The sequence below is a fragment of the Streptomyces sp. B8-7 genome, from assembly GCF_058833805.1.
Map to the genome: position 1 here is coordinate 860,594 of NZ_JBYRRL010000002.1, position 114,074 is coordinate 974,667.

Here is a 114,074-nt window from a genome sequence, read left to right on the forward strand (position 1 = left end):
CCTCGTCGAGGACGCCGCGCACGCCCCCGCGACCCGCTCCGCGCACGGCGCGCTGGGCACCGTCGGCGACATCGGCTGCTACAGCTTCTTCGCCACCAAGAACCTGGCCACCGGAGAGGGCGGCATGGTGGTCGCCCGCGACCCGCAGCTGCGGGACCGGATCCGCCGGCTGCGCTCGCACGCGCTCACCGTCAGCGCCCAGGACCGCCACCGCGGCGGCCCCTCCCTCTACGACGTCGACTCCTTCGGCCTCAACTACCGCCCGACCGAACTCGGCAGCGCCATCGGCCTGGTGCAGCTGGCCGACCTGCCCGGGCGGCAGCGGCGCCGGCAGGAGATCGTCACCCGCTACCGCCGCGCGCTCGCCGGCACCCCCGGTCTCGGCCTGCCCTACCACGACCGGCCCGTGGAACGCGCGGCCCACCACCTCTTCGCGGTCCTGCTGCCCCGGGGCGCGGCCCGCGGCACGGTCCAGGACGCCCTGCGCGCGGCCGGCGTGCAGAGCGGGGTGCACTATCCGCCCAGCCACCTGTTCACCGCATACCGGGAACGCTTCGGCTGCCGGCAGGGCGACCTCCCCGTCACCGAGGCGGTGATGGAACGCCAGCTGTCGCTGCCGCTGCACGTGGACATGTCCGACGACGACACGGACCTGGTCGTCCACGCCCTGCGCGACGCCCTGTCGGCCGCCGGGGCGGGCGCATGAGCACGCACCCGGCCCACCGCCACACCCTCCGGGACGGCGGGTTCCTGCGGGACGGCGAGCCGTACTTCAGCGTGGGCTTCAACTACCACCCCTCGTCCACCGGATGCGACTACTGGCGGGACTTCGACCCCGAGCGGATCGGCGCCGACTTCGCCCGGATGGCCGAACTCGGCTTCAACACCGTCCGGTTCTTCGTCTTCTGGGCCGACTTCGAGCCCGAGCCCGGCGTGTACGACCCGGTCGCCACCGAGCGGCTGCGGACCTTCGCCTCCCTCGCCGCCCGCCACCGGCTGCAACTGCTGCCGTCGCTGCTGACCATCTGGATGAACGGTCAGCGCTTCGACCCGCCCTGGCGGGCCGGCCGGGACCTCTGGCACGACCCGGAGATGACCGAGCGCCAGCTCGGCTACGTCCGGCACGTCGCCCGGAACCTGCGCGAGACCGGCGACGTCCTCGCCTACGACCTCGGCGACGAGGTCATCCACGTCGACGCGGCCGCCTCCGGGTCGCTCGGCCCCGAGGGCGTCCGCCGCTGGTGGGGCCTGCTGGCCGGGGCGGTCCGCGAGGCCCACCCCGGCGCCCTGGTGCTCCAGGCCAACGAGGCGTCGGCGGTCACCGGGGAGCACTCCTTCCGCCCCGAGCACGCCGCGCCGCTGGACCTGGTGGGCCTGCACGGCTTCCCGGTGTGGACCCCGTTCCACATGGAGTCCGTCGCCGCGCCCAAGGCGAGCTCCTTCGTGCCGTACCTGGTGCGCCGCGGGCTCGCCCACCGCCCGGTGCTGGTCGACGAGCTCGGCAGCTACGGCTGCGACGAGGAGACCGCCCGGGACTACCTGACGGCCGCCGCCCACGCCGCGCTGGCCGCCGGCGCCTGCGGGGTGATCGTCTGGTGCTGGCAGGACTTCACCACCACCCGCAAGCCCTACGCCCTGCGCCCCAACGAACGCTTCGTGGGCCTGCTGCACGCCGACGGCACACCCAAACCGGCCATGGCGGCCTTCCGGGAGTTCGCCCGGCGGGCCACCGGCGAACTGGCCGGGTTCCGCCCGCTGCCGGCCCCCGTCGGCATCCACCTCACGGAGCACCGGGAGGAGGGCGACGCGGGCTACCTCGCGAGCGGCGGTTCCGACGCGGCGGCCGGCTTCTACGCCGCCCAGCTGCTGCAACGCGCCCACCTGCCGTACGCGTTCACCTCCGGCGTCCCGGCCGCCCCGGACGGCCCCGGCGGCCACCGCATGCTGGTCTGCCCCTCCGTCCGCCACCTCACCCTGGCCGACCAGCAGGCCCTGGCCGGGTACGTGGCGGCCGGCGGCGTCCTGCTCTACACCGGCGGCGACCTGCTGCACGGCTTCGGCGGGGAGGAGCTGTTCGGGGTGCGGACCGCCGACTTCACCCTGCGGACGACCGACGTCGACTCCTTCACCTGGCAGGGCACCCGCTACCCGCTCGTCCGGGAGCCCGGCCAGCTCCCCGTGCTCGCCGCGACCACCGCCATGGTGCTCGCCACGTTCCCCGACGGCTCGCCCGCCCTCACCCGGCACCGCCACGGCCAGGGCGTCGCGTACCACCTCAACGCCCCGTTCGAGCGGCAGCTGAACGCCCCCTACCGGCTCCAGGAAGCCCCCTGGCACCGGCTGTACGCCGGCATCGCCGCCGCCGAGGGCCTCACCGACGAGCTGCCGGCCGGACCCACCGCGGACAGCCCCGACGTCGAGGTCACCGTCCTCGGCCGCGGGGACGAGCGCTGCGCACTGGTGATCAACCACGCCCCCCGCCCGGTCCGCACCACCCTCCACCACGGCGGCCGCGCCGAACCCCTCGACCTCGGCCCCAAGGCCGTGCACCTGACCACCTGGACCGAACGACGGAAGGCCCACGCGTGATCATCGACGCCCATGTCCACGCGGGCGAGTACTACCGGCACTACACCGCCGCCTTCGCCGAGGAGATGACGGCCACCACCGGCATGCCGCCGGAGGCCCTCACCGCACCGGAGGGCCGGCTCCTGGACCGCATGGACGAGGCCGGGGTGGACCGTGCCTTCCTCCTCGCCTTCGACGTCCAGCGGATCGAGGGCTTCAAGGTCCCCAACGAGTTCGTCGCCGGGATCTGCGCCCGCCACCCCGACCGGTTCACCGGCTTCGCCTCGGTCGACGCCGGCACCCCCGGCGCCGCGGACGAACTCCGGCGGGCCGTCACCGAGCTGGGGCTCGCCGGACTCAAGACCGCCCCCTGCTACCTGCGCATGTCCCCGGCCGACCCGCGCTGGAACGACGTGTACGAGGTCGCCCAGGAACTGGACGTCCCGGTCCTGGTGCACACCGGCTACACCCCGGCGAAGAAGGCCGACCCGCGGTACTTCTCCCCCCGGCTGCTGGACCGGGTCGCCACCGACTTCCCCGGCCTGCGGCTGATCCTCGCCCACCTCGGCACACCCTGGACCGACACCGCACTGGACCTGATGTCCCGGCACCCGCGGGTCCACGCCGACCTGTCGATCTTCAGCTGGTACCGCCCGGCCACCACGGTCGCCGCCGCCCTGGCCCGGGCCCGCTCCCTCGGTGTCCTGGACCGCCTGCTGTGGGGCACCGACCACCCCTTCTGCACCATGACCGACTCGCTGTCCCGGATGCGCGAGCTCGCCACCGACGACTCGCTCTGGCCCGACGGCACCGCCCTGACCCCGGCCGAGTACGCGTCCCTGACGGGCGGCGCGGCGGCCGGGCTCCTCGCCGCGACCCACGGGGGAACGAACCGATGAAGACCCTGCAATGGCACGCCCCCTACGACGTCCGCGTCCAGGACGCCCCCGTGCCAGGCCTCGCCGCCCCGGGCGACGCCCTGGTCCGGGTGGTCCGCTCCGCGATCTGCGGCACCGACCTCCACCCCTACCGCGGCGAGATACCCGGCTTCACCCCGGGCACCGTCACCGGCCACGAGTTCACCGGAGTCATCGAGGAGACCGGACCCGGCGTGCGCGGCTTCAGGCCCGGCGACCGGGTGGTCGCCTCCGACGTCATCGCCTGCGGCGACTGCTGGTACTGCCGGCGCGGCTGGCACTACCAGTGCGCCGAGGTCGGCCTGTTCGGCTACGACACCGTCGTCGGCTCCACGGCGGTGGCCGGCGGCCACGCCGAGTACGTCCGGGTGCCGTTCGCCGACACCGTGCTCAGCCCCGTCCCCGACGACGTCACCGACGAGCAGGCCCTGTTCGTCGGTGACGTCCTCGCCACCGGCTACGCCGCCGCCGAACGCGCCGGGGTCCGGCCCGGCGACACCGTCGCCGTGGTCGGCTGCGGCCCGGTCGGCCTGATGGCCCTCAAGGCGGCCGAGCTCATGGGCGCGGCCCGCGTGCTGGCGATCGACCCGGCCGCCGCCCGGCGCGCCATGGCCGAGTCCCAGGGCGCGGTGCCCCTGGAGACCGGCGACGACCTCGCCGGGCGGGTCCGCGAACTGACCGGCGGCCGTGGCGCCGACGTGGTCCTCGAAGCCGTCGGGGCGGACGCCTCGCTGCTGAGCTCGCTGGAGATCGTCCGGCCGCTCGGCACCGTCTGCGCCGTGGGCGCGCACGCCTCCGCGGCCATGCCGATGCCCACCGGGCTCGCCTTCGGCAAGGAGCTCACCCTCCGGTTCGCCGTCGGCGACCCGATCAGCTCCCGCGACCGGCTGATGCCGCTGATCCGCAACGGCCGCATCGACCCCGCCTTCGTCATCTCCCACCGGTTCCCGCTCGCCGAGGCCGCCGAAGGCTTCCGGGTGTTCGACGCCGGCCAGGCCACGAAGGTGGTACTCGTCCCGTGAACTCCCCCCGGTCTCAAGGCGTTCTGACGGCAGCGCCGGACACCCTCCCCGCCCTGCTGGCGCAGCGGGTCCGCAGCACCCCCGACGCCGACGCCCTCCGCTGCGGCGGCACCCGGCTCAGCTACCGGGAACTCGACCGGCGGGCCACGCTGCTGGCGGGCCGGCTGCGCCGGGCCGGCGTCGGCCCGGACGTCCCCGTCGGCATCCACCTGCACCGCTCGGTGGAACTGGCCGTCGCCCTGTTCGCCGTGCTGAAGGCGGGCGGCGCGTGCGTACCGCTGGACCCGGCCTACCCGGCCGAGCGGCTCGCCTTCGTCCTCGGCGACGTCCGGGCCCCGGTGCTGCTCACCGGCACCGGCCCGGCCGGCCGGCTCCCCGGGCACACCGCCCGCGTCCTGCTCGTGGAGGACACCGGGGACGGGACGCCGCCCGCGGACGGCGCCGCCGACGACGCGGACACCGGGCCCGGGCCGCACGCCGGGCACCTGGGCTGGATCGCCTACACCTCCGGGTCCACCGGCCGCCCCAAGGGCGTCCCGCTCGGCCAGGGGGCGCTCGCCGCGCTGGCCCGGGGCATCGCCGGCCGCCTGGACCTCACCCCGGCCGACCGGGTCCTGCAGTTCGCCTCCATCGGCTTCTCGGTGGCCGCCGAGGAGGTCCTGTCCACCTGGGCCGCCGGAGCCTGTCTGGTCATGGACCCCGAGGGCGAACTGGCCGACAGCGCCCGGCTGCTCGCCCTGGTCGAACGCGAACGCGTCTCCGTCCTCCAGCTGACCCCGTCCTACTGGTACGAGTGGCTGCGCGAACTCGACGGCGGGCAGGGGCCGGCCGCCCCGCCCTCACTCCGGCTGCTCGTCGTCGGCAGCGAACCCGTGGCCGTCGACCGGGTCGCCGACTGGTGCGCCACCGGGGTCCGCCTGGTCCAGGAGTACGGCGCCACCGAGGCCACCGTCTCGCAGCTGCTGTACGAGACCCAGGCCGGCCCGCAGGAGATCCGCGGCTGGGACCGGCTGCCCATCGGCACCCCGCTGCCGGGGGTCCGCGCCCACGTCCTGGACGACCGGCTGGAACCCGTGCCCGACGGCGAGGCCGGTGAGCTCTACCTGGGCGGCCCCGGGGTCTCGCGCGGCTACCTCGGGCTCCCCGCCCTCACCGCCGACCGGTTCCTGCCCGACCCGTTCACCGACCGGCCCGGCGGCCGGATGTACCGGACCCGCGACCTGGCCCGCCGCCTGCCCGGCGGGGCGCTGGAGTTCCTCGGGCGCATCGACTACCAGCTCAACATCCGCGGCATCCGCATCGAGCCCGGCGAGGTCGAGAACGCCATCGGCCAGTTCCCGGGCGTCCTGGAGAGCGCCGTACTGGCCCGGCCCGACGACTCCGGCGCCGACCAGCTGGCCGCCTGCGTGGTGTGGGCGGGGGAGCCGCAGGTACGGGCCCTGCGCGCCCGGCTCCGCGCGGTGCTGCCGCCGGCCCTGGTCCCCGCCAGGTTCGCGGCCCTGCCCGCCCTCCCGCTCAACGCCAACGGCAAGGTGGACCGGCAGGCCCTGCGCACCCTCCCCCTGGACCTGTCCGCCGGCCCGGCCGGCACGGGCGCGGGCACCCCGCTGACCCCGCTTCAGGCGACGCTGACCGACGTCTGGGAGGAGGTCCTCGGCACCGCCCCGGTCGGGCCGGACGACGACTTCTTCGAGCTCGGCGGTGACTCCCTGACCGCCGTCCGGCTGGCCGCCGCCTGCCGCGCCCGGCTCGGCAGGGACGTCCGCCAGCGCACCCTGTTCCGGGCGCCCACGGTGGCCGCGCTCGCCGCGGAGCTCGGGGGCGCCGCCCCGGACGCCGTCCCGCCGCAGCCGCTCCCCGCCCCCGGGCCGGCCGACGGTGAGGGCCGGTCCGGGACCGTCCCTGCCTCCTTCGCCCAGCAGCAGATGTGGCTGCTGCACAAGCTGGCCCCCGGCTCACCCCGGTTCAACGAACCGGTGGTGCTGCGGCTCTCCGGACCGCTGGACCGTGCCGCCCTGCACACGGCGCTGGGCGCCCTGGTCGCCCGGCACGCCGCCCTGCGCACCGTGTTCGCGACCGAGGACGGCCTGCCGGTGCAGGTCCTGCGGGACCCCTACCGGCCGCAGCTGCCCCTGCTGGACCTGACCGGGCAGGGCCGGGACGCGGCCGACGCGGTGGTGGCGCGGCTGGTGCGCGAGCCCTTCGACCTGACCCGGGACCGGCTGCTGCGGGCCTGGCTGGTCCGCCGCGGCCCCGAGGACCACCTGCTGGTGCTGGTCCTGCACCACATCGTCTTCGACGGCGGCTCGATGGAGGTCCTCTTCGACGAGCTCGGCCCGCTGTACGCCGCCGCCGCGGCCGGCACCGACGCCGCGCTGCCCGCCCCCGCCGCCGCCTACGCCGACTGGGCCCGCGAGCAGCACCGGCAGGCGGCCGAGCAGGGGTACGACGAGCAGCTGGCGTACTGGCGCAAGCAGCTCGCGGGGGCACCGGAGACCACCCGGCTGCCCGCCGCCCCGGACGGTCCGGCCCCCGCCGGCCCCGGTCGCGGCGGGAGCGCCGGCCGGGGCGCCGTGCACGCCTTCTCCGTGCCCGCCCCGCTCACCGCCCGGCTTCGGGAACTCGCCGGGGCCGAGCGGGCCACGCTGTTCACGGTGCTGCTGAGCGCCTTCCAGGAGCAGGTGCACCGGGCCACGGGCGCCCGCGACCTGGTCGTGGGCACCCTCACCTCGGGCCGTGACCGGCCCGAACTGGACGGGGTGATGGGCATGTTCGTCAACACCCTGTGCCTGCGCACCGAGCTGGAGCCCCGGCGGTCGTTCCGCGAGCTGCTGTCCTCGGTGCGCCGCACCGTGCGGGAGGCGCTCGCCCACCAGGACGTGCCGTTCGAGCGGGTGGTGGAGGAGCTCAGGCCCGCCCGCGGCCGCGGGCACGGCCTGTTCTTCCAGCTGATGTTCTCCTACGGCAGCACCCCGTCCCGGGGTCCCGCACTGCCGGGCCTGGAGTGCGCGGTGGTGCCCTGCGACACCGGCACCGCGAAGTTCGACCTCACCCTCGCGCTGGACGAGGACGGCGCGGGCGGCCTCACCGGCCGGCTGGAGCACGACCTCGACCGCATCGGCACGGAGGCCGCCCGGGAGCTCGCCGAGGGCTACCTCGCCCTGCTGCAGCGGGCCGCCGACGATCCCGGCCACCGGGTGGGTGCCGGATGACCGGGACCCGGACACGTCCCGCGGCGGACGGCCGCTCCGGCACGGGTTCAGGCCGCGGGACCGCCCCGCAGGGGCAGCCGGCGGGCCACCTCGGCCATCAGGGCCCGCTCGTGCTCGCGCAGGTAGAAGTGGCCGCCGGGGTAGGTCAGCACCTCGGACCCGGCGCCGGTGACCTCCTCCCAGCTGGCCAGCTCGGCCACCGGGCAGGCCGGGTCGTCCTCGCCGCCGAACACGGTGACCGGCACGTCCAGCCGCTGCGCGGGCGCCGCCGGCCGGTAGCGGTCCAGCATGGTGTAGTCGGCGCGCAGCGACGGCATCAGCAGCTCCCGCATCTCCGGGTGCCGGTAGGCGTCGGCGTCGGTGCCGGACAGCGCCCGCACCACGGCGATCAGCGACTCGTCGTCCAGGCCGGGACGCCGCCGGTCGCCGTAGCCGACGTGCGGGGCACCGCGCCCGGACACCAGCAGCCGCGGCACCTCCTGCCCGTCCTGCCTCAGGGCGCGGGCCACCTCGTAGGCCACCGCCGAACCCATGCTGTGCCCGAACAGCACCAGGGGGAGGCCGGCATGGGCCTTCAGGGCCACCGTGACCGCGGCGGCGAGCTCCGGGAGGGACTCGAAGCAGGGCTCGACGATCCGGTTCTGCCGTCCGGGGTACTGCACGGCCAGCATCTCGACACCGTCCGGCAGCAGGTGCGGCCAGCCCAGGTATGCGGTCGCGGCGCCGCCCGCGTGCGGGAAGCACACCAGCCGCACCCGGGCGCCGTCGACCGGGTACCTCCGGAACCAGGGATCGCCGTGGTCCACCCTCGGACGCCGCGCCGCCACCCCGACCACCCCGTTCCCGCCCGCGCCCCGCAGCCCCCGGCGGGCGGCGGGGCGACCGGCCACTTGATCAACGGCGTCACCCTACCAACGGGCTCTTCCCGCCCCGCCGCTGACTTTCGACCCGAGCCGCACTGGAGCACCGCATGACCACGGCACCGACCGACCACTGGACACCCTGCACCGCGATCGACCAGAAGCGGCTGTACGACCTCTACACCAGCGTGCCCACGGCCGCCGGGTACGAGGAGATGCTCGGGATGGAGGAGCGCTGGATCGACGCCATCGCCGAGGGCCACCGGCGCAGCGCCCCGCAGTTCGGCTCGCACACCGAGCTGTTGCGCGAGCTGTCCGGCTTCCTCGCCCGGGAGGGCGCGGTGGCCTCCGACAGCCACCGGTTCCTCGCCGAGGAGGCGACCCTCGACCAGTTCCGCGTCGTCGTGGGCGAGTTCGCCCTCGACGGGCTCACCGAGTCGCTCAACCTGCTGCCCGTGGTCCCGCGGCTGCCCTACAAGGCCGGGATGGCCGTCTTCCGTGTGATGGTGGACGAACTGGGCTGCGGCAACGAGGACCAGGCGCACTCGGAGCTGTACCGCGAGCTGCTGCGCGAGCTGGACATGCCGACCGAGGTCGAGGCGTACCGCGCCGGGTCCAGCCCGCAGAGCCACGCCTACGTCAACATGTTCCACTGGCTGGCCTCACGCGCGCCCTCCCCGGAGTACTTCCTCGGCGGCTACGCGTACTTCGAGGCCAGCGTGCTCTACGGGTTCCGCAGCTTCGCCCAGGCCGCCCGGCGGCTCGGCCTGAAGGCGGGCCGGTACTACACCGAGCACCTGTACATCGACACCTTCCACAGCAAGCAGATGCGGGTGGCGATCCGGGAGACCCAGGCGGCTCGCGGGCTGGACCTGGCCAAGGTGTGGGCCGGGGTCGAGCTGACCAGCGCGATCGTGCACGACGCCACGGAGACGGCGATCTCCCTGGCCCGGGAGGCGGGCCGGGCATGACCACCACCGCTTCCGGGGGCGTGCAGGACGACGGCGCCCGGCGGACCGCCTCCCGCCCGCAGGGCGCCGGGCAGCCGGACGGCGGGCCGGCCCCGCAGGACCCCCGGGTCCGGCAGGTCAGCGAGCGGCTGATCCTGATCGAGGCGGGCGGCCGGCGGCTGCTCACCGACGCCGCCTGCCCGCACCGCAGGGGCCGGATGCGCTACGGCCACCTGGACGCCGAGCGGATGCTGCTCCGCTGCCCGCTGCACCACTCCGCCTTCGACCTCGACAGCGGCGGCCGCCGCGTCGCCGGACCGGCCTGCGAGGCGCTGCGGATCGTCGCGGAGCTGCCGGCCGGGGCGCCCGTACCGCCGGAGGACGAACTGCGCCGTCTGGAGGGGAGACTCGATGCGGCGGACTGACCCCGGCCCCGCACCGGCGGACGGGCGGCGCGGGTCAGCCCGCGGTCGCGGCCACGGGAGCCTCGGCGCCGTCCTGGCCGGCGAGTTCGGCGAGCAGGACCGCCCGGAGCTCCTCGTAGGCCGGTGCGAGCTCGCGCAGACCGGCCACCACCGCCGCGTCGTCCAGGGTGACCAGCGGATACTGCAGGCCGCCCAGGATCCGTGCCTGGCGGGTCAGCACGGCGGCCGAGCCGGTGAAGCCGATGCCCGCCAGGCAGTCGGCCGCGTCCGAGGTGCGCCGGGCACCGGCCCGGAGGGAGAACCTCTCCATCATCTGCCGGATGTCCGGGTCCAGCCCGTCCGCCACCTGCTCCGCGAGCCGTTCCAGGCCCGCGGCGCCGCCGAGCGAGCCGGGCGGCAGGTCGGACCCGGAGCCGGTCTCGTGGGCCCGCAGCAGCTCCGCGGCCCGCGGCAGCGAGGCCCGTACGGCCTCGGCCGGAGCGGTCTTGCGGCTGCGGGTGAAGCCGGTCCGCATCACGAAGGGCCGCTCCGTGTAGTCGATCTGCTCGGCCTGCCAGGCGGCGAGGAAGGCCGGCACCGGCAGTGTCGCCCACGGGTGACCGTGCGGGTCGTGGAAGACCACGGTGTCCTTCTCGACGGCCACCACCAGGACGTAGTGGTCGGCACCGACGGCCGTACCGGAGCCGGGCTGCTGGAGCAGCAGGCCCATCTCCAGCGGCCCCGCCAGCACCGGGCCCCGCTCCACCGCCCGGCGCAGCCGCTCCCCGGCCTCCTCCAGGCTCCCACCGTCGGTGCGCAGGCACTCCCATCCGAGCAGCCCGAGCGCCGACTCCAGCCCGTTCTCCGGGTCCCAGCCGAAGGGGTCGAAGAACGGCAGCGTCCCGTCGATCAGCTGGAAGCCGAACGGTGACCCGGTCAGCACCTCCAGCACCGGCGTGCCGGGCGAAGCCGGCCCCAGCGCCATGGCGAGCGAGTTGGAGAAGCAGTACGGGCCGGAGCCGATGTAGGGGAACAACACAACCTCATCACTCGGAACTTGACAGCACGATCCCGCTCACCTTAGGCACCCGCGCCTGGCCCCCACCACCCGGCTCACAGCGCACCACCTCCGCAGAAGGGACTTGATCATGCACGCTTTCATCATGGCCGGTGGCAAGGGCATCCGGCTGCGGCCCTACACCACCGCGCTGCCCAAGCCCCTGGTCCCCATCGGCGACCAGCACGCGATCCTGGAGATCGTGATGCGCCAGCTGTCCGCGGCCGGTTTCACCCGGGTCACCCTCGCGATCGGCCACCTCGGCCACATCATCCGCGCCTATGTCGGCGACGGCAGCCAGTGGGGCCTGGAGGTCGAGTACGCGGTGGAGGACAGCCCGCTCGGCACCCTCGGCCCGCTGGTCGTGATGCGCGACCGGCTGCCGGAGCACTTCCTCGTGATGAACGGGGACATCCTCACCTCGCTGGACTACGCCGCGGTGCTGGAGCGGCACCGCACCGCGGGGGCCCCGCTGACCATCGCCACCCACGACCGGCAGGTGACCATCGACTTCGGCGTGCTCTCCACCGACGACGGCCACGTCACCGGGTTCCGGGAGAAGCCGAGCCTGGCCTACCAGGTGTCGATGGGCGTGTACGGGCTGAGCCGCACGACCCTGGAGGGCTACCACCCGGGCCTGCCGCTGGGCTTCGACGAACTGGTCCTGGACCTGCTGAAGCAGGGCACGCCCCCGGCGACGTACGAGTTCGACGGCTACTGGATGGACATCGGCCGTCCCGAGGACTACGACCGGGCGAACACGGAGTTCGTCACCCACCGCGACCTGCTGCTCGGCCGCGGCTGAGGGCGCCGGGACTCAGGTGGTCGAACCCCTGGCGCGAGCGCATCGGTGGACATCCCCGTGACAGCATCGCTGAGGTGCAGGAAGACCCTCTCCCCCGAAGCGGGTTCCGTCTACGCCTGGGGAACGGCGGAAGACGTCACCGGGAGCATCCTGATCGACCCGGAGGGATCGGTCGCCCGCCCCTGCACGCCGGAGGGAACACCCCTCGGCGACATGCTCCTCGACAAGAGCGTCGGGAATGTGGAACGCCCCGACCCGGACCCGAGGCTCCGCCGTGCCTTCCTGATCGTGGCATCGGCGACCCTCCAGGAAGGGGAGCGGCAGGGGCGACTGCCTGACGAGATCACGCGTACCTCCCGGTAGGCGCCTCACCATCCGAGAGGCCGTGCTCTCCCCCGGAGCCCGGCCTCTCGGCGCGGCTGTGCTGACTTCGGCCCGTCAGGGTGAATCTTGGTGGCGTTCCTGATGGGCACGGAGCGGTGGCTGTGTCCCGTGGTGTGTGAGATACGGCGACGGGGGCGGGCTGACCGCCGCGGGGCGTCGGCGCCGGGAGCCGGTACGGAGGCAGGCCCCGAGCCGGCCGACCAACTGGCCGCCGAATACACCGTCGGCCATAGATTCGGTACCCCTGGCGCCAGCCGTGCTTCCTGTATACGCGGCCGACCCGGCCATAGCCTCTCCAGCGGACCGAATAAGGTCGGCCTCTGCCTGCCACGTAGCCCTTGGCCCCTTCCCAGCCGCCACGCCACGTGGCAGCCCAGTATCCGCCGATGTGACGCTTCTTCCGATGCGTGGAGTAGCGGTATGAGATGGCTCCAGTGATGGCCCCTGCAGCCACCGCACAGGCTGAGGCACCCCAGCCAGAGGTGACGAAGGAACAACCGAATGCCAGCCCCAAGGTCACGGCTCCCTGATGTCTGCCGACCCACCTGCCGACTCTACGCACCGACGCCGCCTCCTCCTCCGGCCCGGTCGCCGACGCCCCCGACGCGGCGTCCGACGCCGACACGCCCGACGGGGCGCTCGCGGCCTCGCTGACCGCCGCCGCGCCCGACGCCGCCACGGTGTCGACCGGCGCCACCGCCTACCACCAGTCGTTCACCTTCGACTGGCTTGGCAACCGCGCCACGATGACGGAACACAACACGGCCGACGCGACGAAGGACCTCGGCTTCGTCTACAGCTACGGAAAGACAGTCACGGGCGCCACACCGGCCCAGACCGTCACCACCCAGCCCCACACCCTGTCCTGGATCGGGTCCGCGCCCTCCGGCCAGGGCAGTTCCTACAGCTATGACGCCACCGGAAACACCGAGGTCCGCGACCTGCCGGCGACCACCCAGTCACTGAAGTGGTCGCCCGACAACAAACTGGAGTCTTTGACCGACGACGGAAACAAGACGTCGTACATCTACGACGCGTCGGGCAACCGGCTGCTGGAACACTGACCGTCGGGGGCGACCCTCCACCTCGGCGAGACCGAACTGACCACCGATGCCACCGGAAAGATCACGCGTGCCTCCCGGTCCTACGCGCATCCCGGAGCGCCGACCGTCGTCCGGACCGCGACCAACGGCGCCACCACCGGCCACAAGCTCCACGTTCTGATCGCGGACCACCTCGGCACGGCCGGCACATCGGTCGAACTGTCCGGCACCCAGCCGGTCACCCGGCGCGAGTTCAAGCCGTACGGCGAGTCCCGCGGCCCGAGGCCGGCGAGCTGGCCCAACAAGCGGGGCTACCTCGGCGTCGGTATCGACGACTCGGCGACCGGACTGACCCACATCGGAGCGCGCGAGTACGACCAGAACGCCGGCCGCTTCCTGTCCGCCGACCCGGTCACCGACCTGGCCGATCCGCTGCAGATGAACGGATACGCCTACAGCAACGGCAGCCCCGTCAGCAAGAGCGACCCCACCGGACTGCTCTTCTGCTACTGCTCATGGCTGGGCAACCAAGGCTCGGGCGGCGGCGGTGGCGGCGGCGGTGACACCGGCGCTAGCGGTGACACCGGCACCGACCAGAGCGGTGGTGGCGGCACGCCCGTCGTTCAACGCAACGGCGGACAGACCAATCTCGGCAACTGCCTGTCCCGGCAGAACACCGCCCACGACGCCGCCGTCTGTGCCACCGGCTTCGCCGCCGCGTCGTGGGCGAAGAAGTACGAGGTCGAAGGGTTCGTCACCGTCGACGTCGGGCGCGGCGGCCACGCGGCCAACGAGATCCCCGGCGCCAAGGCCGACGGATCCGGGGCCGACGGCAGGGCCGACGTCATCTTCTGGTCCAATGGCACCGTGTACATCTGGGAAGTGAAGCCCACGGCCTCCAAGAAGCCGAAGCCGGGCGACCAGGCGGCGGCGAAGAAGCACACGTACGCCTTCGAGGACGGCCCCGACCAGCTCACGCGTTACGTCGACAAGCTGGAGGACCACCTGGGCTCGAAGGGCGACACGCGCAGAGTCGCCAGAGGACCCGCACTCGCCACGGCGAAGTTCGCCTTCGGCAAGGACCGCACGGGCACCGTGTGGAGCGACAAGGACGGCGACTACGAAGGCATGCGCTACTACGGAGTCGATCCCAAGCGCAAGAGAACGCCGTCGCCCTCGCCGGGACCCGGCCCCAGCCCGACTTCCTCGACGGTCTCACGCCCGTCGGCGAAGTCGGGGGCCGAGCCCAAGCCGTCGGCCACCGGCATGGCGAACCCCCCCCGAGCCCGGCCAGCCCTGGTGGAGCTCGGAGTGGGGCAGGGCGGTGGTCGCCGTCGGCTCTCCGCTCCTCCTGTTCGCGGCGCCGAGTGGTGGCGGCGGGGTTGCCGTGGGCACCACGGTGACCGTCGGCGGCACGGTGCTCTACGAGCTCGCGGCATAGGCATGCTCGCCACCGGCCGGGACGACCCGGCCGGTGGTTAGTGGTCTGCGTCGTAAGTCCTTCGGGGGTTGATCATGTTGCCGGAGCGGCGGAGGATTCTTCTGGGTGATCGGCGGTGTGCCGGTCGAGCCTGGCCAGCAGATCGTCCAGGTCGGCGGTGGTGAACTTCCACTGGAACGGCTGTGCCGTGGCGTTGTAGCGGTCTTCGAAGGCTCGGAGCCGGTCCGCGACCTCGTTGAGGTCGGTGAAGTCGTTGGGTGTCACGACCTTGCGCTGCACGACGGAGAAGTAGATCTCCACCTGGTTTAACCAGGAGGCGTGGACCGGGGTGTGGACGAGGATCGCGTTCGGGTAGGCGGCTCTCAGCCGGTCGGCGGCCTTCTTGCCGCGGTGGGAGGAGCCGTTGTCCACGACCCAGAACACGCGTTTCGCGCTGGCGTAGGGCTCTTGGGTCATGACCTGGTCGACCAGGGCCATGAACGGGGCGATGCCGGTTTTCGGCTCGCAGCGGCCGAAGGTCTTCGCGCGGTGGACGTCGTAGGCGGCCAGGTAGGCCAGGGCGCCGCCGCGGCCGTAGGTGTGGTTCACCCGCATAGCCCTGGCCTGCCCGGGGGCCAGGGTGGGGTGGCAGCGGCAGCGGGCCTGGATCGAGGTCTTCTCATCCGCGCTGATCACGTACTCGTCCGCGCTGAGCGCTGCGCCGTTCCAGATGCGGGCATAGAGGTCGAGCACGCGCTCGGCCCTGGCCCGGAAGGCCGGGTCGGTGATGAAGATCCAGGACTGGTACTGCCAGGGCTTGAGTGCGTCCTGCCTGAGCCAGCGCCGCACGGTGGAGGCGGAGATCGCGCCGGCGATGGCGCGGGCGACGACCTCGCGGGCCAGCTCCGGGGCCGACCAGCGCGAGAGCGGTGTGCCGCTCTCGGCAGGCAGTTGGCAGGCCAGGGCCTTGACCTGGGCGGTCTGCAGCGGTGTGAAGGAGGCGGGACGCCCGGAGCGCTTGCGGTCGGACAGGGCGGGCAGCCGGTGCTCGGCAAACCGGCCGCGCCAGGTGCGGACGGTGTCCAGGTGCAGCCCCATCTCGCGGGCGATGCGGGCGTTGGGTCGGCCCCGGGCCGCATGCAGGACGACCTGGGCACGCTGACGGAGCCGGTGCTCGGTCTTGTGGCCGTAGGCCATCGTCTTGAGCCGCTTGCGCTCGGAGGCGGTCAGGGCCACGAGACGGGCAGGGGCAACAGGCAGGCGGGCAAGCCGATCACGAGAAGTGGATCATGACAGGCCGTATCCTGCCGCCCCCCGATCGCCGGCCCTCCGGCAGGATGTCCGCTGTGCCAACGCCCTCGGAACGTTCCCGGCTCCAGCTCGAGCTGTACCTGAACATGCGGGCCAAGGCCGCCTGGCCGCAGCTGGCCGGCCTGCGCGTACGCCACCGGGGCCAGTACGCCTACGTGGACGGCGAACTGGCCGACGGCCAGAGCGTCAAGCTGATGCGCCTGCGCTACCAGGGCACCGCCAGCCGTTGGGGCTTCGCCCTGCACGACCCGGCCAGCGACCGCTACCAGGACGCCCTCCTGCCCACGAGCAGTGGCAGCGGCAGCCCCGAGAACGCCCTCGACACCGCCTGCCATCTTCACCTCACCGGCCTCGGCACCTGACAGCGAACACGCCAACAACCAGCTCGGGCCGAGAACAGGGCTCAGGAGCGGCCGTGTTCTGTCCGCTCGAGGCTCTCGACCGTGATGTGTGGATGCTCGGGCGGCGTGTGGCCGGTGTCCCTCACTGTCAGTTCCGTCGGCCATGAGGTGCCCGGGTACAGGCCGACGACGTCCATCGACGCGCCTGCTGTCGCGTCGAATCCGTCGGGGCCGGTGACGCGGATGGTGAAGCTGTAGTAGGCGCGCTTCCTGCCACTGTTAGTGACCTTGACAGGTATGGTCAGCACGTCGCCGTTGACCGTCGGGGTATACACCGTCAGATCGTTTTTCCCCGCTACGGGATTTCCGAAGTCCTCGTCACCTTCTGCGATTCCCGTGAGGGGCGAAGGGATGATGGCCTCGCCAGGCGGTGCTGCTTCCCTTCGCTGTTGCTCGGCCTTGTCCGCGGCTGACTCCGTCTTCTTCTCTTCCGGGATTCCGGATGAGGAAGGAGAAACGGATGGTTTCGGAGACGGGCTGACCGGGCTGCCGTCCCTGATGGATCGAACCTCTCCCCGGTCGGCGCTGCTGTGCTGAGCGCCGGTGTGATCGGATCCGCACCCCACCAGGACAAGAGCGCTCGACAGGGTGGCAGCTACGGCGAGGGGCGCGCTGGTACGCAGAGTTCTGGGCATGATCAATCACACGCCGCGACGGTGGTGACTCGGTCGATGATCGGGACACCGTTCGACCACATGATGGCCGTCACTGCGGAGCAGTCCACCCAGGAGCCGCTGCCGGTGGCTTCGTACTTCACTGGTCCCGCGTACTGCGAGAAGGTGCCTTCATCCACCTTGCACGTCACGCCGGACTTGTTCGGGCACAGCTTGAGCTTCATCTTCTTCGCGGTGCCGAGGTTGTTGTCGAAGACTGCGCACGCCCCGTACTTGCCGGACGCGTACTTGGTGTAGGTGAACAGCGTCCCGAATCGCCGTGCGTCCGGAAGGCGTTCCGCGTATTCCAGCTGGTAGCCGCTCCCGCACAGCGTGGCGGTGGCCCGGACCGCTGCCGGATCCTCGGCTGCGATGGCGCGGGTCTGCGGGCTGCGTGCGGCGGCTTCGGAGAACTCGACGCTGGTGCCGGCCACGACGCTGGTGGCGCCCGTGGAAGCGCGGTCCTCGGCCGCCAGGGCCTGGGGAGCGGTTAAGAGGCCGGAGACGACAGCAGCGGCCGGGACAACGGTGCCTATCAGTGTGCGCATGGGACTGCGATGTTCCCTTCTTCGATCGGGCTGTTTGAGAGCACCCGACTGGTTCAGAGGTAGGCCGCAGCCTTTCTGCGGCGGTTCGGGAGGAACGGGTCGATGGATCCGGCGCCGGATCCGGGGCCGGTGTCCTCGCCACGAATGCGGCTCGCAAGGCGGGCGAGTCTGGGATCACCGGGGTGGACGTCGATCTGGAAGTGGGACTCCTTGACCGGCTTCACGTGTCCACCCCAGCCGATGACACCCTGGCAGTCGGCGAGGATGTCCGCGACGACGACCCTCTCCAGATCGGACAGGCCGGTGCCCCGCTGCGCTCCCAGCGGGTAGAAGAGCGGGCGGATCGCGATCGCCGTACCGGACAGGTGGTTCGACTCGAAGCCGGCTCGGACAGGGCCGCGGTCCGTGTGGCCCTGCACGTCGTCGGAGCGGAGCATGTCGATCTCGTACGCGAAACGGCGAGCCACATGGAGCAGCACCGTGGCCACGTCGCCCTTCAGTAGCGGCACGTCGACGTCGGTGCCTTCGACGCGGAAGAGCCCGATGCGGTCGCCGTCGATGACGGGCCAGCCGTTCTGCGACCGTCGGTCACGCCACACGCCCGGATCGGGCACGGCTGCAGCAGCGGTGGGAGCAGTCGCGAGGAGGGCTCCCGCGGTGACGCCCGCAGCCAGGCCGAGCGTCTGACGGCGGGTGAGTATGTGAGCGGTGTCGCTCAACGCGTATGTCCTTTCCGGTAGCGGCGGTAGGCAAGGACCGCCAACGTCACCAGGCAGCCGGTCAGCACGGCCAGACAGGTGAAGAAGAGTGGATTGACCCAGACGCTCACGAGTTCCTTCCGCTCACCGTTGTCCCAGTGGCAGGTGGCGTGCAGCGGAAAAGTGCCGTCCTCGTAGCGGTCGAAGCGAACGATGGGACGCCGGTCGAAGAAGTCGGGACACGCCTGCGACGGGAAGGCGAAGTGGACCTGAGACCAGCCGAGCAGGTAGCACAGGGTTCCGGTGGCGGTGGATGCCTTGATCAGGCTGAGGAGCCGTCGGCCCTTCTGGACGCGTACGAAGGCCAGGCCGAAGCCGACGAAGAAGACAGCCAGGAGCCAGGAACCCATCAGGCTGGACCGTCCGCGAACAGCCTGGCGTGGTTGGACTTCATCTTCGCCTGGCTGCGGGCCTCCAGCCCGGCTCGATCGATCAGCGCGTCCGCGAAGCCGAGGCAGTAATTCCTCAGCCGGTCCTCCGGAAGCAGGTGGGAGAGGATCATGGCGACTCCTCCCGTCTGCTGTTCGAGGAAGATACGTCCGACATTGATGAGCGGGTCGTCGATCGACGTGAGGATGTAGAACGCCGCGTCCCTCGCGGTGGTCTGCGATGTGCCGAACCGCTTGGCGAGGTAGTCCCTGAACCGCGTCACCCCGCCGGTCTTCTCGTAGTGCTCGCGCATCGCGGTGGTGATGGGGGTGCCGGCCCGCATCTTCTCGGCCAGGAGGAATCCGTCGGCGTCCTCGACGAGGTCGTTGAAGCCGAACGAAGAGACCACGCCGATCTTGCCGAGGCGTTCGGTGCAGTAGGTGTAGCCGTTGGCGTAGGAGTCGCTGTCCCGGCGCCACTCCCCGTAGAACGTCATGAGGTCTCCGGCCCACCCGGCCACGTCACCCCGGTTGGCCTTGCTCTTGTCGGCCAGAGGCGGCTTGAGCATGTGTCCGGCCGCGGTGGCCAGCAGGTGCTGTGGGCCCAGAGTCTGCCCCGTGAAGGGGTCGGTGAAGTCGGACAGCAGCTCGGCACCCCGGCTGTCGGCGTAGGCGATGAACTCCCGGTCGACATCGCCGATCAGGTTCTTCCACTCGCGCCCCGCATAGCGCTCCTGCCGGTAGTAGTCCGTGACCAACCGGTTCGGATCGCCCTTTCCGTAGCTCTTGGCGAGGTTGTACAGCTGGTCGATGTTCGCGAGGAAGCCAGCGGCGGGTGAGACGGCACGGTTGACGTCCTTCTGGCCGTTGTCGGAGCCGGCCCGGTGTGCGTCCCGGTCCAGCCAGAACGTGTCACTGCCGTTGGTGACCTTGTACTCCTTGATCTGGTTGAACGACCAGTTCGCCGGCAGGGGGAAGCCGAGGTTGCCGGAGAATCCCCAGGACATGCCGGAGACGAACGAGTACGCGGCGTAGGTCTCCTTCGTCACCTGCGTGCACACGTTCCGGGAACCGTACACGCCGTGGATGTACCGCTTGCCCCTCGACGCGAGGCCGGAGCTGACCCCGCGGAAGTACTCCAGGATCTTCGACATGTCCTCCTGGGTGGCGTCGTAGTCGACTGCGAAATAGATCACGGTGCCGCGGTTGAAGCCGAAGTGGACGGCTTGGTCATGGGCAAGTTGGCCGTGCTTGTACCCGTTGCCCCAGTAGTATTCCGCCAGGCTCCTGCCGTTGTCCTGGAAGATCGGGAAGACGCGCAGCCCGGCCTTGAAGATGTTGTCGAGTTCACCCGGCTCCAGCATCTTCGAACCGCCGCCCGCCGAGGCCTCGTTGAGGTACCGGCCGACGTACCGGTAGCCGTCGGCGTACATCCTGGCGCCGCGGGACGGGGTGATCGTGTAGGCGGTGTCGGAAGCGTTGACCGGCCGGTCCGGATCTCCCATGGACACCAGGAGCTGCGCCCATGTGGTGTAGTCGCCCTTTCCCGTGACGGGGAGCTGGGAGAACGTCTGGAACGCCCTCACCCAGCCTTCAACATCGCCGTCCCAGGAGTCGGTGAAGTGGGTGGCGGCATCGGGCTCGCCGTATCCGGGAACGGGCTCGTTGAACACACAGGCCGCGGAGAACAGTTGGACGAAGAGGCCGGACGACCCGGGGCCGACGGGGTGCGCTTTGATACCGGCCTGCGTGCCGGGGCCGAAGTTGCCGTTCGCGTCCGCCTCCGCGATGCCGACCGCGAGCTGAATCGCCTTCATCAGCGACTGCTGCACGTCCCGCGAGTAGATCCCGTCAGTGGGGCCGATGGAGAAGGTCTTCTTCGTCCAGTAGTTCTTGTTCAGCCACTGCTGGATGGACCGGATCTTGTCCGTGCCACCGGCGACGGTGATGTAAGCATCCATGTTCAGGAGGGCTTTGAGCACCTTCGCCTGGACCACCCCGCCGTCTTGGGGCAGGCCCATGTTCTCCTTCACCTTGTCGACCGACGCCGCGGCAACCGTGTCGAACTCGGCCACCGCCGTGTCGCCGCCCCAGTAGCCCTTGCAGAACAGGGCGTGGCGGATGAGTTTGACGATGTTGGTGTTCTTCCTCCACCCGATACCGATGGTGCCGAGCGCGGTGACCTTGGCGAGGGTGCCGTCCCCGAAGTTCGCCACGACGGGGCTGATACCGAGCTCGTGCTGCAATCCCATGATGAGGGAGTACATGGTGGCCCAGCCGGTCTTTCCGTCCTCAGGGCACTTCACGTATCCCGACACGTTGCTATAGGTGGCGTTGACCCATTTCTGGGCAGCAAGAACCTTCTCATCGGCCATATGGCGGCCTCTCCTCCAGCGGTCGGAGCTCTTCAAAACGTGCACACATGTGATAAATGGGAAGCGACCCACGCACATCAGCTCGGGAAGCCCGTTGCGTGCCGGGCGTCAGGGGAGTCCCATGAAGGCTGGCAGACACGCAAGGCTAGATCGGCGTGCGCGAACGGCCCGGCAGTGAGGCATGGCGATGTATCCCCCATGGCGACGGCGCCCCAGTCGCTGTATGACGCGTTGTCCGGCAGCTGGTCAGGCTGCTGTCTGGCGGAGGTCACCATAGGCACAGGCCAAAGCCGAGGGTCAAGAGACACAGGTGGACCAACGGAAGGAATGGCTTGAACATGCCATGACAGTGGACGACGGGTCGGGAGTGAGCATGTCCTCCCATCGGCCTGACAATTGACTGTGTGACTGTTTGAAACACGCGTGAGGTTCCGCTGTGCATGCGACTGGCGATGGCTGATTCTCACCCCGAAGCCAACTCGGTCCGTTGAGGTTCACGGCCGACCGGCACCTAGTAGGGCTCCGTTACGTCTGTCTGTCGGTCCTGTTTGGGGGAACGCTGAAGGTGTGGACGCACATGAAGTGAACCGGGCTCGGGCGACGTTGGCGTTATTCGTGGCTGACGTGTTCGCGTCGGTGCCGCGTAAGGATCAGCGGGCGAAGGGCGACTGCTACCTGCGGGGATTGATGCTGGACGGACGGCGGAAGTCGATCCAGCCGATGGCGGAACGGCTGCCGGACGGCAACGAGCAGAACCTGCAGCAGTTCGTGAACCAGTCGACGTGGGATCCGGTGCCGGTGCGGCGGCGGATCGCCCAGCGGATGGTGCCGAGAATCGGCCCGGAGGCGTGGGCGGTCGATGACGTGTCGTTCCCCAAGGACGGGAAGATGTCGGTGGCGGTCGCGCGCCAGTACTGCGGGGCGCTGGGCAAGCGGGCCAACTGCCAGGCCGCGGTGAGTGTGCACGCGGTCTCCGACACGGCGTCCTGTCCGCTGCAGTGGCGGATGTTCGTGCCCGAGGAGTGGGCGGACGATGCGGTGCGGCGGCAGAAGACCGGGATACCGCCGGAGGTCGGGCACCGGGAGAAGTGGCGTCTGGCCCTGGACATCCTCGACGAGCTGGCCGGGTGGGGGCTGGTTCCGCCGGTGCTGGTCGCCGACGCCGGCTACGGGCAGAACGCCGACTTCCGCGACGGTCTGAGCGAGCGGGGCATCGGCTATGTCGTGGCGGTCCGTTCGGACGTGACGGTCCACCCGCACGACGTGCGGCCCACCGCCCCGGCCTGGTCCGGGAACGGCCGCAGGCCGCAGCCCCGCTACCGGGACAAGCCGTCCTCGGTGGCAGCGCTGGCTCAGGAGCACGGACGGCAGGCGTTCACCGAGGTGACCTGGCGTGAAGGCTCCCGCGGGCCGATGCACTCACGCTTTCTGGCGCTGCGGGTGCGGCCGGCAGGGGTGAGGGCCCGCCGTCTGGCCCAAGCCGCCGCCACTGCCGAGCACGGCCACTGGGACGGTGTCCTGCCCGAGGTGACGCTGCTGGTCGAATGGCCCCAGGACGCCGAAGCACCCACCGACTACTGGCTGTCCAACCTGCCCGCCGACACACCGATCACCGAACTGGTCCGCCTGGCCAAGATCCGCTGGCGCATCGAGCACGATTACCGGGAACCCAAGCACGGCCTCGGCCTGGACCACTTCGAGGGCCGCTCCTGGAACGGCTGGCACCACCACGTCACCCTGGTCACCGCCGCCCACGCCTTCCTCACCGAACAGCGCCTGTCCCCAAAAGCCGATACAGCGGACTCACCCTCTACCAGATCCTCGACGCCATCCAGGACCTGCTGAACTGCTGGACCGGCACCTGCACCACCTGCCACCGCCCGCTGCCCAGAACATCCACCACCAGCCAGAACCCAAGAGCCAGAGCAACCTAACGGAGCCCTGCTAGTGGTCTGGTTCCTCCGAAGTCAACCCCCGAAGGACTTACGACGCGGACCAGTTAGGCTGTGCGGAAGCCCGTCCAGGAAGGGAGTGCGCGGCGTGAGCCTGCGGGCCATTGCAACGTTCGATGTCAGCACCGGCGGCGGAGTCGGCCACGGGCTCGCCACCTGGTTCGGCGCGGCCCTTGCCGGGCCCCTGCGCGGCCGGCTGGAGCAGGAACAGCAGGGCACCGCGTTCTTCTCGGCGAGCACACGGGCCACCGAACGGTCGCCGCGCCAGGAGTACCAGCCCCTGGCCACGGGCTGGGAAGCCATGCGCCAGGAGCTGCTGCACGAACCGGAGACCGCGCATGTGCTTTATATGCGTGAGCATCTGGGGAAGCCGCTGGTCCATGTACGTAGCTCGACCATCAGGGTCCGCCGCCCGAACGCCGAGGCGCAGCTGCTGTTCGGCGCGGACTGCGGCGGCCTCGACGACGCCGGGTTCTGCGCCGACGCGGTGGAGTTCCTTGTCGCCGCGCTGGACGCCGTGAACCCCGCCTTCGCCTGGTTGGGCGCCGACGCGCCCGCCTCGGAGGAGACCAACCTCGACTGGGTGCTCAACCGCCGGGTGCGGGACTCGGTGCGGGAGGTCAGGAAATTCCTCCGGGGCTACTCCTGGACCACGGTGTGCCCCGAGGAGTTGTCCGTGCGGCTGGGCGGCCCCCGGGCGCTGGCCGCGACCGGGGCGTTCCATCGGATTGTCCCGCTCTCGGCGGGTGGTGTGGTCCTCCAGGCGACCGAGACCGCGGCGGCGTACACCGACGAGGCCGTGCGCGGTGTCTTCGAGGCCCTGCACCCCGTCCTGCCGCCCGGTGTCCCGCAGTTCGACCCGGCCCACCCGGAGCTGCGCTACTTCCCCGCGGACGCGTCCCGCTTCGGCGGGTGACGGGCCGGTGCGGGAATGTTCGTGGTGGTGGACGAGCGCGGCCTGGTCAGTCGCCGGGTGATGCCGTTCTCCCGGCAGATGCGCTCGAACAGCACCTCCACCGCCTGGGGGCGCGTGTGCCGACCGGTGAACTGCTTGCCGTTGTCCCGGGTTCCGCAGTTAATCGGGCCTCTGGGCCGCGGATGAGGTCGAACCTGCTGGTCAGCGGTGTGGTGGCTGGTGAGAATCGAGGTTCGACCTAGATACACGCTTGTAGGTGATTTCCCTGATCTGCCTGGGAGTGGGGCGCTAGGTTCTAGTCCATGTATCTGCGTTCGACTCCTCGGCGGAACAAGGACGGCACGGTGGTGCGCTATCTGCAGTTGGCGCACAACGTGTGGGACCCGGCGGCGAAGCGGTCCAAGGTGCAGGTCATCTACAACTTCGGCCGGGAGGACGCCTCCAACCAGGAAGCGCTGCAGCGGCTGGTGGCTTCGGTGACGCGGCTCCTGGACCCCGACGCCGCCCTGACCGCGGCGGCCGACGACTGAGCTGCCCCGAGTTTCGTAGAGTCCGATCTTGATTGGTTCAGGCGGACTGCGGGGTTTGCTCCTGGCTGTGCCAGAAGGCTTCCTCGTACTCGGTCGGCGGTACGTAGTCGAGTGCGGAGTGAAGGCGTTCTTCGTTGTACCAGGTGATCCACTGGAAGATCGCCCGTTCGACCTGGTCGACGTCCTTCCAGGGGCCCTGCATCTCGATCAGCTCGGCCTTGAAGGTCCCGTTCAGGGCCTCGGCCATCGCGTTGTCGTACGAGTCCGCGACGGAGCCGACGGAGGCGGAGGCGCCGATGTCGGCGAGCCGGTCGGTATACCGAAATGATACGTATTGCGACCCGCGATCGCTGTGGCGTATCAGTCCGGAGTCCTTCTTGATCCGACGCCGCCAGAGCGCCATCTCCAGGGCGTCCAGCGGGAGTTCGGTCCGCATGTGGTTCGCGACCTGCCAGCCGACGATCATCCGCGAGTACACGTCCAGGACGAACGCCACATACGCCCACCCCGACCAGGTCCGGACATACGTCATGTCCGCCACCCACAGCTGATCGGGCCGGGAGGCGGTGAAGTCGCGGTCGACCAGGTCCGGCGGACGCGGCGCCGACGGCTCCGGAACGGTCGTGCGGCGGCGCCGGCCACGGATGACGCCCTCCAGGCCCAGCTCGGCCATCAGCCTCTCGACGGTGCAGCGGGCCACCGCGTGGCCCTTGCGCCGAAGCGCGCGGGTGATCCGGCGGGCGCCATAGGTGCCGCCCGACTCCGCATGGACCTGCTCGATCAGCGGGATCAGCGTCTCGTCCCGGAGCCGGCGGGCCGACTTCGGCCGCTTCTTGCGGGCGAAGTACGTCGACGGCGACAGCTCCAGCACCCGGCAGACGGGATCGACCCCGAGACCTCTGTCACGCAGGTGGTCGATCACCTGCTCGGCCTCGTCCGGGGACGGTCGGTCTCCTGGGCAAAAAACACCGAGGCGGCTTTGAGGATCTCGTTCGCCCGCCTCAACTCCGCTACTTCTTTGCGGAGTTGCCTGAGCTCATCCTGCTCGGCGGTGGTGAGCCGGTCGTCCCGCTCGCCGCGGTCGGCCTCGGCCTGGCGGACCCAGCCTCGCAGGGCCTCCTTGTGGATGCCCAGATCCTTCGCCACGTGGGCGATCGGGCGGCCGGTGGTGCGGACCTCGCGGATCGCGCGCTCGCGCAGTTCGTCCGGATATTTACGGGGTGCTGCCATGGTGCTGGTGGTTCTCCTTCGCCAGGACCGTAACCCTGGCATCAGGGACTCCACAAATCTCAGTACAGCTCACCTGCAAGGAACGGGCGAGAACTCGCGCGTCGGTCTGTCGACTTGGAAGCCCTGACGCGCAGGTTCTGCACATTCGTGGTTGAGTGCGACTCTGTTTGAGAGGCGGCGGTCACGCGGCGAGTGCGAGTGTGTCGCGACAGAGGAGCACCCCACGCCTCTCAGGCACGGGGTGTCGCGTCGTTCATGCCTCTTCGTCCTCGGGCTCGCACTCGCGAAGAAACCACAGGTCGAAGGTGTATCGCTCCGTGACTGGGGACTGTTCGCGCGCCCGACCGACTTCCTCAGTGGTTGTGGGTTGCCGGACGCCTCCCCGGATGTTCTGGTCGTAGTAGTCAGCCGCTGTCTGTCGTCCGGCCCACCAGGCGTGACCGGCGTAGACACCAGGCCGGGGCAGCCTGGTCGTGCCGGCCGGCCCGAGCGTCAACTGGTTCACGACCAGGTCACCGGTTTCGGACTCCAGAGAGATATCGGTGTGGCCCTCAGCGTCCGTAGGAGGATCCTGAGGGCCATCCCAGATACGGATAGCGACCTCGACGCGCAGGTCTGGCTGCAGAGTGTGGAGGTACAGGTGGTAGCCGTTACCGGCGACCACTTCAGCACGGGCCCTGACGGCCGCCTCACGGTCGGCCTCGTAGGCGTCGGCGTCATAGACCTCGACAATGCTGCGGTCCGGCTGTGCAGTGGTGCGGTACTCCGCGATGAGCGCCATGGTCGCGTGCGTCTCCCGAGTTACGGAACTACAGTGACGTAGAAGGCGTCACCGTCGAGAATACGATTTGCCGTGTACATACTGTTCAGGCGCCGCCCGCCTCCCTCATTGTCCGGTCCGTCGATGAGTCTGGCCGAGTACCGGAAGTTGTCCGCCCCGCGTTCCTTTGTGGAGGCGAAGGGGTACTCGTCGCACTGCAGGTCGGTGCCGCTGTAGTCCCCCCAGACACCGTTGCATGTCTTGATGGCCTGGCTCCTGTTGGTCTGCTGCTCGTCGGCGTTGATGAGACGGTGAAGTGGTTCATCGGCGCCGGGCACGGTTTTGCCGGGCCATGAGGGGAAGGTGCGTTCCGGAAACTGCTGGGCGTCGAGGATGTGGCGGGCGCTTTGGTCGACCTCGGGATCGCTCAGGCTGAACTGGAGTTCGACGCGGGCGTCGGTGAAGACGGTGCCCTTGTGCTTGCCGGCCACCGGTCCGGCGTAGTCGAAGCGGATGTCGGAGCGGGCCATGGCCGGTTCGATCCACGGTACGGCGGTCGGTGAGGTCAGGGTCATGGCCAGGGTGATCCTGCCGGCGACGATCTGTGAGTTGGTCGAGTCGTAGCCGCCGGTGTCGGGCGAGGTGTAGGAGAGGAACCACTGCGGGACAGCCACCCACTCGGCGAGCGGGGCGCTGCGCAGGGTATCCGCCGGCGGGGTGATGACGGGGTTGGTGCCGGAGTCACCGAGGTTGACGTTGTCGGCGAACTGCTGGCTGAGGACCCATGTGGCGGGATCGTCGCCGCGGACGGACACCGGCACGATGTTCTCGATGCTGCTCACATAGTCCACTCGGCGGGATCCGTCGTAGGCGAAGCCGAGTACCCACAGGTCGAAGGTCAGGTGGCCGAGAACCTCGCGCTTGGAGTTGTAGAGGGTCAGGTTGACGGGTTGGTGCACGCAGGCCTCGAATCGGCTCTTGACCCAGCCCGTCTGGGAGTCGGCCTCGGGATGGTCGGCGCATTCGGTGCGGAGGTCATCGGCCTCGGCAGCCAGTGCAGCAGGCATCGGCTGTTGCACTGGAGCGTTTGTCGCCGCTTCCGCTGTCGAGGTCGATGTCGGCCCCAGGATCACCACGAGGGTGGTGAAGATGGCCAGGACAGTGGTGACCAGTCTTGGATGGGGGGCAGGGCCGGGTGCTTGCTTCGGAGGCCAGGGCGCGGGGCGACGGTTCTTGTGGAGTCGTATCAGCTGCACATTGTCCCCCAGCAAGCGTCGAGTAGCAGGCCGGTCACTGCCGAGTAAGTGGCTCGGAAGCCGTGGAACAGGCGACCGCGCTGCTCCAGTCCATGCGTCGAGGACGAGGACTCCACGATCCAGGCAGCGTCCGTGGAACCAGAACGGGCAGCCGAGAATGAGGTTGAGGCGCTGGCCACCGAGGTGACGTCCAATGTTTGGGAGGGCACGCCGAAGGACGCGGCTGCTCGTGCCAGGACCTGCTCGCGCTTGACACCGGAGGCGTGGGAAGCCGACGTCCGGGCTGTGTTTGTGCCCTTGACCGCCAGTGCGGCTGCGTTGCACTGCTGCACGGTCCGGACGCACTGCGCCAATCCCGGAACGGTGGTCAGGCAACTGTCCGGGTTCCGCGCCATGCAGGCGGCGAGGGCCGCCTGGTCAACCCCGTTGTAGGTCCCGTTCGTCACGGTCGGAGCGGTTCCAGCTGAAGATGACTGTCCGCTGGGGACGCCCTGTTTGAGGCCGGTCGCATCGTCGGCCGCTCGCAGCGTCGTCGTTCCCGGCTTGGCCACGGCAAGCTGCGTGAAGGTGGTGTTGTCGGTCAGCTTCATGTCGAAGCAGTAGGGGGCGGTGCTGCCCTGACCGCACAGGCCCAGCGAGGCGACCCGTGCGGTGTTGGCGGTCGTGGCGCGGTACCAGGTCTTGTTCTCGGCCAGGTACTGCACTCGGTTGGCGATCTGCGGAACCGTGAGGTACTGAGGGCCCATTACTTCCAGGCCGATGTCGATCCGGTTCGCGTTGCCCCGTGGTACGGCGAGTTGGTCGGTGGTGGTGCCGACCCAGTTGAAGTCGTAGAGCACATCCCACTGGTCGGTGTGGTCCTGGCGCAGGACCATGTACGTGTGGTTCGTTCCGTCCGGCGTCGAGGGATTGGTGCCGGCCGTGATGGCTTCCGTTCGGCCGCCACTGTCGCCCAGTTCCGTCCAGCGCGGGCCGTAGGTGGAGGTTGATGCATCCGTCTTTTCGGCGTAGAGACCGACCTGGATGTTCTTGGCGAAAAGGCCGCCCTCGGTGTTGGGCGTCATCGTGAGGTAGTTCGCCGCTGACACGGTCGTGCCGCCGGTCGAGCCGCTCTCGAACGTGATGGGTGCGTTTCGCCAGGTGGCGAAGGCGCCGATCACTGGCTCCCCTGGCTTTGTACAGGCGACACCCCAGAAAATGATCGAAGCCGAGTGCTCGATTTGGCAGCTTGTCGTCGGCGGACTTGCCGCCGCCGGGGACGCAGTAGTCAGCGGCAGAACAACGGCGGCTACGGCTGCAGACAGGGCGGCGAGAAGCCTTCTCCGCACGCGCAACGGTCCTCCATTCGGTGATCGAATAAGCGATCGAAGCCCTTTCCGATGCATGCGCAGGCCACACACACGTGTCGAAACCTGACTCAAACTGCTGGGCTGGGTGCCTCGGCGCCCGGGCCCGGCTGGAGGCTGCCTGCCCGCTCACTGACGGCGCGTTGATCCAGGCTTCGCCGTGCTGAGATGCTGGAACGCGGCCCTTCGTCGAGGACCTTGGTGTCTTGGGCGTGTGAGCGATCGCCCGACGTCAAGACATGGGGACGAAGAGCGAGCGGGGCTGAAACGCCTGGGGTGCGGCTCGGCCGCCCCCTCCGTGGTTGGGCAGCTCTGGCAGCCGCCGTCACCCGCACCCTTCGCCCCGGCCGCCGTCATCGTGGCAGCGTGGCTGTGTGCTTGGGGTAGGCGGCTCTGATGTAGCGCGCAGCTGTCTGCGCGATCATGCCCATCAGGTGCGGCGGATCGGCCTTGTCGAGCGCCTCGTCCAAAATCTGGACCTGACACAGTCCGTCCATCGCCGCGCCCTTCGGGGAGGTTGCCCGCACGGTTTCGATGGACACCAGTGGCCGTAGCACGTCCCAGAGCTCGCGGCATGAAACCCCGACTGTCACCTATCCGTGCAGCAGACCCAAGTGCGCACCTGGCGCATCGTCAGGTCAGTCAGCATCTGGTCAGCATGAGTCCTCGTCCGTTCCGAGACAGGGGTTTGAGCGGGTGCTTGGTCGGCGATGGCGCAGCGGCCTGGATCACACGGAAGCGCAGGCGAGGAGCCTTCTTGCCCGAGTGAAGCCGATGTTCCGCTGCATCTTCGGGTCCGACGAGTGCCGGTGTACAGTGAACAACGCCCCTGACCTGCAGAAAGCCGGCGGGGAGCCGTCTTCGAGGAGTCCCAAGTGCTGCGTACTCTGTTCAAGTCCAAGATCCACCGAGCCACGGTCACCCAGGCCGACCTGCACTATGTGGGGTCGGTGACCATTGACGCCGAGCTGCTGGAGGCCGCCGACCTGCTGCCCGGTGAGCTCGTGCACATCGTCGACGTCACCAACGGCGCCCGGCTGGAGACGTACGTCATCGAGGGGGAGCGCGGATCCGGGGTGATCGGGATCAACGGGGCCGCGGCGCACCTGGTCCGGCCCGGAGACCTGGTGATCATCATCAGCTACGCTCAGGTGACCGATGCCGAGGCGCGGGAACTGCGGCCGCGGGTCGTGCACGTCGACGCCGACAACCGGATCGTGGCCCTGGGCGCCGATGCGGGTGAGCCCGTCCCGGGCTCCGACCAGCAGCGCAGCCCGCACGCCGTCACGGTCTGACTCAGGTCGCGGCCGTCACACACGCCTGCCCCGTCGTCGCGGCCGCCCGTCCGACGAGGAGTGCCCATGAGCGACATCGAGATCCGCGACGACCGGGCGGCCGGCCGTCTGGAGGCCTTCGGCGGTGACGGCGGCGACGTCGTCGGCCACATCGAGTACTTCGTCCTCGAAGCTCCCGGGCGTGCTCTGGTACCCGTCCACACCGTCGTCGAGCCCGCCCACGAGGGCCAGGGCATCGCGGGGGCGCTCGCCCGTGAGCTCTACGCCGTCGCCGCCCGGGAGGGCGTTCCCGTGGCGCCGCTGTGCCCCTACGTCGTCAGGTGGGCCGCCCGTCACCCCGACGAGGCCCCGGCGGCCGACCCGGGGCTGCTGAGCGCGGCCAGGCGGTGGCTCGCGGCGCATCCCGAGCGGTTCTGAGCGCGCAGGGGCGGGGCCGGGTCCGGCCGGTGTCGGCGCTGCCCCCGCCCCCGCCCCCGCCCCTGCGCCCCTGCCCTGCCCCCGTCTGCGCCTGCGTTCGCCCTGGCCGGAATCCTCCGCAGGGGGCGGCTCGGCCGCGGCCGGAGTCCTCTCCCCGACCGGGACCGCTGTCCGAAGCCGGCTCCGGCGGGCGGGCCGTCCGCCTGCGGCGGGCCGCCCGGCGGCCGTGCGCTCAGCTGAGCGGCGGGCCCGGCTCCGGGGCGGGAGCCGGTTCCGGGCCCGGCGGGATCGGTGAGGGGTCCGGACCCGGTACCGGGCCGGGCGGGGGGCCCGGAGGGTTCGGTGGGTTCGGCGGGGCCGGGTCCGGTGGTGACGGCGGTGGCGGCGGTGGGGGAGTCGGCGGTGGCGGAGTCGGGGCCGGGGGGCCCGGTGGGGGTGGATCCGGGTAGGGGCCCGGGGTCGGACCCGGTGGAACCGGATCGGGGTGCGGCTCGGTCATGACGTCCTCCGGCTCGTCGCGGGCACGGGCTCTGGACTCCTTCCACCGGCTACCCGCTGCCCAACGCCGCCAAAAGGGGACCGCCGCCACCCGCCTCGGCGCCGGGCGGTGGCCCTTCGCGACGGCCCGCCCCCTCGGCCGACGGCACCCGGCGGCGGCCCGTCCCGTCGGCCGACGGCACCCGGCGGCGGCCCGTCCCGTCGGCCGGTGCACTCCGCAATGCCCCGTCCCGTCGGCCGGTGGCGCCCCCGTCCTGTAGGGCGCCCGCGTTCCGGCCCGGCCCGGCCCCCTGTCCCGGTGGACGCCTCGTACCGTCCGGCGCTCCCGTCCGGTGGACGCCTTCGGACCGGTGGACCCCCGTGTTCCGGCCGGCGCCCTTGTCCTGGCCGACGCCCTGCCCCAGCGGGCTCGTCCCTGTCCCGGCGGGCTCGCCTCTGTCCGGGCGGGCTCGCCCGCGTCCGGGCGGGGGCGAGCCCGTCCCGTCCGCCGGAGCGAAGGCGCCCCCGTCGCGGCCGGGCGCCGGTGCCGGCTGAGGCGCGCGGCCGCCCCCAGGTCAGCCGGAGACTTCGCTGCGGTCCCCGCCCCACAGCGTGTGGAACGTGCCGTCCCGGTCCACCCGGCGGTAGGTGTGCGCGCCGAAGAAGTCCCGCTGCCCCTGGGTGAGCGCCGCGGGCAGCCGCTCGGCCCGCAGGGCGTCGTAGTAGGCCAGCGCCGCCGCGAAGCCGGGCGTCGGCACGCCCTGCCGGGTCGCCGTGACGAGCACCTCGCGCCAGTCGTCCTGCGCGTCGGCGATCTCGCGGGCGAAGGCCTCGTCGGACAGCAGCCCGGGCAGATCCGCGCGGGTGTCGTACGCGGCCCGGATCCGGTCCAGGAACGCCGCCCTGATGATGCAGCCGCCCCGCCAGATCGAGGCCACCGCCCCCAGGTCGACGTCCCAGCCGTACTCCGCACTGCCCGCGGCGATCTCGTGGAAGCCCTGGGTGTACGACACGATCTTCGAGGCGTACAGAGCCTGCTCCACCCGGTCGGCGAACCGGGCGGCCTCCGCCTCGTCCAGCGGCGCCGCCGACGGCCCGGCCAGCCCCCGCGAGGCGTCCCGCAGTTCCGCGTGGCCCGACAGTGAGCGCGCGAACACCGCCTCGGCGATGCCCGACACGGGGACCCCGAGGTCCAGCGCGATCTGCACGGTCCACCGGCCCGTGCCCTTCTGCTCGGCCCGGTCCACCACCACGTCCACGAACGGCCTGCCGGTGGCGGCGTCCACGTGCGACAGCACCTCTGCCGTGATCTCGATCAGGTAGGAGTCCAGCCGGCCCGTGTTCCAGGTCCGGAAGGTCTCCGCGATCCGGGCCGGCTCGTATCCGGCCACGTCGCGCAGCAGCTGGTAGGCCTCACCGATCAGCTGCATGTCCGCGTACTCGATGCCGTTGTGCACCATCTTCACGAAGTGGCCGGCGCCGTCCGGGCCGACGTGCGTGACGCAGGGCGCCCCGTCCGCGGCCTTGGCGGAGATCCTCTCCAGCATCGGGCCGAGCGAGTCGTACGACTCGACGGGCCCGCCCGGCATGATGCTCGGCCCGTGCAGCGCGCCCTCCTCGCCGCCGGAGACGCCCATGCCGACGAAGTGGATGCCCTGCGCCCGCAGTTCCCGCTCGCGGCGGCGGGTGTCGGCGAAGTGCGCGTTGCCGCCGTCGATGATCATGTCGCCGGGCTCCAGCAGCGGGGCGAACTCCTCGATCACCGCGTCGGTGGGCTCACCCGCCTTGACCATGACGACCAGCCGCCGGGGCCGCTCCAGGGCCGCCACGAACTCCTTGGCGGTCTCCGCCGCCACGAAGTCGCCCTCGTCACCGAACTCCTCCACCAGCGCGCGGGTGCGCGCAGACGTCCGGTTGTGCACGGCCACCGTGTAGCCGTTGCGCGCGAAGTTCCGGGCGAGGTTGCGGCCCATGACCGCGAGTCCCGTGACGCCGATCTGGGCTGTAGTGCTCATACCGCCTGCTCCTAGAAGATCCGGTGGCCCTGGCAAGAACCGGTGGCCCTGGTTCGTCCGTGCGTGAAGCGTGCCGGGCGAGATCGCCAGTATTGCCCACCGCGGACGTCCCGCCCCGCTGCTGCGCGCGGTCCTGACAGAGCCTGTCGCGGGTCAGTACGTACGCGGGACCCCGCACGGCTCACCGCCGGCGGGCCCGGCTTCACCGGTGGGGGCCCGGCTTCGCCGGCGGGGGCACGATCCCGGCCACACCGCGCGCCGACCGGCCGATAGCCGTCTTGTCATGGCCGGTAACGCACCTTTACTTTTGGCCCTCCTGACGCTTGCTAGGGGGCACTTCATGGCCGTACGCGGCCGGCACCGCCGGTATCAGCCGAACAGGATCAACCGCGCCTCGCTCACCGTCACGGCGGGCGGCGCCGGGATGGCCCTCCCGCTGGTCGGCGCCGGTGCCGCCCAGGCGGCCGACGCTAGGACCTGGGACCAGGTCGCCGCCTGCGAGTCCACGAACGACTGGAACACCAACACCGGCAACGGCTACTACGGCGGCCTCCAGTTCACCCAGTCCACCTGGGAGGCCTTCGGCGGTACCGCCTTCGCACCGCGCGCCGACCTGGCGACCAGGGACCAGCAGATCGCCGTCGCCGAGAAGGTGCTCGACGGGCAGGGGCCGGGTGCCTGGCCCGTCTGCTCCGCCCGCGCGGGGCTGACCCGCGGTGGCGAGAGCCCGGACCTGCACACCCGGCAGGCCGGGACCTCCGCCCAGGACGTCCGGCCGCAGACCACGCCCCAGTCGCGGGCCGGCCGGGCGGAGATGTACACGGTGGTGCCCGGCGACTCCCTGTCCCGGATCGCCGACCGGGAGGACGTGCGCGGCGGCTGGCAGGGCCTGTACGCCGCCAACCGCACCACCATCGGCTCCGACCCCGACCTGATCCTGCCGGGCCAGCGGCTCAGTCTGGACGCGCCCGCCCGGAGGCACACGTCCGGGGCCGAACAGAAAGCCGGGAGCGCCGGCAAGAAGAGCGCCGGCAAGAAGAGCGCCGACAAGAAGAGCGACGGGAAGAAGACGGCCGGCAGGAGCGGATCCACCGCCTCCGAGGAGCGCGCCAAGACGTCCCGGTCCGCCGGCCGCGACGGCCACGGCGCGGACAGCCGCGACGACGACCGGGGCGGCGGTCCCGCCACGGCCCGGGTGTCACCGGTCGACGCGCCGACCGGGACGCCGTACCACAAGGCCGGTTCCTCCTGGTCGAAGGGCTACCACACCGGAGTCGACTTCCCCGTCCCGACCGGCACTCCGGTCAGGTCGGTCGCCTCCGGCCGGGTCGTCAGCGCGGGCTGGAGCGGGTCCTTCGGATACGAGGTCGTGGTGCGCCACGAGGACGGCCGCTACTCGCAGTACGCCCATCTGTCGGCGATCGGCGTGAGATCGGGTCAGGGTGTGGGCGCGGGGCAGCGCATCGGACGCTCGGGGTCCACCGGCAACAGCACGGGGCCCCACCTGCACTTCGAGGTGCGCACCGGCCCCGGCTTCGGAGCGGACATCGACCCCGTCGCCTATCTGCGGGCCGGCGGCGTCAGGATCTGACGCGTATCCGGTGCCGGTCCGGTACCGGCGCCGGGACGCTTAGCAGCGCCCGCCGCCCGTGCACCGGCACCACGGCGTCGCCGACCCGGCCGGGGGCCGCCGTGAGCGGGGCCGGCACCAGCACCGCCGCGCCCAGCCAGGGGGACAGCTCCCCGAGGACGCCGCGCTGCGCCGGAACCGCCTCGGTGGGCCCCGGATCCGTCACCGGGACCTGCTCACGCGCCGGCCGGGAGGCCGGGTCCGACGCGACGGTCGCACTCCCGCGGGCCCGCGCCGGGACGGCCGCCCCCGCGGCGGTGCCGGCGGTCCCGTCCCGGGCGAGGCGCTCGGTGGTCAGCAGGATCAGGCCGCCGGCGGCCAGGACACCGCAGCCCAGGGCGAGGACCGTGCCCGTGGTGCCGTGGCGGAACGTCTCACCGAACATCGTGATGCCCACCGCGGCCGCGACCACCGGGTTCACCACGGTCAGCGTGGCCAGCGGCGCGGCGAGTCCGGCGCCCCGGTAGGCGGCCTGCGACAGCAGCAGCCCGGCCGTGGCGAGCACCGCGATCGCGGCCAGCGACGGCAGCTCCGCCAGAGCACCGCCGGTCCAGTCGACCGCGACGGTCTTGGTGAACACCGACGACATGCCGAACGCGACCCCCGCCGCCGTGGCCAGGAACATCGCCCGCACCGCCGGCCGCGGCTGCGCGGCCCGGCCGGCCGCCATCAGTACGGCGACCAGGGCCGCGGTGACGGCGAACGCGCCGACGCGCTCCGGTCCGGCCAGCGACCGGGAGCCGGCGGCACCCACCAGGGACAGCAGGCCCGCCAGGCCCACCGTGGCCATCACCGCGCCCCGCCATGCCGTGGCACCCGCCCTGCGGCCCACGAACAGCGCCGCCATGGGCAGCGCGAACACGATGGTCAGCGCGCCGAGCGGCTGGACCAGGCTGAGCGGTCCGAACGCCAGCGCCACCACGTGCAGCAGCCCGCCGGCCCCGTTCAGCGCGACCGCCGCCCACCAGGCCGGCCGGCCCAGCGGCGCGTACCGCCCGCCGGGGGAGGTCTCCGCCACGCGCTCCTGCACGATCGCCCCGCCCGCGTACGCGACGGCGGACACGAACGACAGAAGCACGGACAACGCGAGGGCGCTCATCGGCCGCTCCTCTGCGTACGACGGGGCCGGCGGGCCCGGCGCGGCGATCGATCGGCTTCCATGGAGAACACCATGCCCTCTCGCGCTGTTCCCGTCGTCGTCCCTGAGCACTCCATGGCTCCTACTGCCGATGGAGTACGCAGGTGCCGCGGTCCTCCCCAGGACGGGTGACAGCGGTCCCCGACCCGGCCGTGACGGCCCGGCGGGGTCTTGGTATGACTGCTGTCCGTGGACCTCGACCCCGCTCTCGCCGCGCTGCGTCCGCTCGGACCGTTCTTCGCGGTGCGCGCGCCCCGGAACCCGGCCGGAGGCCCCCACCGCCCGCCTCCCTCTACCCTCGCGCACGCCTACGCCATCGTCACATCGGATGTTTGTCCGGATCCACTGACTTTCCGCGTCGGGAAGGTGGCCGCGGCCCTGCGCGCCCCCGAACCGCGCGTCGCGGCCTCGGTCGCCCACCTCGGGCTCGCCGCCCGGCTGTGGTCGGTCGCCCTCGGCTGCGCGGTGCGCTACGGCACGGTCCCCGACCTCGACCCCCGCCTGGTGCGCTGGGACCCCGACGCGACCGCCCCCGACGACCTGTGGCCGACCGAGGTCCGGCCCGCTCCCGGGCAGCGGGCCGCCACCGCACCGGGCACGGCGTCCGGCATCGCACCGGGCACGGCGTCCGGCACCGCACCGGGCACGGCGTCCGGCACCGCACCGGGCACCCCGCCCTGCACCCCGCCCGGCCCCGGGGCCCTTCCCGCGGATCCCCTGGCGGCCGGTCTCGCGGACGTCGTCCTGCTGGGCCACCTCCAGCCCCTGGCCGCCGCCCTGCGGGCCCGCCACCGCCTCGCACCGGGACTGCTGCGGGGCAACGCGGCGTCCGCGCTGGCCGGGGCCGCCCGCGAACTCGACCGCTGGGGCCGCGCGCACGGCAGCCCCGACACCGGTCGGCGCGCCCTCGCCCTGGCCGCGGCACTCCTCGGCCACCCCCTGCTGGCCGGCGGCGGCACCCTCAGCGGCGGCGCCTTCCGCCGGCGCAGCTGCTGCCTGTACTACCGCCTGCCGGGCGGCGGCCTCTGCGGGGACTGCTGCTTCACCCGCCCGCCGCGCTCCTCCCCGCGGTCCGCATCCGGGTGACCGGGAGGAGCCGGCCGCCGGGCCCGGGGCCTTCCGGGGGCGTGCGGGACCGCTGACGCGCGAGCCCTCCCCGCACCGGGCGGGGCGGCGCCTGAGTCCATGCCGGGTTCCCGCCTGCCCGTGGCCGGGATGTCACCGGCAATTAACGGTGCGTAACCCCGTCGTGCTTGACCGTGACCGAGCCCCGGGTTTGACTGCAGACGTACCCGTCGCCCACGCGAGGCAGGCCCGTGACGTCCGATCTGCTCGCCCCTCTCGACCTGGCGTTCTGGAACATCGAGTCCCCGGAGCACCCCATGCACCTGGGCGCCCTCGGTGTGTTCACGGCCGCCTCGCCCACCGCGGCCGCGCACGCCGCCGACCTGCTGGCCGCGCGGGCCGCCGCGGTGCCCGGTCTGCGGATGCGGATCCGCGACGCCTGGGAACCCGTCCGGCTGCTGCGGCCGGGTACCTTCGGCGGCGCCGTCCGCCGCCCCTGCGCCGCCTTCGACCCTCTCGACCACGTCGTGCTGCACGCCCCGGCCGGCGACGTCCAGCAGGCCGCGGGGCTGTTGATGGAGCGCTCCCTGGACCGGGCCCGGCCGCCGTGGGAGGCGCATGTGCTGCCGGGCGCGGGCGGCGGGTCCTTCGCCGTGCTGTTCAAGTTCCACCACGCGCTCGCCGACGGCCTGCGCGCCCTCGCGCTCGCCGCGGCCGTCCTCGACCCCCTGGGCGACCTCCCGGGCCCGTCCACCGCCCGGCGGCGACCGCCCGCGCCGGGCGCCGCCCAGCCCCGCTCCGGCCTGCTGCCCGACGTGCGCGCGCTGCCCGGACGGGCCCGCGGCGCCCTGTCCGACGCGCAGCGCGCCCTCGGTATCGGCGCCCGGCTCGCCGCCTCCGGGCTGGCCGTGCGCTCGCCGGCCGCGCTCACCGCCGAGCCGTCCGGCACCCGCCGCACCGCCGGGGCGGTCCTCGACCTCGACGACGTCCACCGCGTCCGCAAGTGTGCCGGCGGCACCGTCAACGACGTGCTGATCGCGGTCGTCGCCGGTGCGCTGCGCCGCTGGCTCGACGCCCGCGGCGAGGCCACCGACGGGCTCGCCCCGCGCGCCCTGGTCCCCGTCTCCCGGCGCCGCCCGCGCACCGCGCAGCCGCAGGGCAACCGGCTCTCCGGCTACCTCGTACGCCTCCCCGTCGGCGAGGCCGACCCGCTCGCCCGGCTGCGCGCGGTCCGCGCGGCGATGGACCGCAACAAGGACGTCGGCCCCGACCGGGGCGCCGGCGCGGTCGCCCTGCTCGCCGACCACGTCCCCGCCCTCGGCCACCGGCTCGCCGGGCCGCTGGCCGCCCAGGCGGCCCGGCTCTGGTTCGACATCCTCGTCACCAGCGTGCCGCTGCCCGCACTCGGCCTGCGCCTCGGCGGCCACCCCCTCACCGCCGTCCACCCCTACGCCCCGCTCGCGCCCGGCCAGTCGCTGGCCGTCGCCGTCTCGACGTACCGGGGCGGGGTGCACTTCGGGCTCGTGGCCGACGCCGTGGCCGTTCCCGATCTCGACCGGTTCGCGGCCGCCCTGGCCGCGGAGGCCGAGACGCTCGTCACGGCCTGTGCCCGTTGACCGGCACGGGTTTTGGCGGTGCGGTGCGGCGCTCCGTAGAATTCCCCGTTCGACAGCGGGCGCGATCCGGAGCGCCGCGACCAGAGGACCAGGGAACGGCAGCGGCGATGACGGCGACAGAGGACGGTCCGGCGACCACGGACGAGGTCGTGTACGGGCCCGGCATCGACCCCGAGCGGCTCGCCGTCTGCCTCGGCGTGCTGGAGGAACTCGACCGGCTGGAGGTCGACCACCCCGACGCGATCAGGGTGCGCCGGGCCACGTCGCACATCTACCGCACGGTCAAGCAGCGCCGCCGCCAGGAACGCCGGGCCGCCAAGACCGCCCACGACAAGGCGGTCACCGAGGCCACCGCGACCGGCTCCGCGCAGCGCATCGACGACGAGACCGAGGGCCTGCTGCCGTCGTCGGCCACCGGAGAGGGCCGGATCGCGGGAATACTCCAGCGCCCGCGTTCCTGCTACACCTGCAAGACCCGGTACGTCGAGGTCGACTACTTCTACCACCAGCTGTGTCCCGAGTGCGCCCGCGTCAACCGCGCCAAGCGCGAGGCGCGCGCCGACCTCACCGGCAAGCGCGCCCTGCTCACCGGCGGACGGGCCAAGATCGGCATGTACATCGCGCTGCGGCTGCTGCGCGACGGCGCCCACACCACCATCACCACACGGTTCCCGAAGGACGCCATCCGCCGCTTCAGGGCCATGGACGACTCCGCGGACTGGATCCACCGCCTGGAGGTCGTCGGGATCGACCTGCGCGACCCCGCCCAGGCCGTCGCCCTAGCCGAACAGGTCGCCGGGCAGGGCCCGCTGGACATCCTGATCAACAACGCGACGCAGACCGTACGCCGGCTGCCGTCCGCCTACGCGGCTCTCGTCGAGGGCGAGAGCGCCCCGCTGCCCGCCGGGGAACTGCCCGCGCACCACGTCATCGGCGCCTTCAACTCCGGTGCGGTCGACGGCCTGGCCGCGCTGCCCGCCGGGGTCGGCGGACTGGACGCGCAGAAGGTCGCCGACCTGGCGCTGGTCGCGGGCAACGCGAGCGTGGAGCGCCACCTCGACGGCACCGCCATCGACGCGGGCGGCCTGCTGCCGGACGTCGTGGAGAGCAACACCTGGGTGCAGAGCATCGACCAGATCTCACCGGTCGAGCTCCTGGAGACCCAGCTGTGCAACTACACCTCGCCGTTCATCCTGATCAGCGCGCTGCGGCCGGCGATGGCCGAGGCGGCGCGCCGGGCCCGGAGCAAGCGGGCCCACATCGTCAACGTCTCCGCCATGGAAGGCGTCTTCGGCCGCGGCTACAAGGGTGCGGGGCACCCCAACACCAACGCCGCCAAGGCCGCCATGAACATGGTGACGCGGACCAGCGCGCAGGAGATGTTCGACACCGACGGCATCCTGATGACCTCGGTCGACACCGGCTGGATCACCGACGAGCGCCCGCACTACGAGAAGCTGCGCCTGGCCGAGGCAGGCTTCCACGCACCGCTCGACCTCGTGGACGGCGCGGCCCGGGTGTACGACCCGATCGTGCTCGGCGAGAGCGGCGACGACGTGTACGGCGTGTTCCTCAAGGACTACGCGCCCGGCAAGTGGTGACGCCCGCGGCCGGGGCCGCCGGTCAGAACGGGGTCGTGTGGTCGGCGAGGTCCGACCAGGCGAGCCCGAAGATCAGCGCGGCCACGCCCAGCAGGAGCGCGGCCACGGCGACCGCGTAGAAGAGAACGATCTTCGCGGTGTCCTTGTGTTCCCCGACGGTGCGCCGACGGCGCGGGGGGAGTTCGGCCTGGCTCATGAGTGCCTCTCCTTCGTGGCAGCCTGCCAGGGCGTCCTGATCCGCCCGCCGGAGCAGGCTCCTCCCATGATCGCACCGGCGGCGGCCGCCCGCGCGTCCGGTCGCCAGGCACGGCGCGGGCCGTGACGGCGCGGGCCGCGACGTCGGGGGGCCATGACGGCGGGGGGCCATGACGGCGCGGGCCGCGACGTCGGCCGGGGCGCGTGACGGCCAGGCCGTCGACGGCGGCGGGGTTCACGGGGGCGGGAGGGGCGCGGCGAGCGCCGCGGGGGCACGGTTCCGGTCGTGGGCGCGGCGGCGCCGTGGTCCCGGGCGGCCGGGCTCAGTCCACCGCGCCCGGCCGGGAGTGCCGCGCGGCGAGCAGCTCCAGCAGGGTGCGCCAGTCGTCCAGCACGCCCGCGTCCAGCCCCGGCACGCGGGCGGCGTCGTCGGCCTGCCGCAGGGCCAGCGCCTCCTCGGCGAGCGGGTCGAGGGCGAAGGCGGCCGCCTCGGCGGCGGTCATCGGGCCGCCCGGCGCCGGGGCGGGGACACCTAGGTAGCGCCCTGCGGGCTCGTGCAGCCGCACCAGCCGGGACACGCGCTCGCCGAGCAGGGGCCGTACGGCGTCGGCGGCCAGGCGGGTGTGCCCGTCCGGGCGGCCGGCCCGCAGCACCCGGCCCACGTCGTGCACCAGTCCGGCGATCTGGAGCTCCTTGTCGGCGGGGTGGCCGCGCCGCAGCAGGGCCGCGGTCTGCAGGGAGTGCTCGTGCAGGTCGACCGGATCACCGGGGGAGCGGACACCCCGGCAGGCGCCCAGCAGTTCCATCAACTCGTCGACGGCGTGCAGCTCCATGAGTCCGTCCTCCGCGAGACAGCGGTAACGGTGTGCCAGCAGATCATGGCCGGCTTTCGGCCGGGCCAACGGAACCTGAACGTCCCCGCCTCCCCCCGTCCGTGAGCCGGTTCCACGAGTGACGGGAACAGAGCGGCGGGAACAAATGGCGGGAAATGTGTGGATCTTGGTAAAAAGGGTGCAGAACGCTCGCTCTCCGAACCCGTCCGACTTCGGTTGGTTACCCCGAATTTTCAGCGCGATCGAGCGGGCGGGCGCTCATTTGGTTATCCTGATCCGCGACGGACAGCAGTACGGGTCCTACCCACACCCACGGTCCGTCCCGGGACGAGCCGGTTCATCACGGTCTGTTCCCGCACCGATCGGCGCCACCGCGGCCGAGGTTCACCATCAGGCCCGAGCGGGCGTCAGGTGCCGGAAGCAGGACCGGCCGGACCCCCCGAGGGTGACCCGACACATAAGGAGTGCGCGGTGACACCGGAGACGACGAACCCCGATCAACGCCCCAAGGAACCCGCGGACCGGGCCGACCGCAGGCCCGGCAAGCCCGGCAAGCTCGGCAGCCTCGACGTGTGGGCCCGCTCGGCGCCGATCCGCCTCGCGGGATACGAGGACGACCTCGCCGAACCCCACATCCTGCCCAGCGTGGACTGAGCGGACGTCCTTGGCGCATGGGCGTGCGGGACCCACGCCCATGCCGAACCGGTCCGGCGCCGCCCCGGCCGGCCCGCGCGTCGCACCGAGCCCGGCACCGAGCCCGTCGCCCCGGCTGGCAGGTCAGCGCACACCGTCCAGCGGCGCCGTCCGCCGCCACGGGTGGAGTTCCTCCAACTGCTGTGCCATGTCCAGTAGTTGGACCTCCGACCCCGGCCCGGCGACCAGTTGCACGGCGCACGGCGCACCCGAGGGAAGCGTCCCGAACGGCACCGACATCGCAGGCCGGCCCGTCAGGTTCCAGGGCGGGGTCATCGGCGAGTAGGCGCTGTTCACCGCGATGTTGCGCAGCCAGCCCCGCTCGTGCCAGGGACCGGCCTCGGGGGAGCGGCGGGCCAGCGCGGGCATCAGCAGCACGTCGTGGTCCGCGAAGAACGGCTCCAGGCGGGCCCGCAGCGCCGCCCGGCCCGCCCCCGTCCGCACGCCCGCCGCGAAGCGGCGACCCACCGCGGCGTGCACCCGGGTGCGCCGCGCCAGCAGCTCCGGATCGAGCCCTCGCACGTCCACCGACGTGCCGGCGGTCCAGTGGGCGAGGGCCGTGAGGCCCAGCGACAGCGGGTAGGGCGGATCGGCGGGCCGCACCCGGTGCCCGGCACCGGCCAGCAGCCGGGCGGCCTCCCGCACGGCGTTCCGGTACGGCCGGGTCACCGGGATCCCGGCCAGCGGGCTGCGCAGGGACACCGCGACCGTGCGCGGCGCGGGCCCGGCGGCCGGGGCGAACTCCGCGTCCGCGAGCACCGACAGCATCAGGCGGGCGTCCTCCACGGTGGTCGCCAGCGGACCGTTCTCGGACATGCCGAACCAGTCGCCGTCGCTGATCCCGGCCGGCACCACCCCCGGCCCCGGCTTGAGGGTGACCAGCCCGCAGTTGGCGGCCGGGATGCGCAGCGACCCCATCCCGTCGTTGCCGAGCGCGATCGGTGCGAAGGCGGCCGCCACCGCGGCCGCGCTGCCGCCGGAGGAGCCGCCCGCGCTGCGGCTGGTGTCCCAGGGGTTGCGCGACGTGCCGTGGACGCCCTCGGTGGTGCCGAACACGCACAGTTCGGGCACGTTGGTCAGACCCACGACCACCGCGCCGGCCGCCCGCAGCCGTGCCACCGTCACATGGTCCTCGCCGGCCGGCGTCCCCGCAGTGGCCGCCGAGCCGACGCGCGTCGCCTCGCCGCGCACCGGCAGGTTGTCCTTGACCGCCACCGGCACGCCCGCCAGCGGCAGTCCGGCCAGATCGCCCCGGGCCGCCAGCTCGTCGGCCGCCGTCAGCGCGGACTCGGCGAGCACCGTACGGAACGCGCCGATCCGCGCGTCGAGCCGGTCGATCCGCGCCAGATGTCCGGCCACCACCTCCCGGGGCGTCACCCGCTTCTCGCGTACGGCGGCGGCGATGTCGGCGGCGGTCCGGCCCACCCAGCTGGTCACGGCGGCTCCTCGGTACGGGGGCTACTGGTGAGTACGTCGACGGTCCAGGGAGAACTCTGCCCGGGTGCGGGCCGTGCGTCGAGAGGTCCGGCGCCCGGACGCCGCCGGTGTGCACCCCGGGCCCCGCCCCGGCCGTGGCCTCGTCCCGGCCCCGGCCGGCCCCGTCTCGACGCGGCCGCACCGCGGCCTCACCCGGCCTCACCCCGGTCTGGCGGGGCCGGTGCTGTCGCGGCCGGTCAGGCGGGGAACCGGGACGCGTACCGTGCGGGCCGGGCCGCCGTCGAGCAGGGACGTCAGCTCGGCGGCCGCCGTCCGCCCGAACTCCACGCTGTCACGGGACAGCGCGGACAGCCGCGGCCGGACCATCCGGCACAGCGCGGAGTCCTCCCAGGCGACCAGCGACACGTCGCCGGGGACGGAGAAGCCCAGTTCGGCGGCGGCCGCGACGCCGGCCACGGCCATCACGTCGTTGTCGTAGACGAGGGCGGTCGGGGCCGGGGCCAGGGACAGCACCCGGCGGGTCACCGCGGCTCCCGCCGCGTCGGAGTAGTCGGTGGTCACCGACCGGACCTCGGTCAGGCCCAGCCGGTCCGCCTCCGCACGCAGGGTGCGGATGCGGCGCTCGGTGTGCGCGAGCCCGGCCAGGCCGGCGATGTGCACGATCCGGCGGTGGCCGAGGGCGTGCAGTTCGTCCACCACCGCGGCCATCGCCGCCGCGTCGTCGGCCCACACCCCCGACAGACCCGGGTGCCGCGCGTCCGGCGCGCCGCCGATCACCACCGCGGGCAGCCCCAGCTCGTCGAGCAGCCCCGGGCGCGGGTCGTCGGTCCGCGGGTCGGCCACCAGCAGGCCGTCCACGCGGTGCTCGGCCCACCACCGGCGGTACACCGCGCACTCGTCCGCCACATCCTCCACCACCTGGAACAGCAGCCCCAGATGACGCTCCGCGAGCACCTCCTGGACACCCGAGACGAGCTGCAGGAAGAAGGAGTCCACGCCCAGGCTGCCGGCCGGCCGGGCGAGCACCAGGCCGACGGTCGCCGCACCCTCCCCGGACAGTGCCCGCGCCGCCGTGCTGGGCCGCCAGCCCAGTTCCTCGGCGACCCGGCGCACCCGGGTGCGGGTCTCCTCCGAGACGCCGGGCCGGCCGTTCAGCGCGAAGGACACCGCGCTCTGGGAGACCCCGGCGTGCCGGGCGATGTCCCGCATCGTCGGCCTGCGGGCCGGCGCACGCTTTCCCCGCACCCTGCCCTCCCCTCGTCACGCAGCGGTTTTCGGACAGTGTGCTAATGCGCTTCAGTTCCGTCAACCTAATGCGTATTAGCCACTAAAGACATTAGTGGCGCGCGAGGCATTGACGGCCCTGAGCGGCGGCGTGCAAGGTCGGCGTCACTGGCCGAATCCACCGCAGCAAGGGGGCCGTTCCACCGTGCTCACATCCCCGTCCATGTCCCGCAGAACCCGTGCCTCACGCCAGGTCCGTACCACCCGGACCGCGCAGGCGGGCCGCAGCGGCCGCTCGCCGGCCGCCCGCAGCGCCCTCGCCGCCACCGCCGCACTCCTGGCCGTCCTGCCGCTGAGCGGCTGCGGCTCGGGCGGCTCCGGGGACTTTGGGGGCGACGCCTCCGGGAAGATCGAGGGCGACATCACCTTCCAGACCTGGAACCTGAGGGCGAACTTCAAGCCCTATTTCGAGGACCTGATCGCCGACTTCGAGAAGAAGTACCCCGGCACCGACGTCCGCTGGATCGACCAGCCCGCCGAGGGCTACGCCGACAAGATCAGCGCCGACGCCGCCGCCGGCGCCCTGCCCGACGTCGTCAACGTCTCCCCGGACCTCGTCGCCCCGCTGGCCAGGGCGGGCCTCGCCCTCGACCTGGACAAGGCCGCCGGGCAGTACCGCGAGGAGTACCTCGAAGGCGCCTGGAACGGGCACCGCATACCCGGCATGCCGGGGACGTACGCCTTCCCCTGGTACCTCAACACCGGCCCGCTCTTCTACAACAAGTCCCTCTTCGAGAAGGCCGGCCTGGACGCCGCGCAGCCGCCCGCGACCTACGACGAGCTGTTCGCCGACGCCCTGCAACTGGCGGAGCGCACCGACGGCAAGGTCGCCACCCTCGCCAACGTCCCCACCATCGAGGACTTCGGCCGCTACGGCGTCCCGCTGATGAACGACGACGGCACCGGCTTCTCCTTCAACGACGCCAAGGGCGTGGAACTCCTCACCAAGTACAAGGAGCTGTACGACGCCAAGGCGCTGGACCCGCAGGCGCTGACCGCCACGCCCGAGTCCGCCGGCAAGAAGTTCCTCACCCAGGCCGTCGCCATGAACCCCGGCAGCGCCCTGGACCTCGGCAACTTCAAGAAGCAGGCGCCGAGCCTGTACGAGAACATCGGGATCACCGACCAGATCACCAGCACCGGGCACGCCAACATGTACGTCATGGGCGTGATGGTCAACGCGCAGAGCAAGCGCACCCCGGCCGCGGTCGCCTTCGCGCACTTCGTCACCGACGCCGAGCACCAGATGTCGTTCGCCCGCCAGGTCGCCATCTTCCCCTCCACCGCCGGCTCGCTCGACGACCCCTACTTCACCGAGCAGGACGGCACCGACGAGACCCGGGTGCGGGTCGCCGCCGCCAAGTCCCTGAAGACGGCGGTCAACTACACGCCGGTGCTCTTCAGCGAGCAGATGAAGACCGAACTGCGCAACGCCGTCGCCCGTGCGCTCCAGGGGAAGGAGACTCCCCGGGAAGCTCTTGACAACGCTGTCAAGGCCTGTGACCGGCTGCTGAAGCAGCAGGGCTGACCGGCATGCCCCGCCCGGCCCCTCCGACCCCTCAGGCCCCCGCGGCCGGCCCGGCCGGCCCCGCCGCAGCCCGGGTGCGCCGCCAGCACGCCCTGAGCCCCTGGCTGTTCGCCGCCCCCGGGCTGCTCGTGGCCGCCGCGTTCGTGCTGTACCCGTTCGGGTCCACGCTGGTGAACTCCTTCACCGACCGGCGCACCCTGATCCCGGGGCGGTTCGTCGGTCTCGCGAACTACCGCGAGATGCTCGACGACGACATGTTCTGGACCGGCCTGCGCAACAGCACGCTCTACGTCCTCGGGGTCGTCCCCGCGCTGGTCGTCCTGCCGCTGCTGCTCGCCCTGCTGGTGCAGAAGAACATCCCCGGCATCACCTTCTTCCGCTCCGCGTTCTACACCCCCGTCGTCGCCTCCATCGTGGTGGTGGGCCTGATCTGGGTGTGGCTGCTGGATGAGCGGGGCCTGGTCAACGCACTCCTGGAGGCCGTCGGCGCCGGCCGGGTCGGCTTCCTCAGCGACCAGTGGCTGCTCCTGCTCAGCGCGATGGCCGTCACCGTCTGGAAAGGCCTCGGCTACTACATGATCATCTACCTGGCGGCGCTGGGGAACGTCCCCCGGGAACTGCACGAGGCCGCCGCCGTGGACGGCGCGGGCCCCGTCCGCCGCTTCCTCACCGTCACCGTGCCCGCCGTCCGCTCCACCATGGTCCTGGTCGCCGCGCTCTCCTCGGTCGCCGCGTTCAAGGTGTTCTCCGAGGTGTACCTGATGGCCGGGCCCAGCGGCGGACCCGCCGGCGAGGACACCACCCTCGTCATGCTCGTCCAGCGCACCGGCACCGGCCTGACCGGCCGGGTCGGCTACGCCTCCGCACTGTCCGTGGTGGTGTTCGCCGTCACCGTCGCCCTGATGCTCCTGGTGCTGCGCGCCGGCCGGAGGGCGGACACATGAGCGTCCTCGACCGGCCCCGGACCGCCCCCGCACCCGGCGCCCCGCGGGAGCCCGCGCGCCGGCCCCGCCTCACCGACGAGCACGGCCGCCGCCTGCGGACCGGCGAACTCGCCCTGCGCTACCTGCTGCTGCTCGCCGTGCTCGCGCTGACCGTCGGCCCGTTCCTGTGGCAGCTGTCGACCTCGCTCAAGGGCCCCACCGAGGACATCTACGGCTCCCCGCCCCGCTTCCTGCCCGCCGACCCCACCCTGCACCACTACGAACGCGTCACCCAGACCATCCCGGTCTGGGACTACGCCCTGAACTCCCTGAAGGTCGCCACCGCCAACGTCGTCACCAACTGCGTCGGCTCCGCCCTCGCCGGGTACGCACTCGCCCGGCTGCGCTACCGGGGCCGCCGGGCCGCCACCCTCGCCTTCGTCCTCGCGATGCTCGTACCGGTCGAGGGCGTCATCATCGCCCAGTTCACCACCATGCGCGAACTCGGCCTGAACGACACCCTCGTGGGCGTCCTGCTGCCCGGCTCGGTCGCCGCCCTCAACGTCCTGCTCATGCGGAACGCCTTCCTCGCGCTGCCGCAGGAGGTCGAGGACGCCGCGTTCGTCGACGGGGCGAACGTCTGGCAGCGGTTCCTGCGGGTCGCGCTGCCGTCCGTCAAGGGCACCGTCGCCGTCGTGGCGATCTTCTCGTTCATGGGCGCCTGGGACGACTTCCTGTGGCCGCTCATCGTGCTCAGCGACCCCGACCACTTCACCCTCACCATCGGCCTCAACTACCTGCACGGCACCTTCGCCAACGACGAACGCCTCGTCGCCGCCGGCACCGTCATCGCCGTGGCGCCGCTGATCGCGCTGTTCGCCTGCCTCCAGCGGTACTTCTTCCGCGGAGTCGGCGAGGGCGCGGTGAAGGGCTGACACCTCCCGCCGTCCGACCAGCTCCCGCGAGGACCCCCGCATGCCTGCTGCCGTGCGCTTCGGCGTCAACTACACCCCCAGCGAAGGGTGGTTCCACCACTGGCTCGACTTCGACCTCGACTCCGTACGCGCCGACCTGGACTCCGTCGCCGCGCTCGGCCTGGACCACGTCCGGGTCTTCCCGATCTGGCCCTACTTCCAGCCGAACCGCTCCCTGATCCGGCCGCGCGCCGTGGAGCAGCTGACCCAGCTCGTCGACGCCGCCCGGGAACGCGGCCTCGACGTCGCCGTGGACGGACTCCAGGGCCATCTCAGCAGCTTCGACTTCCTGCCCGCCTGGACCCGGACCTGGCACCGGCACAACCTGTTCACCGACCCCGGCGTCCTCGAAGCGCAGGCCGCCTACCTGCGCACCCTCGCCGCCGCGCTGGCCGGAAAGCCCAACTTCCTCGGCCTCACCCTCGGCAACGAGATCAACCAGTTCGCCGGCGACCCCCACCCCGACCCCGACCGCGCCACCGCCGACGAGATCGACGCCTGGCTGGAGCGGATGCTGGCCGCCTGCGAGGAGGGCGCGCCCGGCCGGCTCCATCTGCACGCCGAGTACGACGCCACCTGGTTCCGCGACGACCAGCCGTTCACACCCCGGCAGGCCGCCCGGAGCGGCGCCGTCACCGCCGTGCACTCCTGGGTGTTCAACGGCACCGCCCAGCGCCACGGCCGCACCTCCCTGCCCACCGAGCACCACGCCGCCTACCTCGTCGAACTCGCCAAGGCCTGGGCCGGCGAGGCGCACCGCCCCGTCTGGCTCCAGGAGGTCGGCGCCCCCGCCCCGCTGATCCCGCCCGAGCACGCGGCCGCCTTCACCGCCGCCACCGTCGCCAACGCCCTGGACTGCCCGGACCTCTGGGGCATCACCTGGTGGTGCTCCCACGACGTCTCCCGCTCCCTCGCCGACTTCCCCGAACTGGAGTACGGCTTGGGGCTGCTGACCAACGACCGGCGCCCCAAGGAAGCGGCCCACGCCCTGTCCCGCGCGGCCGCCGCCGCCGCGGCGTCCCCCCGCCCCCGCCCCCGCACCACCGCGCTCGTCGTCCCCGCCGACCCGGCCGCACGCTCGCGCTGCGCACCCGGCGGGCCCGTCTTCGACGCCTTCTTCCGGCTCACCGCCGACGGGGCCCGCCCCACCACCGTCCTCGACACCCGCGCCGGCGACCCCGAGCACCTCGCCGCCCGCGGCATCACCGAGACCGTCACGCCCGACCAGGTACGGCCCGCCCCCCACCCGATCCCCGGAGGGACCCGCCCGTGAACCCCGCCCGACGCACCCTGCTGGCCGCCGGCACCGCCGCCGCACTGCTGCCGGCCCTGCCCGCCCCCGCCGCTGCCGCCGGCCGCTCCGCGGACCCGGGCACCGGCACGCCGGCCGGCGCCGTCCCGCCGTACGCCTCCTACTGGTACCCCGACGCGCTGCCCGACGGCACGCCCGGCCCCGGCATCACCTGGCGCAGCCTGAAGGACTGGCGCGCCGCCGACGACCCCGACCTCGCCCTCAACGCCTCCACCGTCCCGCTCGCCCCCCGCTTCACCCCCGCCGCCGCCAACGCCACCGCCCGTGACGGCGAGGCCCGCATCCAGGCACTGGTCTCCTTCGCGCCGACCGCCGCCAACCCGTCGCAGGGCTCCGCCACCGCCGACTACTACGCCCTCACCCACTGGGCCTACCTCGACGAGCTCGTCTTCTGGGGCGGCTCGTCCGGCGAGGGACTCGTGCTGGCCCCCAACGCGCCGATCGTGGACGCGGCCCACCGGCACGGCGTCCGCGTCCTCGGCAACGTCTTCCTGCCGCCCACCGTCTACGGCGGCCGACTGAGCTGGACCCGCGACCTGGTCCAGCGGGACGCCGCCGGCCGCTACCCGCTGGCCGCGCAACTCGTCGAGGTCGCCACCGCGTACGGGTTCGACGGATGGTTCGTCAACGCCGAGACCGGCGGCGGCAACGCCGCGCTCGGCGCGGCCGTGCTGGGCTTCGTCGCCGAGCTGAGAACGCTGGCCGCGGCCCGCGGCCAGCGCGTGACCTGGTACGACGCGATGACGGTGAACGGCACCGTGAGCTGGCAGGGCGGCCTCACCGCCGCGAACGAGCCGTTCTTCGCCGCCGCCGACGACATGTTCGTCGACTTCCGCTGGACCGCCGGCCGGCTCGCGTCCTCCGGACAGCGCGCCGAGCAGCTGGGCCGCAGCCGCTACGCGCTGCTGGCCGGCGTCGACGTCGAGTCCAACGGCTGGAACACCCGCGTCGACTGGGACGCCATGGTGCCCGCCGACGCGCCCGACGTGGTCTCCGTCGGCTTCTACCGGCCCGAGTGGACCCGCAACCACCTCCCGGACGACGCCCGCGCGCCGGAGGACTTCCACGCCGCGGACGACCGCTTCTGGACCGGACGCTCGCTGGACCCGACCCGGCCGGACCCCGCCGACCCGTGGCGGGCCCCCGCCGCCGTGGTCGCCGACCGCTCGACGGTGACCCGGCTGCCGTTCGCCAGCGTGTTCAACACCGGCCACGGCCTGCGCTGGTACGAGCGGGGGCAGGTCACCTCGGACCGGCCGTGGAACCACCTGGGCCTGCAGGACCGGCTGCCGTCCCGCCGCTGGGCCGTGCACACCGACGGCACCCGCCCCGCCGTGGCCTTCGACTTCGCCGACGCCTGGCAGGGCGGGAGCAGCGTCCTGGTCACGGGGGAGCTGGACGCGCCCGTGGTGCTGGACCTCTACGCCACCCGGCTCGGCCTCACCGCGGACACCGTGGCCGAGGTGACGTACCGGCTGGACGCGGGCAGCGCCGGAGTCGAGCTGGCGGCGGCCGCGCGGGAGCCGCAGCCGGGGCCGGCCGCACCGCCGTACACCTTCCTGCCGGTCCCCCCGCCCGCCGGGCGCCTGCGCCCTGCCCGGGACACGGCGCAGGCGGAGCACCCGGACGCCGGCAGCCCGCCCGGGCCGCGCGGCGCCGCGGCAGCGCACCCCCGGCCGGTGAACGGCTGGCACACCGCCACCGTCCCGCTCCGGGACCTCGCCCGGACCGGCGGCACCCTGCACGCCCTGGGCGTCCGTCTCACCCCGGCACCCGGATCCGGCCCCGTGCGCTGGCGGCTCGGCCGGATCGCCGTGCGCAGCGCACCGCCCGCGCGCCCGGCCGCCCCCCGCTGCTTCCGCGTCACCGCCGCCACCGGCGGCGACCTGCGCCTCGCCTGGAACCCCGCCCCCGGCGGGGTACGCCACCACACCCTGGACCGCCTCCTGCCCGACGGCACCCGCCGCCACCTCGGCGGCACCTGCCAGAGCGCCTTCTTCGTCGAAGGACTCACCCCGGAGCAGGGCGAACGCGCGGCGCGGTTCGAACTGCGCGCCGTGGGGGAGCTGTACACCTCGTCGGCCCCCGCCACCGTGACCCACACCTGGTAGCACCGAGACCACCCACGGAGCACCCCACATGCATGACGACCGCACTCTCGTCGAGGCCCGGCTGCGGCGCGTCCTCGACGAACGCATCCGCCCCGCCGTGTACCCCGCGTCCGTGCCGCTGGACGTGGCCGTCTGGCACGCCCCGGACGAGCCGGTCCCGGTCGCCGAGGGCATCGCGGCCGAGCCCCGGCCGACCGGGACGGGCGCCCGGTGGGGTGCTCCCTGGGGAACCAGCTGGTTCCGGGTGACCGGGACCGTGCCCGAGGAGTGGGCCGGCCGCACCGTCGAGGCCGTCCTCGACCTCGGATTCGACGAGAACATGCCCGGCTTCCAGTGCGAGGGCCTCGTCTACCGGCCCGACGGCACCCCCGTCAAGGGCCTCAACCCGCGCAACCAGTGGGTGCGGATCGCCGCGCCCGCCGAGGGCGGGGAGGAGGTGCGCCTGCACATCGAGGCCGCCTCCAACCCCGTCATCCTGGACTACCACCCCTTCCGGCCCACCCCCCTCGGGGACAAGGACACCGCGGGTGGCGAACCGCAGTACACCCTCGCCCGGATGGACCTCGCCGTCTTCGACGACACCGTCTGGGAGCTGGTCCTCGACCTGGAGGTGCTCGGCGAACTGATGGCGGAGCTGCCCGCCGACGCCCCCCGCCGCTGGGAGATCCTCCGCTGCGTCGAGCAGGCCCTGGACGCCGTCGACCTCCAGGACGTCAACGCCACCGCGGAGCAGGCCCGTTCGCTGCTGGGGCCCGCACTGTCCGCGCCCGCCGCACCCTCCGCCCACCGCATCAGCGCCGTCGGCCACGCGCACATCGACTCGGCCTGGCTGTGGCCGCTGCGCGAGACCGTCCGCAAGGTCGCCCGCACCACCGCCAACATGACCGCCCTGCTGGAGGACGAGCCCGACTTCGTCTTCGCCATGTCGCAGGCGCAGCAGTGGGCGTGGGTGAAGGAGCACCGGCCCGAGGTGTGGGCGAGGGTCCGCAAGGCCGTCGCGGACGGCCGGTTCGTGCCCGCCGGCGGCATGTGGGTGGAGTCCGACACCAACATGCCCGGCTCGGAGGCCATGGCCCGTCAGTTCGTGCACGGCAAACGGTTCTTCATCGAGGAATTCGGCGTCGACAACGACGAGGCCTGGCTCCCCGACACCTTCGGCTTCGCCGCCGGCCTGCCGCAGATCATCAAGGCGGCGGGCACCACCCGGCTGCTCACCCAGAAGATCTCCTGGTCGCAGACGAACTCCTTCCCCCACCACACCTTCCGCTGGGAGGGCATCGACGGCACCCGCATCTTCACCCACTTCCCGCCCGTCGACACCTACAACTGCTCCATGAAGGGCAGCGAGATCGCCCACGCCGCCCGCAACTTCAAGGACAAGGGCGTCGCCCGCCACTCCCTGGCCCCCACCGGCTGGGGCGACGGAGGCGGCGGCACCACCCGGGAGATGGTCGGCAAGGCCGCCCGCCTGCGCGACCTGGAGGGCTCGGCCACCGTCACCTGGGAGACCCCCTCCGCGTTCTTCGCCAAGGCCGAGGCCGAGTACCCCGAACCCCCGGTCTGGGTCGGCGAGCTCTACCTCGAACTGCACCGCGCCACCCTGACCAGCCAGGCCCAGACCAAGCAGGGCAACCGGCGCAGCGAACACCTCCTGCACGAGGCCGAACTGTGGGCGGCGACCGCCGCGGTGCGCACCGGCCACCCCTACCCCTACGAGGACCTCGACCGCATCTGGAAGACGGTCCTGCTGCACCAGTTCCACGACATCCTGCCCGGCTCCTCCATCGCCTGGGTGCACCGGGAGGCCCGCCAGACCTACGCCCGCGTGGCCGGGGAGCTGAACGGCATCATCGACGCCGCGCAGCGCGCCCTGGCGGGGGACGGCACCAGGGAACTCCTCTTCAACGCCGCCCCGCACACCCGCGCGGGCGTCCCCGCCGGAGCCGCCGGCACCCCGGACGCCCCGCCGCGAGCGGCCGTGACGCCCCGCCCGGACGGCGGATTCGTCCTCGCCAACGGGATGCTGCGGGCCGAGGTCGACGCCGCCGGACTCGTCGTCTCCGTGTACGACATCGAGGCCGGCCGCGAGACCGTCGCCCCCGGCCGGGCCGCGAACCTCCTCCAGCTCCACCCGGACTTCCCGAACATGTGGGACGCCTGGGACGTCGACCGGTTCTACCGGAACACCGTCACCGACCTCACCGACGCCGACGAGGTCGCGGCCGCCGAGGACGGCACCGGCGTGCGGGTCGTCCGCACCTTCGGCTCGTCCCGCGTCACCCAGCTGCTCTCCGTGCCTCCGGGGGAGAAGCGGCTGGTGCTGGACACCGAGGTCGACTGGCACGAGACGGAGAAGTTCCTCAAGCTCGCCTTCCCGCTGGACGTGCACGCCGAACGGTACGCCTCGGAGACCCAGTACGGGCATGTGCACCGGCCCACCCACACCAACACCAGCTGGGAGGCGGCCAAGTTCGAGGCCTGCAACCACCGCTTCGTGCACCTCGCGGAACCCGGCTGGGGCGTGGCGGTCGTCAACGACTCCACCTACGGCCACGACGTCACCCGCGACGTGCGCACGGAGGGCGACCTCGGCACCACCACCACGGTCCGTGTCTCACTGCTGCGCGCCCCCCGTTTCCCGGACCCGGAGACCGACCAGGGCGTCCACCGCTTCCGGCACGCGCTGGTACCGGGCGCGGAGATCGCCGACGCGGTCCGCGAGGGATGGCGGGTGAACCTCCCCGAGCGCCGGCTGACCGGAGCGGCCGACGTCGCCCCGCTGATCGCGGTCGACCGGGACGCCGTCGTGGTCACGGCCGTGAAGCTGGCCGACGACGGCAGCGGGGACGTGGTCGTGCGGTTCCACGAGGCCCACGGCGGCCGCTGCCGCGCCACTCTCGCCCCCGGCTTCGAGGCGACCGGGGCCGAGGTCACCGACCTGCTGGAACGCCCCCTGCCGGGGAGGCCCGCGCCGCGCCTGGACGCGGGCCGGATCACCGTCGGCCTCAGGCCCTTCGAGCTGGTGACGCTGCGGCTGAAGCGGGCCTGACGGAGTGCGGCCGGGGCGGCGCGGCCCGTCGCCCCGGCCCGGCCAGGCGTTCCACCGGAGGGTCGTCCCCCGCCTTGACCGGCCGCCTTCGTCCCGGCCTGCCGTCCGCCGTCCGCGGCGGTCGTCCGCCGCCCCCCGGCGGCTGCCGGGCGCCGGCCGGTCCAGCCCTTCGCCCGTCGTTCCGGCCGCGCGGACCGCTCCGGGTCAGCCCGGCTCCGGGCCGGCCCCGCGGGCGGGTGCCGACAGCCGGGTCGGCGGCAGGTACTCGCGTACGTACGTCCGCTGCCAGCACGCCCCGGTCTCCCGCAGCTCCCGCCACGTCGTGTACCGGTAGCGGAACAGCCGGGCCCGCACGTACCGGGGCGGGGCGTCCGGCGGGAACGGCGAGCGGCGCAGCAGCCGCAGCGTCGCCCGGTCGCCCTCCAGCAGGCGCTCCACGAACGCGCCGAACCATTCTCCGGCGTAGGCGGGGGACAGCCCGGCGAACCACATCAGCCAGTCCAGCCGCAGATGGTAGGGCGCGAACTGGCGTGGCCAGCGCCGGGGGTCTCCCGGCTTGCCCCGGAACTCGTACTCCCGCCAGTCGGACCCGGGGCGCGGCGTGTCGTCCCGGGTGCCCTCGACCACCACCTCGTACCGGATCTGGTTGACGCTGCCGAACGCGCCGTAGGTGTTGACGAGATGCAGCGGGTCGAAGGAGCGGTTCATCACCTGCCGCCGGGACACCATGTTCCGCACCGGCTGAACGCTCAGCACGAGGAGCAGCGCGGCCACGGCGAGCACCAGGACCTCGTACCAGAGCGGCGCCCCGGGCGTGGACGGGGGGTCCGCCGGGAAGCGCACCGCCGACAGCGCCAGCACCACGGTGATCCAGTTCAGCCAGGCGAAGTTCCCGGACAGCAGCAGCCACAGCTGGGTGACGATCATCAGCGTGGCGGCCACCGAGGCCACCGGCTGAGGAGTGAACAGCAGGAAGGGCACACCCAGTTGGACGACATGGTTGGCACCCGCCTCCACCCGGTGCAGCGGACGGGGCAGGTGATGGAAGAACCAGCTGAGCGGGCCGGGCATCGGCTGGGTCTCGTGGTGGTGGTACAGGCACGTCAGGTTCCGCCAGCAGGGGTCGCCGCGCATCTTGATCAGACCCGCGCCGAACTCCACCCGGAACAGGATCCAGCGCAGCAGGAACAGCACCACGACCGGAGGGGCGACCTCCTCGTTGCCGAGGAACACGGCCAGGAAGCCCACCTCCAGGAGCAGGGACTCCCACCCGAACGCGTACCAGGTCTGACCGACGTTGACCACCGACAGGTACAGCGCCCACGGCACCAGCCACAGCAGCATCCCGCCCCACAGCGGCAGCAGCGAGTCCAGCCCGGCGAGCAGCGCCGCGGACACCGCGCAGCCCGCCCCGGCGCAGCCCGCGAAGAAGCGGTCGGAGTAGTGCAGCCGGAACAGGCTGGGGGCCCGCCGGAAGGGCACCAGGGCCACGAAGCGGGGGATCGGCAGCAGGCCGCGCTCGCCCATCAGGGGGCGGAACTGCCGGAGCGCGGCCAGGAAGGCCACGAGATACACGGCGGCCAGGGCCCGCTGGAAGACCAGCCGGGTCATCCAGTAGTCGGGTGCGGCGAACCAGTCCACGGCCGTGCTCCTCTCCTTCACATTGTCGCGGACGGAACAGAACGAGACGGCACGGAACGGGGCGGCATGAAGCGGGGCGGCATGAAGCGGGGCGGAACAGAACGAGACGGTATGAAGCGGGGCGGCACGGAACGGGGCGGGCGGGACCGAGCCGGGCGGGGACGGTGGGTACGGCGGGGACGGCGGGGGCTCGGGGACGGTGGGGCCGCGGATCCGCGGGCGGCCGCACGCCTCCGGGGGCAGGACTCCGGGCACCCCCTTTCGTCACGTTCTGTGAGGGAATGGCCCTCGTGTGTGACCCAGGGTGAGTGAAGCAGGTGCGGGCAGGGCGGGGACCGAGGCCGGGCGGAGGAGGGCGGCGCCGTCACCCGTCCGCCCCCGGCCGGTCCGCCTCCCGGACCCGGCCACCGGGACGGCCCGACGGCCCGGCCCCCCCGCCCGGCCACCGGTGACTCTCCGGGGCCCTGCGCGCCACCCGGTGAGCGGCGCTGCGGCACGGCACACCCGGTCCGAACGGGGCGCGTGCGGAGCGCATCCGAGGCGCATCCGGGGTGCACTCCGGTCGCATCCGGGGCCGGATCCCGGTCGCCCCGGGGGCGGATGCGGGGCACGTCCGGGACCGGGGGAGCCCCGCGCAGGCCGGTCGATCCCACTCGAAGAATCCGGCGAACCCTGGCAAGGTGGCTCCATGGGTGATCGGGGAGCAGGCGCGCTGTCACTCCCGGACGACTGGCCCGCCCACGCGAAAGCGGTCCTCGTGCTGAACCGCATGGGCAGCTTCGACTGGGACCTGGACACCGGCCTGATGGTGATGGACGCCCAGGCCCACGCGGTCTTCGACGTGCTGCCCGAGGAGTTCGACGGCCGCCCCGAGACGCTCGACCAGCGGGTACCGGCCGACGAGGGGCGCCGTCTCGACGCGGCCGTCTCGCAGGCGCTGAAGGACGGCAGCGAGAACTACGGCGCCTACTTCCGGGTCCGCTGCCGCGACGGCGCCCTGCGCTGGACGCACACCCAGGGCTACATCCGGCGCGACGAGACCGGCCGGCCGCGCCGGATCATCGGCATCGTCCGCGACGCCACCCAGGAACTCACCGACATCGCCTCCCGCCGCGAGCGCCTCGAACTCGACGACGCGCTGCGCGAGCAGACCAACGTCGTGCAGGTCGCCACGGCCGCACTGGCCCATGCCCGCACCGTCCAGGACGTCATCGACGTCCTCAAGGACACCCACGGGCTCACCCACCTCGGCGCCACCAGCCTGGTGATGGGCCTGGTGGAGGGAGACCGCATCCGGCTCATCGCCGAGGGGCCCGCGGGCAGCTTCGTGCCCGGCACCGACGTCACCGGCATCGACGAGCCGTACCCGATGAGCGAGGTGGTGCGCACGCTGACCCCGCGCTTCATCGAGTCCTCCGAGGAGTTCGCGACCGGCTACCCGATCCTCTGGCCGCACATCACCGACCTGCGGATCACGTCCGCGGCCTATCTGCCGCTGATCGTGCAGGCCCGCCCGATCGGTGCGATGGGCCTGCTCTACAGCAACCGCAGCGGCTTCACCTCCGAGGAACGCACCATCCTCGTCGCCCTCGGCAGCAGCATCGCGCAGAGCCTGCAACGCGCCATGTTCTACGAGCAGGAGAGCGACATCGCCCAGGGCCTCCAGCAGGCCATGCTGCCCCGCACCATCCCCAGCGTGCGCGGCGCGGACGTCGCCGTCCGCTACCGCGCCGCCACCATCGGCGGCTCCCAGGGCCGCGACATCGGCGGCGACTGGTACGACCTGATCCCGCTGCCCGGCGGCCGGGTCGGCGCCGTCATCGGGGACGTGCAGGGCCACGACACCCACGCCGCCGCCGTCATGGGCCAGCTGCGGATCGTGCTGCGCGCCTACGCGGCCGAGGGCCACACCCCCGCCACCGTGATCGCCCGCGCCTCGGTCTTCCTGCACGAACTCGACACCGACCGCTTCGCGACCTGCCTGTACGCCGAGGCCGACCTGGCCACCGGTGTCGTCCAGGTGGTCCGGGCCGGACACATCGACCCGTTCGTCCGGCTGGACGGCGGCAGCTGCCGCCGCGTCCGGGTGGACGGCGGGCTGCCGCTCGGCCTGTCCGCGGAGTTCGGCGGCCTGAGCTACCCGGTCTCCACCATCGAGCTGGACCCCGGCGACACCCTGCTGCTGTGCACCGACGGTCTGGTCGAGCTGCCCGGCAGCGACCTCGACGACGGCATGGACGCCCTCGCCTCGCTCATCGCGGCCGGCCCGGAGGACGTGCGGCACCTGGCCGACATGCTCATCGACCTCGCCGAGGAACGCGGTGGTGACGACGACGTGGCCCTGCTCCTGCTGCGCCGCCGCGGCGTGGAAGCCCCCGACGGACGCGGCCGGCTGCAGCAGCACGTCGCGCCCGGAGACCCCGAGGCCCTGCACGAGGCCCGGCACATGGTCCGGACCGCGGTCCGCGCCTGGGGCGCCCGGGACCGCGCCGACGAGATCGAACTCGCCGCCGACGAGCTGATCACCAACGCCCTGATGCACACCGAGGGCGCCGCCATCGTCACCCTGCGGGCGCTGGCCGGCGGCCGCAGGCTCCGCGTCGAGGTCGAGGACTCCTCCAGCGCCCTGCCGCGCCCCCGGGACGCGGGCGAGTCGGGGGTCTCGGGACGCGGGCTGATGCTGGTCGACCTGCTCGCCGACGACTGGGGGGTGGAGGCGCGCGGCGGCGGCAAGTGCGTGTGGTGCGAGTTCGAGGTCGTGCAGCCGGGCTGAGCACGGCCGGTGCCGGTGGCACCCTGGACACATGCCGGAACTCCCCGAGGTCGAAGCACTCAAGGACTTCCTCACCGGACACCTGACCGGTGAGCGGATCGTGCGCGTGCTGCCGGTCGCGGTCAGTGTCCTGAAGACCTACGATCCGCCGCCGGCGGCCGTCGAGGGCCGCACGGTCACCGCGGTGCGGCGCCGGGGCAAGTTCCTGGCGCTGGCCACCGACGGCGGGCCGTACCTGGTCACCCATCTGGCGCGGGCGGGCTGGCTGCAGTGGAAGGACCGCCTCCCGGACGGCATGCCCCGGCCCGGCAGGGGCCCCCTCGCCCTGCGCGTCGCCCTGGAGACCGGCGCGGGCTTCGACCTGACGGAGGCGGGCACCCAGAAGCGCCTGGCGGTGTACGTCGTGGCGGACCCGGAGGAGGTGCCCGGCATCGCCCGGCTGGGCCCCGACCCGCTGGCCGGCGACTTCGACGAGAGCGCGTTCGCCGCGCTCCTCGCGGACGAGCGCCGCCAGGTCAAGGGCGCCCTGCGCGACCAGAGCCTGATCGCGGGCGTCGGCAACGCCTACAGCGACGAGATCCTGCACGCGGCCCGGATGTCGCCGTTCAAACGGGCCGCCACGCTCACCCCGGAGGAGACCGCGACGCTCTACGAGGCGCTGCGCACCACGCTCACCGACGCCGTGGAGCGGTCCCGGGGGCTGGCGGCGGGGCGCCTGAAGGCGGAGAAGAAGAGCGGGATGCGCGTCCACGGCCGCACCGGCCTGCCCTGCCCGGTGTGCGGCGACACCGTGCGGGAGGTCTCCTTCAGCGACTCCTCGCTCCAGTACTGCCCCACCTGCCAGACCGGTGGCAGGCCGCTCGCCGACCGCCGGCTGTCCCGGCTGCTGAAGTAGGCCCGGCCGCACTGTCGGTGGGGTGCCCTACGCTGGGCGGCACATGATCCACGCATGAGCCATGCGAGTGACCCGCCTGGAGGCCCCGCCGTGACCACGCTGCCCGACCGCCCGAACAGCGCCCTGCTCGTCATCGACTTCCAGAACGACGTCGTGGCCGCCGCGCACGACCGCGAGGGTGTCGCCGCCAACATCGCCGCCCTGGTGGAGCGGGCCCGCGGCGAGGGGGTCGACGTGGTCTGGGTGCAGCACTCCGACGAGGAACTGCCGCGCGGCAGCAAGGGCTGGGAGCTGGCGCCGGAGCTGGTGCGCGCCGGCACCGAGCCCCTCGTGCACAAGTGCTACCGGGACTCCTTCGAGGACACCGACCTGGAGGAGGTGCTGGCCGGGCGGGGCGTCGGCCGGATCTTCGTCACCGGCGCCCAGACCGACGCCTGCATACGCTCCACCGTGCACGGCGCCTTCACCCGCGGCTACGACGTGTTCCTGGTCGGGGACGCCCACACCACCGAGGACCTGACGGCCTACGGAGCCCCCGCCCCGGCCCAGGTCATCGCCCACACCAACTTCTACTGGCAGGGCCAGAGCGCCCCGGGCCGCACCGCGGGCACGCTCGCCACCGCCGAGGTGGACTTCACGGGCTGACCTCGACGGGGGCCGGCGGGCGCGGGTGGTCCCCAGCGGGCGGCGGGGGTGGACGGGACCGGGCGCCGGATCACCGCGGCCGGGCCCCGGGTCAGCGGGTCGGGATGCTGACCAGCCGTTCCCCGGCCGTGGTACGGACCTCGTAGCGGGCGGTCTCGTCGGGCCGCAGGGCCGCGCCGCCGTGGGTGGAGGTGGGGCGCGCGTCGCGCGGGGACGCGGTCCAGGTGGTGACGGTCTCCTCGGAGCCGTCGCGGCCGATCGCGATGAGCCGGCACACCCGCGGTCCGGCGGCGTCCTTGACCACCAGCGCCACGTGGCTGCCCCAGGGCTCCGCCTGCGCGGTCACCCGCGCCCACACCCCCGACCGCTCGTCGGCCGCCTCGACGCTGAGCGCTCCGTCCCCGCCGCCCGCGGTCGCCGCGATCACGGGCCCGGCCACGGCCAGCACCACCACGGCCGCCACCGCGTAGAGCAGCCGCCGGCGCCGGACCCGGCTGCGGGCGGCGACCTCGCGCAGACAGCGGTCCAGCAGACGCCCTCCGGGCGCCGCCATGGGGTGCACGGAGCGCGGGGTGGCGTTGCGGTAGAGCATCAACTGCCGGGTGACCGGGCCGAACTCGGCCACCTGCGTCGTACACCGCGGGCATTCCATGAGGTGGTCCTCGAAGCGGAAGGCCTCCGCCTCGTCGAGCACGCCGAGCGCGTAGGCGGCGACATCGCCATGCTTCTGAAGGGACCTCATACCGAATCCTCGTGCCGTTGAGTACGGGTGGGGTTACGCGTTGCTCCCCTCCGTACGCACCGGACCACCGAATCACTCAAGCCACGAGGGAATCGGGCCCGGAGGATTCGGAGCCGTACCGCCGGCGGATTGGTCGCCGCCGGAAAAACGTCGGAATCGCTCCGACCACAGGGTCACCGCGGGCCGTCGCCTCGTCGGAAGGGGGCCGGTGCCGCGCCGGCGGACCCGCCGCCTGCCGACCGCGTGCGGGCCGCCCCGCGCATCCCTCCGGGCCTCCGCAGCCGCGCCGTCCGAGGAGCTGTCCCGGCCCGCCCGCGGCCGGGGCGGGCCGGACGGGTGTCAGAAGAGGCTGATGGCGAGGTGCCCCAGCGGCAGGCCCAGCTGCCATGCCGGGGTCCACACCTTCGGACCCTCGTCCTCGCCCGCCCCGCCGCCCGGCACCGCGTTGAGGTCCGGGGCGAGCAGTTCGGTCTCCTCCAGCCAGCGCCAGGCGGCCACGGCGAGGCCGAGGTCGGGCGCCGGGTCCCCGCCCGCCGGCGCCTCCTCGGCCAGCTCGGCCAGACGCCGCTGCACCCAGTCCTGCCACGGCTGGTCGTAGGCCGTCAGCGACATCCACGTCTCCAGCTGGGTGATGACCCGGATGCCGGACAGCTCGCCCTCGGTGTCGGAGAGGAAGACGGTCAGCGCCAGCGCGTCCCGGCCGGCCCGGAACTCGAACGACGTCGGGGGCATCAGATCCCCGGACCGCAGGAGCTCGTCGGCGATGTACTCGGCGTACAGCCAGGCCATGGGAACGGCGAGTTCCCCGCCGTCGTGGCCGTCCGTGCTCGGGTGACCTCTGTCCAGCATCCCTTCCTGCCTTCCTCCGGTGCGTGCGCGACGCCCGGCCCCGGGTCCCCGTCCTGTCGGAGAGGAGGACCCATCCGGAACACGGATGAGGACAGCCGATTACCCAACCGGGGTCCCGGGCAAGGCGCTTTACGGAGGCTTGACCTGACGGTCGGTTTCACCGCAGGTCGGCCGCGTATCCGGGCAGCACTCGGCGCAGGGCGCGCAGCGCGTAGTACGCGCGGGACTTCACGGTACCGGGTGGGATTCCCAGGGTTTCGGCGGCTTCCGCCACACTCGCCCCGTGGAAATACACCAGCACCAGGACTTCACGGTGCTCCGGAGTGAGGGTTTTCACAGCCTCGCGGACGTCCACCGCGGCGGCCGATCTCTCGGCGTGGTCGGCGCACACCCGCGCGCTCTCCAGCACGGCGTCCCCGACCTCGGCCGGGCGGGCCTGCCGGGCCCGGCGGGCGTCGATGGCGAGCCGCCGCGCCACGGTGAGCAGCCAGGGCCGCACGGAGTCGAAGGCGTCCGCGCGCAGCGCCTCGGGATGCCGCCAGGCCCGTACGAGGGTCTCCTGCACGAGGTCCTCGGCGCGCTGCCGGTCGCCGTCGCAGAGCCGCAGGAGCAGCGCGAAGAGAGGCCGGCCGTGCTCCCGCTGCAAGGCGGCGAGCTCGTGCTCGGCGGTCGTCGTCCCGGTGGTGAGCGTGGTCACGGCCGTCATGGGCGTATGCCACCGCAGGGAACGCGGCCGGGACAGATCGCGTACCCGGGTGTGCGGCGGACGGTCGAACGCGTCGACGAGCGCGTCGACGAACGGTCGGACGAACGGTCACCAACGGTCGGGCGAACGGTCGGACGAACGGGCGGGCGAACGGGCGGGCGAACGGCCGCAGAAGCGGTCCGGACGCCCCGCCGGGACGGACCGGACGGGTTAAAGAGGGCGTTCGGGCTGTTTGCGCCGGTCATCACCTTCGTACCTATGGGTGCGTAAATATGACTATCGTGAGGTGAGTAGATGATCGCACGCAGACAGCAGGTCGCCCTCGCCCTGACGGCCCTCCTCACCGCGGGAGCCGCCTGCCAGGCCCAGCAGCGGGACCCGGTCGACCGCCCGGGCCGGCCCGCGCCGACCGCCGGACCGCGCGGCTTCACCCTGGTGGCCTCCGGCGACGTCCTGCCGCACACCTCGATCATCGACCGGGCGCGCTTCGACGCCGAGGGCGGCGGCTACGACTTCCGGCCCATGCTCGCCGGGATCGAACCCGTCGTGTCCCGTGCCGATCTGGCGCTGTGCCACATGGAGACCGTCTACGGCGAGAACGGCGACTACACCGGCTACCCCGCCTTCAAGTCACCGCCGGAGATCGCCGAGGCGCTCGCCGCGACCGGGTACGACGGCTGCTCCACCGCGTCCAACCACAGCCTCGACGACGGCGCCGACGGCATCCGCCGCACCCTGGACGCCCTGGACCGCGCGGGCGTACGGCACGCGGGCACCGCCCGCACCGAGGCCGAGGCGGGGACGGCGACCGTCCTGCGGGCCGGTGCGGCACAGGTCGCCCACCTCTCCTACACCTACGACACCAACGGCTACCCGCTGCCGCCCGGCCGGCCGTGGGCGGTCGGCCTCATCGACGAGCGGCGCATGATCGCCGACGCCCGGGCGGCGCGGAGGGCGGGCGCGGACGTGGTCGTGGTGTCGGTGCACTGGGGCACCGAGTGGCAGGAGGCGCCCGACGACCAGCAGGTCACCCTCGCCCGCGCCCTCACCGCCTCCCGTACCGGCGGCCGCCCCGACATCGACCTGGTGCTCGGCACCCACGCCCATGTCCCGCAGGCGTACGAGAAGGTCAACGGGACCTGGGTGGTCTACGGCATGGGCGACCAGATCGCCGGCGAGATGGTCGACCACCGGGGCGTCCGCGACCCGCGCGGCAACCAGTCCACCGTCGCCCGCTTCACCTTCGCCCCGCCCGCGCGGCCCGGCGGGCGCTGGGAGGTCGCCAGGGCGGAGTTCGTGCCGCAGCTGTTCGACATCGACGCGGGCCGGGTCGTCGACCTCAACGCCGCCCTCGGCCGGGGAGCCGAGGTGCGCGCCGTGCGCGACCGCATCCGCGCCGTCGTCCTCAGCCGCGGCGCCGCGAAGGACGGCCTGGTGATGGCCGAGCCGCCGGGCCGCTGAGCTCGTACGGGGCGCGGCGGGCACCGGCGGCCGCCGCCGGACTCCGGCGGGACGGGGGCGCCCTCCGCCGGGCCCCCGCACCGCGGACGCCCCGCCCGCCTGCGGCGTCTCCGCACCGCCTGCGGCGTCCCCGTACGGCCCGGGGGCGTTCCCCGTACGGCCCGGGGCGTTCCCCGCACGGCCGTCGGCGCCCCGGCGGGCGGACGCGCGCTACGGGACGACCGTCACCGGCCAGCGGCCCGCCTTCACCAGCCGCACCGCCACGGAACCCACGATGCGGTGGCCGGCCTGCTCCGAGGCGCCGACGACGACCGCGTCGGCCTTCAGGTCGTCGGCGGCCTGCACCAGACCGCTGTAGGGGTCGCCGTGCAGGGTGTGGAACTCCCAGCGCACCTCGAAGATGCCCCTGACGCGCTCGGCGGCCTCCCGGATCCGGGCCACCAGGTCCTCCGCGACCTCTCCGGTCGCCTCCGCCACGGGAGCGCCGAGCGCCGCGCCCGCCGGCAGCACCGGCTGCACGTAGACCACCGCGAGCAGCGCGTGCTGACGCCGTGCCAGCCCGCCCGCGTAGGCCGCGGCCCGCAGCGAGGAGTCCGAACCGTCGATGCCGACCATGATGACCTTGGGCCCGTCCGTGCCCCGCTCGAAGCGCTGCTGTGTCACGACGCGAGGCTATCGGAACGGCCGCCTGCGACGGACGGCGGGACACCGGTGCGGGCGACGCGGCCCGGAGCGCCGGGCGGCCGCCCGCGGAAGCGTCCGGCCTTGGGCCGAGCGGGTGCAATCACACCGCCGCACCGGTGGCATGGTGGTGCGTCCCCCGCCCGTGCGGCGACTGATGAGTCATGAAGAAGGATGAGTTGTTCACCAGGCGCCGGTTGATCATCGCCGGCGCGGCCGCCGCGGGCGCGGCCGGCACGGCCGGTCTGCTCACCCTGGGCGGCGACCCGCCCGCCCCCGTCGCCCCCGTCGCCCCCGCGGCTCCCGCGGGCGGTGCCCCGGCCCGCGGCGCCCCGCTGAAGCCGTCCGCCTACCGGCTCCAGCCGCTCGCCGGATACGGGCCGCCGCGCACCGCGCCGGGCAGGACCCCGGTCCGCAGCGAGCCGCTGCTGCGCGTCTCCGGCCGCGGCCGCACCATGGTGCTGACCTTCGACGACGGCCCCGACCCCCGCTACACCCCCGGCATCCTCGACACGCTGCGCGAGTACGACGTACGGGCCATGTTCTTCGTCTGCGGCGAGATGGCCGACGTCAACCGGGACCTGCTGGAGCGGATGGCCGACGAGGGGCACGCCGTCGGCAACCACACCTGGTCGCACCCGCTGCTCACCAAGCTGTCCCGCTCCCGCATCCGCTCCGAGATGGAACGTACCTGCGACGTCATCGAGGAGGCCTACGGCGACCGGCCCGAGTGGTTCCGCGCCCCCTACGGCGCCTGGAACCGCGCCACGTTCCAGCTCGGCGCCGAGCTCGGCATGGAGCCGCTGGCCTGGACCGTGGACACCCTCGACTGGACGACGCCCGGCTCCCGCAGCATCACCCGCCGCGTCGAGAACGGCGCCGCCCCCGGCGTCGTGGTGCTCTCGCACGACGCCGGGGGCGACCGCTCCCAGAGCGTGACGGCCCTGCGCACCTATCTGCCGCAACTGCTGGACGACGGCTACCACGTCACGGTGCCCCGCCGGACCTACGCCTGACATCGGGCACCCGCCCGGCCGGGGTGCCGCTCAGCGGACCTCGGCCAGGCGGGCGAAGGCCACCACGTTCCCGTCGTAGCCGTTCTGCTGGGAGAACCCCCCGCCGCAGGTGATGACCCGGAGCTCCGGGGCGCCCTTGGAGGTGTACACCCGGTCCCCGGGGAAGTTGTTCTTCTCGAACACCTCGATGCCGTAGATCTCGAACACGGCCGTCCTGCCGTCCCCGCGGGCGATCTCGACCCGGTCGCCCTTCTTCAGCGCCCCGAGGCCGTAGAACACCGCCGGGCCCTGCTTGTTGTCGACGTGCCCGACGACGACCGCCGTGCCCTTCTCGCCGGGCGAGACGGCCCCGGTGAACCAGCCCGCCAGGTTCGGGTCCTCCGGCGGCGGAGCGCCGACCCAGCCGTCCGCGTCGAGACCGACGGGCATGACCGGGGCGTCGACCTGGATCTGCGGGATCCGCACCCGGTCCGGCACGGCGTAGGGCAGCGGGTCCGGGGCCCCGGCGAAGACGCCGCCCGCAGCGGTGCGGCTGTCGGCCGCCGCCGCGGACGCCGGCTGCGGCGGCCCCACGTCGAACTCCCCGGACCCGTTGCGAATGAGCGCGAGACCGGTCAGCAGAACAAGCGCTATCACGCCCCAGGGGGCGCGCTTCCTCCGCCGCTCCTCCTCTTCGGCCAGCTCGGCCAGCTCGGACGCAGACATTCGCCATCCCCTCTCGACGCAGCCGTCGCCACGTCACTTCGCGCATACGGGAACGCTAAGCGCAGGCCGCGCGACCGGCGACGGGGGAGAGACGAACGGGTTACCCGGGCGGTCGCCGGTGCGCCATCCGAGGAGCGCCGGCCAGGAATTTTCTGACGGCACATGACCTGCGGCAATATCCGATTATGTGCTTTTCTCCGGCGTGTTGCCTCACCAGGACGGACCATTCCCGAAATGCGCACGCACGCGGGGCATCTGAGGGTTTTTTCCGGGAGGCGTTCTCTCGCCGATCGACCGGGGACGGGCCCCGGGGCGCCTTCCGCGGAGGATCACATGCGCAACTCTCGTGCCCTGGCGGTCTCCGCCGCCGCGGTCGCCGCCCTCGGCCTCGCCGCTCCGGCTGCCGTCGCGTGGGACAGTGCCAGCAACATCGTCGCCCTGCCGAGCGTCATCGCCCGCGGCGGGCAGCTGACCATCACCGTCGACGGCTGCCCCCGCGGAGGCACCGCGACGTCCCGAGCGTTCCCCTCGACCAGTCTGTCGCCGATCCACGGCGCCAACGAGACGTCGAAGGGCACCGCGACCATCAACAGCAACGCGGCCCCCGGGTCGTACAGCATCACGGTCCACTGCTCCGGCCGCCAGCCGCTGACGCGGGACGCGGCGTTCACCGTCATCGGCGGTGTCCGCGGCGGCCTCGGCGGCAGCACCACCACCGGCGCCACCCCGACGGACATGGCCATCGGCGGGGGCCTGGTGGCGCTCGCCGCCATCGGTGGCGGGATGTTCTGGATGCGCCGCCGAGCCGAGAAGCGCGCCTGACCGGCCGGCCGGCCGCGCCTGCTCGCCGTCTCCACCGCAGGACCGCACCACACCGCAGGACCGCACCACGCGACGGCGGGAGAGGCGGTACGCCGCCCCGACCGAGCCGGCGACGAGGGCGGCCCCGAGGCCGATCTCCTTCAGGTCGAGGCCCGCGACGGTGCCGCCCTCACCGGCGTGCGCCCCGTGCGGGGTGAGCGGCTGCGGGGTCGGCCCGACGGGGTGGCCCCCGGCGATGGTCAGCTCCGCGGAGCCGCTCACCCGGTCGCAGGTGAACGTCACCCGGTACACCGCACCGGGTTCCGCGTCCCGGTCGACCGTGGCCGTGGCCCTCGCATGCTCCGGTCCGATGCGGACCGTGTCGAAGACGCCCGACGTCACCGTGACCGGTCCCCGGCAGCCGCCGTCCCGCTCCACCTGGAGGGTGACCTCGCCGCCCGCGGCGATGGTCGAGGGCAGCACACTGAACCCGAACGGTGTGATGTCGTGGTCGCCCTCGGCGGCGGCGGCCGGTGCGAAGCAGGCGACGGCGGTTGCGCCCAGCAGGGCGGCCGAAGCGACGCGTATCGCGCGCATGGTGGTTCCTCCGGTCTCCGAGGAGCAGCCGCGGACCTTTTCCGCTTGCGCCAGACATGCACCTCGATGTCCGAAACGCTAGAAAGGTGCGCACAGGTGCGCGAACCCGGTCGCGCGAATGGGGCATCCGCCTGCGCCGGGCGGGGGACGGCCCCGGCGTGGCGACGTGTCACCGGACGCACCGCCGGTGGCCGGGGCCGGCCCCCGCCCGGGTGCCGCCGTCCCCGGCCGCCGGCGCGGTCAGCCGCGCGTGCCGGGGAACAGGTGCAGGAACGGTTGCGCCGTCGCCGTGATGCCGCGGCTGTAGGGGGCGTCGAAGTCCCAGATGAGGAACAGCAGGAAGGCGATCAGCGCGGAGAACAGCCCCGCGAGGACCAGCTCGCGCGGAGTCCGCCGGATCTGGAGCGCCAGCACCATCCCGACGGTGACGACCGCCCCGCCGACCAGTCCGAACCACACCACCCCCGGCATGGTCGCGCCCATCGACCCGGCGCGGGCGCTGCGCGCCTGGTCGGCCGCCGCCACCTGGTCGACCAGGGGCTGGTAGGCCTGGGCCTCGAAGTCGGTGCGGGGCTCGTAGTCGGTGACGTCCGCTCTGATGCGGTCCAGCAGCTGCTCACCCTGCCGTGTCACCCGCCCGTGGGCGGCCATGTACGTCCACTCGTCGGTGACGACGTGTCCGACATAGGCGTTGACATCCGCCCGGATGCGGTCACGGACGTCGGCGGGATAGACCCGTACCCGCTCCGAGACCTCGTGCAGCGCCTGTGCCTCGGCCCGCACGTGCTCCTGCGCGGCGCTGCGGGCCTCCCAGACCCCCGCGATGGCCAGGCCCAGGACGATGGCGTACACCACGCCGATCCACATCGTCATGTACTCGATGACGTCGGGGGTCTCGCTGGGGTCCTCGTCGACCCGCGCCGCGCGGCTGCGCAGCAGCGTGATCACGACCACCACCGTGCAGGCGGCGACCATCGCGAGGGTGAGAACAAGCCATTCCGGCAACAGATGCCTCCAGGGTCAGCGCGCCCGCAGCGCGGCCACGGCGATCACCGCGGGGACGGTGATGAGCAGGACGAAGGTGAGCGGCGAGGTGCCGTGCCGGGAGACCCGCTGCTGTCGCGGGGCCTGGTACGGCGGATAGCTCACCGGTGCCGCCGAGGGACTCGGTGGGGGGCTCGGTCTCGGTCTCGGCGCAGGTGTGGGGGGCGGAGTGGGCAGGGGGGCGGGTGGCTGCCGGGCGGAGGGCGGCGCGGGGGCGGGGGGCGGGGGTGCCGCGGGCGCCGGCCGGGGCCGGGGCTTCGGCGGGGGTGGCGGTGCGGGGGCGGGAGGCGGCGCCGGTGGTTTCGGGGTGGGTGTCGGCGTAGGCGTGGGTGTCGGCGTGGGAGTGGGCGTGGGAGTGGGAGTGGGCGTGGGTGTCGGAGTGGGCGACGGTTCCGGGCACGGCGGGGGAGGCGGTGGCCCGGGGCAGTACGGGAAGGCCGCCCGGCTGGACGAGCGGCCCGCGACCGCCGTCGCGACCGTGCGGTCCGGGCCGGTGGAGGCGTGGGCGCAGGCGTCGGCGCGCGCGACGCCGGCCGGCAGGCCCGCCAGAGCCCAGGTCAGCGCCGTCAGGGTCAGGACCCGTAAGGGAAGAGCGCGGCGGGTCGGTTCGGCTCGATGCACGACGGAGATCCTCAACCCTGGCGGAGCCCGCCGGGCCCGGCGTTCGACGGGATTGCCCCGAACGGGGGACGTGGGGGCCCATGAGGTTTGAACCGCCCGGTGACGGTTGCGAGGCGGTGTGCCGCACCGGGCGGGGCGGCGCGAGGCGGTGGCGGCCGTTCCCGTCGCCCCCGGCCCGTTCGGGCGCGCCGGGCCCGCGCGGAGGGCCGTCCGGGCCCGCGGGCGCAACGGCGGGCCCGGGACCCGGCGTCGTCGCCACGACGGGCCCGGGGCCTCTCGCAGCGCCCCGGCGGCGCGGGGCCGGGAACCGTACGGAGCGGCGTAGGGAGCGGCGTACGGAGCGGCGTACGGAGCGCCCGCCGGGGCCGGTGCCGGAAGCCGCCGGAGAGAAATCCGCGCGGTGGCTGAACACCGGCCCGCCCCGCCGCGTACTCAATGCCGTGCGGCGATGACAGCAGTCGGCCGCAACATCCTTGGAATCATGGGGAGTTGACGATGAAGACCTCCTGGCGGAGCGCCTCGATCGTGGCGAGCGCCGTGGCCGTGCTGGCGCTGACGACGGCGTGCGGTCAGGAAAAGGCCGCAGACTCGGGCAGTCAGAACGTGGGTGCGACCGTACCGGCCGGCGGCTACGGCGCGACAGCGGGCGGCGGTTACGGTGCCGAGGCCGGCGCCTCCGCGGACGGACAGGCCGGCGGGGCCGATGCCGCCGGACAGGCCGACGCGGAGGGGGCCGGCACCCTCGAAGTCGCCGGCGACGAAGAGCTGGGCGACATCCTCACCGACGGCGCCGGCCGCACCCTGTACCGGTTCGACCAGGACACCGCGGAGCCGCCCAAGACCAACTGCGAGGGCGACTGCGCCAAGGCCTGGCCGCCGGTCCCGGCCGACGACGCGGAGGCCGGCGACGGCATCGACGAGGCCCTGCTCGGCGAGGTCACCCGCGCCGACGGCACCAAGCAGCTCACCGTGGGCGGCTGGCCCGCCTACCGCTACGCCAAGGACGAGGCGCCCGGCGACACCAACGGCCAGGGGGTGGGCGGCACCTGGTACGCGCTGGCCCCCGACGGCAAGAAGGCCAAGTCGGCGGACCTGCCCGGGCTGTCCACCCGCAACGACCCCAAGCTCGGCGAGATCGTCGTGGACCGCAACGGCATGACCGTCTACCGCTTCATGAAGGACGAGGCCTGGCCCAAGCCGGTCTCCGCGTGCACCGGCGCCTGTCTGGAGAAGTGGCCGGTGGTGGAGCCGGTCTCCGCCGACGACACCGAGGGCGTGCAGAAGAAGGGCCTGATGAACTTCACCCGGCCCGACGGCGCCAGGCAGCAGACGGTGAACTGCTGGCCGATCTACACCTTCGCCGGTGACAAGGCCCCCGGCGACACCAACGGCCAGGGCGTGGGCGGCACCTGGTACGCGGTGGCGCCCGACGGCAAGCCGGTCGGTGCTCCCAAGGAGTAGACCGGCGCGCCCCGGCGGTCCGCCCCTCCTCCCCCTCGGAGGGGCGGACCGCTTTGGTGTGTTTGCAATGGTTTACCGCACGTGATCATTTCGGCACGTGCCGCTGGCAGTGACCGGGAACGGATGCTCAATTTCCGTTTCCGCTCGCTCCTTTGGCGGGCGATCAGTAGCCTCTGCTCGAACACCGGATCGCCAGAGCCTTGGAGAGAGAGATGGAGCGTCCCGCCTGGGCCCCGCGGAGCATCGACATCTCGGTGCCGAGCGTTTCCCGGATCTACGACTTCTACCTCGGTGGTTCGCACAACTTCGAGGTCGACCGGGAAGCCGCTCGAAAGGCGATGGAGTTCATGCCGGGCCTGCCCAAGATCATGCAGGCCAACCGGGCGTTCCTGCGGCGGGCGGTGCGGTACGCGGTCGGCGAGGGTGTCACCCGGTTCCTGGACATCGGCTCCGGCATCCCCACGCACGGCAGCGTCCACGAGACCGCGCAGGCCGTCCGGCCCGAGGCGGAGGTGGTCTACGTCGACCACGACCCCGTCGCGGTCGCACACACGCGCGCCGTGCTGGCGGGCAGCGAGCGGGCCGGAGTCGTCGCCGCCGACCTCCGCAGGCCGCAGGACCTCCTCGCCCGCCCCGAAGTACGGCGACTGATCGACCCGAACCGACCGGTGGCGCTGCTTCTGGTTGCCATACTGCACTTCGTGCAGAACGAGGACGACCCCTACGGCGCCGTGGCCGAACTGCGTGACGCGCTCGCCCCCGGCAGCATGCTGATCCTCACGCATGCCTCGTACGAGGGAATCCCGGTCCCCGCCGGACGGGCCGAGGGCGCGGTGGACGTGTACCAGGACATTCGCAATCCGCTGATCATGCGCCCGCGCGACGAGATCGCGCGGTTCTTCGAGGGGTACGACATGGTGGAACCCGGACTGGTGGCGATGCCGCACTGGCGGCCCGACACCGCACCGGAGGACGAGGATCCGTATGCGTTCTCCGGGTTCGCGGGCGTGGGGCGTACCGCATGATCGCGGAACCGGACGGGCCGGAGGACAGACTCCGCCGGTTCGCCACGATCTGGAGCCGGTCGGTCTTCCCGGTCACCGTGACGTCCCTGACCCGGCCGGAGTTCGAGACGCGGCTGCTGCCGCTCGCCCGGCGGCTGAGCACCGCGCTGCGGGCCCGGATGTTCGACGCGGCCGAGGGCCGGGCCCTGGGTGCGGCCCTTGTCGACGCGCACTGCACCGACCCCGAGGCGCTCAGCCGCACCCTCGACTGCGTGGACGCCTATCTGGTGCTCTACTGCGGCGGGGACGGCCACCGCGAGGACCTGCGGGCCCGGTCGGCACGGCTGCAGCACGCCATGGCCGCCGGGTTCGCCGAGGCGCTGCGCGAACGCACCCTCGCCGAGCAGGAGTCCATCGCACAGGCCGCGCTGCGCGCCCAGGGCGTGGTGGCCCAGGCCCTGCACGCCAGCGAGGCCCGGTTCCGGGCGGTGTTCGAGGGCGCGGCGATAGGGATCGGCATCGCCGACCTCGACGGCAACGTCCTCGATGTGAACGACGCGCTGCTGCGCATGTTCGGCGGCTACGAACAGGGCCTGCGCGACAGCAACGTGCGCGACTGGACGCACGCCGAGGACGCGCCGCAGGTGTGGCCGCTGTACGAGGAGCTCATCCGCGGCGACCGCGAGCACTACCACGTCGAGAAGGCCTTCTACCGCCCCGACGGAACGGTCCTGTGGACCAACCTCACCGTGTCCCTGCTGCGCGACGCCGAGGGCCGCCCGCAGTACCAGCTGGCCCTGATGGAGGACACCACCGAACGCCGCCTGCTCAATCTGCGGCTGCGCTACGAGGCCACCCACGACGCGCTGACCGGCCTGCCCAACCGCACGCTGTTCTTCGAACGGCTGGAGAAGGCCCTCGCCGCCGCCCCCGGCCAGCGGTTCGGGCTGTGCTACCTGGACCTGGACGGCTTCAAGACCATCAACGACAGCCTCGGTCACGCGGCCGGCGACCGGCTGCTGGTGGAGGTCGCCGACCGGCTGCAGTCGTGCGCCACCGCGCCCGGTGAGATGGTCGCCCGTCTGGGCGGCGACGAGTTCGTCGCGCTGACGACCGGGACGGACACCCGCAGCGAGGTCGACGAGCTGGCCGCGCGCATCATGAACGCGCTGCTCGCCCCCGTCAGCATCGACGGCCGCGAACTGACCGTGCGGGGCAGCATCGGCATCGTCGAGGGACCCGCGGGCGGCGAGCGCAGCCCCGCGGAGGTGCTGCGCAGCGCCGACATCACCATGTACCGGGCCAAGTCGGCGGGCGGCAACCGCTTCGAGGTGGCCGACCCCGAGGCCGACGCCCGGGTCATCACCCGGCACGGCCTGACGACGGCGCTGCCGGCCGCCCTGGAACGCGGCGAGTTCTTCATCGAGTACCAGCCGCTGGTCCATCTCGGAGACGGCAGCGTCCGCGGCGCGGAGGCGCTGGTGCGCTGGCTGCACCCGCAGCACGGGGTGCTCGGACCCGACCGGTTCATCCCGCTCGCCGAGCACACCGGGCTGATCGTCCCGCTGGGCCGCTGGGTGCTGGAGCAGTCCGTCCGGCAGGCCCGCGCCTGGCGGGAGCGGCACCTGGGCGACGTACCGCTGCGCATCAACGTCAACCTCTCGCCCTGCCAGCTCACCCACCCCCGCCTGGTGCAGGACACCGTCGACATCCTGGAGGCGGCCGGCGTCACCCCCGACGCCCTCTGCCTGGAGGTCACCGAGTCGGCCCTCATCGGCGCGGACGACGCCCTGCTCAAGCCGCTGCGCCGGCTGGCGGAGATGGGCGTGGACATCGCGCTGGACGACTTCGGCACCGGCTACTCCAACCTCGCCAACCTGCGCCGCCTCCCGGTGAGCGTGCTCAAGCTGGACCGCTCCTTCACCCAGGGCATGCAGCGCTTCCCCGCCGACCCCGTCGACCTGAAGATCGTGGAGGGCATCGTCTCCCTCGCGCACAGCCTCGACCTGACGGTGACCGTCGAGGGCGTGGAGACCGGCGCGCAGGCCGAACAGCTGCGCATACTGGGCTGCGACACCGCCCAGGGCTGGTACTACGCCCGGCCGGGCCCGCCGGAGCGGCTGCACCAACTGGCCCTGGCGGACGCGGCGGGCTGAACGCGTCCCGCCGCCTCGCCGCCAAGAGCCTCCCGGTGCCGCGAGCCGGCGCACCTCCCGGTCGCGGCCCTACCCGTCCAGCAGCATCCGCTGCAGCTCGCGGGCGGCCCGGGGCGGAGCCACGTCGCTGCGGTGCGCCAGCGCGATCACCCGGTGCAGTCCGGGCCGGGTCAGCGGGGTCACCCGCAGGGCCGGACCGGGCCGGACCGCGACCATCCGCGGCACCACGGCCACCCCGAGCCCGGCCCGCACGAAGCCCAGCACCGCGTCCATCTCCCCGCCCTCCACGGCGAACTCCGGCTCGAACCCGGCGGCCCGGCAGGCGGCGACGGTCAGCTCCCGCAGGCCGTACCCGTGCCGGAACATCACCAGCGGCCGGCCCGCCAGCTCCGCGACCGCCACCGAGCGCCGCCCGCCCGGCCAGGGGGCGTCCGGAGCGGACACCACCACCAGGTCCTCACGCAGCAGCTCCGCCGTGGTCAGCGCCGGGGAGGGCGACGGCAGCGGCAGCACCACCAGCGCCAGGTCCAGCGCGCCCCGCGCCAGCTGCCGGACGAGATCGTGCGACCCGCCCTCCTCCACCATCAGCCGCACCCCGGGATAGCGGTCGTGGAACGAGCGCAGCACCTCCGGCAGCAGGCCGGTGCACACGCTCGGCGTCGCCCCCAGCCGGACCCGCCCCCGCTGCAGCCGCACCAGCTCCTGCACCTCGTGCCGCGCGGTCTCCGCGTCGGCCAGGATCCGCCGGGCCGGCGGCAGCAGCGCCTCCCCGGCGTCGGTCAGCGTGATGTTGCCGCGCGCCCGCCGGAACAGCTCGGCCCCCAGCTCCCGCTCCAGCGCCCTGATCTGCTGCGACAACGACGGCTGCGAGACGTGCACGGCCTCCGCCGCCCGGGTGAAGTGCCGGGTCTCGGCCACCGCCACGAAGTACTGGAGCTGCTGGAACTGCATCCTGTCAGCATAGCCGGAGCCTATGGAAACGAGCTGAACCATGTCTTGGACCGATGGCCGGGTGCGGTCCTAGCGTCAGGGACCATGGTTCTGGCAACACGGAGTGCCCCGACAACGCGGACGGACCGACGGCCGTCCACGGCGCGCACCCTCTGGGACAGCTCCGTCGGCAAGAAGGCCGTGATGGCCGTCAGCGGCATGATCATGCTGCTGTACCTGGTCGTCCACGTGCTGGGCAACCTCAAGATCTTCTTCGGCGCCGGCGAGTTCAACGGGTACGCCCACTGGCTGCGCACCCTGGGCGAGCCCGCCCTGCACTACGAGTGGGCGCTGTGGGCGCTGCGCGCGGTCCTGGTCGCGGCCGTGGCCGCACACGCCGTCTGCGCCTACCAGCTCAGCCGCCGCGACCGCGCGGCGAGGCCCGGCGGGTACGTCCACCGCAGGCGCCGGGCGAGCTACGCGACCCGCACCATGCGCTGGGGCGGGATCATCCTCGGTCTGTTCGTCGTCTGGCACGTCCTGGACCTGACCACCGGCCACCTGCACCCCGGCGGCTTCCAGGAGGGCCGCCCCTACCAGAACGTCGTGGACACCTTCTCCACCTGGTACGGCAACGCCGTCTACATCACGGCGATGCTCGCCCTCGGCCTGCACATCCGGCACGGCTTCTGGAGTGCCGCACAGACCCTCGGCGTCGGCAGCCGCACCCGCGACCGCGCCCTGCGCGCCTGCGCCGACGCCCTCGCCCTGCTGCTCACGGCCGGCTTCGTCGCCGTACCCGTGGGCGTGATGACCGGAGTGGTGAGCTGACCATGACCGCCCCCGCGCAACACCCCGAACGCACCGCCCCCGCCGGCAGCCCCGCGCCCCCGGCAGGCACGGCGGACCCGGCACACCCGCCGTACACGGACTACCGCACCGGTGACCCGGTCGCCGACCGGGCCGCCCCCGGCGGGCCCGTCCACGAACGCTGGGGCCGGCGCCGCTTCGAGGCCCGGCTGGTGAACCCGGCCAACCGGCGCCGGCACACCGTGATCGTCGTCGGGACCGGCCTCGCGGGCGCCTCGGCCGGTGCCACGCTCGCCGAACAGGGCTACCGCGTCGTCCAGTTCTGCTACCAGGACTCCCCGCGCCGCGCCCACTCCATCGCCGCCCAGGGCGGCATCAACGCCGCGAAGAACTACCGCAACGACGGCGACTCCGTCCGCCGGCTGTTCTACGACACCGTCAAGGGCGGCGACTTCCGCGCCCGCGAGTCCAACGTGCACCGCCTCGCCGAGATCTCCGTCGAGATCATCGACCAGTGCGTGGCCCAGGGCGTGCCCTTCGCACGCGAGTACGGCGGACTGCTCGACACCCGCTCCTTCGGCGGCGTCCAGGTCTCCCGCACCTTCTACGCCCGCGGCCAGACCGGGCAGCAGCTGCTGCTCGGCGCCTACCAGGCGCTGTCCCGGCAGATCGCGGCGGGCACCGTGGAGATGCACCCGCGCACCGAGATGCTCGACCTGGTCGTCGTGGACGGGCGGGCCCGCGGCATCGTCGCGCGGGACCTCGTCACCGGCCGGACCGACGCGTACACCGCCGACGCCGTCGTCCTGGCCACCGGCGGCTACGGCAACGTCTTCCACCTGTCGACGAACGCCATGAACTCCAACGCCACCGCCGTCTGGCGGGCCCACCGCCGCGGCGCGTACTTCGCCAACCCCTGCTTCACCCAGATCCACCCGACGTGCATCCCGCGCACCGGCGAGCACCAGTCGAAGCTGACCCTGATGAGCGAGTCGCTGCGCAACGACGGCCGGATCTGGGTGCCCCGGGCGAAGGGCGACACCCGCCCGCCGGAGCGGATCCCCGAGGAGGAGCGCGACTACTACCTGGAGCGCATCTATCCCTCCTTCGGCAATCTCGTCCCGCGGGACATCGCCTCCCGCGCCGCGAAGAACGTCTGCGACGAGGGCCGGGGCGTGGGCCCCGGCGGGCAGGGCGTCTACCTGGACTTCGCCGACGCGATCAGGCGGACGGGACGCGCGGCCGTCGAGGGCCGGTACGGAAACCTCTTCGAGATGTACCGGCGGATCACCGACGAGGACCCCTACCGGGTACCGATGCGGATCTACCCGGCCGTGCACTACACCATGGGCGGCCTGTGGGTCGACTACGACCTCCAGACCACCGTGCCCGGCCTGTTCGCGATCGGGGAGGCCAACTTCTCCGACCACGGCGCGAACCGGCTCGGCGCGTCCGCGCTGATGCAGGGCCTCGCCGACGGCTACTTCGTGCTGCCGGCCACCCTCAACGACTACCTCGCCCGCCACCCCGTGCAGAGCCCGGTCGGCGCCGGCCACCCGGCCGTCGAGGAGGCGCTCGCCGACACCGGGGACCGGCTTCACCTGCTGCTCGCCGTCGACGGCGACCGCACCCCCGACTCCTTCCACCGCGAACTCGGCGAACTGATGTGGGAGCACTGCGGGATGGCCCGCACCGGCACCGGGCTGCGCACGGCCCTGGACCGGATACCGCGCATCCGCGAGGAGTTCTGGCGCCGCGTCAAGGTGCCGGGCACCGGGACGGAGTTCAACCAGTCCCTGGAGAAGGCCAACCGCGTCGTCGACTACCTGGAACTCGCCGAGCTGATGTGCCTCGACGCCCTGCACCGCGCCGAGTCCTGCGGCGGCCACTTCCGCGAGGAGTCCCAGACCCCGGACGGCGAGGCCGCCCGCCGCGACGAGGAGTTCTCCTACACCGCCGCCTGGCAGTTCACCGGCACCGGCACGGCGCCCGTCCTGCACAAGGAAGACCTCGTCTTCGAGTACGTCCACCCCACCCAGCGGAGTTACGCATGAGGCTCACCCTGCGCGTCTGGCGGCAGCCGCACGCCGGCGCCGACGGCGCCCTGTCCACCTACGAGGTCGACGGCATCTCGCCCGACATGTCCTTCCTGGAGATGCTGGACACCCTCAACGAGGACCTCATCCTGCGCGGCGAGGACCCCGTCGCCTTCGACCACGACTGCCGCGAGGGCATCTGCGGCGCGTGCTCCCTCGTCATCAACGGCGACGCCCACGGCCCGGAACGCACCACCACCTGCCAGCTGCACATGCGGTCCTTCGCCGACGGCGACACCATCGACGTCGAACCGTGGCGGGCCTCCGCGTTCCCCGTGATCAAGGACCTGGTCGTCGACCGGTCGGCCCTCGACCGCATCATCCAGGCCGGCGGCTACATCACCGCCCCCACCGGGTCCGCGCCCGAGGCACACGCCACGCCGGTGCCCAAGCCGGACGCCGACACCGCCTTCGAGCACGCCGAGTGCATCGGCTGCGGCGCCTGCGTCGCCGCCTGCCCCAACGGCGCGGCGATGCTGTTCACCTCCGCCAAGGTCAACCACCTGAACGTGCTCCCGCAGGGCGCGCCCGAGCGGGAGAGCCGGGTCCTGGACATGGTCGCGCGGATGGACGACGAGGGCTTCGGCGGATGCACCCTGACCGGCGAGTGCGCCACCGCCTGCCCCAAGGGGATTCCCCTGACCTCCATCACGGGCATGAACAGGGAGTGGCTGCGGGCCGTCCGCAAGGCCAGGCGCTGAGGCCGGCGCCCCCGGACGCCACACCGGGGCGTCACGCCGGACGTCACCCCCGCACGGCCCCGTACGGCCACCGCTTCGCGAACGGCTCGGGAACCGCCCGGCTCCGGGCATTCAACCGTTCCACATCCCCGCTCCCGGCACAGGTCACGTACACGCCAACCGGCATCGGAAGAACAGGGGTGTCCCCAGCCCCGCTCCACCGGCCCGTGCCCAGGAGAGAGCCATGTCCGCTGTCACCACCCTCGACCGCCCCCGGCAGCCGGCGGCGCCCGCCCGCTACACCGTCACCCTCGCCCGCGACGAGAACGACGTGCGCGCCGCACAGCGGCTGCGGTACGAGGTCTTCGCCGGGGAGATGGGGGCCCGCCTGGTCACCGCCCAGCCGGGGCTCGACGTGGACGGCTTCGACGCCTACTGCGATCACCTGCTGGTCCGGGACACCCTCACCGGCCAGGTCGTCGGCACCTACCGGCTGCTGCCCCCCGAGCGGGCCGCGCTCGCCGGACGGCTCTACTCCGAAGGCGAGTTCGAGCTGTCCCGGCTGGACGGCGTCCGCCCCGGACTGGTCGAGGTCGGCCGCTCCTGCGTGCACCCCGACCACCGCGACGGCACCGTCATCGGCCTGATCTGGGCCGGCATCGCCCGCTACATGGTGGACGGCGGCCACGAGTGGCTCGCCGGCTGCTGCTCCCTGCCGCTCGCCGACGGAGGCGGTTCCGCGGCCGCCACCTGGGACCGGGTGCAGGCCAGGCACCTCGCGCCGGAGGAGTTCCGGGTGACGCCGCTGCGGCCCTGGAGCGCCGAGGGCGTGGCCCGGCCCGCCGGCCGCACCGAACTGCCGCCGCTGCTGCGGGGCTACCTCCGGCTGGGCGCCTGGGTGTGCGGAGAGCCCGCCCACGACGAGGACTTCGGGGTCGCGGACCTCTGTGTGCTGCTGTCGATGCGCCGCGTCGACGCCCGCTACCTGAAGCACTTCCTCTCGCTCGTCCCGGCCTGATGAGCGTCTGGCTGCCCAGCGCGCCCTGCACCTCGCGGGCGTGCGTGGAGCCGGCCGGGGCGTCCGCGGCGGCCCTGGCGCGCGGCGTGCTGCGGCTGGCGGCGGTCGTCGCGCTGCTCCTCGCCGGGATCGCGCTGTCCCCGCTCGGCGGACGCGTCCCGGCCCGGCTGGTGCGGCGCTGGTGCCGGTGGATCGTCCGCGCGGCGGGGGTACGGGTGCGGACGACCGGCGACGCGCCCGCCGCCGGCGGGCTGCTCCTGGTCGCCAACCACATCTCCTGGCTGGACATCCCGCTGCTGGCCGCCGTACGGCCGGCCCGGATGCTGGCCAAGAAGGAGATACGGCACTGGCCGGTGGCGGGGCCGCTGGCCGCGCGCGGCGGCGCGGTGTTCATCGACCGGGACCGGCTGCGGGCGCTGCCGGAGACGGTCGCGCACCTCGCGGACACCCTGCGCTCCGGGGCCGCCGTCGGTGTCTTCCCCGAGGGCAGCACCTGGTGCGGACGCGCCCAGGGCCGGTTCCGCCGCGCGGTGTTCCAGGCCGCGCTGGACGCGGGCGTGCCCGTCCAGCCGGTGCGGATCCGCTACCGGCTCGGCGACGGCTCGGCCACCACGCTGCCCGCGTTCGTCGGCGACGACTCCCTGCTCACGTCCGTCTGGCGGGTGGTCACGGCCCGGCGGCTGACCGCCGAGGTCGAGGTGCGGCCGGCCATCGCGCCCGCCGCTCACCGGGACCGCCGCGCGCTGGCCCGGGCCGCCGAGCGCGGCACCGTCGGCGGCGGCCCCGACTGGACGCATGCGGCCCTCGTGACCGCGCCGGGCCGTCCCGGGGCGCGGCCCGCCACCCGGACGGCCCGGGGCGGGCGGCAGAGACCCTAGGCTGACCGTGTGACCACCGACGCCCGACGGCAGCTCGCCGTGTTCGACCTGGACAACACCCTCGCCGGCACCGCCCACCGCCGGCGCTTCCTGGAGAGCCGGCCGCGTGACTGGGACGCGTTCTTCGCCGCCGCGCCCCAGGACCCGCCACTGGCGCAGGGGGTGGCCCTGGCGCGGGAGCGCGCCGGGACGTGCGAGGTCGTCTACCTCACCGGACGGCCCGAGCGCTGCCGCCGTGACACGCTGGACTGGCTCACCGCGCACGGCCTGCCCGAGGGGCGGGTCCTCATGCGCGGCAACGCCGACCGGCGGCCCGCCCGGCGAACCAAGCTGGAGGTGCTGCGCCGGCTCGCCCGCACCCGGGAGGTGGCGGTGCTGGTGGACGACGACGAACTGGTGTGCGCGGACGCGGAGCGGGCGGGTTTCCGCGTGGTACGGGCCACCTGGGGCAGCCCTTCGGAGGAACTGGCCGCGGCCCAGGAGCGCGAGGGGCGGACCTGACGGGCGGTTCCCCGGCGCCCGGGGACGCGGGGGCCCGGGGCGGGCCCGTGGCGGGACACGCTCCGCGGAGAGGCGGCGGGACACCGCCTGCTCCGGGACACCGCCTGCTCCGGGGTGCCGCCCGGTCCGTGGTGCCGCCCGCTCAGTCCGACTCGTCCAGGCGGAAGCCGACCTTCAGGCCGACCTGCCAGTGCGCGATCTCGCCGTTCTCGATCTGGCCCCTGACCTGTGTCACCTCGAACCAGTCCAGATTCCGCAGGGTCTGTGAGGCGCGGCTGATGCCGTTGCGGACGGCCTGGTCGACGCCCTCGGGCGAGGTGCCGACGATCTCGGTGACGCGATAGGTGTGGTTCGACATGCGGGTGCTCCTCCTGCCCGACGGCGGCGCCGCGTGTGGCGCGCGTCACTCCACCGTGCCCCAGGGTGCGGCGGGGCGCGAGATCTCGGCGCCCGCCCCTTGACCTTCGCATTGGTCCATACCAAAATCCTGCTTCACCCGTACGGGCGCTTTCCGGCCCGTCCCCCCACGTCGGGTCCCCGCCGCTTTCCGCCAGGCAGAACAGGACCGACCCCGTGAAACGCCGCCTTATCGCCCTCGTCTGTGTGTCCGCCTCCCTCGTGGGGGGCTGCGGCCTGCTCCCGGGCAGCACCGAACGGCAGACCGTCACCGTGTGGCTGATGAAGGGCAGTGCCTCCGGCGAGTTCCTGCACCGCTTCACCGAGGACTACGAGCGCACCCACTCCGGCGTCGACCTCGACATCCGCATCCAGGAATGGACCGGCATCGGCCCGAAGGTCCAGGCGGCCCTGGCGGCGCGCGGCGACGGCACCGAGGACGGGCCCGACGTCATCGAGGTCGGCAACACCCAGGTGCCGCAGTACGTCGAGGGGGGCGGGCTGGTGGACCTGACGCTGGAGTCGGTCCGCGACTGGGGCGGCGCGGACTGGCTGCCCGGACTCGCCGAGCCCGGCAAGCTCCGCGGCCACCAGTACGGCATCCCCTGGTACGCGGCCAACCGGGTGGTCATCTACCGCAAGGACCTCTTCGAGCAGGCCGGTGTCACCGCCCCACCCAGGACCCGCGACGCGTGGCTGGAGATCACCGAGAAGCTGGACTCCGACGGCGACCAGGGCATCTACCTCGCGGGCCAGGACTGGTACACCCTCGCCGGCTTCATCTGGGAGGAGGGCGGCGACCTCGCCGACTCCGCCGGCGGCACCTGGAGCGGTGCGCTGGACAGCCCGGAGGCGCTGCGCGGCATGGACTTCTACCGCCGCCTGCAGGCACTGGGCGACGGACCGGTCGACGCCGACGAGGAACACCCGTCGCAGGCCGGTGAGTTCGCCAAGGGCGGTATCGCGCAGATCGTGGGCGTCCCCGGCCTCGCCCAGGCGATCCTGCGCGACAACCCCGGACTCAAGGACCAGCTCGGCTACTTCCCCGTCCCCGGCCGCACCGCCGAGGCGCCCGGCGCGGTCTTCACCGGCGGCTCCGACCTCGTCATCCCCCGGAACACCGACGACCGCGACGCGGCGATCGACGTGGTGGAGGCGCTGGCCGGGTCCAAGTGGAACACCGACCTGGCCCGCACCATGAACTACGTGCCCAACAAGACCACCCTCGCCGACGCGGTGGCGGGCGAGGAGGGAGCCGCCGCCATGGCGGCCGGCGCGGCGCAGGGCCGCGCCACCCCCGCCACGCCCGACTGGGCCGCGGTGGAGGCGGAGAACCCCATCAAGCCCTACATGACCAAGGTCCTCAACGGCGCCGACCCCGCGACCGAGGCCCGCCGCGCCTCGAAGGCCATCACCGACCGCCTGTCCCTCGGCTAGCCCCCACCAGCCGAAGCCGGCCCCGTCCGGGACGTGCTGGCGGGGGGTGCCCTGCTCGGGGGCGCGGGGAACTGCGCGCCCAGCCACGACGGCGCCGCGGTCGGCCGGGCGGCGTTCCCGGCCCCCCACGGGCGCTGCCGTGCCGGGTGAAGCCGGCCCCGTCCGGGACGTGTTGGCGGGGGGTGCCCTGCTCGGGGGTGCGGGGAACGGCGCGCCCAGCCACGACGGCGCCGCGGTCGGCCGGGCGGCGCGCCACTCTCAGGCGCGCCGCCCGCCGGGCGAGGCCCGCTGTGCCGGAACACCTCCGTCAGGGGCGCGGGGAACGGCGCGCCCAGCCACGACGGCGCCGCGGACGGCCGGGCGGCGTTCCCGGCCACCCACGGGCGCTGCCGTGCCGGGTGAGGCCGGCCCTGTTCGCGGCGCCTTGGCGGGGGTGCCCTGCTCGGGGGCGCGGGGAACGGCGCGCCCAGCCACGACGGCGCCCCGGCCGACCGGCGCGGAGCGCCCCGCACCCCCGGACACGCCGCCCGCCGGGCACCCCCCGAGGAGACCGCCCGGCAAGCGGAGCGTCACCTCACCGTGCTCAGCGACAGCGCGAACCGCCCCTCGGAGTCCGTCCACCAGTGGCTCAGCTCCAGCCCGGCCGCGGCGAGTTCGGCCCGCACCCCCTCCCGGCGGAACTTCGCCGACACCTCGGTGCGCAGCTCCTCACCCGCCGCGAAGTCGACCGCGAGGTCCAGCGCGGGGATCTTCACGGTCTGTTCCGTGGCGGAGCGCAGCCGCATCTCGATCCACTCGCGCTCGGGGTCCCAGAGCGCCACGTGCCGGAACGCGGCCGGGTCGAAGTCGGCGCCCAGCTCCCGGTTGACGACGGTCAGCACGTTCTTGTTGAACGCCGCCGTCACCCCGGCCGCGTCGTCGTACGCCCGGACCAGCACCTGCTCGTCCTTCACCAGGTCCGTGCCGAGCAGCAGCGCGTCACCGGGGGAGAGCAGTGCCCGTACGGACGCCAGGAAGCCGGCGCGTTCGGCGGGCAGCAGGTTGCCGACGGTGCCGCCGAGGAAGGCCAGCAGCCGCGGTCCGGGGGTGTCCGGCAGGCTCAGCCCGGCCGTGAAGTCGGCGATGAGCCCGTGCACGTGCAGACCCGGGAACTCCCCCACGAGCACCCGGCCGGCCTGGGCCAGGGCGCTCTCGCTGACGTCGACGGGGACGTACGTCTCCAGCGAGCCGAGCGACTCCAGGGCGCCCAGCAGGTGCCGGGTCTTGTCCGAGGAGCCCGAGCCCAGCTCGACCAGCGTCCGGGCGGGCAGCGCGGCGGCGATCTCACCGGACCGGGTGAGCAGGATCTCCCGCTCGGCGCGGGTCGGGTAGTACTCGGGCAGCTCGGTGATCTCTTCGAACAGGTCGCTGCCGCGGGCGTCGTAGAACCACTTGGGCGGCAGTGTCTTGGGGTGTGCGCCCAGTCCGTGCCGGACGTCGGCGCGCAGTGCCGCGTCCATGGCGTCCTCGGGCAGGGTGCGGGTGAGAAGGAACGGGCTCACGGACGGTACTCCTTGGGGGATGCGGGTGCCGAGGCGTCGCTCGGTTCCTTGAGCGGGGACAGCCGCAGGTCGGTGCGGTTCGCCACGAGCAGGGTGCGGTCGGGAACCTCCCGCCACAGCGGGTCGTCGTCGTACGGCTCCGAGGCCACGACCGTGCCGTGGCCGGGCTCCGCGCGGTACCACAGGGTGTCGCCCCAGGCGGTCGCGGCGACGGTGGCGCCGTCGGACAGGAGCAGGTTCAGGCGGGAGCCGGGAGCGGCGGCCGCCACCTCGGGGACGGTCTCGGCGAGCGCCCGGCCCGGGTCGTCGCCGGCCCGCAGCCGGGCCAGTACGAGCGCCCAGACCAGCGCCGAGTCGGTGCGCGCGGCCAGCCGCAGCAGTTCCGCGGGCGGCAGGCCGGCGGCGAGCGGGGCCACGGACTCCGGCCAGCCGGCGACGGCGCCGTTGTGGCTGAACAGCCAGCGCTCCGCGGCGAACGGCGCCGCCGCGGCCTCCCCGTCGGGGCTCGGCACGGTCGCGTCGCGCACCGCGGCGACCAGCGCCGTGGTGCGCACCACCCGGGCCAGGTCGGTGATGCCGCCGTCGGCCCAGATCGGCCCGGCGCGGCGGTAGCGGGCCGGTACCGGGTCGCCCGGCGCGTACCAGCCGACCCCGAAGCCGTCGGCGTTGACGGTGCCGTACCGCTGCCGCCTGGGTGCCCAGGACTGCCGGTACAGCGCGTGCGGCGGCTCGTACAGCAGTCGGCCGAGCGGTGTCTCGGGGCCCAGGTAGGCCAGGTGCCGGCACATCAGACGTCCTCCGAGCGGGCGGTGCGGAACCCGGAGAAGATCTGCCGGCGGACCGGGTAGTCCCAGTTGCGGAACGTGCCCCGGCAGGCGACCCGGTCCACGGCGAACGAGCCGCCGCGCAGCACCTTGTGCTCGGGGCCGAAGAACACCTCCGAGTACTCCTTGTACGGGAACGCCGTGAACCCGGGGTAGGGCAGGAAGTCGCTCGCCGTCCACTCCCACACGTCCCCGATCAGCTGCCGCACCCCGAGCGGCGACGCCCCCGCCGGGTAGCTGCCGGCCGGCGCCGGACGCAGATGGCGCTGGCCCAGGTTGGCGTGCTCGGGGCCCGGGTCGGCGTCGCCCCACGGGTAGCGCCGGGAGCGGCCGGACGCCGGGTCGAAGCGCGCCGCCTTCTCCCACTCGGTCTCGGTGGGCAGCCGTCGCCCGGCCCAGCGGGCGTAGGCGTCGGCCTCGTACCAGCACACGTGCAGCACCGGCTCCTCGGGCGGCACCACCTCGGTCACGCCGAACCGGCGGCGCAGCCACTGCCCGCCCTCGCGGCGCCAGTACAGCGGCGCGTGCAGGGAGGTGCGCTGCACGTGCGCCCAGCCCTCGGCCGTCCACCAGCGCTCCCGCCGGTAGCCGCCGTCCTCGATGAACGCCTGGTAGGCACGGTTGGTGACCGGCGTTGTGTCGATCCAGAACGGCGCGGTCCGCTGCCGGTGCGCGGGCCGCTCGTTGTCCAGCGCCCACGGCTCGGTGCTGGTGCCCATGGTGAACGGGCCGCCGGGCACGAGCACTTCGGGCGGACCGGTGAACAGGGGGGCGGGCTCCGGGTCGGGGGCGGTCAGCGCCTGCGGCCCGGTCCGCAGCTGATGGGTGATCAGCATGGTCTCGTCGTGCTGCTGTTCGTGCTGGGCGATCATTCCGTAGGCGAACCCGGCCTCGGTCAGCCGGGTGCCGTGCAGGGCGGCGCCCTCCAGCAGGTCCAGGACGCGTCCGCGGACGTCGGCGGCGTACCTGCGGGCCTCGTCGGGCGGCAGCAGGGGCAGCCGGGGCCGCTCGGCGCGCGGGTGCTCGAACGCGTCGTAGAGGCTGTCGATCTCCGGTCGTATCGCCTCCTGCCCGGCGACGGCCCGCAGCAGCCACTGCTCCTCCTGGTTGCCGATGTGCGCCAGGTCCCAGACCAGCGGCGACATCAGGGGCGAGTGCTGGGCGGTCAGGTCCGGGTCCTCGACGCAGCCGGTCAGCAGCGTGGTGCGGGCCCGGGCGGTGGTCAGCGAGGACAGCGCCCGCGCGCGGACGGCCTCGGTGTCGTGGGCGGGCTCGGTGGTCATGCGGGGATGTCCTTCCCGTGCGGGACGGGCCTCTTTCCGGCGGCGGGGGAGAGGCGGGCGCCGTGGACGCGGTCGAGCAGGTCGTCGGCGGGGCAGCGGCCCCGGGCCACATGGCGGTCGGCGTACGCCGCGACGGCGGCGGTGAGCTGCGGGCCGGCGCCGAGCCGGGGCAGCGCGTCCAGCGCCGCCGCGAAGCAGGCCTCGGCCACCTCGCGCAGCTCGGGGTCGCTCAGTGCGTGCCGGGCCGCGTCCAGCCAGAGCGGGTTGTGCGGCGCGGGCCGCGACCGCGACCGCTCGGCGAGCGGCTTGACCGCGCGGTAGGCGGTCTCCGCGGCCTGTGGGTCGTCGAACAGCGCCGTCGTCACCGCCAGCGGCACGATCCAGCCGTCCTCGCCCGGCTGTGCGTCGATCATGCGCAGCTCCAGGTGCCCGCGCGGCCGGACCGGCGGGAACAGCGTCGTGATGTGGTAGTCGAGGTCCTCCCGGGTGGGCGGCCGGGGCCGCCGGGTCCGGGTCCACTCCCGGAAGGTGAGCCCCTCGGGCACCTGCCAGGGGCCCTCCTCGCTGCGGACGCACATCACCGGCGCGTCCAGCACGTGGCGTGCCCACGCCCCGCGCGGATCACCGTCCAGCGCGGGCGCGCCCGCGCGGCCGGGGCCGATCCGGGCCCAGTTCAGCTGCCGGGTGGAGCGCCATCCGGTGACCTGTCCCGCGGCCAGCGGGGAGTGGGCGAAGGCGGCCACCAGGACCGCGCCCAGCTGGTGGGCGAGCCACCAGCGCCGGCCGAGCCCGAGCGGTCCGGGTTCCGCGTGCCCGGCGTCGAGACAGACCTGCACGGACGCCGACGCGCACATCATGGCGCGGCCGGCCGGCCCGGTGCGGTCCAGGCACGCCTCCATCGCGTCGTAGCGCGGGGAGTGCAGATAGCGGCGGGGCGGATGCCACGGCTCCTGGCCCGTCCCGAGGAGTGCGAGGCCGTCCTCGCGCAGCACCGCCCGTACGGCGGTGAGGTCGGCCGAGACCAGGGCGACCACGTCCGTCAGGGACGCGGCGGGCGGCGAGCTCAGCTCCAGCTGGCCGCCGGGTTCCACGGTGAGCGCCGAGTGCAGGGGCACGGCGCGCAGTGCGGTGTAGACCGCGGTGAGCCGTTCGGGTGCCACGGGCTGTCGCGGCCGGAGCGGCTCGTGGACCAGCCACTCCAGTTCCACCCCGACGGTGCGGGGCGGCCCGGTCTTGAAGCAGATGCCGTGGACGAGCGCCTCGACCTCGGCCTCGGTGATCGCGGTACGGCCGTCCGTCGTACCGTCGCCGCGTTCGCCCACCGAGCTGTCGTCTACCGATGCGGACACGTCAGGGTCCTCCTGAGATTCCCGTTCGGTGCCGGCCCGGTCCCCTTGAGGCCCCCGGCCGGCATCACCCGTCCCACGAAAGCCGCCCGTGCCGGATTCCACAAGGGCGCCGATCGGGACGTGCTGGACGATGAACCTCCGATTCCGGGAGGGCGCGGCGGCTCTCCTGACGTGGTCCGGGGCCCGGGAGGGCGCGGGTGGCCCGGCTCTCTCCCGGCTGGTTCCCGGCGGCTTCCCGGTTGATTCCCGGTTGCTTCCCGGTTGTTGTTCGGCACGCGTCCGCGCGCGTGGTCGTCCGCGGGCGGCCGCGATCCGAAAACCCTTTGCCCGCGTGTCCAGGATGGCTCAGGATCGCTGCATGAGCACCACGGGGGAGGGCGCGCGGCTGCGTGCCCTTGCGCAGCAGACGGAGGAGATCGTCGCGGCCGGGGCGTACCGCGGCCGGGACGGACGCGAGATCGCCATCGGGGCGGCCGTCGAGGCGGCCCGCGCGGGCACCCGCATGTACGGGCCCGGTCCCGTGCCCGTACCGCCCGCCGACGCGGCCGACGCCCTGGCCGGGACCGTCGAGGTCACCGGGGAGAGCAGCCTTCAGGCGGCCCGCCGGCTGGTCGGCGGCCTCGCGGGTGCGGGCGGCGGGCGGTCCGGTGAGGGGAGCGGTGAGGGGAGCGGTGGCCGGGTGGTGGCGGTGCTCAACTTCGCCTCGGCCCGGAACCCCGGCGGCGGCTTCCGCAACGGCGCCCAGGCCCAGGAGGAGGCCCTGTGCCGGGCCTCCGCCCTGTACCACTGCCTGTGCGCGGTGCCCGGCTTCTACGCGCACCACCGCGCCGACCGCGACCCGTTCTACACGGACCGTGTGATCCATTCGCCCGCCGTGCCGGTGTTCCGCACCGACGGCGGCGACCTGCTCGACGAGCCCTTCCGGGCCGGGTTCCTCACCGCCGCCGCGCCCAACGCGGGCGTCGTCCTGCGCACCGCGCCGGACCGGGCCGCCGGCCTCGCGGGCGCCCTGCGCACCCGTGCCGAGCGCGTCCTGGAGACGGCCGCGGCCGAGGGCTACCGCGGCCTGGTCCTGGGAGCCTGGGGATGCGGGGTGTTCCGCAACGACCCCGGGCAGGTGGCGGCCGCCTTCCACGCCCTGCTGGGGCCGGGCGGGCGGTTCGCCGGCCGCTTCGAGCACGTGGTGTTCGGTGTGCTGGACCGCACCCGGGGCGCCACGGTCCGGGCCGCGTTCGAGCGTACGTTCGCCTGACCGGCGGCCGGGAGCGTGTCCGCCGGCCCGGCGGGGTCCGGTGCCGCGCGGCTCAGGTCCAGCCGTAGCGCTCCCGCAGCCGCCGGCGCACCAGGTCGAACCGCATCCGGTCGAGCGCGCAGGCCTCGCGCCGCATGCCCTGCTCGTGGAGGCGCAGCACACGGTCGACGGCCACCCAGGAGTCGCGGCCCGAGCGGTCCCAGGGGCCGTCGGCGATCGGCACCCAGTCGGGCTCACCCGGGTGCGGCCTGCTGGAGAGCTGCACCGCCAGCAGCGTGCCCGCCTCCTCGCGCGCGACGACCAGCACGGGCCGGTCCTTGCCCCGCCCGTCGTTCTCCTCGTACGGCACCCAGGTCCAGACGATCTCGCCGGGGTCGGGGTCGCCGTCGTGCACGGGGGAGTACTCGGTGCGCACACGGCCGACCTCGCGCGGGTCGGCCTCGGTGGTGGCGTGGGGCCCGGAGCGGCCCGGCGCGTTCTCATCGGTAGACACGGTCACGGGGGCACCCTAAGGGGTCCGCCCGGGCGGGCCGCGGCCGGGCGGGGCGGCGGGGGACCGGACCGCACCGTCCCGGGCCCGCCAGGAGGCACCGCGGCCGGGCCGGTCACCGCCCCAAGTCCCGTACGCCGCACGGAGGTCGGGGCCGCAGCACGTCGGGGCCGCAGCACTACCGCACGGCCGACGACGGGGCCTCCGGGGCCGGCGGCACCCGCTCGTGCCAGCGCAGGTCCGCCTCCAACTGGGCGGCGAGTGAGACCAGCAGGGGTTCGCTCGCGGCGGGGCCGAGCAACTGGGCGCCGACCGGGAGCCCGTCGGCGACGAACCCGGCCGGGACGTTCACCCCGGGCCAGCCGAGCACGTTCCACGGCCAGGCGTACGGGCAGGCGGCGATCATCGCGCGGTCGGTGGCGAAACCGCCGAGACCGGCGAGGGCGCCGATCCGGGGCGGGGGAGCGGCCGTCGTCGGGGCGAGGACCACGTCGTACGTGGTGAAGAACGCGCCGATCCGGCGGTGCAGCGCGCCCTCCGCGCGGCGGGCCACCCGGAGCGGGGCCCCGGCGAGCAGCCGGCCCAGCCGGGCGGCCTCCCGGGTCCGCGGGTCCAGCAGCGCCGGGGACGGCACCTGGCGCACGTACTCGGCCACGCCGGCCGTGGCCCGGGGCACGAACGTCAGCCCGATCTGCCCGTAGGGCGGGTCGGCCTCCTCCACCGTGTGCCCCAGCGCGGCCAGCCTTTCGGCGAGTTCGACGACCCGGGCGCGGATGCGCGCATCGAGCCGGGCGGGCAGTGCGGTGAACGGGGGCTTGAGGGAGAGGGCGATGCGCAGCCGTCCGGGGTCGCGGCCGGCCGCCGCCGACGCGTCCACCGGCACGGGCCGGTGCGGGTCGAGGGCGTGGTTGCCGCCCGTGGCGTCCAGCAGCAGGGCCGCGTCGGCGACCGTGCGGGCGAGCGTGCCGTTGACGGTGATGCCCTGGAACGCCTCGCCGCGCGGCCAGGTGGAGATCCGCCCGCGCTGCGGCTTGATCCCGACCAGATGGGTCCAGGCGGCGGGGATGCGCACCGAGCCGGCGCCGTCCGAGCCGAGCGCGGCGGGCACCAGGCCGGCGGCGACCGCGGCCGCCGACCCGCCGGACGAACCGCCCGGTGTGTGGGCCCGGTTCCACGGATTGCGGGTCGCCCCGAACGCGGGCCCCTCGGTGAACGGCCACTGTCCCAGCTCGCACGTGTTGGTCTTGCCGACGACGACGGCCCCCGAGGCGCGCAGCCGCCGCACCGCCTCCCCGTCCTCCGCGGCCGGCGGGAACTCCCCGGCGCAGCCGAACGCGGTGGGCTCCCCGGCCACGTCCATGTCGTCCTTGACCGCCACCGGCACCCCGAGCAGCGGCCTGCGCACTCCGCGCGCCAACTCCTGGTCCGCCGCGTCGGCCTCGGCGAGAGCGGCCTCGGCCCGCACCACCCGGAAGGCGTTCAGCGGCCCCTGCGTCGCCTCGATCCGGGCCAGCGTCCGTTCCACCAGCGCCCGGGACGTCACCTCCCCCTCGGCCAGGGCGCGGGCGGTCTCCGCCAGGCCTGCGGAACGGTCGAGCGTCATACGGGACACCTCCGGGAGCAGTCGTCCTACCGAACGGTAACCTCCGTCGGGTCTGCGCGGAACGGCCTCGGCGCAGAACCCGCCGCCGGTTCCGCCGGCGGCGCGGGCGCGGATCCGCCCCGGACCCCGCTGGCGCGGCCCGCCCGGCGAGGCCTTACGGACCCGTGACACGTGCGGCGGGACACGCGGGGAACGGCGCCCGGCCGCCTAGGGTGACGGCATGCGAGTGCTGGTCACCGGCGGTGCCGGGTTCATCGGGTCCCATGTCGTCCAGGCGCTGCGGCGCCGCGGGCACGAGGCGGTCGTGTACGACGTCCGGGAACGGCCCGGCGACGACGTGCGCGACCCGGACGCGGTCGCCCGCGCCCTGTCCGGCGTCGACGCCGTGTGCCACCAGGCCGCCATGGTCGGCCTGGGCGACGGCGTGTCCGACGCGGCCGCGTACGTCGCCTGCAACGACCTCGGTACGGCGGTGCTGATCGCCGCGGCGGCCGAGGCCGGGGTGCGGCGGCTGGTGCTGGCCGGCTCGATGGTGGTCTACGGGGAGGGGCGCTACGCCTGCTCCCGGCACGGCGTGGTGCGGCCCGGCCCGCGAGCGGTGGCCGACCTGGACGCGGGCCGGTTCGAGCCGCCCTGCCCCGCCTGCGGCGCACCGCTCACCCCCGGCCTGGTCGGTGAGGACGCCCCGGCCGACCCGAGGAACGTCTACGCCACCACCAAGCTCGCCCAGGAGCACCTGGCCGCCGCCTGGGCCCGCTGCACCGGCGGCACGGCCGTGTCCCTGCGCTACCACAACGTGTACGGGCCGCGGATGCCGCGGAACACCCCGTACGCGGGAGTCGCCTCCTTCTTCCGCTCGGCGCTGGCCCGGGGCGAGGCACCGAGGGTCTTCGAGGACGGGCGGCAGCGGCGGGACTTCGTCCATGTCAGGGACGTCGCGGAGGCCAACGCCCTGGCACTGGAGGCGGAGACCGCCCCCGGCGTGCTGACCGCCTACAACACCGGCAGCGGCGACCCGCACACCGTCGGCGAGATGGCCGAGGCGCTGGCCGCCGCGCACGGCGGGCCCGCGCCCCTGGTCACCGGCGAGTACCGGCTCGGCGACGTCCGCCACATCACCGCCGACTCGGCCCGCCTGAGGGACGAGCTCGGCTGGAAGCCGGAGGTCGCCTTCGCCGCGGGGATGCGGGAGTTCGCCCGCGACTCGTAGGCCCTGACGGGCGGGTCCGCGCGGCGCCGCCGCCGCCGGCGGGGCGGCCGGAGACCGGGCCGGCGCGCGGCGCCCCGGCGGCTCCGGGGCGCCGCCGGCCGTGTCCGGCCGGCATGTGCCTGCCCGGCGGGTACCCCGCCGGGCAAGGATCCGACCGGTGCGCACGTGGTCCGGCGGGTGGCCGGGCGGGCCGGGCGGGCCGGGCGGGCCGGGTAGGTCCACCGCGGGCCCCGCACCTCGAAGGGGCACCGGGAACCGCGCGACCGGCCACGGCGGCGCCCCGGTCGGGCCGGCGTCGTACCGCGGCATTCCAGCCGAGCGGCCGGGGCGGTGGCCTGTACGCAGCCACGTGGGCCGCCGGGGCGCGGGGCCGCCGGTTCGCCGGTTCGCCGGGCCGCCGGGGCTACGACGCCGTCGGCAGGACCACCTCGAAGCGGCAGCCGCCGGGGATGTTGCGGACCGTGGCCCGGCCCCGGTGCGCCTCGACGATGCCCCGGACGATCGCCAGGCCCAGCCCCGCGCCCGCCGGGGGCGTCCGCGCGTCGGTGCCCCGCCACCCGGTGTCGAACACCCTGGACAGATCCTCCTCCGGGATGCCGCCGCAGCCGTCGGACACGGACAGCACCACGCCGTCGGCGGAGCGTTCGGCGGCCACGGCGACCGTGCCGTCCGCAGGGGTCCGGCGGATCGCGTTCACCAGCAGGTTCCCCAGCACCCGGCTCATCTCCTTGCCGTCGACCTCGACGGGCACCGGCTCGATGGAGTTGCCCACGAGGCGTACGCCGTGCTCCCGGGCGAGCGGGTCGGCGCCCGCGAGCGCGTCCCCGACCAGGTCGTACAGCGATATCCGGGTGGGGGCGAGCGCGAGTGCGCCCGCGTGGATGCGGGACAGCTCGAAGAGGTCGCCGACCATGTCGTTGAGCCGCTCCACCTCGGTGCGCATCTGCCGCAGGTAGCGGTCGGGGTCGGCGGCGACCCCGTCCTCCAGCGCCTCCGACATGGCGCGCAGACCCGCCAGCGGGGTGCGCAGGTCGTGCGAGATCCAGGCGACCAGTTCCCGCCGGGACGCCTCCAGCGCCCGCTCCCGTTCCCGGGACTCGGCCAGCCGCGCGCTGGTGGCGGCCAGCTCACGGCTGAGCACGTCCAGTTCCGCGGTGGTCGGGCCGTCGGGCGCGGCGAAGGCGCCGCCGTCCCCGAACGAGCGTGCGGCGACCGCGAGTTCGCGGCTGCGGGCGACGACCCAGCGGCCCAGCAGCAGTGCGGTGGCCAGCGACACCACGGCCGCCATGGCGACGACCGTGGTCACCACGGTCAGGTCGTGCGGCGACAGGAACATCGCCCAGGCCACCGCCAGCGTTCCGGACAGCATCGCGACCACGCCGACCGCGGCGACCACGGCGATGGACGCCGTCAGCGAGCGCCGCCGGATCAGGTACAGCACACCCGCGCCGGCCAGGCCGGTGGCGGCGGCTCCGGCGAACGCGTACAGGGAGATGAGAACGACGTCGGACACGGTCAGCGCACCTCGCAGCCGGAGGCCGCGTCGGCCTCGAAGCGGTAGCCGACCCCCCACACCGTCTGGATCAGGCGCGGCCGGGCCGGATCGTCCTCGACCTTGCCGCGCAGCCGGCGGATGTGGACGGTCACGGTCGACAGGTCGCCGAACTCCCAGCCCCACACCTCCCGCATCAGGTCCTCGCGGCTGAACGCCCGCCCGGGGTGGCGCAGAAAGAACAGCAGCAGGTCGAACTCGCGCAGAGTGAGCGCGAGTTCCGCGCCGTCCTTGGTGGCCCGGCGGGCGTCCGGGTCGACGGTGAGCCCCGCCGCGGCCACCTGGTGGCCGGCCGGCGCCGGCCGGCTGCGGCGCAGCACCGACTCCACGCGCAGCACCAGTTCGCGCGGGCTGAACGGCTTCGTCACGTAGTCGTCCGCGCCGACCTCCAGGCCCAGGATCCGGTCGTCCTCGTCGCCCCGCGCGGTGAGCATGATGACCGGCACCGGGCCGCCGCCGCGCAGCCGCCGGCACACCTCCAGGCCGTCCATGCCCGGCAGCATCAGATCCAGCACCACCAGGTCCGGGCGGTGCGCCGCGGCCCGCTCCAGAGCCCTGGGCCCGTCGTCCGCGCGGTCCACGAGGTAACCGGCGCGGTCCAGATACCCGGCGACGACCTCGGCGACGGTCGGATCGTCGTCGACCACGAGGACCCGGGCCTGCCCGGGGCCCCCGGCACGCGCCCCGAGGGGCTCAAACGGCTGTTGCATGCTCCCAGCCTCGCACTTCCCCCGCGCCCCGGGCCGGCCGCGGTCGCGACGTCCGCGTTTCGTAAGGACCGGAAGTCCGGTATGTCCCGATCGGGTCCGTAGGGTGGAGGGGTGACGACCCATTCAACGGACGTCGACGTGGTGCTGCCCTGCCTGGACGAGGCCGAGGCCCTGCCCTGGGTCCTCGAACGGATTCCGCCCGGCTGGCGCGCCCTGGTCGTCGACAACGGCTCCACCGACGGCTCCGCGGACATCGCCCGAACGCTCGGCGCGACCGTCGTGAGTGAATCCCGCCGCGGCTTCGGCGCCGCCTGCCACGCCGGGCTGACCGCGGCCACCGCCGAGATCGTGTGCTTCTGCGACTGCGACGCCTCGCTCGATCCGGGCCGCCTCAGGCCCTTCGTCGAGGAGATCCGCGCCGGACGGGCCGACCTGGTCCTCGGCCGCCGCCGCCCGCAGCGGCGCGGCACCTGGCCCGTGCACGCCCGCGCCGGGAATCTCGCCCTTGCCCGGCTGCTGCGCCGCCGCACCGGTCTGCGGCTGCACGACCTCGGGCCGCTGCGCGCCGCCCGTCGCGAACCGCTGCTCGACCTCGGGCTCACCGACCGGCGCAGCGGCTACCCCCTCCAGATGGTCGTCCGCGCCGCCGACGCCGGCTGGCGGGTCACCGAGCACGACGTGCCGTACCTGCCGCGGACCGGCACCTCCAAGGTGACCGGCACCTGGCGCGGCACCTGGCACGCCGTGCGGGACATGAGCCGGGTGCTCAACGAGCCGCCCGCCGCGGCGCGGGAGCACTCGCCGGAAGAGCCGGCGGATGCGGACACGGCGGCCGTCCGTGCCGCCGGCCCCGTCCGGGCCGTCCAGGAGGCGCCGGCCGCGCGGTACGACAGGAGGGCGGCCCGGTGACCACACGGACCAGAGCGATCACACCGAGCACATCGAGCGCACGAACCAGACCGAGCAGACCGAGCAGACCGAGCAGACCGAGCAGACCGAGCAGGCCGAGCACATCGAGCGCACGAACCAGACCGAGCAGGCCGACCAGGCCGAGCAGGCCGAGCAGACCTGTCGGACGGACCGGTCCGGTCACATCGACGGGGCAGGCGGGGTCGGCCGGGTCGACGCCGCCGGTGACGCCGACGGCCGAGCCGACGGCGCCGGTGACACCCGCGCCGCCGGTTCCGGTGTCCGTGCCGCCGTCCGGGGCCGCGGCCGACAGGAGGGCGAGACGTTGACCACGCCGACCACGCCGACCACGCCGACCACTGCGGGCACGCCGGCCGCGCGGACCGCGCGGACGACGCTGCTCGTCATCGCCAAGGAGCCCCGCCCCGGCCGGGTCAAGACCCGCCTCACCCCTCCCTTCACCCCCGAACAGGCCGCCCGGCTCGCCGAAGCCGCCCTGGCCGACACCCTGCACGCCGTGGCGGCCGCCCCCGCCGCCCGGCGTGTGCTGGTGCTGGACGGCACTCCCGGCCCCTGGCTGCCGCCCGGTATCGACGTCGTACCCCAGCGCGCCGGCACGCTCGACGAGCGGCTCGCCGACGCCTTCGCGCGCTGCACCGGTCCGGCCCTGCTGATCGGCATGGACACCCCCCAGGTCACGCCCGACCTGCTCCGCGACGGCCTCGACGGTCACGACGCCTGCTTCGGCCCCGCCGAGGACGGCGGCTTCTGGGCGCTGGGCCTCGCCGAGCCCGACCCGAGGCTGCTGCGCGGCGTGCCCATGTCCCGCCCGGACACCGGGGCCCGGCAGCGCGAGCGCCTCGTGGCCGCCGGGCTGCGGGTGCGCGACCTGCCCCGGCTGCGCGACGTCGACACCGCCGCGGACGCCCACGCGGTCGCCGCCCTCGCCCCGCACAGCCGGTTCGCCGCCCGGCTCGCCCAGTGCGCCTCGGCGGCCGGACGGTGAGCACCACCGCCCCCGCCTGGGCGGCCGCCGACCCCTACGCCGCCGCACTCCGCGCCGGCCGCGGCCCGCTGTTCCTGCGCCGTACCGACGGCTGGCTGCTGCCGCTGGAGATCGAACGCTGGTGCGCGCGGGCCGACGCCGTCGACCGCAAGGCCCTCGACCGCTGCGAGGGCACCGTTCTCGACATCGGCTGCGGCCCCGGACGGCTGGTGGCGGAGCTCGCCGCACGCGGCCGGACCGTCCTCGGCATCGACGTCAGCCAGGCCGCCGTCGACCAGACGGCGCGCCTCGGCGCGCCGGCCCTGCGCCGGTCGGTGTTCGACCCGCTGCCCGGCGAGGGCCGCTGGGGCACCCTGCTGCTGATGGACGGCAACATCGGCATCGGCGGCGACCCGCGGACCCTGCTGGAGCGGGCGGCCCGGCTGCTGCGCCCCGGCGGCCTGCTCATCGCCGAGACCGACCCGGCCGACGTCGACGAGTGCTCCGAGGTGCAGGTCGTCGACATAGCCGACCTCGCCGCCGCGCGGGCCGCGGCCGGCCTCGCGTTCCCCTGGGCCCGCCTGGGCACCCCGGCCCTGCTCTCGCACGCCCGGGGAGCCGGCTGGCGGATCGCCGATCAGTGGACGGCCGGCGGACGCCGCTTCGTGGCGCTGCGCAGGCGCAGGGCCAGCAGCAGCGCCGAACCACCGAACAGGACGGCCGTGATCAGCAGCCAGCGGCCCAGGAACCCGTCCGGGGAGAGCGCCGTCACCGACCGGTAGCGGTCGTCCACCATCCCCCCGATCAGCGGGAACCACACGAGCAGCAGCAGCCCTGACAGCGCCGCCGGCACCCGCACGTACATCACCCACTGCCGCCGGTCCACCGCGCCGAGCCCTCGCACGAGGGCCCGGTCGCAGGCGCTGTACAGCGGCACCAGCACCAGGTCGTGCAGCAGCGCGGCGCCCACGAACCACAGCGCCACGCCGAGCCAGTCGTCGTCGAACAGGCGCAGTCCGGCATAGGCGGCCAGGGCGAACGAGGAGGCCAGCAGCAGAAGTTCCAGCGGGCTGCCGACCGGGACACGGGAGCGCATCACAGGTCTCCGAACGTCAGTCGGGCCACCCATTTGGTGTTCATCACACCGGGCGCGGCGGGCACGATCGTCCGCGCGGGGAAGCCGTGGTCGGGGGAGAGCGGTTCGCCGTTGACGTACAGGGCGAGCAGCGAGCGCCCGTCGGCGACCTGGTTGGCCCGCAGGGCGGCCGCCCGGAACGCCCCGCGCCGCTGGAGCGACTCGACCATCACGTCCGGCGGGTCGCCCCCGTCGCCGACGAGCGCCGCGAGGTCCCGCAGCCGCACCCCGCGCCACCACTGGTCGGACGTCGACCAGCCCTCCACGCAGGCGATCGGCAGCGCGGCGCTGTGCAGGTCCATGGCCAGCAGGTCCGCCCGGCTCAGCCGGACCGTGCCGGTGCGGCCGGTCACCGTCAGCCGCCACACCTCGTCGTCGGTCTCTGCGGCGGTGATGCCCCGGTAGGCGGCGGTCTTGTTGACCTGGAAGCCGTCCGGTCCGCTGCCGGGCTCAGCCCAGCCGTGCGGCGCGAGCAGCGCGGTCCGCCGCAGCGCGCCGTCGAAGTTCTGGCCCACCGTGGTGGCGAACAGCAGCAGCGAGCCGCCCCCGACGAACCACAGGGCGCCACGCCGTGACACGGTCGGCTCCGCGGGCGCCGGGGACACGAGGTCGTCCCCGTGCGTCGGGCCGTCCCCGTCCGCCGGACCTCCCCCGTGCGCCGGGCCGTCCCCGTCTGCCGGACCTCCACGGTCCGCCGGGCCGTGCGCGCCCGCTCCGCCCGCTCCGCCCGTCGGGCTGCTCCGGCCGGCCGGGACGCCCGCGCCCGCGGGGCCGTTCCCGCCCGCGGAGCCCGTCCCGCCCCGCGCGCCGCCGGGGGCGCTGCCGCCGGCCGCCGCTCTCCCGTCGGCCGGGGCGTGACCGCCGGCCGGGGCGTCGGGACCGCCGGCCGGCTCGTCGGGACCGTCGGCCGGGGCGGGCCCGCCCCTCGCGTGCCGGTCCTGCGCACGCTCCTCCCGCATCCGCCGCACATTGCGCAGGGCGGTGGGGAGCTTGAGCACGGTGTGCACGACGAACGCCGAGAAGAACACCCACGCCCCGTAGAAGTGCAGCCGGTAGAACGAGCCGGGGAAGAGGTAGTCGAGCTGGATGTTGAGCACACCGGTGACGAACTCGAACAGCACGCCCCCCACCAGCAGCAGCAGCGACACCCGCTCCAGGGCGTGCGCCACGGACCGGGCGGGCGGCAGCGCGAACAGCTTCGGCACCACCGACCACAGCTTCGCCAGGAGCACCGGGATCAGGGTGAGGCCCAGCGTGACGTGCACGCCCTGGTTCAGCCGGTACAGCCAGTACGGGCTGGTGGGCCAGCTGAACAGGTAGAAGCCGAGGATGCCCTTGTCCGGCGTCTGGTCGTTCACCCGGGCCAGATCGGGGTTGTAGGCGGCGTAGGACACCAGCCCGGTCACGAACAGCACCGTGACACCGGCCAGCAGCACCAGGCCGAGGACCGAGGTGAACCGCAGACCGCGCAGCGGACTCCGCCAGAAGGCGGGCGAGGTCGGCAGCCGTGGATCGTCGCTCATGGCACGACCGTAGGCCCGCCGGGGCCGCCGAGCGGGTGCGCGACTCGTGACGAAATGCTGACATCCGGCCCGGACAGCGGCCCCGGGTCGCCCTCACGGCCTAGCGTTCCCGTGTGACCCGCTCCCCCCGCCGTGATCTCCGCGATCTCCGCGATCTCCGCGATCTCCGCGATCTCCGCGATCTCCGCTTCGACCTGTACGCCGTCCTCGCCGCCGCGCTGCTCGTGACCGCCGCCGTGCTCGTGGGCCGTCACATCCAGGACACCTACCACACCCTGCGCGTCAGCTGGCCCCCGCTGCTGGCGCACTGGGAGCCGCACGTCGGCCCCGGCACGCCCGCCGCCCTCGCCGTCGCGGCCGCCGTCGTGGCCTACGGCCCGGCGGTCGCCGCCCGGCTGCGCTGGCGGCACCTGCTCGCCGCGGCCTGGGCCACCGGCACCGCCTGGACGGTGTCCCTCGCCCTCGTCGACGGCTGGCACCGCGGCATCGCCCGCCGGCTGACCACCCGCCACGAGTACCTCCAGGTCGTCGGCGACTTCCCCGACATCCCCGCCGCCCTGCGGGACTTCACCGCGCACATCCTGCTCGACTCCCCCGACAACTGGCCCGCCCATGTCGCCGGCCACCCGCCCGCGTCCACCCTCACCTTCGTGCTGCTCGACCGGATCGGGCTGCGCGGCGGCGGCTGGGCGGGCATGTGGTGCATCCTCGTCGGCGCCACCGCCTGCCTCGCCGTCCTGGTCACCGTGCGGGCCCTGGCCGGGGAGGAACTCGCCCGCCGGGCGGCACCGTTCCTGGTCCTCGCCCCGGCCGCCGTGTGGATGGGCACCTCGGCCGACGCCTACTTCGCCGCCGTCGCCGCGTGGGCCGTCGCCACGCTCACGCTCGCGGTGACCGGCCGCCGGGCCGGCTGGGCCGCGGCCTCCGGCCTGCTCTTCGGCCTCACCTGCTACCTCTCCTACGGCCTGACGCTGTTCGCCGTCATCGGCGCGGCCGTCCTGCTGCTCGGCCGCCGGCGCCTGCGCGAACGGCCCCTCGCCCTCGGCGCCCTGTTCCTCGCCGGACTGGCCGTCGTCCCCACGGCGTTCACCGTCGCCGGGTTCGACTGGTGGGAGGCCTACCACCTCCTCGTCACGCGCTACTACCAGGGCGCGGGCGGCGTCCGGCCCTACGGCTACTGGGTGTGGGCCAACCTCGCCTGCACCGTGCTCGTCACCGGCCTGGCCACGGTGGCGGGGCTGCGGCGCACGGGCGGGACTCTGCTGCGCGGGCCCGGCGGCGACGGCGGCGGCCCCGCGGGCACGGTCCGGCCTGAGCGGCTGGCGGCCGTGGCGCCGGCCGGACGCGGGGCGGGCCCGGCGGCGGCCGACGCGGGGGGTTCCGGGACGGCCGGTTCCGGGACGGGCGGACCGCACGCGAGCGGACCCCGGACGGGCGGTTCCGGGACGGGCGGACCCGACGCGGCCGGATCCGGGACGGGCGGTTCCGGGACGGGCGGCCCCGGCGCGGGGGCCGGCCCCGGCCCCGCGCGCGTCCAGGCGGCGGCGCCGGCCGGACGATGGGCGTGGCTGCCGGCCCCGGCCGGACCGCAGGGGTCCTCGCCCTACGTCCTGGGCCTGCTGGTGGGCGCCGCGCTGCTCGCCCTGCTCACCGCCGACCTCTCCGGCATGAGCAAGGCCGAGACCGAACGCATCTGGCTGCCCTTCGCCCTGTGGCTGCTGCCCTCCTGCGCGCTCCTGACCCGTCCCCGGGCCTGGCTCGCCGCCCAGGCCGTCCTCGCCCTGCTCCTGAACCACCTGCTGAGCACCGGCTGGTGACCCCGCGGGGTGCGTCCGGGCCGACGCCTTCCGGGCGCACCCCGTCCCCCACGGCCCCGGCACACCGGCCCGTCCCGGCCGGGAGTCCGGGAGTCCGGGAGTCCGGGAGTTATGGACCTCTCGACCGCGCACGCTTTGGCCCTGTGCGTCGTACCAACACCTCGGCACAGTGGGAGGGAACCGAAAACCGAGCGGAGGACCCCTTGAGTCTCGCGTTCCTGCTGACCACCCTCGTCGTGGTGGTCACCCCCGGCTCCGGCGTGGTGTACACGCTCGCGGCCGGACTGTCCCGCGGCCGCCGGGCGAGCGTCGTCGCCGCCCTCGCCTGCACGCTGGGCATCCTGCCCCACCTGGCGGCGACCGTCACCGGACTCGCGGCGCTGCTGCACACCAGCGCGGTCGCCTACCAGACGGTGAAATACCTCGGCGTCGGCTACCTGCTCTTCCTCGCCTGGGCGACCCTCCGCGACCGGGAGGCCCTGGCCGTGACCGAGGAGCCGGCCGCCCGCTCCACCGCCCGCATCATCGTCTCCGGCGTGCTCGTCAACGTCCTCAATCCCAAACTCACCCTGTTCTTCGTGGCGCTGCTGCCGCAGTTCGCGCCGGCCGGCCCGGACGCCACCGCGGCGATGCTGCGCCTGGGCGCCGTGTTCATGGCCACCACCTTCGCCGTCTTCACCGGCTACGGCCTGTGCGCCGCCGCCGTCCGCGACCGCGTCCTCGCCCGGCCCGCCCTGCTGACCGGCGCCCGACGGGTGTTCGCCCTCTGCCTCGTCGCCCTGGGCGCCCGGCTGGCGGTGGCCTGACCGTGCGCTTTCGTCACGCGCCCGAGCTGTGGGCGCGGTTCCCGGACCTCTCGGCGGGCGTCCTGTACGCCGACGGTGTCGACGCCGCCGCCGACACCGGCCCCGCCGTCGCCGCCTACCGGGAGCGGGCCGCGGCCCGGCTGGCCCGGACGGCCGAGGGCGAGTTCCCCGAAGTCCTCGCCTGGCGGCGGGTGTTCTCCCGCACCGGGCTGAAACCCACGCAGTACCGCTGTGCCGCGGAGTCCCTGCTGCGCCGGCTCCGCAAGGAGGGCGCCCTGCCGCGCATCCACCCCGTCGTGGACCTGTGCAACGCGGTGTCCGTCGCCCACGCGGTCCCGGTGGCCGCGCTCGACGCCGACCGCATCACCGGTCCGCTGCTCGAGGTGCGCCGGGCACGAGGCGACGAGGACTACACGCCGTTCGGCGGCGGCACCGAGCACCCCGCACCCGGTGAGGTCACCTTCGCCGACTCCGCCGGCCGCGCCCACGCCCGCCGCTGGACCCACCGGCAGAGCGGCCACTCCGCGGTGGGCCCGCAGACCCGGCGGATCCTCGTGGTGGCCGAGGCCCACCACGACGGCGCGGCGGACACCGTCACCGCTGTGCTGAAGACCCTCGTCGCCGACCTCGCCGCACACTGGCCGACCGACCCCGTGACGGCGGTACTCAGCGCCGACGGGCCGGAGTTCACCTGCCCGGACCGGTGAACGGCGCCGGAGCGGCGACCGGTCCCGGGGCCGCGCGCCGGACCGCGCCCGCCCGCCGTGCCCCGGGCCGCGCGCCGTACCCGCCGGGCCGGCCTGGCACCATCGGCGGCGTGAGCACGGACCAGGACCAGGACCCCGCCCGGGACCGGGACCCCGCCCGGGACCGGGACCATGACCGGGACAGGGACCGGAACGGGGACCGGGGCCACGGCCACGCCCAGGACCGGGACCCTGACCGGGGCCGGGATGAGGAGTGGGGCCGGGACGAGGAGCGGGGCCGGGCCGGGAAGCGGCACGGCGGAGACCGGGACCGGCACCCCGCCGGCACCACCGCCGGGCGCCGGGAGGGCGGTGGCGCACCGGAGCACGCCGCCGGGCCCGGGTCCGACTTCCTCCAGCTGGACGCGGCCGCCGTGCCCGCCACGGGCAAGGCGGACTGGCTGGCCGGACGGCTGCGCCAGGCGGTCGCCGACGGGCGGCTGACGGTGGGCAGCAGGCTGCCGTCCACCCGGGTGCTCGCCGCCGAGCTGCACCTGTCCCGCGGCGTCGTCACCGAGGCGTACCGGCGGCTCGCCGAGGACGGGCAGGTCGAGGGCCGCCGCCGCGGCGGCACCGTGGTGGTCGCGGCGCCGGGCCCGCTGCCGCCCGCGGGGGCGGAGCCGGCCCCGCCCCCGGCCCCGGCGGCCGCGCATCCGTTCGCCGGGGAGCCCGCGCCGGACGTCTTCGAGACGCTGAGGGCCGCACCCGCCCGGATCGACCTCACCCCCGGCCGCCCCGACCTCGCCGTCTTCCCGCGGGCGGCCTGGCTGCGCGCCGAGCGGGCCGTACTCGCCGGGCTCCGCGCCGACACCCTCGGCTACGGGGACCCGCGGGGCGCGCCGGCGCTGCGACGGGCCGTGGCCGGCTGGCTCGCCCGCAGCCGGGGCATCCGGGTGACGCCCGAGGAGCTGATCGTCGTGGCGGGCACCGCGCAGGCCCTCACCCTGCTGCACCCGGTCCTCGGCGCGGACGGCGTGGACGCCGTGGCCGTGGAGGACCCCGGTTCGCTCGGCTCCCGCCGGCACCTGGGCCGCGGCCGTCTCGCCACACCGCCGGTCCAGGTCGACGGGGACGGCATCCGCGTCGACGCGCTGCGCGCCACCGGAGCCCGCGCGGTCCTGCTGACGCCCGCCCACCAGTTCCCCATGGGCGTGGTCACCAGCGGCGAACGACGGCGCGCCCTGCGGGACTGGGCCCGGCGGGGCGGGCTGATCCTGGAGGACGACTACGACGCCGAGCACCGCTACGACCGGCCGCCGGTGCCCGCGCTGCGCGCCCTCCTGGCCGACCACGTCTGCTATCTGGGCAGTGTGTCCAAGCTGCTCGCGCCCGCCCTGCGGATCGGCTGGATGGTTCCGCCGCCCCGGCACCTGGCCGCGCTGGTCGACGCCAAGCGGTTCTCCGACCTCGGCAACCCGGTGCTGCCCCAGCTGGTGCTGGCCCGGCTGATGGAGTCCGGCGACCTGGAGCGCCATCTGCGGATGCTGCGCGGCCGCCACCGGCGGCGCCGGGACGCGATGATCACCGCCCTGGCCGAACATCTGCCGGACGCGGTCGTGCACGGTGCGGCGGCCGGCCTGCACCTGACCGTCACCTACCCGCAGGACGTGCCCGACACCGAACTGGCCGCCGCCGCGCTCACCCGGGGCGTGAAGTGCCAGCCCCTGTCCTGGCACCGGCAGCTCCCCGGCCGGCCGGGGCTGGTCCTCGGCTACTCGGCCACGGCGCCCGGGGCCGTCGCCGAGGGCGTGGCCACCCTGGGCCGCACCCTGCGCGCCCTCTCCGGCTGAGCCACACCCTGCCCGACCCTGCCCTGCCCGACCCTGCCAGGGCAGGGCGCGGCGGGGCGGGGCGGCGTGCGCCGGGCCGCGGGATCGTCGCGCCGGGGCTAGCCTGAACCACGGGACACGGCGCACCCCGCCCGCCCCTGCACGCCCTGGTGCCGCGCCGGCTTCGCCGTGCGGCCGGCACGGCTCCTGGCCCACCGGAGGTAGCAGCCATGGCCGACTGGCGCGGACGCGCGGTACGAGCGGGCAAGCGGCCCTTCACCCGGCCCGCGCGCGCGACGGTGGGGCCCGAGCACGAGGCGCCCGAGCACACGATGGACCCGCGCGCCGACGAGGAGCAGGAACCGGCCGCGGTGTCGGTGGAGCACAGCGTCGTCGACGCCGCCCTCTACCGCAACGGGCACCGCGTCCCGGCCCCCTCCTCACTGGCGGAGATCTACCGCGAGCTGCCCGGCGAGCCCGGCACCATGGCCTGGATCGGCCTGTACCGGCCCGCCGCGAGCCAGCTGCTGGCCGCCGCCGAGCAGTTCGACCTGCACGAGCTGGCCGTCGAGGACGCCATCGTCGCCCATCAGCGGCCCAAGCTGGAGCGCTACGGCGACACCCTGTTCGTGGTACTGCGGGCGGCCCGCTACCTCGACGAGGCCGAGGAGGTCGACTTCGGCGAGATACACCTCTTCATCGGCCCCGACTTCGTGCTCACCGTCCGCCACTCCCAGGCCCCCGACCTCGGCGCGGTGCGGGGCCGCCTGGAGAAGGACCCCGAGCTGCTGGCGCTCGGCCCCGAGGCGGTGCTCTACGCGGTGCTGGACGCCGTGGTCGACGGCTACGCCCCGGTCATCGGCGGGCTGCAGAACGACATCGACGAGATCGAGACCGAGGTGTTCGGCGGCGACCCGAAGGTGTCCCGCCGCATCTACGAGCTGTCCCGCGAGGTCATCGAGTTCCAGCGGGCCGCCCGCCCGCTGCTGGGCATCATGCGGGACCTGGAGGCCGGGTTCCAGAAGTACGGCACGGACGAGGAGCTCCAGCGCTACCTGCGCGACGTCGCCGACCACGCCACCACCGCCGCGGAGCGGGTCGACGGCTTCCGGCAGATGCTGGAGAACATCCTGACGGTGAACGCCACGCTGGTCTCCCAGGCGCAGAACGAGGAGATGAAGCTGCTCGCGGAGGCCGGGCACGCGCAGAACACCGAGGTGAAGAAGATCTCCTCCTGGGCGGCCATCCTGTTCGCGCCGACCCTGATCGGCACGGTCTACGGCATGAACTTCGACCACATGCCCGAACTGCACTGGATCTTCGGCTACCCGTTCGCGATCGCCCTGATGGCTCTGGTCTGCGTCAGCCTCTACCTCGTCTTCAAGCGCCGCGACTGGCTGTGAGCCCGCCGCGGGAGCGGGACCCCCGCGCCGCGCGGGCGTCCGGGCGGGGCCGCGCGGCGCGGGCTGTCGGCGTACTGCACCGGCCGGGCGGCGGAGCGCCGCGTAACGGCCGTCGACGAGGGCGGGGGCCGTGCCCCGGAAGGTGTCCGGGACACGGCCCCCGCCCGGGGCCGCGGTGCCGCTCGGGTCAGGCCGCGGCCGCCGGGCCGGCGTGGCCGTGCACGCGGGCCAGCACCTCGGTGAGCTGCTCGACGACCTCGGCGTCGTCGGACGGGTGGGTCTCGGCGAAGCGGGTCACGGAGCCGGGGATGGACAGCTTGACGTCGTCCAGCACCTTGGCGCCGGCGATGCCCACGGCCTTGCGGGCCTCGTCCTGCGCCCACACGCCGCCGTACTGGCCGAAGGCGGTGCCGACCACGGCGACGGGCTTCCCGGCCAGGGCACCCGCGCCGTAGGGGCGGGACAGCCAGTCGATGGCGTTCTTCAGCACGGCCGGGATGGTGCCGTTGTACTCGGGGGAGAACAGCAGCAGCGCGTCCGCGGAGCCGGCGGCCTCACGCAGGGCCGCGGCGGCGGCCGGGACGGAGCCCTCCACATCGACGTCCTCGTTGTAGAAGGGCACCGCGGCGAGGCCCTCGAACAGGTCGACCTGCGCGCCCTCGGGAGCGTGCTTCACCGCCGCCTCGGCGAGCTGGCGGTTGTGCGAACCGGCGCGGAGGCTGCCGACGAGCGCGAGGATACGGACAGACATGACTTCTCCTGATGGCAGAAAGCTGAGCGGCTGGGGCGGCGCCGGACCGGAACCGATCGGTCCGGGCGACGTCTGTTGAAAGTTGTATCACCTGAACCGGACCACGGTCCAGTTGTCTGGCGAGACATCCGGACTGCGGTCCACTTCTGTGTACCAGGTAACCGGACCGAGGTCCAGTTTCATTCCCGATGGTTTAGGCTGTTCCCATGTCCGCCGATCCGCCCCTCCTCCCGCCGCAGCAACAGCCGCCGACGGGGCCTGAGTTGATCCAGCTCGGGATGCCCGAGGGTGAGCCCTGCCTGCGCGCCGACGCCGCCCGCAACCGGGCCAGGCTGCTCGACGCGGCCGCCCGGCTCATCGCCGAGCACGGCGCGGCCGGCGTCACCATGGAGGCCGTGGCGGCGGCCGCCCAGGTCGGCAAGGGCACGGTGTTCCGGCGCTTCGGCGACCGCACCGGCCTGCTGATGGCCCTGCTCGACCACTCCGAGCGACAGTTCCAGGCCGCCTTCATCGGCGGACCGCCCCCACTCGGCCCCGGCGCGCCTCCCGCGGAGCGGCTGCGCGCCTTCGGCCACGCCGTCCTGCGCCGCACCGTGGACCAGCTGGACCTGATGCTGGCCGCCGAGCCGGGCACCGAACGCCGCTTCGCCGCGCCGCCGGTCCGCGCCCTCCACGCGCATCTGCTCGTCCTGCTGCGCGGGCAGCTGCCCCCCGACGCCGACTGCGAGCTGCTGGCCCACACGCTGCTGGGCTACCTCAACCCGGTCCTCGTCCACCACCTGATCCGGCAGCGGGGCATGCCCGTGGAGCGGCTGGAGGCCGGCTGGTCCGACCTGGTCGCCCGGGTCACGGCGCCCCGGCCGCCCGGCTGAGCCCCCTCCCGGCAGCGGGCCGGGCCCTCGCCGGCCCCGGTCCGCGCCGCAACCGCCGTCTACGCGCGGCACGTTCGTAGAAGCGTCAAGGACCCGGTCCCGCCCGGAACCCCGCCGCCCGGCTCTGCCAAGATGCCTCAGTCATGGTGCAGATTCCCAAGCAGCCCACGCCCTCGTCGCCCGCACAGCCCGCCGTGCCCACGAGCGCCGACGTGGCCCGCCTGGCCGGCGTCTCCCGCGCGACCGTCTCCTACGTCCTGAACAACACCAGCGCCGTCCGGATCAGCGAGCCCACCCGCCGCCGGGTGCACGCCGCCGCCGAGGAACTCGGCTACGTGCCGCACGCCGCCGCCCGCAGCCTGCGCGCCGGCCACAGCCGCACCGTCCTGATGCCCGCGCCGACCGTCCCCGCCGGTCCGCTCTACAGCCGGTTCCTCGACGACGTCCAGGGCGCCCTCGGCCGCCTGGACTACACGGTCGTGAGTTACGGGACCCGCGGCCTCACCGACGACGAGGCCGCCCGTGCCTGGGCCGAGCTGCGGCCGGTCGCCGTCCTGGTGCCGGGCACCGGTCTCGGCCCGCAGGGCGTCGCCCTGCTCAAACGCTCCGGAGCCCGCGCCGTCGTCACCATCGGACCCGAATCGGTCGACGGCGCGCACGCCTTACTGATGGACCACGAGGGGGTCGGCCGGGCCGCCGCCGCCCATCTCCTCGACCGTGGCCGCCGCGCCCTCGGCGTCGTCGTCCCCGCCGAGCCCGGCCTCGACGTGTTCTCCGCACCCCGCCTCGCCGGTGTCCGCCGCGCCCTGCGCGGCACCACCGCCACCCTCCGCGAACTGCCCCTCGCCTACGAGGAGGAGGGCGCCGCCCGGCTCGCCGCCCGCTGGCCCGGACTCGGCCTCGACGCGGTCTTCGCCTACAACGACGAGTACGCCATGCTGCTGATGCGCGCCCTGCAGGACGAGGGCGTGTCCATCCCCGAGGACACCGCCGTGATCGGCGCGGACGACCTGGTGCTCGGACGGCTGCTCCGCCCGCGCCTGAGCACCGTCCACATCGAACTTCCCTCCGGCCGCGACCTCGCCGAACTCGTCGACCGCGCCGTCCGCGACCCTTCCGCGACGCCCGAGACGCACCGGGTCCTGGGCGCCACCGTCGTGCACCGCGAGTCCAGCTGACGGCCCGCCGTCACCCGCCCGCGGTCACCCGCCCGCCGTCACTCGCCCGCGGTCACTCGCCCGCGGCCTGGGCCTGCTGGGCGGCCACCGCCTTGCGCACCTCGTCCATGTCCAGCTTCCGGGCCTGCCCGATGACGTCCGTCAGCGCGGACTCCGGCAGCGCACCCGGCTGCGCGAACACGGCGACCTGGTCGCGGACGATCATCAGCGTCGGGATCGACTGGATGCCGAAGGCCGCGGCCAACTCCGGCTGCGCCTCGGTGTCGACCTTGCCGAACACCAGGTCGGGGTTGTCCTGCGCGGCCTTCTCGTAGACCGGCGCGAACATCCGGCACGGGCCGCACCAGGACGCCCAGAAGTCGATGAGGACGAACTCGTTCTCCGTCACCGTCCGGTCGAAGTTCTCCTTGGTGAGTTCCACAGTGCTGCTCATGGCGTGAATCCCTCTTCCTGCTGTCGGGGTGAGCCGTCCGCACCAACGCCTGGAGGCCGGGCGGTATTCCGTACGCGCACCGTCGTGCACGGCGCGCGTACCCGTGTGGCCGGGGAGCACACCACCCGGAAGACTGACCCCCATGACGGAATCGGAATCCCATGCGTACGACGTGGTGGTGCTCGGAGCCGGGCCCGTGGGGGAGAACGTCGCCGACCGCACCCGCGCGGCCGGCCTGTCCACCGCGGTCGTGGAGGGCGAGCTGGTCGGCGGCGAGTGCTCCTACTGGGCCTGCATGCCGAGCAAGGCCCTGCTGCGCCCGGTCATCGCCCGCGCCGACGCCCGCCGCCTCCCCGGACTGAGCCGGGCCGTGCAGGGCTCCCTGGACACTCCCGCGGTCCTCGCCCGCCGCGACGACCGCGTCGCCCACTGGAAGGACGACGGCCAGGTCGAGTGGATCGAGGGCATCGGCGCCGACCTCCACCGCGGCCACGGCCGGCTCGCCGGGCCGCGCACGGTGGAGGTCACCGGCCCCGACGGCACCCGCCGCACCCTCACCGCCCGGCACGCCGTCGCGGTGTGCACCGGCACCCGCGCCCGGCTGCCTGACCTGCCGGGCCTCGCCGAGGTCCGCCCCTGGACCAGCCGGGAGGCGACCTCCGCGCGGAAGGCGCCGGGCCGGCTGGTCGTCGTGGGCGGCGGTGTCGTGGCGGTGGAGATGGCCACCGCCTGGCAGGCCCTGGGCTCGCGGGTCACCCTGCTGGTGCGGGGCACGGGCCTGCTGAACCGGATGGAGCCGTTCGCCGGGGAGCTGGTGGCGGACGCGCTGGCGGAGGCGGGCGTCGACATCCGCACCGGCACCTCGGTGGAGTCGGTGACCCGCCTCGACGGAACCGTGACCGTCGCCACCGGCACGGGGGAGCGCCTGGCGGCCGACGAGGTCCTCTTCGCCACCGGACGCGCCCCGCGCACCGACGACATCGGCCTGGACACCGTGGGCCTGGAACCCGGCGGCTGGCTCGCCGTCGACGACAGCCTCCGGGTGGAGGGCACCGACTGGCTGTACGCCGTCGGTGACGTCAACCACCGCGCCCTGCTCACCCACCAGGGCAAGTACCAGGCCCGGATCGCGGGCGCGGCCATCGCCGCCCGCGCGTCGGGCGTGCCGGTCCTGGAGACCGACGCGTGGGGCGCCCACAGCGCCACCGCCGACCGGGCCGCGGTGCCCCAGGTGGTCTTCACCGACCCGGAGGCCGCCGCCGTGGGCCTGTCCCTGGCCGAGGCGGAGCAGGCCGGTCACCGGGTGCGGGGGGTGGACGTCGAGTTCACCTCGGTGGCGGGCGCCGGCCTGTACGCCGAGGGCTACCGGGGCCGCGCCCGCATGGTCGTCGACCTCGACGAAGGCTTCCTGCGCGGTGTGACCTTCGTCGGCCCCGGCGTCGGCGAGCTGATCCACTCGGCGACCGTCGCGGTCGCCGGGCGGGTCCCGGTGGAGCGCCTCTGGCACGCGGTGCCCTCGTACCCGACCCTCGGCGAGGTGTGGCTGCGGCTGCTGGAGACGTACCGGGACAGCTGAACGGGCCCCGCGCGGCCGCACGTTCCCCGCCCCGCGACCGGGGACACCCCGCCCCGGGGCGGCACGGCCCGCGCGCGGCCCGCGGGCCCCGATGGCAGGGCGATGACGGCGATGACGGCGATGACGGTGGGGCGTCCTGCGCAGCGGGCGGGGCGGCCGGGAACCGGCCGTCCCGGTGCGGTCGTCCGGACGGCGGATGCGCCGACGCGTACGGCGGCGGACGCGCGGCGCCGAAAGGACCGCCGCAGGCCCTGGCCGGTCCGGCCGCGGTCAGCGCCGGTCCGGCCGTGGTCAGGGCCGCGGGAGCGGCTCCGCGGCCTGCAGTGCGGCGAGTTCGGCGTCGGCGCGCTCGGTGATGCGGGTCAGGACGCGGCCGGCGACGGCGAGGTCCTCGGCCGGTATCCCGGCGTAGATCCGGGCGGACACGGGTGCGGTCCGCGCCGTCGCGGTGGCGTACAGCTCGCGCCCGGCACCGGTCGCCCGCACGGTGCGGCCCTCGGTGCCGAGCAGCCCGCGCCCGGCCAGGTCGCCGACGGTGACCAGGACGTCCGCCGCAGGGACCTTCAGTGCCGAGGCCGCCCGCGCGGCCAGCACCTCCCGCCGGACGGGGCCCTCGGCCACCACGGCCAGCCGCAGGGTCACCAGCTGCCGGAAGGTGAGCCCGAGCGGGGTGAGCAGGTGCTCCAGGACGGCGCGCCCGGCGTAGTGGGCGAGTCCGATGACACGGGGGTCGAGGACGGGGGCTGCGCTGGTGGTCATCGTGTCTCCTGCCTTCTCTCCTGAGGTGGGGTGCCGGCCGCCGGGTCCAGCGGCGTGCCGAGCAGGGCGGTGAGGTCCCGGACCAGGGCCCGGGAACGCTCGCCGTCGAGTCCGCCCAGCGGGGCGAGCAACTGCTCCAGCAGCGCGTGCACGACCTCGATGGCGCGCAGGGCCGTCTCCTCACCCCGCTCCGTGAGGGAGAGGCGTACCGCGCGCGGATCGACCGGGTCGCGCTCCCGCCGGACCAGTCCGGCGCTCTCCAGGGCGCGCGCCAGCTTGGACACGTACAGCGGTTCGAGTCCGGTGTGGTCGGCGAGCCGGCGCTGGCTGGGGTGCTCGCCGGAGCGGTGCATGCCGTGCAGCGAGGCCACCAGGGAGTACTGGGCGTGGGTGAGCCCGAGCGGGGCCACCGCGCGGTCCACGGCCGTCCGCCACTTCATGGACAGCCGCCACACCAGGAATCCGGGCGTCGGGCCCTGTTCGCCGTTGCTCATGAAAGAAACAGTACATGGCTACTATGTACATGGCTACTATTTCTCGGCGGGCGGGCCGCCGGGGCCGGCGGCGGTCCCGGGCGGGGCCTCAGAGGGTCGCCGCGTGGTCCGGGACGTAGGTCTGCAGGTCGCGAGGGGTGCGCTCGTAGCCGGTGGACGGCGGACGCTCCGGCAGTTCGAGGACCGGCGGCAGGATGTCGGCGTACGGCACCGAGGACAGCAGATGGGCGATCATGTTCAGGCGCGCCCGGCGCTTGTCGTCGCTCTCCACCACGTACCAGGGCGCCTCGGTGACGTCGGTGTGCACCATCATCTCGTCCTTGGCGCGGGAGTACGCCTCCCAGCGGGTGAGGGACTCGAGGTCCATCGGCGACAGCTTCCAGCGCCGCAGCGGATCCTCAAGGCGCCGGCGGAAGCGGTCCTGCTGCTCGGCGTCGCTGACGGAGAACCAGTACTTGCGGAGCAGGATCCCGTCCTCCACCAGCATCCGCTCGAAGATCGGGCACTGCCGCAGGAAGCGCTGGTGCTCCTCCTTGGTGCAGAAGCCCATCACGTGCTCGACCCCGGCGCGGTTGTACCAGGACCGGTCGAAGAGCACGATCTCGCCTGCGGCCGGGAGGTGTTCGACGTAGCGCTGGAAGTACCACTGCGTCCGCTCCCGCTCGGTCGGCGTGGGCAGGGCCGCGATCCGGGCCACCCGCGGGTTGAGATGCTCCGTGACGCGCTTGATCGTGCCGCCCTTGCCTGCCGCGTCACGCCCCTCGAAGACCACCACCAGCCGGGCGCCCTCGGACTTCACCCACTCCTGGAGCTTCACCAACTCGCCTTGCAGGCGCAGAAGTTCGTTCTCGTACGCCGAGCGGGGGAGTTTCGCCGCCCTGCTCGCCGCCTTCTTGCCGCCCTTGTCGCCCATGCGCCGCTCCACAGCCGGTCGGACACCAGGACGCCACGGTACGTCACGCGCAACCGGGATGCCGTGCGGCGGTGCCGGGCCGGACGCCGTCGGCACCCCGGCCGCGGCTGACGGGGTGCGCACGGCGGGCGGCCCGGCACCGGTCAGGCCGGGCGGGAGTGCGGGGCCGCCGTGCCGGGGTGGCCCAGATGCGAGGTGAACCAGTCCCGGGCCAGCCCGGCCACCGCGGTCAGCGTGCCGGGCTCCGTGAACAGATGGCCGGCGCCGGGGACGACGGCCAGCCGGTGCTCGCAGCGCAGCCGGGCCGCGGCGATCCGGTTGAGGCCGAGCACCTGCGGGTCCCGGCCGCCCACCACCAGCAGCGTCGGTGCCCGCACCCGGGCGAGCGCGGCACCGGAGGCCAGGTCGGGCCGGCCGCCGCGGGACACGATCGCGAGGATGTCGTCCCCCACGGCGGCCTCCAGACAGGCGGCCGCGCCGGTGCTCGCCCCGAAGTACGACACGGGCAGCCCGGACTCCCGGCGCACCCAGTCCGCGGCCGCGCGCAGCCGCCGGGCCAGCAGCAGCGTGTCGAAGACGTTGCCGCGGTCGCCCTCCTCGTCCTCGGTCAGCAGGTCGAGCAGCAGCGTGCCGAGACCGGCCCGGTTCAGCTCGGCCGCGACGTACTGGTTGCGGGGACTGTGCCGGCTGCTGCCGCTGCCGTGCGCGAAGGCCACCACCGCGGGTGCCGCCTCGGGCAGCGCGTACAGCGCGGTCAGCCGCACCCCGGGGGCGGGGACCTCCACCTCCGGGTCCCGCTGCGGGTCCCCGGTGGCGGCCCGCGCCGGCCACGCGCGGGCGGCGTCCGCCAGCAGCGCGGTGACCTCGGCGTCCCCGGTCTGCTCGAAGTCCCGGTACCAGGCCCCGACCGACCCGAACGCGGCGGGCGTCTCCAGGCACACGACCTCGTCGGCGACGTCGCGCAGCAGGGCCGGCACACCGGCCGGAGCCACCGGCAGGGCCAGCACG

Annotated in this window: 100 protein-coding genes and 4 pseudogenes (2 of these 104 running past the window's edge); 57 read left to right on the plus strand and 47 right to left on the minus strand. The window is 73.8% G+C overall.

The features are described from left to right. The 5 genes in view from AC5K6T_RS12365 to AC5K6T_RS12385 are tightly spaced (each overlapping or abutting the next) and all read left to right on the plus strand, a layout consistent with a single transcriptional unit that may run on beyond the window. Window positions 1-706, plus strand: the 3' portion of a protein-coding gene (locus AC5K6T_RS12365; protein ID WP_493208415.1) for a DegT/DnrJ/EryC1/StrS family aminotransferase. 455 nt of this gene lie to the left of the window's left edge; only the last 706 of its 1,161 coding nucleotides appear in the window; its start codon lies off the left edge, out of view; its stop codon occupies window positions 704-706. Beyond that, window positions 703-2,589, plus strand: a complete 1,887-nt coding sequence (locus AC5K6T_RS12370) for a hypothetical protein (protein WP_493208417.1) — start codon at window positions 703-705, stop codon at window positions 2,587-2,589. Before AC5K6T_RS12365 ends, AC5K6T_RS12370 begins: the two co-directional genes overlap by 4 nt. Beyond that, window positions 2,586-3,467 (plus strand): amidohydrolase family protein, encoded by an 882-nt coding sequence (locus AC5K6T_RS12375; protein ID WP_493208419.1) that lies wholly within the window; start codon window positions 2,586-2,588, stop codon window positions 3,465-3,467. Before AC5K6T_RS12370 ends, AC5K6T_RS12375 begins: the two co-directional genes overlap by 4 nt. Continuing rightward, on the plus strand, window positions 3,464-4,507 hold the full coding sequence (locus AC5K6T_RS12380) for an alcohol dehydrogenase family protein (RefSeq protein WP_493208421.1): 1,044 nt from the start codon (window positions 3,464-3,466) through the stop codon (window positions 4,505-4,507). Before AC5K6T_RS12375 ends, AC5K6T_RS12380 begins: the two co-directional genes overlap by 4 nt. Beyond that, window positions 4,504-7,719 (plus strand): amino acid adenylation domain-containing protein, encoded by a 3,216-nt coding sequence (locus AC5K6T_RS12385; RefSeq protein WP_493208423.1) that lies wholly within the window; start codon window positions 4,504-4,506, stop codon window positions 7,717-7,719. Before AC5K6T_RS12380 ends, AC5K6T_RS12385 begins: the two co-directional genes overlap by 4 nt. 47 nt (window positions 7,720-7,766) lie before the next feature. Here the strand turns inward: AC5K6T_RS12385 and AC5K6T_RS12390 are convergent, their stop codons facing one another. After that, window positions 7,767-8,609, minus strand: coding sequence for a thioesterase II family protein (locus tag AC5K6T_RS12390; protein WP_493208425.1), 843 nt, complete (start codon window positions 8,607-8,609; stop codon window positions 7,767-7,769). Window positions 8,610-8,689: 80 nt separating this feature from the next. Between AC5K6T_RS12390 and AC5K6T_RS12395 the strand changes: the two genes are divergently transcribed. Both AC5K6T_RS12395 and AC5K6T_RS12400 read left to right on the plus strand, forming a co-directional pair. Next, a complete protein-coding gene (locus AC5K6T_RS12395) occupies window positions 8,690-9,550 on the plus strand; it encodes an iron-containing redox enzyme family protein (RefSeq protein ID WP_493208427.1) in 861 nt (286 codons plus the stop codon). After that, entirely contained in the window at window positions 9,547-9,954 is a 408-nt protein-coding gene (locus tag AC5K6T_RS12400; protein ID WP_493208429.1) for a Rieske (2Fe-2S) protein, read from the plus strand. The genes AC5K6T_RS12395 and AC5K6T_RS12400 overlap by 4 nt, the downstream gene beginning before the upstream one ends. A 34-nt stretch (window positions 9,955-9,988) precedes the next feature. Here the strand turns inward: AC5K6T_RS12400 and AC5K6T_RS12405 are convergent, their stop codons facing one another. Next, window positions 9,989-10,969 carry a YobF C-terminal domain-containing protein gene (locus AC5K6T_RS12405; protein WP_493208431.1) on the minus strand — a complete coding sequence of 327 codons (981 nt, stop codon included), beginning with the start codon at window positions 10,967-10,969 and terminating at the stop codon, window positions 9,989-9,991. Window positions 10,970-11,081: 112 nt separating this feature from the next. Here AC5K6T_RS12405 and AC5K6T_RS12410 point away from each other — a divergent pair, with 112 nt between their 5' ends. The 4 genes from AC5K6T_RS12410 (at window position 11,082) to AC5K6T_RS12425 (ending at window position 14,704) form a co-directional block, all read left to right on the plus strand. Further along, window positions 11,082-11,795 carry a sugar phosphate nucleotidyltransferase gene (locus AC5K6T_RS12410; RefSeq protein ID WP_493208433.1) on the plus strand — a complete coding sequence of 238 codons (714 nt, stop codon included), beginning with the start codon at window positions 11,082-11,084 and terminating at the stop codon, window positions 11,793-11,795. A gap of 57 nt (window positions 11,796-11,852) precedes the next feature. After that, window positions 11,853-12,158, plus strand: coding sequence for a hypothetical protein (locus AC5K6T_RS12415; protein WP_493208435.1), 306 nt, complete (start codon window positions 11,853-11,855; stop codon window positions 12,156-12,158). 701 nt (window positions 12,159-12,859) lie between these two features. Beyond that, window positions 12,860-13,243 (plus strand): hypothetical protein, encoded by a 384-nt coding sequence (locus AC5K6T_RS12420; RefSeq protein ID WP_493208436.1) that lies wholly within the window; start codon window positions 12,860-12,862, stop codon window positions 13,241-13,243. Window positions 13,244-13,441: 198 nt separating this feature from the next. Further along, window positions 13,442-14,704, plus strand: a complete 1,263-nt coding sequence (locus AC5K6T_RS12425; protein ID WP_493209324.1) for an RHS repeat-associated core domain-containing protein — start codon at window positions 13,442-13,444, stop codon at window positions 14,702-14,704. Between the two features lie 31 nt (window positions 14,705-14,735). On the opposite strand, the gene AC5K6T_RS12430 is transcribed toward AC5K6T_RS12425, so the two are convergent. Continuing rightward, a complete protein-coding gene (locus tag AC5K6T_RS12430) occupies window positions 14,736-15,878 on the minus strand; it encodes an IS630 family transposase (protein ID WP_493208438.1) in 1,143 nt (380 codons plus the stop codon). A 110-nt stretch (window positions 15,879-15,988) separates the two neighbouring features. Here AC5K6T_RS12430 and AC5K6T_RS12435 point away from each other — a divergent pair, with 110 nt between their 5' ends. Then, on the plus strand, window positions 15,989-16,315 hold the full coding sequence (locus tag AC5K6T_RS12435; RefSeq protein WP_493208440.1) for a hypothetical protein: 327 nt from the start codon (window positions 15,989-15,991) through the stop codon (window positions 16,313-16,315). Between the two features lie 41 nt (window positions 16,316-16,356). On the opposite strand, the gene AC5K6T_RS12440 is transcribed toward AC5K6T_RS12435, so the two are convergent. The 5 genes from AC5K6T_RS12440 to AC5K6T_RS12460 are packed head-to-tail and all read right to left on the minus strand — an operon-like array spanning window position 16,357 to window position 21,056. Beyond that, a complete protein-coding gene (locus AC5K6T_RS12440; RefSeq protein ID WP_493208442.1) occupies window positions 16,357-16,989 on the minus strand; it encodes a hypothetical protein in 633 nt (210 codons plus the stop codon). A 2-nt stretch (window positions 16,990-16,991) separates the two neighbouring features. Beyond that, on the minus strand, window positions 16,992-17,555 hold the full coding sequence (locus AC5K6T_RS12445; RefSeq protein WP_493208444.1) for a hypothetical protein: 564 nt from the start codon (window positions 17,553-17,555) through the stop codon (window positions 16,992-16,994). Between the two features lie 53 nt (window positions 17,556-17,608). Then, window positions 17,609-18,274: a M15 family metallopeptidase domain-containing protein gene (locus AC5K6T_RS12450; protein WP_493208446.1), complete on the minus strand. Its 666-nt coding sequence runs from the start codon at window positions 18,272-18,274 to the stop codon at window positions 17,609-17,611. Further along, on the minus strand, window positions 18,271-18,663 hold the full coding sequence (locus AC5K6T_RS12455; protein ID WP_493208448.1) for a hypothetical protein: 393 nt from the start codon (window positions 18,661-18,663) through the stop codon (window positions 18,271-18,273). The genes AC5K6T_RS12450 and AC5K6T_RS12455 overlap by 4 nt, the downstream gene beginning before the upstream one ends. Further along, window positions 18,663-21,056, minus strand: coding sequence for a glycoside hydrolase domain-containing protein (locus AC5K6T_RS12460; protein ID WP_493208450.1), 2,394 nt, complete (start codon window positions 21,054-21,056; stop codon window positions 18,663-18,665). Before AC5K6T_RS12460 ends, AC5K6T_RS12455 begins: the two co-directional genes overlap by 1 nt. A gap of 567 nt (window positions 21,057-21,623) precedes the next feature. On the opposite strand from AC5K6T_RS12460, the gene AC5K6T_RS12465 reads away from it, so the two are divergent. Continuing rightward, window positions 21,624-22,901, plus strand: a complete 1,278-nt coding sequence (locus AC5K6T_RS12465; RefSeq protein WP_493208452.1) for an IS701 family transposase — start codon at window positions 21,624-21,626, stop codon at window positions 22,899-22,901. A gap of 195 nt (window positions 22,902-23,096) precedes the next feature. Continuing rightward, on the plus strand, window positions 23,097-23,924 hold the full coding sequence (locus AC5K6T_RS12470) for a hypothetical protein (protein WP_493208454.1): 828 nt from the start codon (window positions 23,097-23,099) through the stop codon (window positions 23,922-23,924). A 20-nt stretch (window positions 23,925-23,944) separates the two neighbouring features. Here AC5K6T_RS12470 and AC5K6T_RS12475 read toward each other — a convergent pair. Continuing rightward, window positions 23,945-24,070: pseudogene (locus AC5K6T_RS12475) on the minus strand (IS481 family transposase); the annotation flags it as partial. Window positions 24,071-24,226: 156 nt separating this feature from the next. Between AC5K6T_RS12475 and AC5K6T_RS12480 the strand changes: the two are divergent. Continuing rightward, window positions 24,227-24,439 (plus strand): annotated as a pseudogene (locus AC5K6T_RS12480) (IS1634 family transposase N-terminal domain-related protein); the annotation flags it as partial. 52 nt (window positions 24,440-24,491) lie between these two features. Here AC5K6T_RS12480 and AC5K6T_RS12485 read toward each other — a convergent pair. The 5 genes from AC5K6T_RS12485 to AC5K6T_RS12505 all read right to left on the minus strand — a co-directional run bounded on the left by AC5K6T_RS12485 (window position 24,492) and on the right by AC5K6T_RS12505 (window position 29,588). Further along, window positions 24,492-25,684 (minus strand): IS3 family transposase gene (locus tag AC5K6T_RS12485; RefSeq protein WP_493208456.1). Its coding sequence is split into 2 segments (ribosomal slippage): window positions 24,492-25,420 and window positions 25,420-25,684, totalling 1,194 coding nucleotides; the frame shifts between segments, so codons are not numbered across the junction. 253 nt (window positions 25,685-25,937) lie between these two features. Continuing rightward, on the minus strand, window positions 25,938-26,465 hold the full coding sequence (locus AC5K6T_RS12490) for a hypothetical protein (RefSeq protein ID WP_493208458.1): 528 nt from the start codon (window positions 26,463-26,465) through the stop codon (window positions 25,938-25,940). Window positions 26,466-26,485: 20 nt separating this feature from the next. Further along, window positions 26,486-27,511 carry a NucA/NucB deoxyribonuclease domain-containing protein gene (locus AC5K6T_RS12495; protein WP_493208460.1) on the minus strand — a complete coding sequence of 342 codons (1,026 nt, stop codon included), beginning with the start codon at window positions 27,509-27,511 and terminating at the stop codon, window positions 26,486-26,488. 179 nt (window positions 27,512-27,690) lie between these two features. Then, a complete protein-coding gene (locus tag AC5K6T_RS12500; protein WP_493208462.1) occupies window positions 27,691-28,860 on the minus strand; it encodes a hypothetical protein in 1,170 nt (389 codons plus the stop codon). A 539-nt stretch (window positions 28,861-29,399) separates the two neighbouring features. Next, on the minus strand, window positions 29,400-29,588 hold the full coding sequence (locus AC5K6T_RS12505) for a hypothetical protein (protein ID WP_493208464.1): 189 nt from the start codon (window positions 29,586-29,588) through the stop codon (window positions 29,400-29,402). A 333-nt stretch (window positions 29,589-29,921) separates the two neighbouring features. Here AC5K6T_RS12505 and panD point away from each other — a divergent pair, with 333 nt between their 5' ends. Together panD and AC5K6T_RS12515 are read left to right on the plus strand one after the other, a co-directional pair. Then, on the plus strand, window positions 29,922-30,341 hold the full coding sequence (gene panD / locus AC5K6T_RS12510) for an aspartate 1-decarboxylase (RefSeq protein WP_493208466.1): 420 nt from the start codon (window positions 29,922-29,924) through the stop codon (window positions 30,339-30,341). A 66-nt stretch (window positions 30,342-30,407) separates the two neighbouring features. Continuing rightward, window positions 30,408-30,758, plus strand: a complete 351-nt coding sequence (locus AC5K6T_RS12515) for a GNAT family N-acetyltransferase (protein WP_493208468.1) — start codon at window positions 30,408-30,410, stop codon at window positions 30,756-30,758. 1,052 nt (window positions 30,759-31,810) lie between these two features. Here the strand turns inward: AC5K6T_RS12515 and gnd are convergent. Further along, a complete protein-coding gene (gnd, locus tag AC5K6T_RS12520; protein WP_493208470.1) occupies window positions 31,811-33,250 on the minus strand; it encodes an NADP-dependent phosphogluconate dehydrogenase in 1,440 nt (479 codons plus the stop codon). Between the two features lie 340 nt (window positions 33,251-33,590). Between gnd and AC5K6T_RS12525 the strand changes: the two genes are divergently transcribed. Then, window positions 33,591-34,841, plus strand: coding sequence for a transglycosylase family protein (locus tag AC5K6T_RS12525; protein WP_493208472.1), 1,251 nt, complete (start codon window positions 33,591-33,593; stop codon window positions 34,839-34,841). Here the strand turns inward: AC5K6T_RS12525 and AC5K6T_RS12530 are convergent. Next, entirely contained in the window at window positions 34,831-35,979 is a 1,149-nt protein-coding gene (locus AC5K6T_RS12530; protein ID WP_493208473.1) for a DMT family transporter, read from the minus strand. The two genes, AC5K6T_RS12525 and AC5K6T_RS12530, sit on opposite strands and share 11 nt — an antisense overlap. Before the next feature lie 228 nt (window positions 35,980-36,207). On the opposite strand from AC5K6T_RS12530, the gene AC5K6T_RS12535 reads away from it, so the two are divergent. The 3 genes from AC5K6T_RS12535 (at window position 36,208) to AC5K6T_RS12545 (ending at window position 40,300) form a co-directional block, all read left to right on the plus strand. Further along, a complete protein-coding gene (locus AC5K6T_RS12535) occupies window positions 36,208-37,104 on the plus strand; it encodes a (2Fe-2S)-binding protein (protein ID WP_493208475.1) in 897 nt (298 codons plus the stop codon). 230 nt (window positions 37,105-37,334) lie between these two features. Next, window positions 37,335-38,699 (plus strand): wax ester/triacylglycerol synthase family O-acyltransferase, encoded by a 1,365-nt coding sequence (locus tag AC5K6T_RS12540; protein ID WP_493208477.1) that lies wholly within the window; start codon window positions 37,335-37,337, stop codon window positions 38,697-38,699. A gap of 107 nt (window positions 38,700-38,806) precedes the next feature. Next, entirely contained in the window at window positions 38,807-40,300 is a 1,494-nt protein-coding gene (locus tag AC5K6T_RS12545) for an SDR family NAD(P)-dependent oxidoreductase (RefSeq protein ID WP_493208479.1), read from the plus strand. 22 nt (window positions 40,301-40,322) lie between these two features. Here AC5K6T_RS12545 and AC5K6T_RS12550 read toward each other — a convergent pair whose 3' ends face one another. Beyond that, complete coding sequence (locus tag AC5K6T_RS12550) at window positions 40,323-40,496, minus strand: hypothetical protein (RefSeq protein WP_493208480.1); 174 nt, start codon at window positions 40,494-40,496, stop codon at window positions 40,323-40,325. 322 nt (window positions 40,497-40,818) lie between these two features. Continuing rightward, window positions 40,819-41,328, minus strand: coding sequence for an HD domain-containing protein (locus AC5K6T_RS12555; protein ID WP_493208481.1), 510 nt, complete (start codon window positions 41,326-41,328; stop codon window positions 40,819-40,821). Window positions 41,329-41,799: 471 nt separating this feature from the next. Here AC5K6T_RS12555 and AC5K6T_RS12560 point away from each other — a divergent pair, with 471 nt between their 5' ends. Continuing rightward, the gene (locus AC5K6T_RS12560; RefSeq protein ID WP_493208482.1) at window positions 41,800-41,982 is read left to right on the plus strand and encodes a hypothetical protein; all 183 of its coding nucleotides are present in this window, start codon (window positions 41,800-41,802) and stop codon (window positions 41,980-41,982) included. Between the two features lie 123 nt (window positions 41,983-42,105). Here AC5K6T_RS12560 and AC5K6T_RS12565 read toward each other — a convergent pair whose 3' ends face one another. Together AC5K6T_RS12565 and AC5K6T_RS12570 are read right to left on the minus strand one after the other, a co-directional pair. Then, entirely contained in the window at window positions 42,106-43,458 is a 1,353-nt protein-coding gene (locus tag AC5K6T_RS12565) for an amidase (RefSeq protein ID WP_493208484.1), read from the minus strand. A 198-nt stretch (window positions 43,459-43,656) separates the two neighbouring features. Further along, window positions 43,657-44,667, minus strand: a complete 1,011-nt coding sequence (locus AC5K6T_RS12570) for a LacI family DNA-binding transcriptional regulator (protein ID WP_493209325.1) — start codon at window positions 44,665-44,667, stop codon at window positions 43,657-43,659. A gap of 238 nt (window positions 44,668-44,905) precedes the next feature. Here AC5K6T_RS12570 and AC5K6T_RS12575 point away from each other — a divergent pair, with 238 nt between their 5' ends. Genes AC5K6T_RS12575 through AC5K6T_RS12600 form a run of 6 tightly spaced genes read left to right on the plus strand, consistent with a single transcriptional unit; the run spans window position 44,906 to window position 54,639 of the window. Beyond that, window positions 44,906-46,270, plus strand: coding sequence for an ABC transporter substrate-binding protein (locus tag AC5K6T_RS12575; protein ID WP_493208485.1), 1,365 nt, complete (start codon window positions 44,906-44,908; stop codon window positions 46,268-46,270). A gap of 5 nt (window positions 46,271-46,275) precedes the next feature. Further along, entirely contained in the window at window positions 46,276-47,214 is a 939-nt protein-coding gene (locus AC5K6T_RS12580; protein ID WP_493208487.1) for a carbohydrate ABC transporter permease, read from the plus strand. After that, window positions 47,211-48,128, plus strand: coding sequence for a carbohydrate ABC transporter permease (locus AC5K6T_RS12585; protein WP_493208489.1), 918 nt, complete (start codon window positions 47,211-47,213; stop codon window positions 48,126-48,128). The genes AC5K6T_RS12580 and AC5K6T_RS12585 overlap by 4 nt, the downstream gene beginning before the upstream one ends. 40 nt (window positions 48,129-48,168) lie before the next feature. Beyond that, on the plus strand, window positions 48,169-49,440 hold the full coding sequence (locus AC5K6T_RS12590) for a glycoside hydrolase 5 family protein (protein ID WP_493208491.1): 1,272 nt from the start codon (window positions 48,169-48,171) through the stop codon (window positions 49,438-49,440). Continuing rightward, window positions 49,437-51,590 carry an endo-beta-N-acetylglucosaminidase gene (locus AC5K6T_RS12595; RefSeq protein ID WP_493208492.1) on the plus strand — a complete coding sequence of 718 codons (2,154 nt, stop codon included), beginning with the start codon at window positions 49,437-49,439 and terminating at the stop codon, window positions 51,588-51,590. The genes AC5K6T_RS12590 and AC5K6T_RS12595 overlap by 4 nt, the downstream gene beginning before the upstream one ends. Window positions 51,591-51,618: 28 nt before the next feature. Then, on the plus strand, window positions 51,619-54,639 hold the full coding sequence (locus AC5K6T_RS12600; RefSeq protein ID WP_493208493.1) for an alpha-mannosidase: 3,021 nt from the start codon (window positions 51,619-51,621) through the stop codon (window positions 54,637-54,639). Between the two features lie 204 nt (window positions 54,640-54,843). Here AC5K6T_RS12600 and AC5K6T_RS12605 read toward each other — a convergent pair whose 3' ends face one another. Next, window positions 54,844-56,280, minus strand: coding sequence for a lipase maturation factor family protein (locus AC5K6T_RS12605; RefSeq protein ID WP_493208495.1), 1,437 nt, complete (start codon window positions 56,278-56,280; stop codon window positions 54,844-54,846). Between the two features lie 688 nt (window positions 56,281-56,968). On the opposite strand from AC5K6T_RS12605, the gene AC5K6T_RS12610 reads away from it, so the two are divergent. The 3 genes from AC5K6T_RS12610 (at window position 56,969) to AC5K6T_RS12620 (ending at window position 60,593) form a co-directional block, all read left to right on the plus strand. Continuing rightward, on the plus strand, window positions 56,969-59,053 hold the full coding sequence (locus tag AC5K6T_RS12610; RefSeq protein WP_493208496.1) for a SpoIIE family protein phosphatase: 2,085 nt from the start codon (window positions 56,969-56,971) through the stop codon (window positions 59,051-59,053). Window positions 59,054-59,084: 31 nt separating this feature from the next. Then, on the plus strand, window positions 59,085-59,948 hold the full coding sequence (locus AC5K6T_RS12615) for an Fpg/Nei family DNA glycosylase (RefSeq protein ID WP_493208497.1): 864 nt from the start codon (window positions 59,085-59,087) through the stop codon (window positions 59,946-59,948). A 90-nt stretch (window positions 59,949-60,038) separates the two neighbouring features. Then, window positions 60,039-60,593, plus strand: coding sequence for an isochorismatase family protein (locus AC5K6T_RS12620; protein ID WP_493209326.1), 555 nt, complete (start codon window positions 60,039-60,041; stop codon window positions 60,591-60,593). A 91-nt stretch (window positions 60,594-60,684) separates the two neighbouring features. On the opposite strand, the gene AC5K6T_RS12625 is transcribed toward AC5K6T_RS12620, so the two are convergent. From AC5K6T_RS12625 to AC5K6T_RS12635, 3 genes are all read right to left on the minus strand, one after another. After that, window positions 60,685-61,335, minus strand: coding sequence for a zf-HC2 domain-containing protein (locus AC5K6T_RS12625; RefSeq protein ID WP_493208499.1), 651 nt, complete (start codon window positions 61,333-61,335; stop codon window positions 60,685-60,687). A 339-nt stretch (window positions 61,336-61,674) separates the two neighbouring features. After that, window positions 61,675-62,184, minus strand: coding sequence for a hypothetical protein (locus tag AC5K6T_RS12630; RefSeq protein ID WP_493208501.1), 510 nt, complete (start codon window positions 62,182-62,184; stop codon window positions 61,675-61,677). A 157-nt stretch (window positions 62,185-62,341) separates the two neighbouring features. Continuing rightward, window positions 62,342-62,890 carry a sigma-70 family RNA polymerase sigma factor gene (locus tag AC5K6T_RS12635; RefSeq protein ID WP_493208502.1) on the minus strand — a complete coding sequence of 183 codons (549 nt, stop codon included), beginning with the start codon at window positions 62,888-62,890 and terminating at the stop codon, window positions 62,342-62,344. Between the two features lie 294 nt (window positions 62,891-63,184). Between AC5K6T_RS12635 and AC5K6T_RS12640 the strand changes: the two genes are divergently transcribed. Then, window positions 63,185-64,351 carry a CapA family protein gene (locus tag AC5K6T_RS12640; RefSeq protein WP_493208504.1) on the plus strand — a complete coding sequence of 389 codons (1,167 nt, stop codon included), beginning with the start codon at window positions 63,185-63,187 and terminating at the stop codon, window positions 64,349-64,351. A 210-nt stretch (window positions 64,352-64,561) separates the two neighbouring features. On the opposite strand, the gene AC5K6T_RS12645 is transcribed toward AC5K6T_RS12640, so the two are convergent. Further along, window positions 64,562-64,966, minus strand: coding sequence for a universal stress protein (locus AC5K6T_RS12645; RefSeq protein ID WP_493209328.1), 405 nt, complete (start codon window positions 64,964-64,966; stop codon window positions 64,562-64,564). Between the two features lie 230 nt (window positions 64,967-65,196). Here AC5K6T_RS12645 and AC5K6T_RS12650 point away from each other — a divergent pair, with 230 nt between their 5' ends. Beyond that, window positions 65,197-66,048, plus strand: coding sequence for a polysaccharide deacetylase family protein (locus tag AC5K6T_RS12650; RefSeq protein WP_493208506.1), 852 nt, complete (start codon window positions 65,197-65,199; stop codon window positions 66,046-66,048). 30 nt (window positions 66,049-66,078) lie between these two features. Here AC5K6T_RS12650 and AC5K6T_RS12655 read toward each other — a convergent pair whose 3' ends face one another. Next, a complete protein-coding gene (locus AC5K6T_RS12655; protein ID WP_493208508.1) occupies window positions 66,079-66,753 on the minus strand; it encodes a class F sortase in 675 nt (224 codons plus the stop codon). Between the two features lie 333 nt (window positions 66,754-67,086). On the opposite strand from AC5K6T_RS12655, the gene AC5K6T_RS12660 reads away from it, so the two are divergent. Continuing rightward, entirely contained in the window at window positions 67,087-67,575 is a 489-nt protein-coding gene (locus tag AC5K6T_RS12660) for a hypothetical protein (RefSeq protein WP_493208510.1), read from the plus strand. 69 nt (window positions 67,576-67,644) lie between these two features. Here AC5K6T_RS12660 and AC5K6T_RS12665 read toward each other — a convergent pair. The 3 genes and pseudogenes from AC5K6T_RS12665 to AC5K6T_RS12675 form a co-directional block, all read right to left on the minus strand. Further along, window positions 67,645-68,151, minus strand: a pseudogene (locus AC5K6T_RS12665) (hypothetical protein); the annotation flags it as partial. A 240-nt stretch (window positions 68,152-68,391) separates the two neighbouring features. Then, on the minus strand, window positions 68,392-69,156 hold the full coding sequence (locus AC5K6T_RS12670) for a bestrophin-like domain (RefSeq protein WP_493208511.1): 765 nt from the start codon (window positions 69,154-69,156) through the stop codon (window positions 68,392-68,394). A gap of 15 nt (window positions 69,157-69,171) precedes the next feature. Next, window positions 69,172-69,300, minus strand: a complete 129-nt coding sequence (locus tag AC5K6T_RS12675; RefSeq protein WP_493208513.1) for a hypothetical protein — start codon at window positions 69,298-69,300, stop codon at window positions 69,172-69,174. Between the two features lie 1,011 nt (window positions 69,301-70,311). Here AC5K6T_RS12675 and AC5K6T_RS12680 point away from each other — a divergent pair. The 3 genes from AC5K6T_RS12680 (at window position 70,312) to AC5K6T_RS12690 (ending at window position 74,437) form a co-directional block, all read left to right on the plus strand. Continuing rightward, window positions 70,312-71,277, plus strand: coding sequence for an SCO0930 family lipoprotein (locus AC5K6T_RS12680; protein ID WP_493209330.1), 966 nt, complete (start codon window positions 70,312-70,314; stop codon window positions 71,275-71,277). A 212-nt stretch (window positions 71,278-71,489) separates the two neighbouring features. Continuing rightward, entirely contained in the window at window positions 71,490-72,302 is an 813-nt protein-coding gene (locus AC5K6T_RS12685) for an SAM-dependent methyltransferase (protein ID WP_493208514.1), read from the plus strand. Then, a complete protein-coding gene (locus tag AC5K6T_RS12690) occupies window positions 72,299-74,437 on the plus strand; it encodes a putative bifunctional diguanylate cyclase/phosphodiesterase (protein WP_493208516.1) in 2,139 nt (712 codons plus the stop codon). The genes AC5K6T_RS12685 and AC5K6T_RS12690 overlap by 4 nt, the downstream gene beginning before the upstream one ends. A 69-nt stretch (window positions 74,438-74,506) precedes the next feature. Here AC5K6T_RS12690 and AC5K6T_RS12695 read toward each other — a convergent pair whose 3' ends face one another. Further along, window positions 74,507-75,388, minus strand: a complete 882-nt coding sequence (locus tag AC5K6T_RS12695; protein ID WP_493208518.1) for a LysR family transcriptional regulator — start codon at window positions 75,386-75,388, stop codon at window positions 74,507-74,509. Between the two features lie 84 nt (window positions 75,389-75,472). Here AC5K6T_RS12695 and AC5K6T_RS12700 point away from each other — a divergent pair, with 84 nt between their 5' ends. The 6 genes from AC5K6T_RS12700 (at window position 75,473) to AC5K6T_RS12725 (ending at window position 81,350) form a co-directional block, all read left to right on the plus strand. Then, complete coding sequence (locus tag AC5K6T_RS12700; RefSeq protein ID WP_493208520.1) at window positions 75,473-76,198, plus strand: succinate dehydrogenase; 726 nt, start codon at window positions 75,473-75,475, stop codon at window positions 76,196-76,198. Window positions 76,199-76,200: 2 nt separating this feature from the next. After that, window positions 76,201-78,231 carry a fumarate reductase/succinate dehydrogenase flavoprotein subunit gene (locus AC5K6T_RS12705; RefSeq protein WP_493208522.1) on the plus strand — a complete coding sequence of 677 codons (2,031 nt, stop codon included), beginning with the start codon at window positions 76,201-76,203 and terminating at the stop codon, window positions 78,229-78,231. Next, window positions 78,228-78,974 (plus strand): succinate dehydrogenase/fumarate reductase iron-sulfur subunit, encoded by a 747-nt coding sequence (locus AC5K6T_RS12710; protein WP_493208524.1) that lies wholly within the window; start codon window positions 78,228-78,230, stop codon window positions 78,972-78,974. Before AC5K6T_RS12705 ends, AC5K6T_RS12710 begins: the two co-directional genes overlap by 4 nt. Window positions 78,975-79,197: 223 nt before the next feature. Next, entirely contained in the window at window positions 79,198-79,971 is a 774-nt protein-coding gene (locus AC5K6T_RS12715; RefSeq protein WP_493208525.1) for a GNAT family N-acetyltransferase, read from the plus strand. Beyond that, on the plus strand, window positions 79,971-80,849 hold the full coding sequence (locus tag AC5K6T_RS12720; protein ID WP_493208527.1) for a lysophospholipid acyltransferase family protein: 879 nt from the start codon (window positions 79,971-79,973) through the stop codon (window positions 80,847-80,849). The genes AC5K6T_RS12715 and AC5K6T_RS12720 overlap by 1 nt, the downstream gene beginning before the upstream one ends. 9 nt (window positions 80,850-80,858) lie before the next feature. Further along, window positions 80,859-81,350 carry a phosphatase domain-containing protein gene (locus AC5K6T_RS12725; protein WP_493208529.1) on the plus strand — a complete coding sequence of 164 codons (492 nt, stop codon included), beginning with the start codon at window positions 80,859-80,861 and terminating at the stop codon, window positions 81,348-81,350. A gap of 142 nt (window positions 81,351-81,492) precedes the next feature. On the opposite strand, the gene AC5K6T_RS12730 is transcribed toward AC5K6T_RS12725, so the two are convergent. Further along, the gene (locus tag AC5K6T_RS12730; RefSeq protein WP_493208530.1) at window positions 81,493-81,708 is read right to left on the minus strand and encodes a dodecin; all 216 of its coding nucleotides are present in this window, start codon (window positions 81,706-81,708) and stop codon (window positions 81,493-81,495) included. Between the two features lie 215 nt (window positions 81,709-81,923). On the opposite strand from AC5K6T_RS12730, the gene AC5K6T_RS12735 reads away from it, so the two are divergent. Further along, window positions 81,924-83,183 carry an extracellular solute-binding protein gene (locus AC5K6T_RS12735; protein WP_493208532.1) on the plus strand — a complete coding sequence of 420 codons (1,260 nt, stop codon included), beginning with the start codon at window positions 81,924-81,926 and terminating at the stop codon, window positions 83,181-83,183. Window positions 83,184-83,752: 569 nt separating this feature from the next. Here AC5K6T_RS12735 and egtD read toward each other — a convergent pair. Genes egtD through egtA form a run of 4 tightly spaced genes read right to left on the minus strand, consistent with a single transcriptional unit; the run spans window position 83,753 to window position 88,180 of the window. Further along, on the minus strand, window positions 83,753-84,724 hold the full coding sequence (gene egtD / locus AC5K6T_RS12740; RefSeq protein ID WP_493208533.1) for an L-histidine N(alpha)-methyltransferase: 972 nt from the start codon (window positions 84,722-84,724) through the stop codon (window positions 83,753-83,755). Continuing rightward, window positions 84,721-85,512, minus strand: a complete 792-nt coding sequence (egtC, locus tag AC5K6T_RS12745; protein ID WP_493208534.1) for an ergothioneine biosynthesis protein EgtC — start codon at window positions 85,510-85,512, stop codon at window positions 84,721-84,723. Before egtC ends, egtD begins: the two co-directional genes overlap by 4 nt. Beyond that, window positions 85,512-86,831 carry an ergothioneine biosynthesis protein EgtB gene (gene egtB, locus AC5K6T_RS12750; protein ID WP_493208536.1) on the minus strand — a complete coding sequence of 440 codons (1,320 nt, stop codon included), beginning with the start codon at window positions 86,829-86,831 and terminating at the stop codon, window positions 85,512-85,514. Before egtB ends, egtC begins: the two co-directional genes overlap by 1 nt. Next, window positions 86,828-88,180, minus strand: a complete 1,353-nt coding sequence (gene egtA / locus AC5K6T_RS12755) for an ergothioneine biosynthesis glutamate--cysteine ligase EgtA (RefSeq protein ID WP_493208538.1) — start codon at window positions 88,178-88,180, stop codon at window positions 86,828-86,830. Before egtA ends, egtB begins: the two co-directional genes overlap by 4 nt. A gap of 358 nt (window positions 88,181-88,538) precedes the next feature. Between egtA and AC5K6T_RS12760 the strand changes: the two genes are divergently transcribed. Next, window positions 88,539-89,432 (plus strand): TIGR02452 family protein, encoded by an 894-nt coding sequence (locus tag AC5K6T_RS12760; RefSeq protein ID WP_493208539.1) that lies wholly within the window; start codon window positions 88,539-88,541, stop codon window positions 89,430-89,432. A 52-nt stretch (window positions 89,433-89,484) separates the two neighbouring features. Here the strand turns inward: AC5K6T_RS12760 and AC5K6T_RS12765 are convergent, their stop codons facing one another. Then, window positions 89,485-89,931: a type II toxin-antitoxin system PemK/MazF family toxin gene (locus AC5K6T_RS12765; protein ID WP_493208541.1), complete on the minus strand. Its 447-nt coding sequence runs from the start codon at window positions 89,929-89,931 to the stop codon at window positions 89,485-89,487. 169 nt (window positions 89,932-90,100) lie between these two features. Continuing rightward, entirely contained in the window at window positions 90,101-91,525 is a 1,425-nt protein-coding gene (locus AC5K6T_RS12770; RefSeq protein ID WP_493208543.1) for an amidase, read from the minus strand. A gap of 220 nt (window positions 91,526-91,745) precedes the next feature. On the opposite strand from AC5K6T_RS12770, the gene AC5K6T_RS12775 reads away from it, so the two are divergent. Further along, entirely contained in the window at window positions 91,746-92,735 is a 990-nt protein-coding gene (locus AC5K6T_RS12775) for an NAD-dependent epimerase/dehydratase family protein (RefSeq protein ID WP_493208545.1), read from the plus strand. 403 nt (window positions 92,736-93,138) lie between these two features. On the opposite strand, the gene AC5K6T_RS12780 is transcribed toward AC5K6T_RS12775, so the two are convergent. Together AC5K6T_RS12780 and AC5K6T_RS12785 are read right to left on the minus strand one after the other, a co-directional pair. Next, window positions 93,139-94,248 (minus strand): sensor histidine kinase, encoded by a 1,110-nt coding sequence (locus AC5K6T_RS12780; protein WP_493208547.1) that lies wholly within the window; start codon window positions 94,246-94,248, stop codon window positions 93,139-93,141. Window positions 94,249-94,250: 2 nt separating this feature from the next. Next, on the minus strand, window positions 94,251-94,997 hold the full coding sequence (locus AC5K6T_RS12785) for a response regulator transcription factor (RefSeq protein WP_493208549.1): 747 nt from the start codon (window positions 94,995-94,997) through the stop codon (window positions 94,251-94,253). Window positions 94,998-95,108: 111 nt separating this feature from the next. Here AC5K6T_RS12785 and AC5K6T_RS12790 point away from each other — a divergent pair, with 111 nt between their 5' ends. From AC5K6T_RS12790 to AC5K6T_RS12800, 3 genes and pseudogenes are all read left to right on the plus strand, one after another. Continuing rightward, window positions 95,109-95,906, plus strand: coding sequence for a glycosyltransferase family 2 protein (locus AC5K6T_RS12790; RefSeq protein WP_493208551.1), 798 nt, complete (start codon window positions 95,109-95,111; stop codon window positions 95,904-95,906). A gap of 397 nt (window positions 95,907-96,303) precedes the next feature. Next, on the plus strand, window positions 96,304-96,912 hold the full coding sequence (locus AC5K6T_RS12795; RefSeq protein ID WP_493209332.1) for a TIGR04282 family arsenosugar biosynthesis glycosyltransferase: 609 nt from the start codon (window positions 96,304-96,306) through the stop codon (window positions 96,910-96,912). Continuing rightward, a pseudogene (locus tag AC5K6T_RS12800) lies at window positions 96,909-97,325 on the plus strand (class I SAM-dependent methyltransferase); the annotation flags it as partial. The gene AC5K6T_RS12795 and the pseudogene AC5K6T_RS12800, both read left to right, overlap by 4 nt. Before the next feature lie 203 nt (window positions 97,326-97,528). Here AC5K6T_RS12800 and AC5K6T_RS12805 read toward each other — a convergent pair. Together AC5K6T_RS12805 and AC5K6T_RS12810 are read right to left on the minus strand one after the other, a co-directional pair. Beyond that, window positions 97,529-97,987: a hypothetical protein gene (locus tag AC5K6T_RS12805; RefSeq protein WP_493208553.1), complete on the minus strand. Its 459-nt coding sequence runs from the start codon at window positions 97,985-97,987 to the stop codon at window positions 97,529-97,531. Continuing rightward, on the minus strand, window positions 97,987-99,549 hold the full coding sequence (locus AC5K6T_RS12810) for a molybdopterin-dependent oxidoreductase (RefSeq protein ID WP_493208555.1): 1,563 nt from the start codon (window positions 99,547-99,549) through the stop codon (window positions 97,987-97,989). Before AC5K6T_RS12810 ends, AC5K6T_RS12805 begins: the two co-directional genes overlap by 1 nt. 113 nt (window positions 99,550-99,662) lie before the next feature. Between AC5K6T_RS12810 and AC5K6T_RS12815 the strand changes: the two genes are divergently transcribed. From AC5K6T_RS12815 to AC5K6T_RS12835, 5 genes are all read left to right on the plus strand, one after another. Then, window positions 99,663-101,366 (plus strand): hypothetical protein, encoded by a 1,704-nt coding sequence (locus tag AC5K6T_RS12815; RefSeq protein WP_493208556.1) that lies wholly within the window; start codon window positions 99,663-99,665, stop codon window positions 101,364-101,366. 203 nt (window positions 101,367-101,569) lie between these two features. Next, window positions 101,570-102,172, plus strand: coding sequence for a LysE family translocator (locus AC5K6T_RS12820; protein ID WP_493208558.1), 603 nt, complete (start codon window positions 101,570-101,572; stop codon window positions 102,170-102,172). A 2-nt stretch (window positions 102,173-102,174) separates the two neighbouring features. Continuing rightward, entirely contained in the window at window positions 102,175-102,879 is a 705-nt protein-coding gene (locus AC5K6T_RS12825) for a B3/B4 domain-containing protein (RefSeq protein ID WP_493208560.1), read from the plus strand. Window positions 102,880-103,277: 398 nt separating this feature from the next. Continuing rightward, window positions 103,278-104,708, plus strand: coding sequence for a MocR-like pyridoxine biosynthesis transcription factor PdxR (pdxR, locus tag AC5K6T_RS12830; RefSeq protein WP_493209333.1), 1,431 nt, complete (start codon window positions 103,278-103,280; stop codon window positions 104,706-104,708). A 209-nt stretch (window positions 104,709-104,917) separates the two neighbouring features. Continuing rightward, window positions 104,918-106,090 (plus strand): magnesium and cobalt transport protein CorA, encoded by a 1,173-nt coding sequence (locus tag AC5K6T_RS12835; protein WP_493208562.1) that lies wholly within the window; start codon window positions 104,918-104,920, stop codon window positions 106,088-106,090. Window positions 106,091-106,277: 187 nt separating this feature from the next. Here the strand turns inward: AC5K6T_RS12835 and AC5K6T_RS12840 are convergent, their stop codons facing one another. Beyond that, window positions 106,278-106,841: an NAD(P)H-dependent oxidoreductase gene (locus AC5K6T_RS12840; protein WP_493208564.1), complete on the minus strand. Its 564-nt coding sequence runs from the start codon at window positions 106,839-106,841 to the stop codon at window positions 106,278-106,280. 206 nt (window positions 106,842-107,047) lie between these two features. Between AC5K6T_RS12840 and AC5K6T_RS12845 the strand changes: the two genes are divergently transcribed. Both AC5K6T_RS12845 and AC5K6T_RS12850 read left to right on the plus strand, forming a co-directional pair. Continuing rightward, the gene (locus tag AC5K6T_RS12845) at window positions 107,048-107,713 is read left to right on the plus strand and encodes a TetR/AcrR family transcriptional regulator (RefSeq protein WP_493208566.1); all 666 of its coding nucleotides are present in this window, start codon (window positions 107,048-107,050) and stop codon (window positions 107,711-107,713) included. Window positions 107,714-107,856: 143 nt separating this feature from the next. Beyond that, window positions 107,857-108,891, plus strand: coding sequence for a LacI family DNA-binding transcriptional regulator (locus AC5K6T_RS12850; RefSeq protein WP_493208568.1), 1,035 nt, complete (start codon window positions 107,857-107,859; stop codon window positions 108,889-108,891). Between the two features lie 52 nt (window positions 108,892-108,943). Here the strand turns inward: AC5K6T_RS12850 and trxA are convergent, their stop codons facing one another. Further along, window positions 108,944-109,324, minus strand: a complete 381-nt coding sequence (gene trxA, locus AC5K6T_RS12855) for a thioredoxin (protein WP_493208569.1) — start codon at window positions 109,322-109,324, stop codon at window positions 108,944-108,946. Between the two features lie 142 nt (window positions 109,325-109,466). Between trxA and AC5K6T_RS12860 the strand changes: the two genes are divergently transcribed. Further along, window positions 109,467-110,900 (plus strand): dihydrolipoyl dehydrogenase family protein, encoded by a 1,434-nt coding sequence (locus AC5K6T_RS12860; protein ID WP_493208571.1) that lies wholly within the window; start codon window positions 109,467-109,469, stop codon window positions 110,898-110,900. Between the two features lie 291 nt (window positions 110,901-111,191). Here AC5K6T_RS12860 and AC5K6T_RS12865 read toward each other — a convergent pair whose 3' ends face one another. From AC5K6T_RS12865 to AC5K6T_RS12880, 4 genes are all read right to left on the minus strand, one after another. After that, window positions 111,192-111,659 (minus strand): MarR family transcriptional regulator, encoded by a 468-nt coding sequence (locus tag AC5K6T_RS12865; protein ID WP_493208573.1) that lies wholly within the window; start codon window positions 111,657-111,659, stop codon window positions 111,192-111,194. Then, the gene (locus AC5K6T_RS12870) at window positions 111,656-112,153 is read right to left on the minus strand and encodes a MarR family winged helix-turn-helix transcriptional regulator (RefSeq protein ID WP_493208575.1); all 498 of its coding nucleotides are present in this window, start codon (window positions 112,151-112,153) and stop codon (window positions 111,656-111,658) included. Before AC5K6T_RS12870 ends, AC5K6T_RS12865 begins: the two co-directional genes overlap by 4 nt. A gap of 88 nt (window positions 112,154-112,241) precedes the next feature. Then, entirely contained in the window at window positions 112,242-113,066 is an 825-nt protein-coding gene (gene ppk2, locus AC5K6T_RS12875; protein ID WP_493208577.1) for a polyphosphate kinase 2, read from the minus strand. Between the two features lie 143 nt (window positions 113,067-113,209). Beyond that, window positions 113,210-114,074, minus strand: the 3' portion of a protein-coding gene (locus AC5K6T_RS12880) for a phosphoribosyltransferase family protein (protein ID WP_493208579.1). Its footprint extends 521 nt past the window's final position; the window shows 865 of its 1,386 coding nt (coding positions 522-1,386); its start codon lies beyond the right edge, outside the window — the gene reads right to left on this strand; the stop codon is at window positions 113,210-113,212.

Coding starts and splice junctions, on each gene's coding strand:
- AC5K6T_RS12585 (WP_493208489.1), top strand. CDS start 47,211: ATGAGCGTCCTCGACCGGCCCCGGACCGCCCCCGCACCCGGCGCCCCG.
- AC5K6T_RS12655 (WP_493208508.1), bottom strand. CDS start 66,753: ATGTCTGCGTCCGAGCTGGCCGAGCTGGCCGAAGAGGAGGAGCGGCGG.
- AC5K6T_RS12705 (WP_493208522.1), top strand. CDS start 76,201: ATGACCGCCCCCGCGCAACACCCCGAACGCACCGCCCCCGCCGGCAGC.
- egtB (WP_493208536.1), bottom strand. CDS start 86,831: ATGACCACCGAGCCCGCCCACGACACCGAGGCCGTCCGCGCGCGGGCG.
- ppk2 (WP_493208577.1), bottom strand. CDS start 113,066: ATGGGCGACAAGGGCGGCAAGAAGGCGGCGAGCAGGGCGGCGAAACTC.
- AC5K6T_RS12730 (WP_493208530.1), bottom strand. CDS start 81,708: ATGTCGAACCACACCTATCGCGTCACCGAGATCGTCGGCACCTCGCCC.
- egtC (WP_493208534.1), bottom strand. CDS start 85,512: ATGTGCCGGCACCTGGCCTACCTGGGCCCCGAGACACCGCTCGGCCGA.
- AC5K6T_RS12580 (WP_493208487.1), top strand. CDS start 46,276: ATGCCCCGCCCGGCCCCTCCGACCCCTCAGGCCCCCGCGGCCGGCCCG.
- AC5K6T_RS12370 (WP_493208417.1), top strand. CDS start 703: ATGAGCACGCACCCGGCCCACCGCCACACCCTCCGGGACGGCGGGTTC.
- AC5K6T_RS12710 (WP_493208524.1), top strand. CDS start 78,228: ATGAGGCTCACCCTGCGCGTCTGGCGGCAGCCGCACGCCGGCGCCGAC.
- AC5K6T_RS12805 (WP_493208553.1), bottom strand. CDS start 97,987: ATGCGCTCCCGTGTCCCGGTCGGCAGCCCGCTGGAACTTCTGCTGCTG.
- AC5K6T_RS12645 (WP_493209328.1), bottom strand. CDS start 64,966: ATGGTCGGCATCGACGGTTCGGACTCCTCGCTGCGGGCCGCGGCCTAC.
- AC5K6T_RS12615 (WP_493208497.1), top strand. CDS start 59,085: ATGCCGGAACTCCCCGAGGTCGAAGCACTCAAGGACTTCCTCACCGGA.
- AC5K6T_RS12600 (WP_493208493.1), top strand. CDS start 51,619: ATGCATGACGACCGCACTCTCGTCGAGGCCCGGCTGCGGCGCGTCCTC.
- AC5K6T_RS12575 (WP_493208485.1), top strand. CDS start 44,906: ATGTCCCGCAGAACCCGTGCCTCACGCCAGGTCCGTACCACCCGGACC.
- AC5K6T_RS12685 (WP_493208514.1), top strand. CDS start 71,490: ATGGAGCGTCCCGCCTGGGCCCCGCGGAGCATCGACATCTCGGTGCCG.
- AC5K6T_RS12660 (WP_493208510.1), top strand. CDS start 67,087: ATGCGCAACTCTCGTGCCCTGGCGGTCTCCGCCGCCGCGGTCGCCGCC.
- AC5K6T_RS12625 (WP_493208499.1), bottom strand. CDS start 61,335: ATGAGGTCCCTTCAGAAGCATGGCGATGTCGCCGCCTACGCGCTCGGC.
- AC5K6T_RS12440 (WP_493208442.1), bottom strand. CDS start 16,989: ATGCCCAGAACTCTGCGTACCAGCGCGCCCCTCGCCGTAGCTGCCACC.
- AC5K6T_RS12635 (WP_493208502.1), bottom strand. CDS start 62,890: ATGACGGCCGTGACCACGCTCACCACCGGGACGACGACCGCCGAGCAC.
- AC5K6T_RS12545 (WP_493208479.1), top strand. CDS start 38,807: ATGACGGCGACAGAGGACGGTCCGGCGACCACGGACGAGGTCGTGTAC.
- AC5K6T_RS12630 (WP_493208501.1), bottom strand. CDS start 62,184: ATGCTGGACAGAGGTCACCCGAGCACGGACGGCCACGACGGCGGGGAA.
- gnd (WP_493208470.1), bottom strand. CDS start 33,250: ATGAGCACTACAGCCCAGATCGGCGTCACGGGACTCGCGGTCATGGGC.
- AC5K6T_RS12590 (WP_493208491.1), top strand. CDS start 48,169: ATGCCTGCTGCCGTGCGCTTCGGCGTCAACTACACCCCCAGCGAAGGG.
- AC5K6T_RS12680 (WP_493209330.1), top strand. CDS start 70,312: ATGAAGACCTCCTGGCGGAGCGCCTCGATCGTGGCGAGCGCCGTGGCC.
- AC5K6T_RS12530 (WP_493208473.1), bottom strand. CDS start 35,979: ATGAGCGCCCTCGCGTTGTCCGTGCTTCTGTCGTTCGTGTCCGCCGTC.
- AC5K6T_RS12850 (WP_493208568.1), top strand. CDS start 107,857: ATGGTGCAGATTCCCAAGCAGCCCACGCCCTCGTCGCCCGCACAGCCC.
- AC5K6T_RS12555 (WP_493208481.1), bottom strand. CDS start 41,328: ATGGAGCTGCACGCCGTCGACGAGTTGATGGAACTGCTGGGCGCCTGC.
- AC5K6T_RS12410 (WP_493208433.1), top strand. CDS start 11,082: ATGCACGCTTTCATCATGGCCGGTGGCAAGGGCATCCGGCTGCGGCCC.
- AC5K6T_RS12490 (WP_493208458.1), bottom strand. CDS start 26,465: ATGGCGCTCATCGCGGAGTACCGCACCACTGCACAGCCGGACCGCAGC.
- AC5K6T_RS12695 (WP_493208518.1), bottom strand. CDS start 75,388: ATGCAGTTCCAGCAGCTCCAGTACTTCGTGGCGGTGGCCGAGACCCGG.
- AC5K6T_RS12870 (WP_493208575.1), bottom strand. CDS start 112,153: ATGAGCAACGGCGAACAGGGCCCGACGCCCGGATTCCTGGTGTGGCGG.
- AC5K6T_RS12860 (WP_493208571.1), top strand. CDS start 109,467: ATGACGGAATCGGAATCCCATGCGTACGACGTGGTGGTGCTCGGAGCC.
- AC5K6T_RS12460 (WP_493208450.1), bottom strand. CDS start 21,056: ATGGCCGATGAGAAGGTTCTTGCTGCCCAGAAATGGGTCAACGCCACC.
- AC5K6T_RS12775 (WP_493208545.1), top strand. CDS start 91,746: ATGCGAGTGCTGGTCACCGGCGGTGCCGGGTTCATCGGGTCCCATGTC.
- AC5K6T_RS12865 (WP_493208573.1), bottom strand. CDS start 111,659: ATGACCACCAGCGCAGCCCCCGTCCTCGACCCCCGTGTCATCGGACTC.
- AC5K6T_RS12550 (WP_493208480.1), bottom strand. CDS start 40,496: ATGAGCCAGGCCGAACTCCCCCCGCGCCGTCGGCGCACCGTCGGGGAA.
- AC5K6T_RS12515 (WP_493208468.1), top strand. CDS start 30,408: ATGAGCGACATCGAGATCCGCGACGACCGGGCGGCCGGCCGTCTGGAG.
- AC5K6T_RS12495 (WP_493208460.1), bottom strand. CDS start 27,511: ATGCCTGCTGCACTGGCTGCCGAGGCCGATGACCTCCGCACCGAATGC.
- AC5K6T_RS12610 (WP_493208496.1), top strand. CDS start 56,969: ATGGGTGATCGGGGAGCAGGCGCGCTGTCACTCCCGGACGACTGGCCC.
- AC5K6T_RS12400 (WP_493208429.1), top strand. CDS start 9,547: ATGACCACCACCGCTTCCGGGGGCGTGCAGGACGACGGCGCCCGGCGG.
- AC5K6T_RS12700 (WP_493208520.1), top strand. CDS start 75,473: ATGGTTCTGGCAACACGGAGTGCCCCGACAACGCGGACGGACCGACGG.
- AC5K6T_RS12835 (WP_493208562.1), top strand. CDS start 104,918: ATGGCCGACTGGCGCGGACGCGCGGTACGAGCGGGCAAGCGGCCCTTC.
- AC5K6T_RS12715 (WP_493208525.1), top strand. CDS start 79,198: ATGTCCGCTGTCACCACCCTCGACCGCCCCCGGCAGCCGGCGGCGCCC.
- AC5K6T_RS12810 (WP_493208555.1), bottom strand. CDS start 99,549: ATGAGCGACGATCCACGGCTGCCGACCTCGCCCGCCTTCTGGCGGAGT.
- AC5K6T_RS12760 (WP_493208539.1), top strand. CDS start 88,539: ATGAGCACCACGGGGGAGGGCGCGCGGCTGCGTGCCCTTGCGCAGCAG.
- AC5K6T_RS12395 (WP_493208427.1), top strand. CDS start 8,690: ATGACCACGGCACCGACCGACCACTGGACACCCTGCACCGCGATCGAC.
- AC5K6T_RS12455 (WP_493208448.1), bottom strand. CDS start 18,663: ATGGGTTCCTGGCTCCTGGCTGTCTTCTTCGTCGGCTTCGGCCTGGCC.
- trxA (WP_493208569.1), bottom strand. CDS start 109,324: ATGAGCAGCACTGTGGAACTCACCAAGGAGAACTTCGACCGGACGGTG.
- AC5K6T_RS12840 (WP_493208564.1), bottom strand. CDS start 106,841: ATGTCTGTCCGTATCCTCGCGCTCGTCGGCAGCCTCCGCGCCGGTTCG.
- AC5K6T_RS12785 (WP_493208549.1), bottom strand. CDS start 94,997: ATGCAACAGCCGTTTGAGCCCCTCGGGGCGCGTGCCGGGGGCCCCGGG.
- AC5K6T_RS12525 (WP_493208472.1), top strand. CDS start 33,591: ATGGCCGTACGCGGCCGGCACCGCCGGTATCAGCCGAACAGGATCAAC.
- AC5K6T_RS12720 (WP_493208527.1), top strand. CDS start 79,971: ATGAGCGTCTGGCTGCCCAGCGCGCCCTGCACCTCGCGGGCGTGCGTG.
- AC5K6T_RS12690 (WP_493208516.1), top strand. CDS start 72,299: ATGATCGCGGAACCGGACGGGCCGGAGGACAGACTCCGCCGGTTCGCC.
- AC5K6T_RS12445 (WP_493208444.1), bottom strand. CDS start 17,555: ATGCGCACACTGATAGGCACCGTTGTCCCGGCCGCTGCTGTCGTCTCC.
- AC5K6T_RS12650 (WP_493208506.1), top strand. CDS start 65,197: ATGAAGAAGGATGAGTTGTTCACCAGGCGCCGGTTGATCATCGCCGGC.
- AC5K6T_RS12640 (WP_493208504.1), top strand. CDS start 63,185: ATGATCGCACGCAGACAGCAGGTCGCCCTCGCCCTGACGGCCCTCCTC.
- AC5K6T_RS12570 (WP_493209325.1), bottom strand. CDS start 44,667: ATGCGGGACATCGCCCGGCACGCCGGGGTCTCCCAGAGCGCGGTGTCC.
- AC5K6T_RS12380 (WP_493208421.1), top strand. CDS start 3,464: ATGAAGACCCTGCAATGGCACGCCCCCTACGACGTCCGCGTCCAGGAC.
- AC5K6T_RS12770 (WP_493208543.1), bottom strand. CDS start 91,525: ATGACGCTCGACCGTTCCGCAGGCCTGGCGGAGACCGCCCGCGCCCTG.
- AC5K6T_RS12845 (WP_493208566.1), top strand. CDS start 107,048: ATGTCCGCCGATCCGCCCCTCCTCCCGCCGCAGCAACAGCCGCCGACG.